Annotated in this window: 110 protein-coding genes, 1 pseudogene and 1 riboswitch (3 of these 112 running past the window's edge); of the genes and pseudogenes, 77 read left to right on the forward strand and 34 right to left on the reverse strand. The window is 40.5% G+C overall.

The genetic code is table 11. The features are described 5' to 3' along the window. The 8 genes from J2S07_RS00315 to J2S07_RS00350 all read left to right on the forward strand — a co-directional run. Nucleotides 1-555 carry the 3' portion of an ATP-binding protein gene (locus tag J2S07_RS00315; protein WP_307148395.1) on the forward strand. The gene continues 1,548 nt to the left of window position 1, outside the view, so the window shows 555 of its 2,103 coding nt (coding positions 1,549-2,103); its start codon lies off the left edge, out of view; its stop codon occupies nt 553-555. Next, entirely contained in the window at nt 534-1,865 is a 1,332-nt protein-coding gene (locus J2S07_RS00320) for a sigma-54-dependent transcriptional regulator (RefSeq protein ID WP_307148396.1), read from the forward strand. The genes J2S07_RS00315 and J2S07_RS00320 overlap by 22 nt, the downstream gene beginning before the upstream one ends. Nucleotides 1,866-2,017: 152 nt before the next feature. Beyond that, nucleotides 2,018-2,224 carry a twin-arginine translocase TatA/TatE family subunit gene (gene tatA / locus J2S07_RS00325; protein WP_307148397.1) on the forward strand — a complete coding sequence of 69 codons (207 nt, stop codon included), beginning with the start codon at nt 2,018-2,020 and terminating at the stop codon, nt 2,222-2,224. Between the two features lie 15 nt (nt 2,225-2,239). Beyond that, nucleotides 2,240-3,139, forward strand: coding sequence for a sulfate reduction electron transfer complex DsrMKJOP subunit DsrO (gene dsrO, locus J2S07_RS00330; RefSeq protein ID WP_307148398.1), 900 nt, complete (start codon nt 2,240-2,242; stop codon nt 3,137-3,139). Between the two features lie 30 nt (nt 3,140-3,169). Then, entirely contained in the window at nt 3,170-4,456 is a 1,287-nt protein-coding gene (gene nrfD, locus J2S07_RS00335) for an NrfD/PsrC family molybdoenzyme membrane anchor subunit (protein WP_307148399.1), read from the forward strand. Continuing rightward, nucleotides 4,449-7,547, forward strand: a complete 3,099-nt coding sequence (locus J2S07_RS00340; RefSeq protein WP_307148400.1) for a molybdopterin-dependent oxidoreductase — start codon at nt 4,449-4,451, stop codon at nt 7,545-7,547. Before nrfD ends, J2S07_RS00340 begins: the two co-directional genes overlap by 8 nt. Before the next feature lie 16 nt (nt 7,548-7,563). Then, on the forward strand, nt 7,564-8,148 hold the full coding sequence (locus J2S07_RS00345) for a molecular chaperone TorD family protein (RefSeq protein ID WP_307148401.1): 585 nt from the start codon (nt 7,564-7,566) through the stop codon (nt 8,146-8,148). Between the two features lie 30 nt (nt 8,149-8,178). After that, entirely contained in the window at nt 8,179-9,102 is a 924-nt protein-coding gene (locus tag J2S07_RS00350) for a c-type cytochrome (protein WP_307148402.1), read from the forward strand. A gap of 44 nt (nt 9,103-9,146) precedes the next feature. Here J2S07_RS00350 and J2S07_RS00355 read toward each other — a convergent pair whose 3' ends face one another. Next, nucleotides 9,147-11,297 (reverse strand): YhgE/Pip domain-containing protein, encoded by a 2,151-nt coding sequence (locus J2S07_RS00355; protein ID WP_307148403.1) that lies wholly within the window; start codon nt 11,295-11,297, stop codon nt 9,147-9,149. A gap of 157 nt (nt 11,298-11,454) precedes the next feature. Here J2S07_RS00355 and J2S07_RS00360 point away from each other — a divergent pair, with 157 nt between their 5' ends. The 7 genes from J2S07_RS00360 to J2S07_RS00390 all read left to right on the forward strand — a co-directional run bounded on the left by J2S07_RS00360 (nt 11,455) and on the right by J2S07_RS00390 (nt 21,531). Beyond that, the gene (locus J2S07_RS00360) at nt 11,455-13,224 is read left to right on the forward strand and encodes an ABC transporter ATP-binding protein (RefSeq protein WP_307148404.1); all 1,770 of its coding nucleotides are present in this window, start codon (nt 11,455-11,457) and stop codon (nt 13,222-13,224) included. Continuing rightward, a complete protein-coding gene (locus tag J2S07_RS00365) occupies nt 13,190-14,989 on the forward strand; it encodes an ABC transporter ATP-binding protein (protein WP_307148405.1) in 1,800 nt (599 codons plus the stop codon). Before J2S07_RS00360 ends, J2S07_RS00365 begins: the two co-directional genes overlap by 35 nt. Nucleotides 14,990-15,130: 141 nt before the next feature. After that, nucleotides 15,131-16,177, forward strand: coding sequence for a uroporphyrinogen decarboxylase (gene hemE, locus J2S07_RS00370; protein ID WP_307148406.1), 1,047 nt, complete (start codon nt 15,131-15,133; stop codon nt 16,175-16,177). A gap of 76 nt (nt 16,178-16,253) precedes the next feature. Beyond that, nucleotides 16,254-17,180 (forward strand): ferrochelatase, encoded by a 927-nt coding sequence (gene hemH / locus J2S07_RS00375; RefSeq protein ID WP_307148407.1) that lies wholly within the window; start codon nt 16,254-16,256, stop codon nt 17,178-17,180. A gap of 28 nt (nt 17,181-17,208) precedes the next feature. Beyond that, nucleotides 17,209-18,621 carry a protoporphyrinogen oxidase gene (gene hemY, locus J2S07_RS00380; protein ID WP_307148408.1) on the forward strand — a complete coding sequence of 471 codons (1,413 nt, stop codon included), beginning with the start codon at nt 17,209-17,211 and terminating at the stop codon, nt 18,619-18,621. Between the two features lie 128 nt (nt 18,622-18,749). Beyond that, nucleotides 18,750-19,322 (forward strand): TetR/AcrR family transcriptional regulator, encoded by a 573-nt coding sequence (locus tag J2S07_RS00385; protein ID WP_307148409.1) that lies wholly within the window; start codon nt 18,750-18,752, stop codon nt 19,320-19,322. A gap of 70 nt (nt 19,323-19,392) precedes the next feature. Further along, nucleotides 19,393-21,531: a YhgE/Pip domain-containing protein gene (locus J2S07_RS00390; protein WP_307148410.1), complete on the forward strand. Its 2,139-nt coding sequence runs from the start codon at nt 19,393-19,395 to the stop codon at nt 21,529-21,531. 237 nt (nt 21,532-21,768) lie between these two features. Here J2S07_RS00390 and yhfH read toward each other — a convergent pair whose 3' ends face one another. Continuing rightward, nucleotides 21,769-21,903, reverse strand: coding sequence for a protein YhfH (yhfH, locus tag J2S07_RS00395; protein ID WP_307148411.1), 135 nt, complete (start codon nt 21,901-21,903; stop codon nt 21,769-21,771). A 166-nt stretch (nt 21,904-22,069) separates the two neighbouring features. Between yhfH and J2S07_RS00400 the strand changes: the two genes are divergently transcribed. The 3 genes from J2S07_RS00400 to J2S07_RS00410 all read left to right on the forward strand — a co-directional run bounded on the left by J2S07_RS00400 (nt 22,070) and on the right by J2S07_RS00410 (nt 25,648). After that, nucleotides 22,070-22,804, forward strand: coding sequence for an MBL fold metallo-hydrolase (locus J2S07_RS00400; RefSeq protein ID WP_307148412.1), 735 nt, complete (start codon nt 22,070-22,072; stop codon nt 22,802-22,804). A gap of 12 nt (nt 22,805-22,816) precedes the next feature. After that, entirely contained in the window at nt 22,817-23,806 is a 990-nt protein-coding gene (gene lplA / locus J2S07_RS00405; protein ID WP_307148413.1) for a lipoate--protein ligase, read from the forward strand. 288 nt (nt 23,807-24,094) lie between these two features. Continuing rightward, nucleotides 24,095-25,648 carry a fatty acid--CoA ligase family protein gene (locus J2S07_RS00410; RefSeq protein WP_307148414.1) on the forward strand — a complete coding sequence of 518 codons (1,554 nt, stop codon included), beginning with the start codon at nt 24,095-24,097 and terminating at the stop codon, nt 25,646-25,648. Nucleotides 25,649-25,720: 72 nt separating this feature from the next. Here the strand turns inward: J2S07_RS00410 and J2S07_RS00415 are convergent, their stop codons facing one another. From J2S07_RS00415 to J2S07_RS00430, 4 genes are read right to left on the reverse strand one after another with little or no spacing between them, the layout of a single operon-like run. Further along, nucleotides 25,721-26,374, reverse strand: coding sequence for an ATP-binding cassette domain-containing protein (locus J2S07_RS00415; protein WP_307148415.1), 654 nt, complete (start codon nt 26,372-26,374; stop codon nt 25,721-25,723). A gap of 15 nt (nt 26,375-26,389) precedes the next feature. Further along, on the reverse strand, nt 26,390-27,079 hold the full coding sequence (modB, locus tag J2S07_RS00420; protein ID WP_307148416.1) for a molybdate ABC transporter permease subunit: 690 nt from the start codon (nt 27,077-27,079) through the stop codon (nt 26,390-26,392). A 28-nt stretch (nt 27,080-27,107) separates the two neighbouring features. Next, a complete protein-coding gene (gene modA, locus J2S07_RS00425; RefSeq protein ID WP_307148417.1) occupies nt 27,108-27,935 on the reverse strand; it encodes a molybdate ABC transporter substrate-binding protein in 828 nt (275 codons plus the stop codon). Between the two features lie 4 nt (nt 27,936-27,939). Further along, a complete protein-coding gene (locus tag J2S07_RS00430; protein WP_307148418.1) occupies nt 27,940-28,371 on the reverse strand; it encodes a C-GCAxxG-C-C family protein in 432 nt (143 codons plus the stop codon). A gap of 168 nt (nt 28,372-28,539) precedes the next feature. Here J2S07_RS00430 and J2S07_RS00435 point away from each other — a divergent pair, with 168 nt between their 5' ends. The 6 genes from J2S07_RS00435 to J2S07_RS00460 all read left to right on the forward strand — a co-directional run bounded on the left by J2S07_RS00435 (nt 28,540) and on the right by J2S07_RS00460 (nt 34,077). Then, nucleotides 28,540-29,550: an ABC transporter substrate-binding protein gene (locus J2S07_RS00435; protein ID WP_307148419.1), complete on the forward strand. Its 1,011-nt coding sequence runs from the start codon at nt 28,540-28,542 to the stop codon at nt 29,548-29,550. Between the two features lie 81 nt (nt 29,551-29,631). Next, the gene (locus J2S07_RS00440; RefSeq protein ID WP_307148420.1) at nt 29,632-30,654 is read left to right on the forward strand and encodes an ABC transporter permease; all 1,023 of its coding nucleotides are present in this window, start codon (nt 29,632-29,634) and stop codon (nt 30,652-30,654) included. Next, a complete protein-coding gene (locus J2S07_RS00445; RefSeq protein WP_307148734.1) occupies nt 30,629-31,423 on the forward strand; it encodes an ABC transporter ATP-binding protein in 795 nt (264 codons plus the stop codon). The genes J2S07_RS00440 and J2S07_RS00445 overlap by 26 nt, the downstream gene beginning before the upstream one ends. 232 nt (nt 31,424-31,655) lie before the next feature. Continuing rightward, a complete protein-coding gene (locus J2S07_RS00450) occupies nt 31,656-32,387 on the forward strand; it encodes an AzlC family ABC transporter permease (protein ID WP_307148421.1) in 732 nt (243 codons plus the stop codon). Then, complete coding sequence (locus tag J2S07_RS00455; protein WP_307148422.1) at nt 32,377-32,682, forward strand: branched-chain amino acid transport AzlD family protein; 306 nt, start codon at nt 32,377-32,379, stop codon at nt 32,680-32,682. The genes J2S07_RS00450 and J2S07_RS00455 overlap by 11 nt, the downstream gene beginning before the upstream one ends. A 117-nt stretch (nt 32,683-32,799) precedes the next feature. Next, nucleotides 32,800-34,077, forward strand: coding sequence for a M48 family metallopeptidase (locus tag J2S07_RS00460; protein WP_307148423.1), 1,278 nt, complete (start codon nt 32,800-32,802; stop codon nt 34,075-34,077). A 66-nt stretch (nt 34,078-34,143) separates the two neighbouring features. Here the strand turns inward: J2S07_RS00460 and J2S07_RS00465 are convergent, their stop codons facing one another. Then, on the reverse strand, nt 34,144-34,380 hold the full coding sequence (locus J2S07_RS00465; RefSeq protein WP_307148424.1) for an IDEAL domain-containing protein: 237 nt from the start codon (nt 34,378-34,380) through the stop codon (nt 34,144-34,146). Between the two features lie 235 nt (nt 34,381-34,615). On the opposite strand from J2S07_RS00465, the pseudogene J2S07_RS00470 reads away from it, so the two are divergent. From J2S07_RS00470 to J2S07_RS00480, 3 genes and pseudogenes are all read left to right on the forward strand, one after another. After that, nucleotides 34,616-34,809: pseudogene (locus J2S07_RS00470) on the forward strand (transposase). An 11-nt stretch (nt 34,810-34,820) separates the two neighbouring features. Then, nucleotides 34,821-35,648 carry an RNA-guided endonuclease TnpB family protein gene (locus tag J2S07_RS00475; protein WP_307148425.1) on the forward strand — a complete coding sequence of 276 codons (828 nt, stop codon included), beginning with the start codon at nt 34,821-34,823 and terminating at the stop codon, nt 35,646-35,648. 178 nt (nt 35,649-35,826) lie between these two features. Then, a complete protein-coding gene (locus J2S07_RS00480) occupies nt 35,827-36,375 on the forward strand; it encodes a competence protein ComK (RefSeq protein WP_307148426.1) in 549 nt (182 codons plus the stop codon). A 19-nt stretch (nt 36,376-36,394) separates the two neighbouring features. On the opposite strand, the gene J2S07_RS00485 is transcribed toward J2S07_RS00480, so the two are convergent. Continuing rightward, entirely contained in the window at nt 36,395-36,784 is a 390-nt protein-coding gene (locus J2S07_RS00485) for a YhjD family protein (RefSeq protein ID WP_307148427.1), read from the reverse strand. Between the two features lie 301 nt (nt 36,785-37,085). Between J2S07_RS00485 and J2S07_RS00490 the strand changes: the two genes are divergently transcribed. From J2S07_RS00490 to lepB, 4 genes are all read left to right on the forward strand, one after another. Then, complete coding sequence (locus J2S07_RS00490) at nt 37,086-39,065, forward strand: S9 family peptidase (protein WP_307148428.1); 1,980 nt, start codon at nt 37,086-37,088, stop codon at nt 39,063-39,065. Nucleotides 39,066-39,241: 176 nt separating this feature from the next. After that, nucleotides 39,242-40,174 carry an LCP family protein gene (locus J2S07_RS00495; RefSeq protein WP_307148429.1) on the forward strand — a complete coding sequence of 311 codons (933 nt, stop codon included), beginning with the start codon at nt 39,242-39,244 and terminating at the stop codon, nt 40,172-40,174. Nucleotides 40,175-40,223: 49 nt separating this feature from the next. Beyond that, nucleotides 40,224-40,841: a TVP38/TMEM64 family protein gene (locus J2S07_RS00500; RefSeq protein ID WP_307148430.1), complete on the forward strand. Its 618-nt coding sequence runs from the start codon at nt 40,224-40,226 to the stop codon at nt 40,839-40,841. A 21-nt stretch (nt 40,842-40,862) separates the two neighbouring features. Next, a complete protein-coding gene (gene lepB, locus J2S07_RS00505; RefSeq protein WP_307148431.1) occupies nt 40,863-41,417 on the forward strand; it encodes a signal peptidase I in 555 nt (184 codons plus the stop codon). 278 nt (nt 41,418-41,695) lie between these two features. On the opposite strand, the gene J2S07_RS00510 is transcribed toward lepB, so the two are convergent. From J2S07_RS00510 to J2S07_RS00520, 4 genes are all read right to left on the reverse strand, one after another. Continuing rightward, complete coding sequence (locus J2S07_RS00510; protein ID WP_307148432.1) at nt 41,696-42,796, reverse strand: tetratricopeptide repeat protein; 1,101 nt, start codon at nt 42,794-42,796, stop codon at nt 41,696-41,698. A 15-nt stretch (nt 42,797-42,811) separates the two neighbouring features. After that, on the reverse strand, nt 42,812-43,573 hold the full coding sequence (locus J2S07_RS21875; protein WP_370872755.1) for an ABC transporter permease: 762 nt from the start codon (nt 43,571-43,573) through the stop codon (nt 42,812-42,814). Between the two features lie 21 nt (nt 43,574-43,594). Then, complete coding sequence (locus J2S07_RS00515; protein ID WP_307148433.1) at nt 43,595-44,272, reverse strand: ABC transporter ATP-binding protein; 678 nt, start codon at nt 44,270-44,272, stop codon at nt 43,595-43,597. A gap of 77 nt (nt 44,273-44,349) precedes the next feature. Continuing rightward, nucleotides 44,350-44,958, reverse strand: a complete 609-nt coding sequence (locus J2S07_RS00520; RefSeq protein WP_307148434.1) for a peptidoglycan-binding domain-containing protein — start codon at nt 44,956-44,958, stop codon at nt 44,350-44,352. A gap of 275 nt (nt 44,959-45,233) precedes the next feature. On the opposite strand from J2S07_RS00520, the gene J2S07_RS00525 reads away from it, so the two are divergent. Next, nucleotides 45,234-46,025: a hypothetical protein gene (locus tag J2S07_RS00525; RefSeq protein ID WP_307148435.1), complete on the forward strand. Its 792-nt coding sequence runs from the start codon at nt 45,234-45,236 to the stop codon at nt 46,023-46,025. On the opposite strand, the gene J2S07_RS00530 is transcribed toward J2S07_RS00525, so the two are convergent. The 3 genes from J2S07_RS00530 to J2S07_RS00540 all read right to left on the reverse strand — a co-directional run bounded on the left by J2S07_RS00530 (nt 46,026) and on the right by J2S07_RS00540 (nt 49,644). Beyond that, nucleotides 46,026-46,172, reverse strand: coding sequence for a hypothetical protein (locus tag J2S07_RS00530; RefSeq protein ID WP_307148436.1), 147 nt, complete (start codon nt 46,170-46,172; stop codon nt 46,026-46,028). It abuts the gene before it with no gap. A 656-nt stretch (nt 46,173-46,828) separates the two neighbouring features. Next, the gene (locus tag J2S07_RS00535; protein WP_307148437.1) at nt 46,829-47,698 is read right to left on the reverse strand and encodes a helix-turn-helix domain-containing protein; all 870 of its coding nucleotides are present in this window, start codon (nt 47,696-47,698) and stop codon (nt 46,829-46,831) included. Between the two features lie 89 nt (nt 47,699-47,787). Beyond that, complete coding sequence (locus J2S07_RS00540; RefSeq protein ID WP_307148438.1) at nt 47,788-49,644, reverse strand: beta/alpha barrel domain-containing protein; 1,857 nt, start codon at nt 49,642-49,644, stop codon at nt 47,788-47,790. A gap of 161 nt (nt 49,645-49,805) precedes the next feature. Between J2S07_RS00540 and J2S07_RS00545 the strand changes: the two genes are divergently transcribed. From J2S07_RS00545 to J2S07_RS00635, 19 genes are all read left to right on the forward strand, one after another. Further along, nucleotides 49,806-53,054, forward strand: a complete 3,249-nt coding sequence (locus tag J2S07_RS00545; RefSeq protein WP_307148439.1) for a winged helix-turn-helix domain-containing protein — start codon at nt 49,806-49,808, stop codon at nt 53,052-53,054. 167 nt (nt 53,055-53,221) lie between these two features. Then, nucleotides 53,222-54,406: a substrate-binding domain-containing protein gene (locus tag J2S07_RS00550; protein WP_307148735.1), complete on the forward strand. Its 1,185-nt coding sequence runs from the start codon at nt 53,222-53,224 to the stop codon at nt 54,404-54,406. 74 nt (nt 54,407-54,480) lie between these two features. Beyond that, complete coding sequence (locus tag J2S07_RS00555; RefSeq protein ID WP_307148440.1) at nt 54,481-55,236, forward strand: ABC transporter ATP-binding protein; 756 nt, start codon at nt 54,481-54,483, stop codon at nt 55,234-55,236. Continuing rightward, nucleotides 55,233-55,940, forward strand: coding sequence for an ABC transporter ATP-binding protein (locus tag J2S07_RS00560; RefSeq protein WP_307148441.1), 708 nt, complete (start codon nt 55,233-55,235; stop codon nt 55,938-55,940). Before J2S07_RS00555 ends, J2S07_RS00560 begins: the two co-directional genes overlap by 4 nt. Before the next feature lie 15 nt (nt 55,941-55,955). After that, nucleotides 55,956-56,816, forward strand: a complete 861-nt coding sequence (locus J2S07_RS00565) for a branched-chain amino acid ABC transporter permease (protein WP_307148442.1) — start codon at nt 55,956-55,958, stop codon at nt 56,814-56,816. 5 nt (nt 56,817-56,821) lie between these two features. After that, the gene (locus tag J2S07_RS00570) at nt 56,822-57,823 is read left to right on the forward strand and encodes a branched-chain amino acid ABC transporter permease (protein ID WP_307148443.1); all 1,002 of its coding nucleotides are present in this window, start codon (nt 56,822-56,824) and stop codon (nt 57,821-57,823) included. 12 nt (nt 57,824-57,835) lie between these two features. Then, nucleotides 57,836-58,015 (forward strand): hypothetical protein, encoded by a 180-nt coding sequence (locus J2S07_RS00575; RefSeq protein WP_307148444.1) that lies wholly within the window; start codon nt 57,836-57,838, stop codon nt 58,013-58,015. A 17-nt stretch (nt 58,016-58,032) separates the two neighbouring features. Further along, the gene (locus J2S07_RS00580) at nt 58,033-59,040 is read left to right on the forward strand and encodes a 3-oxoacyl-ACP synthase (protein WP_307148445.1); all 1,008 of its coding nucleotides are present in this window, start codon (nt 58,033-58,035) and stop codon (nt 59,038-59,040) included. A gap of 1 nt (nt 59,041) precedes the next feature. Next, nucleotides 59,042-59,941 carry an intracellular short-chain-length polyhydroxyalkanoate depolymerase gene (phaZ, locus tag J2S07_RS00585; RefSeq protein ID WP_307148446.1) on the forward strand — a complete coding sequence of 300 codons (900 nt, stop codon included), beginning with the start codon at nt 59,042-59,044 and terminating at the stop codon, nt 59,939-59,941. Nucleotides 59,942-59,954: 13 nt separating this feature from the next. Next, a complete protein-coding gene (gene fabG, locus J2S07_RS00590; protein WP_307148447.1) occupies nt 59,955-60,695 on the forward strand; it encodes a 3-oxoacyl-ACP reductase FabG in 741 nt (246 codons plus the stop codon). Nucleotides 60,696-60,776: 81 nt separating this feature from the next. Continuing rightward, on the forward strand, nt 60,777-62,273 hold the full coding sequence (locus J2S07_RS00595) for an acyl-CoA synthetase (protein WP_307148448.1): 1,497 nt from the start codon (nt 60,777-60,779) through the stop codon (nt 62,271-62,273). Between the two features lie 178 nt (nt 62,274-62,451). Next, a complete protein-coding gene (locus tag J2S07_RS00600; protein WP_307148449.1) occupies nt 62,452-63,024 on the forward strand; it encodes a Uma2 family endonuclease in 573 nt (190 codons plus the stop codon). Nucleotides 63,025-63,055: 31 nt separating this feature from the next. After that, nucleotides 63,056-63,622: a Uma2 family endonuclease gene (locus J2S07_RS00605; protein ID WP_307148450.1), complete on the forward strand. Its 567-nt coding sequence runs from the start codon at nt 63,056-63,058 to the stop codon at nt 63,620-63,622. Nucleotides 63,623-63,639: 17 nt separating this feature from the next. Continuing rightward, entirely contained in the window at nt 63,640-64,251 is a 612-nt protein-coding gene (locus J2S07_RS00610; protein WP_307148451.1) for a LysE/ArgO family amino acid transporter, read from the forward strand. 324 nt (nt 64,252-64,575) lie between these two features. Next, nucleotides 64,576-68,076: a helicase-exonuclease AddAB subunit AddB gene (gene addB / locus J2S07_RS00615; RefSeq protein ID WP_307148452.1), complete on the forward strand. Its 3,501-nt coding sequence runs from the start codon at nt 64,576-64,578 to the stop codon at nt 68,074-68,076. Then, nucleotides 68,054-71,788, forward strand: coding sequence for a helicase-exonuclease AddAB subunit AddA (gene addA / locus J2S07_RS00620; protein WP_307148453.1), 3,735 nt, complete (start codon nt 68,054-68,056; stop codon nt 71,786-71,788). Before addB ends, addA begins: the two co-directional genes overlap by 23 nt. Nucleotides 71,789-71,889: 101 nt before the next feature. Beyond that, a complete protein-coding gene (gene proC, locus J2S07_RS00625) occupies nt 71,890-72,690 on the forward strand; it encodes a pyrroline-5-carboxylate reductase (protein ID WP_307148454.1) in 801 nt (266 codons plus the stop codon). Between the two features lie 17 nt (nt 72,691-72,707). Further along, nucleotides 72,708-73,610 carry an aldo/keto reductase gene (locus J2S07_RS00630; protein ID WP_307148455.1) on the forward strand — a complete coding sequence of 301 codons (903 nt, stop codon included), beginning with the start codon at nt 72,708-72,710 and terminating at the stop codon, nt 73,608-73,610. A 194-nt stretch (nt 73,611-73,804) separates the two neighbouring features. Continuing rightward, nucleotides 73,805-74,098 carry a hypothetical protein gene (locus J2S07_RS00635; protein WP_307148456.1) on the forward strand — a complete coding sequence of 98 codons (294 nt, stop codon included), beginning with the start codon at nt 73,805-73,807 and terminating at the stop codon, nt 74,096-74,098. 47 nt (nt 74,099-74,145) lie between these two features. Here the strand turns inward: J2S07_RS00635 and J2S07_RS00640 are convergent, their stop codons facing one another. The 6 genes from J2S07_RS00640 to J2S07_RS00665 form a co-directional block, all read right to left on the reverse strand. After that, entirely contained in the window at nt 74,146-74,364 is a 219-nt protein-coding gene (locus J2S07_RS00640) for a spore germination protein (protein WP_307148457.1), read from the reverse strand. 72 nt (nt 74,365-74,436) lie between these two features. Beyond that, on the reverse strand, nt 74,437-74,814 hold the full coding sequence (locus J2S07_RS00645; protein ID WP_307148458.1) for a spore germination protein GerPE: 378 nt from the start codon (nt 74,812-74,814) through the stop codon (nt 74,437-74,439). A gap of 4 nt (nt 74,815-74,818) precedes the next feature. Then, a complete protein-coding gene (locus tag J2S07_RS00650) occupies nt 74,819-74,998 on the reverse strand; it encodes a spore germination protein GerPD (RefSeq protein ID WP_307148459.1) in 180 nt (59 codons plus the stop codon). Next, nucleotides 74,995-75,609 carry a spore germination protein GerPC gene (gene gerPC / locus J2S07_RS00655; RefSeq protein WP_307148460.1) on the reverse strand — a complete coding sequence of 205 codons (615 nt, stop codon included), beginning with the start codon at nt 75,607-75,609 and terminating at the stop codon, nt 74,995-74,997. Before gerPC ends, J2S07_RS00650 begins: the two co-directional genes overlap by 4 nt. 39 nt (nt 75,610-75,648) lie before the next feature. Continuing rightward, nucleotides 75,649-75,891 carry a spore germination protein GerPB gene (locus J2S07_RS00660; protein WP_307148461.1) on the reverse strand — a complete coding sequence of 81 codons (243 nt, stop codon included), beginning with the start codon at nt 75,889-75,891 and terminating at the stop codon, nt 75,649-75,651. Between the two features lie 45 nt (nt 75,892-75,936). Further along, a complete protein-coding gene (locus tag J2S07_RS00665; protein ID WP_307148462.1) occupies nt 75,937-76,158 on the reverse strand; it encodes a spore germination protein in 222 nt (73 codons plus the stop codon). Nucleotides 76,159-76,376: 218 nt separating this feature from the next. On the opposite strand from J2S07_RS00665, the gene J2S07_RS00670 reads away from it, so the two are divergent. From J2S07_RS00670 to J2S07_RS00710, 9 genes are all read left to right on the forward strand, one after another. After that, nucleotides 76,377-77,969, forward strand: a complete 1,593-nt coding sequence (locus J2S07_RS00670) for a long-chain-fatty-acid--CoA ligase (RefSeq protein WP_307148463.1) — start codon at nt 76,377-76,379, stop codon at nt 77,967-77,969. Nucleotides 77,970-78,204: 235 nt separating this feature from the next. Further along, nucleotides 78,205-79,374, forward strand: coding sequence for a DUF418 domain-containing protein (locus J2S07_RS00675; RefSeq protein ID WP_307148464.1), 1,170 nt, complete (start codon nt 78,205-78,207; stop codon nt 79,372-79,374). 101 nt (nt 79,375-79,475) lie between these two features. Further along, entirely contained in the window at nt 79,476-79,841 is a 366-nt protein-coding gene (locus J2S07_RS00680) for a YisL family protein (protein ID WP_307148465.1), read from the forward strand. A gap of 181 nt (nt 79,842-80,022) precedes the next feature. Beyond that, nucleotides 80,023-82,935 carry a bifunctional diguanylate cyclase/phosphodiesterase gene (locus J2S07_RS00685; RefSeq protein ID WP_307148466.1) on the forward strand — a complete coding sequence of 971 codons (2,913 nt, stop codon included), beginning with the start codon at nt 80,023-80,025 and terminating at the stop codon, nt 82,933-82,935. Nucleotides 82,936-83,133: 198 nt separating this feature from the next. Then, nucleotides 83,134-84,243 carry a sensor histidine kinase gene (locus tag J2S07_RS00690; RefSeq protein ID WP_307148467.1) on the forward strand — a complete coding sequence of 370 codons (1,110 nt, stop codon included), beginning with the start codon at nt 83,134-83,136 and terminating at the stop codon, nt 84,241-84,243. After that, nucleotides 84,240-84,872: a response regulator transcription factor gene (locus tag J2S07_RS00695; protein WP_307148468.1), complete on the forward strand. Its 633-nt coding sequence runs from the start codon at nt 84,240-84,242 to the stop codon at nt 84,870-84,872. Before J2S07_RS00690 ends, J2S07_RS00695 begins: the two co-directional genes overlap by 4 nt. 171 nt (nt 84,873-85,043) lie before the next feature. Then, on the forward strand, nt 85,044-85,976 hold the full coding sequence (locus tag J2S07_RS00700) for an ABC transporter ATP-binding protein (RefSeq protein WP_307148469.1): 933 nt from the start codon (nt 85,044-85,046) through the stop codon (nt 85,974-85,976). Nucleotides 85,977-85,987: 11 nt separating this feature from the next. Next, nucleotides 85,988-87,247, forward strand: a complete 1,260-nt coding sequence (locus J2S07_RS00705; protein ID WP_307148470.1) for an ABC transporter permease — start codon at nt 85,988-85,990, stop codon at nt 87,245-87,247. A 29-nt stretch (nt 87,248-87,276) separates the two neighbouring features. Further along, nucleotides 87,277-88,341, forward strand: coding sequence for an ABC transporter permease (locus J2S07_RS00710; protein WP_307148471.1), 1,065 nt, complete (start codon nt 87,277-87,279; stop codon nt 88,339-88,341). A 42-nt stretch (nt 88,342-88,383) separates the two neighbouring features. On the opposite strand, the gene J2S07_RS00715 is transcribed toward J2S07_RS00710, so the two are convergent. Further along, nucleotides 88,384-88,947: a DUF2777 domain-containing protein gene (locus tag J2S07_RS00715; protein ID WP_307148472.1), complete on the reverse strand. Its 564-nt coding sequence runs from the start codon at nt 88,945-88,947 to the stop codon at nt 88,384-88,386. 613 nt (nt 88,948-89,560) lie between these two features. Further along, nucleotides 89,561-90,475, reverse strand: a complete 915-nt coding sequence (locus tag J2S07_RS00720) for a nuclease-related domain-containing protein (RefSeq protein ID WP_307148473.1) — start codon at nt 90,473-90,475, stop codon at nt 89,561-89,563. A gap of 170 nt (nt 90,476-90,645) precedes the next feature. Between J2S07_RS00720 and J2S07_RS00725 the strand changes: the two genes are divergently transcribed. After that, the gene (locus J2S07_RS00725; RefSeq protein ID WP_307148474.1) at nt 90,646-91,974 is read left to right on the forward strand and encodes an alpha-amylase family glycosyl hydrolase; all 1,329 of its coding nucleotides are present in this window, start codon (nt 90,646-90,648) and stop codon (nt 91,972-91,974) included. A gap of 21 nt (nt 91,975-91,995) precedes the next feature. Here the strand turns inward: J2S07_RS00725 and J2S07_RS00730 are convergent, their stop codons facing one another. The 4 genes from J2S07_RS00730 to J2S07_RS00745 all read right to left on the reverse strand — a co-directional run bounded on the left by J2S07_RS00730 (nt 91,996) and on the right by J2S07_RS00745 (nt 96,681). Continuing rightward, entirely contained in the window at nt 91,996-92,451 is a 456-nt protein-coding gene (locus tag J2S07_RS00730) for a flavodoxin domain-containing protein (RefSeq protein WP_307148475.1), read from the reverse strand. Next, nucleotides 92,448-93,488, reverse strand: coding sequence for a ribonucleotide-diphosphate reductase subunit beta (locus J2S07_RS00735; RefSeq protein WP_307148476.1), 1,041 nt, complete (start codon nt 93,486-93,488; stop codon nt 92,448-92,450). Before J2S07_RS00735 ends, J2S07_RS00730 begins: the two co-directional genes overlap by 4 nt. Nucleotides 93,489-93,505: 17 nt before the next feature. Further along, complete coding sequence (locus tag J2S07_RS00740; RefSeq protein WP_370872768.1) at nt 93,506-95,722, reverse strand: ribonucleoside-diphosphate reductase subunit alpha; 2,217 nt, start codon at nt 95,720-95,722, stop codon at nt 93,506-93,508. 206 nt (nt 95,723-95,928) lie between these two features. Next, nucleotides 95,929-96,105, reverse strand: a riboswitch (cobalamin riboswitch). Between the two features lie 84 nt (nt 96,106-96,189). After that, a complete protein-coding gene (locus J2S07_RS00745; RefSeq protein ID WP_307148478.1) occupies nt 96,190-96,681 on the reverse strand; it encodes a YajQ family cyclic di-GMP-binding protein in 492 nt (163 codons plus the stop codon). Between the two features lie 118 nt (nt 96,682-96,799). On the opposite strand from J2S07_RS00745, the gene J2S07_RS00750 reads away from it, so the two are divergent. Beyond that, nucleotides 96,800-97,666: a CvfB family protein gene (locus J2S07_RS00750; protein ID WP_307148479.1), complete on the forward strand. Its 867-nt coding sequence runs from the start codon at nt 96,800-96,802 to the stop codon at nt 97,664-97,666. A gap of 272 nt (nt 97,667-97,938) precedes the next feature. Here J2S07_RS00750 and J2S07_RS00755 read toward each other — a convergent pair whose 3' ends face one another. Beyond that, nucleotides 97,939-98,070, reverse strand: coding sequence for a DUF3941 domain-containing protein (locus J2S07_RS00755; protein WP_307148480.1), 132 nt, complete (start codon nt 98,068-98,070; stop codon nt 97,939-97,941). Nucleotides 98,071-98,176: 106 nt separating this feature from the next. Beyond that, nucleotides 98,177-99,040, reverse strand: coding sequence for a fatty acid kinase binding subunit FakB (gene fakB, locus J2S07_RS00760; RefSeq protein ID WP_307148481.1), 864 nt, complete (start codon nt 99,038-99,040; stop codon nt 98,177-98,179). A 113-nt stretch (nt 99,041-99,153) separates the two neighbouring features. Here fakB and J2S07_RS00765 point away from each other — a divergent pair, with 113 nt between their 5' ends. Continuing rightward, nucleotides 99,154-99,987: a YitT family protein gene (locus J2S07_RS00765; protein WP_307148482.1), complete on the forward strand. Its 834-nt coding sequence runs from the start codon at nt 99,154-99,156 to the stop codon at nt 99,985-99,987. A gap of 52 nt (nt 99,988-100,039) precedes the next feature. On the opposite strand, the gene J2S07_RS00770 is transcribed toward J2S07_RS00765, so the two are convergent. The 3 genes from J2S07_RS00770 to J2S07_RS00780 form a co-directional block, all read right to left on the reverse strand. Continuing rightward, nucleotides 100,040-100,225 carry a DUF3813 domain-containing protein gene (locus tag J2S07_RS00770; protein WP_307148483.1) on the reverse strand — a complete coding sequence of 62 codons (186 nt, stop codon included), beginning with the start codon at nt 100,223-100,225 and terminating at the stop codon, nt 100,040-100,042. Beyond that, nucleotides 100,226-100,372, reverse strand: a complete 147-nt coding sequence (locus J2S07_RS00775) for a hypothetical protein (RefSeq protein WP_307148484.1) — start codon at nt 100,370-100,372, stop codon at nt 100,226-100,228. A gap of 174 nt (nt 100,373-100,546) precedes the next feature. Next, on the reverse strand, nt 100,547-101,365 hold the full coding sequence (locus J2S07_RS00780) for a Cof-type HAD-IIB family hydrolase (protein WP_307148485.1): 819 nt from the start codon (nt 101,363-101,365) through the stop codon (nt 100,547-100,549). Between the two features lie 197 nt (nt 101,366-101,562). On the opposite strand from J2S07_RS00780, the gene J2S07_RS00785 reads away from it, so the two are divergent. From J2S07_RS00785 to J2S07_RS00800, 4 genes are all read left to right on the forward strand, one after another. Further along, entirely contained in the window at nt 101,563-102,327 is a 765-nt protein-coding gene (locus J2S07_RS00785) for an alpha/beta fold hydrolase (protein WP_307148486.1), read from the forward strand. A 115-nt stretch (nt 102,328-102,442) separates the two neighbouring features. Beyond that, complete coding sequence (locus J2S07_RS00790; protein ID WP_307148736.1) at nt 102,443-102,751, forward strand: metal-sulfur cluster assembly factor; 309 nt, start codon at nt 102,443-102,445, stop codon at nt 102,749-102,751. An 11-nt stretch (nt 102,752-102,762) separates the two neighbouring features. Continuing rightward, nucleotides 102,763-103,101, forward strand: coding sequence for a DsrE family protein (locus J2S07_RS00795; RefSeq protein ID WP_307148487.1), 339 nt, complete (start codon nt 102,763-102,765; stop codon nt 103,099-103,101). Nucleotides 103,102-103,301: 200 nt separating this feature from the next. Beyond that, nucleotides 103,302-104,486, forward strand: coding sequence for a TIGR04053 family radical SAM/SPASM domain-containing protein (locus J2S07_RS00800; RefSeq protein ID WP_307148488.1), 1,185 nt, complete (start codon nt 103,302-103,304; stop codon nt 104,484-104,486). Nucleotides 104,487-104,566: 80 nt separating this feature from the next. Here J2S07_RS00800 and J2S07_RS00805 read toward each other — a convergent pair whose 3' ends face one another. After that, nucleotides 104,567-105,265 (reverse strand): Crp/Fnr family transcriptional regulator, encoded by a 699-nt coding sequence (locus J2S07_RS00805; RefSeq protein WP_307148489.1) that lies wholly within the window; start codon nt 105,263-105,265, stop codon nt 104,567-104,569. Between the two features lie 414 nt (nt 105,266-105,679). Here J2S07_RS00805 and moaA point away from each other — a divergent pair, with 414 nt between their 5' ends. The 6 genes from moaA to J2S07_RS00835 all read left to right on the forward strand — a co-directional run bounded on the left by moaA (nt 105,680) and on the right by J2S07_RS00835 (nt 111,283). Beyond that, entirely contained in the window at nt 105,680-106,696 is a 1,017-nt protein-coding gene (gene moaA, locus J2S07_RS00810; protein WP_307148490.1) for a GTP 3',8-cyclase MoaA, read from the forward strand. Nucleotides 106,697-107,284: 588 nt separating this feature from the next. Beyond that, nucleotides 107,285-107,875 (forward strand): methyl-accepting chemotaxis protein, encoded by a 591-nt coding sequence (locus J2S07_RS21880; protein ID WP_370872769.1) that lies wholly within the window; start codon nt 107,285-107,287, stop codon nt 107,873-107,875. Nucleotides 107,876-108,085: 210 nt separating this feature from the next. Beyond that, nucleotides 108,086-109,351: a molybdopterin molybdotransferase MoeA gene (locus tag J2S07_RS00820; protein ID WP_307148492.1), complete on the forward strand. Its 1,266-nt coding sequence runs from the start codon at nt 108,086-108,088 to the stop codon at nt 109,349-109,351. After that, a complete protein-coding gene (mobB, locus tag J2S07_RS00825) occupies nt 109,339-109,860 on the forward strand; it encodes a molybdopterin-guanine dinucleotide biosynthesis protein B (RefSeq protein ID WP_307148493.1) in 522 nt (173 codons plus the stop codon). The genes J2S07_RS00820 and mobB overlap by 13 nt, the downstream gene beginning before the upstream one ends. A 164-nt stretch (nt 109,861-110,024) precedes the next feature. After that, nucleotides 110,025-110,459, forward strand: a complete 435-nt coding sequence (locus J2S07_RS00830) for a respiratory nitrate reductase subunit gamma (protein ID WP_307148494.1) — start codon at nt 110,025-110,027, stop codon at nt 110,457-110,459. A 107-nt stretch (nt 110,460-110,566) separates the two neighbouring features. Continuing rightward, complete coding sequence (locus tag J2S07_RS00835; protein ID WP_307148495.1) at nt 110,567-111,283, forward strand: YwiC-like family protein; 717 nt, start codon at nt 110,567-110,569, stop codon at nt 111,281-111,283. 37 nt (nt 111,284-111,320) lie between these two features. Here the strand turns inward: J2S07_RS00835 and J2S07_RS00840 are convergent, their stop codons facing one another. Next, on the reverse strand, nt 111,321-112,013 hold the full coding sequence (locus J2S07_RS00840; protein WP_307148496.1) for a Crp/Fnr family transcriptional regulator: 693 nt from the start codon (nt 112,011-112,013) through the stop codon (nt 111,321-111,323). Nucleotides 112,014-112,267: 254 nt separating this feature from the next. Here J2S07_RS00840 and argC point away from each other — a divergent pair, with 254 nt between their 5' ends. After that, nucleotides 112,268-113,302, forward strand: a complete 1,035-nt coding sequence (gene argC, locus J2S07_RS00845) for an N-acetyl-gamma-glutamyl-phosphate reductase (RefSeq protein ID WP_307148497.1) — start codon at nt 112,268-112,270, stop codon at nt 113,300-113,302. A gap of 26 nt (nt 113,303-113,328) precedes the next feature. Next, nucleotides 113,329-114,561, forward strand: a complete 1,233-nt coding sequence (gene argJ / locus J2S07_RS00850) for a bifunctional ornithine acetyltransferase/N-acetylglutamate synthase (protein WP_307148498.1) — start codon at nt 113,329-113,331, stop codon at nt 114,559-114,561. 11 nt (nt 114,562-114,572) lie between these two features. Beyond that, nucleotides 114,573-115,343 carry the 5' portion of an acetylglutamate kinase gene (gene argB / locus J2S07_RS00855; RefSeq protein ID WP_307148499.1) on the forward strand. The gene runs 3 nt beyond the window's last position, so the window shows 771 of its 774 coding nt (coding positions 1-771); it begins with the start codon at nt 114,573-114,575; its stop codon lies off the right edge, out of view. Then, nucleotide 115,343 carries a 1-nt sliver of an acetylornithine transaminase gene (gene argD, locus J2S07_RS00860; RefSeq protein WP_307148500.1) on the forward strand. It continues 1,157 nt past the right edge of the window, so just 1 of its 1,158 coding nucleotides falls inside the window; its start codon straddles the right edge of the window (only 1 of its three bases is visible, at nt 115,343); its stop codon lies off the right edge, out of view. The genes argB and argD overlap by 4 nt, the downstream gene beginning before the upstream one ends.

The following is a 115,343-nucleotide window of genomic DNA, read 5'->3' on the forward strand; positions in this document are numbered from 1 at the left end:
AAAATCATTGAAAATACGAAGCGCTGCAAAAGCATTACGAGCAATCTTCTAAACTTCTCGCGAAAATCCCAATGGAAAAATACATCAGTTGATATTGAGGACACGATCGAAAATAGCATCCGTTTAGTGGAGCACACATTGAAACGAAAAAATATTTCCGTTCAGCTGAGGATGGATACCTCGTTGCCAACTATTGTTGGGGATCATTTAAAGCTGATGCAGGTGTTCGTCAACTTAATCAATAATGCGGTCGATGCGATGGAAGAGGGTGGGTATCTAACCATTTCTGCTGTTCAAAATAGGAGCAAGGTTAAGGTAACGGTAGGAGATACAGGGATTGGAATTCCAAGAGAGCATATTTCTAAATTATTCGATCCTTTCTATACAACCAAGCCTGTTGGGAAAGGAACAGGTCTTGGCCTTTCTGTATGCTATGGGATCATTCAGCAATTTGGTGGAAATGTAGAAATTGAGAGTGAAGAAGGAAAAGGGACGGAGGTAACTGTTCTTATTCCGATTAAGGAGGAAAAACAATGGGTGCAGCAAAGCTCTTAATTGTTGATGATGAAAAGGACTTACTTCAATTGCTTGTCAAGAGGCTGGCAAGAAAAGGCTATGAGGTTCACTCTGCTGAAACTGCCGAGGATGCCCTTATGATTTTGAAGAATGATTTCTTTGATGTCGCCATCTTTGATATTCGATTACCTAAAATGGACGGAATTACACTTCTTAAAGAAACCAAAAAGATTCAATCAGATGTTGAAATTATTGTCCTAACTGGTCATGGTACAATTGAAACAGCGATTGAAGCCATGAAATATGGTGCCTTTGATTATTTGACCAAGCCATATCAATTAACAGATCTTGAATTGACGATTCAGAAGGCGGAAAACAATAAGAAATTAAAAGAAAAAAATGAAAGTATGAAAAAAATAATTAAGCAGCAAAATCAATTCCATATTATTGGGGAAAGTAAAGAAATTCAAGAGGTAATCGCGCTAGCTGAAAGAATTGCAGATAGTGAGGTTCCGGTATTAATAGAAGGAGAAAGTGGAACAGGAAAAGAACTGTTTGCCAAGGCTTTGCATTATTGGAGCGTCCGCAGAGATGAGCCATTTGTGCCCGTGAATTCAGGAGCCCTGCCGGAGCAGCTACTAGAAAGCGAGCTTTTTGGCCATGTAAAGGGCGCATTCACAGGGGCCAATCAGGAGAAAAAAGGGCTAGTAGAAGCTGCTGATGGGGGAACATTGTTTTTGGATGAGTTAGGGGAAATGCCATCCTCCTTACAGGTGAAGCTTCTTAGATTTCTAGAATCGGGGGAATTTAGAAGAGTTGGTGATGTAAGAGAAAGGAAGGTAAAGGTGAGAGTGGTGGCTGCAACCAATGCTGATATGGAAAACGAGGTGGCAGCCGGAAACTTCCGAGAAGATTTATTTTATCGTTTGAACGTGGTCAAGCTTGTCATCCCCCCACTGCGGGAGAGGAAAACAGATATTCCAGTTTTAATTGATTATTTCTTGAAAGAAATGAAAAATAGTCGGAAGCAATTATCAAAACAAGCACTTCAAGAGCTGCAAAATTATCATTTTCCAGGCAATGTTCGGGAGTTGCATCATATTATCGAACGCGGCGTTTTGTTAGCAAGGTCAGAAATTATTGAACAAGAGGATCTTCTTTTGGGGAATAGGGGAAAAGTAAGTCAATCCGTAGAAAGTTTACGGACGTTAGAGGAAGTTGAAAAAGCGCACATCAAGCGAATACTGTGTGAGGCGGATTGGAATAAGACAAGAGCTGCAGAGTTTTTAGGAATTAGTGTTAGAAATCTTTATCGAAAAATAGATCAGTATAAATTAATGGAACCGTGACATTTTGTCATGAAAATCTTCGACAAAACATGACAAAATGTCAATGCATTTACACCTAACTTTCTTGTTAGGTGTTTTTTTATGCTTTTTATGAGTTGGCACGCTTCTTGCATATTTGTGAAGTGATAAACAAATAGAAGGATGTGAATGAGATGTTATCAAATATCGGAATCCCTGGATTGATACTAATTCTAGTATTAGCACTCATTATTTTTGGACCGAAGAAACTGCCTGAAATTGGAAGAGCATTTGGTCAAACACTGAAAGAGTTTAAAAATTCCGCGCGTGAGCTTACAAGCGATGGAATTGAGGATCTCAAGCAAGAAATCAAAGAAACAAATGAGGAGCTGTCCAAATAGAAAGGAGCATTCAACATGGTTTTGTTTCGAAAAAATGAACTGGAACCTGAAGATTATTCAAGCTTGGCGGATGGGTTTGTCCCCAATCCGGACGAAGTGTTAAAAACAAGCCAATACGATTCAGAATTAGGAAAGAACATGGCGAGAGATGCGAGAAAGGTCATTGGTGGAAAGCTGAAAATTGAAGATTTTCACCGTGTCTATTCGGCTTCACTGTTGAGGGAGTTTGGAGATCAATACGCCAGTGCCGAAGCACCCAACCCAACAAATTCTTCTGAATCAGGACCGAGATGGGGAATGGTCATCGATTTGAAGAAGTGTGTCGGTTGCGATACTTGTACAGTTTCCTGTAAAGCAGAGAATCGAACCCCACCAGGAATGTCCTATAATGTCGTGCTAGAAACGATTAAAGGCGACTTTCCTAATATCTCAGTTACCAATTTGCCTCGCCCTTGTATGCAATGTGACAAACCGCCTTGTGTGCAAGTTTGTCCTACAAGGGCAACTTATAAGATGAAGGATGGCATTGTGGTCATCGACAATGATCGCTGTATTGGCTGCCGCTATTGTATGGTCGCTTGTCCTTATGGTGCACGTTCCTATGACTTTGGAAATAGCTATGAGGAAGAAATGATGGGATACAACGATGTCACCAGTCCTGAGTATGGGATGGCTCGGGGCAAGAGGAAGAAAGGAGCGGTACCGGAAGAAACGGTTAGAAAATGTAATTTCTGTTATCACCGACTCCAGCGTGGAGAAGAGCCGGCATGTGTGGAAACCTGTATTGGTGACGCTAGATATTTTGGCGACATGAATGATCCAAATAGTGTCGTGTCGAAATTAGCGGCAAGTCCTCGCGCATTCAGATTGAAGGAAGAACTAGGAACTGAGCCCCGGGTCGTATACCTAAGATAAATGCTCATGCTTAGATAAGGAGTGGAGAAAATGAGTACAAATGCGAATGTTAACCGAGATTTGGTTGCACAAAGGAGAGGAAGTCTCCTTGAAAAATTATATTGGGCAATTTTACTTGCTGTCCTTGTGGTCGGAGTGTACTCCATCATCACTGGTTACTTCATGGAAGGGATGTCATCTACCAACCTTTCAAATCAAGTGCCTTGGGGCGGCTGGGTTGCCTTTTATATTTATTTTATTGGTTTAAGTGCAGGTTCCTTCCTTCTATCTACTCTTATATATGGGTTTGGGATGGATAAATTTGAAAAGATTGGTAGAGCTGCCTTGTTATCCGCCATCATCTGTATGATGACAGGAATTCTATTTATCTCATTGGATATCGGGCGTCCAGACCATATTATGAATGCCGTTATTTACTGGAATGTGACCAGTACGATGGCATGGGAAATACACTTCTATATCGTTTATCTCATCTTACTATTAGTAGAATTATATTTTGCGATGAGAAGTGATCTTGTCACACTATCTCAAACTGACAGTTTTAAAGGCAAGATTGCCAAATTGTTGGTGTTTAAGAAGAAGGAATTTACTGACGAGGATCATAAGCATGATAAAAAGCTGATGAAAGTATTAGGAATTATCGGTATCCCCCTTGCCATTTTAGGGGTTCATGGTGGTACAGGTTCTATTTTTGCCGTTGCCAAGGCACAGCCCTATTTAAATTCAGCGCTGTTTCCATTAATCTTCATCGTTTCAGCTCTTGTCTCAGGTACAGCATTATCGATCGCTATCTATGTGATAAAGTGCAAGGTCAAAAAGGAAGAAATTGATCGTTCGATGGTTCGCTCGCTCGGAAGCATGCTCGCTTTATTTCTAGGAATTGAAATTATCATGGTTTGGTATGAGTTTTTAGTTGGTTTTTACGGCCTTGAGCATGAAGAAATGGGAACAATCAAATTAATTATGACAAGCTCCTATTCTTGGACGTTCTGGATATTGCAAATGGGATTTGCCTTAGTCATTCCTTTAATTCTATTAGTGATTAAGAAAACAAAGGAATCGATTAATTGGGTACTTGCCTCATCGATCATTGTTCTCATAGGGGTCATCGGTGTTCGCTTTAATATGGTCATTCCAACATTAATCATGCCAAAGCTAGAAGGGATGCCCTATGGTCATTACAGTATGAACCTTTCAGAGTGGTTAACGACGTTTGGTCTTCTCGCTCTATGCTTAATCATGTATACGCTGGGTGAGAAGCTATTGCCGATAGATGAGCTTGATACCGAGGAAAATGGAGTGAAAGAACATGAGTAAGGATAAGTTGAATCGCAGAGGTTTTTTGAAGGCGTTAGGAACGATTGGAGCGGTTGCCGTAGTAGGGCCTGCCTTCATTGGTCCAGTTAAGCAGGTGATAAATGGCGTATGGGAAGATGAGCTGCATGGGGTTGGGACAGAGTATCAGGATTACTCGGCTGAGAATGTCATCTTCACTGCCTGTCAGCAATGTAATTCTACCTGTACGATTAAGGCGGTCATGGTAGCTGGAAGTGCTGGTGGAGCTTATTCATCGATCGTCCGCAAAATTTCAGGAAATCAATATAGTCCGCTCGGGATGGTACCGTACGGACACATCAATTATGAGACACCTCTCAAAGAGGCGATTAAAGGAACGGGCGATGTCGCCAAAGGTGGAAGGGGCTTCCGGGGGGCTCGAACCTGTTTGAAGGGGCAGGCTGGAATTCAAACCTCCTATGATGCCTTCAGGATTCAGCATCCGCTCAAGCGCGTAGGGGAAAGAGGAAGCGGAGTCTGGAAGACGGTTACGTGGGAAGAGGCTTACAAGGAGATTCTCGAAGGTAGCAAGGATTTGAAAACACCTGGTTTGAAAGAAATTTGGGCATATGCACCAGAGGAAGCGGTAATGGCTGATTGGGAAAAGGTGAAGGCTGGTGAAATGGAAAAATCGGCCTTCGACAATAAATATAAGGATGTGTTGATTAATACTGACCATCCAGACTTAGGTCCGAAGGCGAACCAAATCGCAATCATGGCTGGTCATCGCAGAGACTTCATCGAACGTCTGGCGAATAATAGTATTGGAACGGCTAGCTTCTACGATCATGGAGGTTATTGTGGAATCACGAGTGTTATGGGAAATGTCCGCTCTTTTGATTCAACAAAGCAGAAAAAACGGATGATTCCAGACTATGAAAAGGCTGAGTATGTCCTAGTGTGGGGGACCAATCCATTAACAGCCAACCGTGGTCCGACGACATTTGCTCCGCAAATTACTAACGCAATTGATCGTGGAATGAAGATGGTTGTGATTGACCCTCGCTATAGCAAAACTGCTGAAAAGGCCCATATGTGGGTCCCTGTCAAGCCTGGTGGGGACGGTGCACTTGCCATGGCCCTATGCCGTTGGATTATCGAAAATGGGCGCTACGATGAGATGTATTTGCGAAATCCAAATGAGGAAGCAGCTCATGTTGATAATGAACCAACATGGAGTGATGCCACATATCTTGTCAATGTGGGTGATAAGAAGAGACCATTCCTTCGAGCAAAGGATTTAGGTCTAGGAGAGGAAGAATTTGTTGTCCTTGAAAATGGCAACCCGGTGATCCATGCAAAAGCAAGCAATGGGGACCTTGAGGTGGATACAGTTATCAATGGAATTAAGGTTAAATCGACTTTTACCATTTTTAAAGAAAAAGTAATGGAGAAAACGCTGGAGGAATATTCAACGATGTGTGAAGTTCCTATCGAGCAAATCGTTCAAATTGCTAAGGAATTCACTTCACATGGAAAAAAGGTTGGCATTCATGCTTACCGGGGTCCAGCCATGCACACAAATGGGTACTATAGCGGGCGAGCAATAAATCTTCTCAATCATTTGGTTGGCAACCACGATTGGGCAGGTGGAGATACAGCGCTTGGTGCAAAATTCAAAAATACGGAGGGTCGTTACGATCTCATGGGGGTACCTAATGCCAACAAAGCATGGGGGATCCCTGTTACACGGCACAAAACACCTTATGAAAAGACAACCCTTTTTGCTAAAGATGGCTATCCTGCCAAACGGCCTTGGTACCCGTTAGGGAATAAACTGATTAATGATGTATTACCTAGCTCGGCAGAAGGGTATCCATATAAAATTCGAGCAATCATCATGAACCGTACGTCACCAATCATGTCTGGACCACGCTCTGACATGCAGGAGAAATTTTTAAAGGATCCGAAGGTGGTAGAACTCGTTGTTTCTTCGGATATTGTGATCGGTGAATCTAGTAAATATGCAGACTTTATTCTTCCAGACCTATCTTATTTGGAGAGCTGGAATACCGAATCTATTTTCCCGATTATCAAATACAAGTTTGCAAGTATTATTCAGCCAGTAACACGAATTGTGCCGGACGCGAGACCGACTGAGCAAGTGTATATTGATTTACTCAAAGGAATGGGGCTTCCGGGTGTTGGTGATCAAGCCTTTACGGATGGTTCTTCCTGTCATTGTCCAGAAGATTATTATTTGAAGATGGTAGCCAATATTGCCTTTGATGGGAAGAAGCCGGTGAAGGATGCTGATGCGGAGGAGCTAGCCATTTTTGAAAAAGCAAGGAAGAATGCATTGGGCAAATTTTTCGATATAAGTACACTGCAAAATGCTGTAAAGCCAGAGGAATGGAAAAAGGTCGTCTATGTATTAAATCGTGGTGGTAGATATGAGCCACAAGGAGATGAGCATGTTGGTCCACATATTAAATATCAGTGGGCAAATCTGGTTCACTTCTATGATGAGAAGGCAGCAGGTTTCAAAAGTGCTTATACCGGAAAGTTCTTTGAGGGAGTTCCAATTGCTGATGAAATTAGGAAATACAATGGAGAAGTGTACAAGCCAACAAAGCCATTGCAATTTATAAATTGGAAATCGAGAAACATGGGTACGCATCGAACGGAAGGAAATGCTTGGCTTCGAGAGATAAGAGATGAAAACTATTTATGGGTGAATCCAGTTGATGCAAAGGAAAAAGGAATTGTGACTGGGGATGAAGTGTATATCAAATCAACGAGTGCTAAGGAAAAAGCAAGGGTTCTTGTGACTCCAGGAATTAAGCCAGGTGTTGTGGGGGCGAATTTTAGCTTCGGACATTTTGCCTATGGTTCAACGAAGGAAAAGATTGATGGAAAGGTAATGAAGCCTGCAGAGCGATATGGTCATTTGCCATTTGAAATTAATGTACCGATGCATGAAGAATCCGGCTATGCGCGGGGGAGAGGGCAGGGCTTTTCCGTCAATGCTTTAGCAGATAAGGATGACAGCTATTTTGAAGGGTATCTTGCAGATCTTCTAATTGGTGGTCCGGCACAACAGGATGTATTCGTCGATATTAAAAAAATCTAGCAAAAAGGTGATTTAAATGATAGAAACCAATGAACAGCTATACGGTCAGTTAGCATTAACGAATATCCTTGCAAGCGTTTGGCTAGGTGATTGGGATCGCTATGAGGAAATTTTTGCGCAGTTGACTGAAGAAATGAAGGAGCATTTTCAATTTCATAGCCACTATGAACGGGAAGATGTAACTCTATGGCATGAGAACTATTTTAATATTCCAGGAGACTATTTTGTCTCCCCTTATTACTCTTCCTACACAATTAAGAAGGATGGGGGAGAGGAGGGAAAGAGAAATCTTCTTTGTCTCATAGGAATGTACGAAAGACTTGGATTCTATTTTCCTTTGCAGCAGGATCTCTATCCGGATCATATCGGTTGCTTGACCACATTTTTGGCAGCTGTTTTGCAGGAGAAAATCAAGGCTGCAGAGCTTGAGGATCGAGAGCTGTTTGACCAACTAACAAGTTTAGAGAGGGAAATTGTAAAAAAGTACATTATTCCTGTCAGTGTGGGGATGAAGCACTTAGGATCAACAAGAATGCAGAATCCATTTTTTGAACAGTTCCTCCCCTTTTATGTAGATGTCATGAAGGAACTATCTATTTAAATAATTCTAGAAAAACGGAGTGGGTTTGATATGAATAAATTACTAGTATCATCAATCGCCGCTATTGTATTAACCATGGTAGCTGGATTTTCAATTCTGTTCTTTGTGATTGATACGGACAAAAGTACGGTGACTGCACAAAAAGAGTTAGAAACCAAAAAGGATCAAGTGGGGGAGAAAGACCCGCTACATCCATACCCTGCACCAAGTATGGATGAGGTCCCAGATGGGGAAGAAGGAGAATTAATTAAGCTGGGACAAAAATTTCATAATGAAACGGCAACAGCATTGGACGATTATGTAGGAAATACATTAAGTTGTGCTAGCTGTCATGCAGATGGTGGAACAGGGGAGGCCCTTGATTTAATCGGTATTTCCAAGACATACCCACAATATAACCCAAGAGCTGGGAAGGAAGTATCGATAGAGGATCGAATCAACGGATGCTTTAAAAGAAGTATGAATGGAAAGCCACTGCCAAAAGACGGCGAGGAAATGAAAGCAATGGTTGCCTATTATACTTTCATATCCAAGAATGTACCAGATGATATTGATGGAAGAGATTGGGCAAAGTTAAAAAAGGTAGAAGGGGATATTACTAATCTGAATATTAAAGAAGGAGAAGAGCTCTATAAAAAATCATGTATTGCTTGTCACGGGGAGGATGGCTCCGGCGGTTCTACGGGGATTGCTCTATGGGGAGATAATTCCTATAATATTGGAGCAGGTATGGCAAGAGTGAGGACGGCTGCTGGTTTTATTCAAGCCTTCATGCCGGCTGCACCAATGGGTGGATATGAAAAAGGCTCTTTTACAGACGAAGAAGCTTTGAATATCGCAGCTTACATCAATTCGATGGCCAGACCAGATTTTCCTGATAAGATCCATGACTGGCCAAATGGAGATGCTCCAGACGACGCTGCATACGAGACATTGGCAGGTAAAAAAGAATAATCTTTGAGGACTAGGGAGGATAAGCCCTAGTCCTCTTCAATTTTTTAATGAATGATCTTACTTTCCCTTGCCTTATTAACTAATGGAGCCCCAAGCCGATTCACAAGTTTCTTTAATGAAATGCCAATAACTAAGGTAATGACTGCATACACTGCAAGGATAAGGAGATCACGAATGACAATACCCATAATCATTCCGCCTGTTGCTTCTCTCATCAAGCTTATTGCGTAGGTGAAGGGCAAGATCGGATTGATCAGTTGAAAAAAAGCTGGCGTCATTTGGATCGGGAATGTTCCACCAGAACCAGAAATTTGCAGGACAAGAAGGATAATGCTGATCGCCTTGCCCACATTTCCGAACACAGATACCATCGTATAAACAATCAACATGAAAAGGGAGCTAATCAATAATCCAAAAATGACAAACCAGACTTTGTCAACAACATATGTATTGAGGATATACATATCGCCAATGGTGACGATTAGGGACTGAAATAGGGCAATCACCCAGAAGGTCAAAAATCTTCCAAAATAAATATGATAGCTGCGGTAAACGCCTTCACGATTATCAACATGGATCGTTAGCAGGGAAACTAATAATAATGCGCCTACCCATAATGATAAGGTTGTGAAAAAAGGAGACATGGCTGAACCGTAGTTTGGAATTGGAAATAGCTTGTGAGCGTTTAGACGTACTGGCTCAGCAACAAAGTCACTTTCCCGTTTCACGTCGTTAATTAATAAATCAATGATGTCTTCAAGATTTTGTTTCCTTTCAAAGTCCCTAATTTTGTTAGCGATATCCTTCAATTTTGCCTCAAGAAGTGGAAAGTCTTTCTGAATTCTTTTGATTTCTTTTGCCCCATTGGAGATGCCTTTTGAAATAGTAGGAAGCTTTTGTTTAAGTGCTGGGAGATCCTTCTTTGCCTGTTGTAGAACGGCTGATGTATCGGTTAGTACGTCCTGTATCTTTCCAATTTCTGAATGAATAGCAGGAGCAATTTCGTTATTATATTTCCCGATCATCCCATCTAAAATTTGTGCGGCTCGGTTTTTATGTTGTCTAATATTTTGAACGGAAGCAGCCGAAAGCTCGGAGCCATTGTTCAGAGCGGTTATGGTGTCTTGAAGAAGCCTTTTTTGTTGTTCAAACTGGCTTTGTAGTGCACTTAGCTGACTGGATTCATCTGCAAGAAGATGATTGTTGCTCATAGCATCAATGCTTTCAAAGGTTTTGCGGATGCTCTCAGCTAAGGCCATCCCGCTATCAAGACGGTTGATGGAATCCTTTAAGGCACCTTGAAGAATTTGTGGATCGAGATTCTCACTTTCCAATTCGCTGATAGCAGCATCGACCTGATTGGATGTCTGTTTAAGTAAAATTAGATCCTGCTTAATATTGGGTTCAACTTTTTCCAATACAGCTCCAGTTTTTTGTAAAAATGTACTCACATCGCTTGACAGTGCTGCTCCCTTTGAAGCGATCTTCTCTATCGTAGGGAGATCCTTCTCAAGCCTAGCAATTAGTTGAACGGCATCCCCAGCATAGGAAGAGGCTGTATCAATCACCTCTCTTATTTTAGGGAGATCCTGTTCGAGCCGAAAAATAAATTCCTTTGCACGACGGATCGTGGGCAAATCCTTTTGCAATTCAATTCCAATCTCGTTAAAGACGCTAAAAATCGTTTCACTCGCCGTCTTAATAAATTGGTAACTGATCTCCCCAATTAAGCCTGTTGCCCCTGTAGAGGTAATCTTCGGAGCAATCGCATTGATTTTTTCATTTACATAATAGTCAATTGTCGCCTTAACTGGTTCATCTGAAAGGACACTAGCAATATCCATTGAAAAATTCTCGGGAATGATGATGCTTGCATAATATTGTCCTCTTTTTACGCCATGTAGGGATTCCTTCTTGGTGACGAATTTCCATCCAAGCTTATGATTGCCCTTCAGAGATTGAACAATCTCATCTCCCATATTAATTTTCTCCCCATTGATCGTTGCTCCCTGATCAAGATTTGTAATCGCGATCGCTACTCCTTTTGTGTTTCCATAAGGGTCCCAGGAAGCTTCAATATTAAACCAGGCATAGAGGGAGGGGAGGATCATCAATCCAATAATAATGACTGCCGCTGACCAATTGGCCCAAATTCTTTTCATGTCTGTTTGAAAAATAGCCCAAGCCTTTCTCAATCGCTTCACCTTTTTTTCTGTTTTCCTTATTATTAGAGAATAGCTTCTTCATATGCAAAAATAGAGTTATTCTAATTTAATAATTGTTATTCAAATACTCATTAGCTTATAATAGAGCCGTTGCTTTTTAAATTTCACTAATAAATGAGGACAAGTCATGCAAGCTTTATGGAATCTATTAAAATATTTGAGACCTTATTGGATGTTTGCCATTATAGGGCCTCTCTTTATGTGTCTAGAGGTTGCGATGGATCTCATGCAGCCAATGCTCATGCAGCATATCATTGATAATGGCATTGCCACGGGGGATCATTCCTATGTCGTGAAGATGAGCATTCTTTTGCTTGCTGCAGCTCTTATCGGTCTCTTTGGAGGACTTGCCTGCTCGATTTACAGTACGAAAGCAGCAGTGAATTTTGCAACAGATATTCGCCAGGAGCTGTTTGCAAGGATTGAGCAATTCTCAGCTAGAAATACGGATGAAATCAGAACAGGGAAATTAATCACGATCACAACAAATGATGTCTCTTCTGTTCAAATGGCCTTGCTAATGACTTTGAAAGTATTTGTGAGAAGCCCACTTTTATTTATTGGAAGTGTCATTATCGTATTTGTTTCTGCAAGAGATTTCTTTCCGATTCTCATTGTATTGATTCCACTGCTCGCGATCGTCAATTGGTATTTCATGAAACATGCAGGCAGGCTTTTTCGAAAGGTTCAGGAGACAGTTGACCGAATCAATACAAAGCTTCAGGAGAATTTAGCGGGAATTCGCGTCGTGAAGGCGTTTGGCAGACAGGAGTATGAAAAAACAGGCTTTGCTGCGATTAATCACGATTTAACGAATATCAATCGGCGGGCTAATCAAATGATGATGGGACTTATGCCTGTCATGCTTTTTCTTGTGAATATCGGGATTGTTGCTGCATTATGGATGGGCGTCATCAAGGTGGAGCAAGGAACCTCAGAGGTTGGGGTGATCCTAGCCTTTATTAACTACTTGACGATTACACTTAATGCATTAATCAGCAGCAGTCATGTTCTGATGGTGATTTCAAGAGCATTCCCATCTGCTGAGCGCATTAAACAAGTACTTGATACGGTTCCTGATATTCAAGAGTCACAAGAGGCATATCGGCCTGAAAAGATTAAAGGGAATATTGAATTTCGCAATGTTGACTTCAGTTATAGTAAGAATGGTGAATATGTCCTAAAGGAAATCTCATTTAAAGCAAATGGCGGTGAGAAAATCGGGATTATCGGAACCATTGGGAGCGGTAAATCTACTTTAATGAAACTAATTCCTCGTCTATATGATGTGGACAGAGGAGAAATATGTATTGATGGACGGAACATTAAAGAGTATGGTCTTCGTCAGCTAAGGGTGGCGATTGGTTTTATTCCTCAGAAGGCAAGTGTTTTCTCCGGTACTATTATGGACAATTTACAATATGGAAAAGATGATGTCAGTAAGGAGGAGGCTGTATTTGCTTCCTCTGCAGCGAATGCAATGGAATTTATTGAAAAGCTTGATGGAGAGTTTGAACATGTTTTAACACAAGGAGGGAGCAATCTTTCAGGGGGACAGAAGCAAAGATTGTCAATCGCACGCGCACTTGTGCGAAAGCCACCAATTTTAATCTTGGATGATTCAACCTCTGCTGTGGATGCATTATCTGAAAAAGCCATTCTTCATTCTTTGCAGGAGGAGTACAAGGATTCCACAACCTTCATCATTTCCTCGAAAATCTCGTCCGTGATGAAGGCAGATCGCATCATCGTCATGGAGGATGGAAGAATCGTTGGAATGGGGACCCATCGTGAATTAGTAGCAACTAATTCTGTCTATCAAGAGATTTATCGGACCCAAGGTGGAAAGGAGGAGAGCGTTCATGAGTCAGGTCGCTATGAAACATCCTGGCAGTAAGGGGAGATTTGGCGGTCCCGTAGTCAAGGCAAAGGATAGCAAAGGTACGCTAATCCGCATATGGAACTATATGAGAAAGGAAAAAGCGCCCCTCATTCTTGCTATTTTGTTTGTACTCTTGACGACAATCCTTGGGCTAGTGGGTCCTTATTTAATCGGAATCATTATCGATGAATATGTGATTCCAAAGGATATTAGTGGAACGGTACGGATGGGAGCGATTCTAGCAGTAGTTTACCTGGCCCTCTCCTTTTTCACCTGGATTCAATCCTATATCATGATCCGTGTCTCACTTGTTACGATCAAGCAACTTCGTCAGGAATTATTCGATCAGCTGCAGAGCCTGTCATTAAGATTCTTTGATCGGCGCACAACAGGTGATCTTATGAGCCGGGTCACAAATGACATCGATCAATTAAACAATGCCTTAAGTCAAAGCGTGATTCAAATTTTCTCCTCCGTGTTAACGGTTGTGGGTGTGTTAATCGCGATGCTGTATTTGAATTGGATGATGGCACTAGTAACAATCTGTGTCATTCCTATTATGTTTTATACAACAAAGAAAATTATTAAATACAGTAGCAGCAATTTTATTAAAAGACAAAGGGATTTAGGAGAGCTAAATGGAGTGGTTGAGGAGTCTATTTCAGGCTTAGAAATTATCCAGCTATTTGGCCAAGAAGAAAGGGTGTTTGACAGGTTCTCTAAGGTGAATGAGAGATTAAGAACCTCTTCAGCTAATGCAGAAATCGTTTCAGGTTTTATTGGACCAGTCAATAATTTCATTAATAATCTTGGAATGGGTCTGATTATTGCATCAGGTGCCCTGCTGACCCTTCATGGTCTGGCTACGGTTGGAGTGATTGCCGCATTTGTTACCTATTCTAGACAGTTCTTTCGTCCCATCAATCAAATGTCAAGTCTATTAAATACGTTCCAGTCGGCGATTGCTGGGGCTGAAAGAGCCTTTGAAATTATGGATGAAGTTCCTGATTTACAGGATAAAAGGGATGCGATATCGATAGACGTATTGATAGGGGACGTGGAATTCTCCAATGTTTCCTTTGGATACAAAGAAGGGATCCCTATTTTACGGAATATCAGTCTCCAAGCTCGTGCTGGACAAACGATCGCAATCGTTGGACCAACCGGTTCAGGAAAGACGACATTGCTCAATTTGTTGACTCGATTTTATGAGGTAGATTCTGGTGAAGTGAAAATTGATGGACATAATATTAAGGATTATCGAATTAGTGATTTGCGTCGGAATATCGGAATTGTCTTGCAGGATACGTTCCTTTTTTCAGGAAGCATCATGGAGAATATTCGTTATGGGAAGCTGGAAGCCACTGATGAGGAAGTGATCCGTGCTGCAAAAGCAGCATCAGCACATCGCTTTATCAAGCATCTGCCAAACCAATACGATACCATCATCACTTCCGGCGGTAATAATCTGAGTCAAGGTCAGAAGCAGCTTCTGGCCATTGCTCGTGCGATTTTGGCTGATTCTAGACTATTGATTCTCGATGAGGCGACATCAAGCATTGACACAAAAACGGAAATTGAAATTCAATCAGGCCTTAGAAATTTAATGGAGGGCAGAACGAGCTTTGTGATTGCCCACCGTTTAAAGACCATAGAGCATGCTGATCTTATCCTCGTTATTCGTGATGGGGAGCTGACCGAAAAGGGAACCCATGAGGAGCTTATGGCACAAAAGGGCTTTTATTACGAATCCTATAGAAATCAGTTTGAGATGGGCTAAATACGACTAATTTTCGACACTTCCTACGGTAATGTATACAACAATAGGAGAAAACGCTATATTAGAATGAGTATAAATTGTCCATTCTCATTTTTTTAGACTAAAATGAGAATGACTGGGCTGAAAGGTGGAAGTTACTTAATGGTTAGAGAAATAAATGATACATTATTGAGAGCGGCAAGAGGAGAACAGACGTCCCATGTGCCTGTTTGGTACATGCGACAGGCTGGAAGATCACAGCCAGAGTATCGAGCAATCAAAGAGAAATATTCTCTGTTTGAAATCACTCATCAACCTGAGCTTTGTGCTTATGTGACAAGGCTTCCAGTTGAACAATATAATGTCGATGCAGCTATCCTTTATAAGGATATTATGACTCCACTTCCTGCATTGGGTGTAGATGTTGAAATCAAGGCAGGGGTGGGTCCTGTAATCTCTAATCCGATTCGTTCGCTTACGGATGTGGAAAAACTAGGAGAAATTCATCCTGAGGAAGATGTGCCCTATGTACTAGATACGATTAAGCTTTTAACAGAAGAACAGCTATCAGTCCCATTGATTGGCTTTGCTGGGGCACCATTTACTTTGGCAAGCTATATGATTGAAGGCGGACCGTCCAAAAATTACAATAAAACGAAAGCCTTTATGTATGCAGAACCGAAGGCTTGGTTTGCGCTCATGGATAAGCTTGCGGAAACGACGATTACATATGTCAAGTCTCAAATTAAAGCTGGAGCAAAAGCCATCCAAATATTTGATTCTTGGGTCGGTGCTTTAAATGTTGAGGACTATCGTACCTTCATAAAACCAGTGATGAACCGTATTTTTACTGCATTACGTGAGGAAAATGTTCCGCTTATTATGTTTGGGGTTGGAGCAAGTCATCTAGCTCTTGAATGGAATGATTTACCGCTCGATGTTGTTGGCCTTGATTGGCGTCTGCCAATTAGCGAGGCGAGAGCGAAAGGGATCACAAAGACCGTTCAAGGGAATCTTGATCCAGCGATCCTGCTTGCACCTTGGGAAGTGATTGAAGAAAGAGCGAAAGCCATTCTTGATCAAGGAATGGAGCGTCCTGGCTATATTTTTAACCTCGGTCATGGTGTGTTCCCACAGGTAAACCCTGAAACACTTAAGAGACTTACTACTTTTATACATGAGTATTCTGCAACGAAGCTTCGCGGCTAATACGGCAAAGCGTTGGAATAAAGCAAAACAAATTAAGAAAGATGCAACGAGACGTTAAATGAGGTGAATGAAAAAAATGACAAAAAGACAAATGGGTCTACTAGTTATGGCATATGGTACACCTTATAAAGAAGAGGATATTGAACGATATTATACCCATATTCGTCATGGACGTAGGCCATCTGAGGAAATGCTGGAGGATTTAAAGAATCGTTATCAAGCAATTGGTGGCATCTCACCACTTGCTGAGACTACCAATAAACAAGCCCACGCTCTTGTCGAGCATTTAAACAGTATTCAGGATGAGATCGAATTTAAGTTGTATATCGGTTTAAAGCATATTGAGCCATTTATTGAGGATGCTGTGAAACAAATGCATGACGATGGAATCGAAGAGGCAGTTAGTATCGTTTTAGCACCTCATTTCTCTACCTTCAGCATCAAATCCTATAATGGAAGGGCAGTAGAAGAAGCTGAAAAGCTGGGGGGCCCTGTTATTAAATCAGTTGAAAGCTGGTATAAGGAGCCTAAGTTTATTCAATATTGGGTTGAGAAAATAAAAGAAACGGTGGCGCAAATGCCAGAGGAAGAACAAAAAGAAGCTGCCTTAATCGTTTCTGCCCATAGCCTACCGGAGAAAATTCTACAGCTTGGAGACCCATATCCACAGCAATTACAAGAAACTGCTGATTTAATTGCTGCGGGTGCAGGTATTAGTCATTACTATGTAGGCTGGCAAAGTGCTGGTAATACACCAGAGCCCTGGCTTGGACCTGATGTTCAGGATCTAACGAGAGAATTATATAATGAGAAGCATTACAAGGCATTCATCTATACACCTGTTGGCTTTGTTGCAGAGCATTTAGAGGTTTTATACGATAATGATTATGAGTGTAAGGTGATTACAGATGAGTTGGGAGTAAGCTATTATCGACCTGTTATGCCAAACACAGATCCATTATTTATCGATGCCATGGCTTCAGCTATCTCAAAATTGATCTAAATCTGATATGTAAAGAAGGCGATTTACTGTGTCTGAAACAAGTAAAAGGGTTGTAATACTTGGGGGAGGTATTACAGGTCTCACAACTGCTTTCTATCTACAGAAAGAAGCACGGGAGAAGAAGCTTCCAATAGAAGTCATCTTAATTGAAGCAACCCATCGTCTTGGTGGTAAAATCCAAACAGTGGTTCGTGATGGATTTGTGATTGAAAGGGGTCCAGATTCATTTATAGCTCGGAAACAAAGTGCTTCTAGGCTCGCCAAAGAAGTAGGTATTGGGGATCAGTTAGTGAGTAATACAGCAGGAAAATCATATGTCCTTGCAAAAGGAAGGCTCCATCCAATGCCAGGTGGTTCAATTATGGGGATACCCACTCAAATTGGTCCATTCATTACAACCGGACTTTTTTCTCTCGCAGGAAAAATGAGAGCAGGAGCCGATTTTGTACTGCCAAGATCGAATGCCGCTCGGGACCAGTCATTAGGTCATTTCTTTAGGAGAAGATTAGGAGATGAAGTCGTAGAAAATTTAATTGAGCCATTATTATCGGGGATCTATGCTGGTGATATTGATCAAATGAGTTTAATGTCGACGTTCCCACAATTCTATGAGGTAGAGCAAAAGTATCGCAGTCTCGTTATCGGGATGAAAAAAGGGACGCCAGCTCCAAAGAAGAGCCCTGCTGCAAAGGGAAGCAAAAAAGGAATGTTTCTTACCCCAAAGGGTGGTTTGCAATCTTTTGTGGATGCGATTGAGGATAAGCTGGATCCGCATTCCATTCGAAAGGGTCAGCGCGTTGAATATGTAAGGAAAACAGAAAATGGCTATAACATCCGTTTAAATAGTGGTGAAACGCTACAAGCGGATACAGTCGTATCAACTGTATCACATCAGGTATTGCCGGCTATTTTTCCTGATTATGAATTTTTTGAGATATTTGAAGATGTTCCATCCACATCGGTGGCAAACGTTGCTCTCGCATTTCCAAGGGAAGCCATTGCAAAGGATATCGATGGGACGGGATTTGTCGTTTCTCGTAACAGTGACTATACGATTACCGCTTGTACGTGGGGGCATAAAAAATGGCCTCACTCCTGCCCAGAGGATAAGGTTCTGCTTCGCTGTTTCGTTGGCCGTGCTGGGGATGAAACGGTAGTGGACCTATCCGACGATGAAATTATCAAAATTGTACTTGAAGATATGAACAAGACGATGAACATTACGATGGAGCCAGAATTTGCCGTTATTTCAAGATGGAAGAATGCTATGCCACAGTATACGGTCGGACATAAGGAACGGTTAGCACAGGTTCTAGACCATGTAAATCAAGAACTACCGGGAGTGTTCATTGCGGGAAGCTCCTTTGAGGGCTTAGGAATTCCAGATTGTATTGACCAAGGTGAAGCGGCAGTCCAAAAGGTATTAAATTATTTAAAATAGTTTGACTAAGGTGAATCTGAGAATTTCAGTTTCCCTTTTGTTTTTTGGTTGACAATATTTAAGAACAGGATATAATAAACAATGTACTAAATGACCAATTTGGACAATTGGTCATAAGAGGTGACGATATGGCCGTTGATCGAAGGAAGCTCATTGTGGAAGCTGCAACCAAATCCTTTTCCTTATTTGGTTTTAAGGCAACGACAATGGAGCAGGTGGCAAAAATAGCTAACGTGGGCAAAGGGACGATCTACACCTTTTTCAAAACGAAGGAAGAGCTATTTGATGAGATTATCAATCGTTTGATTAAGGAGATGAAGCAAGCTGCAGAAGAAGTGATTAATCCATCCTTTTCCTTTTACGAAAATGTGCATCGAGCCCTGTATAGAATACTAGAGTTCCGTTTGGAGCACCAGCTCACGATTAAGCTGTTTCAGGAAGAAAAGGAAATGGGAACACCGGCTGTGATGGAAGTTATGGTGAAATTAGAGCAGGCCATCTTGAATTATATTAAGGATAAGATTGTTGTGGCCATTGATAAGGGAGAAATCCAGCCATGTGATCCAGAAATCACATCCTTTGTAATGTTGAAGCTCTACATCGCTCTAATTTTTGATTGGGAAAAAAATCATGAGCCATTGGAAAAGGAAGAAATTGCTGAGCTCTTGGAAAAGTACATTTTTGAAGGATTATCTAAGTAGGTAGTCCTTAGCTTTTGGAAAAACATGACCAATTGAACAAAACGGTCAAACATCTCGGAGGTTACGTTTTATGCATCTATTGAAAGAAGAATTACGACATATTTTCACCAATAGGAAAATCCGTGTACCGATTATCGCGCTCCTATTTATCCCGGTACTATATAGTGGAATGTTCCTATGGGCCTTCTGGGACCCTTACGCTCATATGGATGACCTTCCGGTTGTGATTGTAAATGAGGATAAGGGAGCAAGCTTTGAAGGGGAGCATCTTGCACTAGGGGATGAATTGGTCGATAAACTAAAGGATAGTGATAATTTTAAGTTTGATTTCAAATCCAAAAAGGATGCATATAAAGGGCTAAAAAATCAGGATTATTATTTGCTTGTTGAAATTCCTGACAACTTCTCTGAAAATGCAACGACCTTAATGGATGATGAACCGAAAAAATTAGACTTAGTTTATGTGCCGAATGAAAGCTATAACTTCCTAGCTTCACAAATTGGTGAAACAGCAATGGAGAAAATCAAAGCTTCTCTTTCTGAGAAGGTAACAGAAACCTACGCTGATACGATTTTCTCAAAAATCACGGATATGGCTGATGGGATTGGCCAAGCTAGTGATGGTGCTGGTAAGCTCAGCGATGGTTCGAATGAGTTAAAGGATGGAACGGCAACCTTGCATGAGAAGCTAGCAGAACTTGCAAGCAAATCCATCGAGTTTAAAGAGGGAATGTATACAGCAAATAATGGTTCAAAGGAATTGGCCTCTGGACTTAATACTCTTAATCAAGGGTTAGCTGAATTAGGAAAAGGCCATTCAACACTAACATCGTTAACAGGTGATCTTGCCGCAGGAAGTCAAGGACTGGCAGATGGGGTTTCAGCTGCTAAGGCTGGGATTGACCAAATAAATGGAAATATGCCAGCATTGAAGAATGGGGCAGCAAGTGTTGAAGCCGGGGCGAAGAGCCTCTCGGAAAATTTGGCGCAATTTCAGCAAGGGATGCAAAGTGTCAATGCTGGAATGACCCAATTTAAAAATAGTATGAATGATGTCATTGCACAAATGCCACCTGAAAAACAAAAAGAAGTTCTAACATTGTTTGCAAGTCTCGATCAATTATCTAAATCATCTGTCGAACTATCAAATGGCGCCAATAAATTACATGGTGGTGCAGAGCAGCTTAATAAAGGTCAAGAACAGCTGGCAGCTGGTATTGGACAATTAGCTACTCGTACACCAGAACTTGAGGCAGGAGCAGGAAAGCTTGCCAAAGGGGTTAAAGATTTTCAAGCTGGAATGAAGACTTACGACCAGAAGTTCGCCGAAGCACAAAATGGTGCGAATAAGCTTGTTACTGGTGCTGGAACATTATCTGGAGGACTAAATCAGCTGGCTGATGGAACGGATAAAATAACAAGTGGCGCTGGTCAGTTAGAGGAAGGTGCGAAGAAGATTGCTGACGGGACGAAAGAGGTTTCCGACGGCAGTAAGGAATTAGCCGACAAGCTGTCAGAAGGCGCGGATGAAGCAACTTCTGTACACGCTGATGATAAAACATTTAATATGATGGCGAGTCCCGTAAAAGTAAAGAATGAAAAAATCAATGAAGTACCTAACTACGGTACAGGATTTGCACCATACTTCATCTCACTTGGATTATTTGTTGGAGCACTTCTTTTATCCATTGTCTTCCCATTAAAAGAGCCTGCAGCGATCCCAAGAAATGCATGGAACTGGTTTACAAGCAAATTTACGATACTTTCTGCAATTGGAATTGTTCAAGGCTTAATTGCAGCAGCTGTACTAATACTAGGACTAGGTTTAGAGGTAAAAAATATTCCATTGTTCCTATTGTTTGTAATTGCAACAAGCATTACATTTGTTGCTTTAATTCAATTCTTTGTAACAGCATTCGGAGATCCTGGACGTTTCATTGCGATCCTAATATTGATTTTCCAATTAACAACAAGTGCGGGTACATTCCCACTAGAAGTGATTCCAGGCTTTTTACAGCATTTCAATGCCTTTTTACCAATGACCTATACGGTTCAAGGATTCAAGGCAGTGATCTCGAGTGGGGATTATTCAGTCATGTGGCATAATCTATTTATCCTAATAGGATTCATGGCTATCTTCATGATTGGTAGTCTCGGATACTTTAAATTAATGCATAAACGTCAATTTAAGACACTTGTACAAGATTAATAAATTTATTGGTTTTAGCCTTATACTTGTGCGTGAATGGGTTTTATTCGGTACGAATACCTTAATGAACGTACCTGTATAAGGCGGCATGTAGATTGGCACTAAATAGTTTGGAAAAAAAAGGACCCGTTGTCATATGACAACGGGTTTTCAAAATTGGAAGGGATTATGGAACAAAATGCAGGTGCATCATGTACCAGTAAAACATGGAAATATTAAACTACAAAAATAGGTAACCTATAGACTTGTAACACCTTGGCATTGATCACACTTATTGCTGTAGCATTCATGCTGTTCATCGATTGTGCCTCCACACTCACTGCACACTTTTGCTGGTAAATTCCTAAAAAATTCAACGATGTTCTGAATCATCTTAAGGGCCTCCTTGTGTATTAGGTGTTTCAAACAGTTCTAAGATTAATCATATTGTATTATAACAGATGAAGAATTGTCAACGCTGTTTTTTAATTTTTTTGAAAAAAGATTTATAATTAACAGAGAACCATCAAAATTGATAAGTACAGAAGGAGGAGAAAGGATGAAATTAACGATTATTGGCTATTGGGGAGGCTATCCGAAGGCAAATGAAGCAAGTGCTGGCTACCTGTTAGAGGAAAATGGGTTCAAATTATTGATTGATTGTGGGAGCGGGATACTATCAAAGATGCAAAATTTATTACCTCCCGAGGATCTTGATGCGGTGATCATCTCCCATTATCATGCCGATCATATTGCAGATATCGGTGTCCTGCAGCATGCCCGATTGATTCAAGGTTTTCTTGGGAAGAGTATGGAGTCCTTACCGATCTATGGCCATACGTTAGACGAAGCTGAATTTGCCAAACTAACCCATAAGGGTGTTACAGAAGGTGTTGCCTATGATCCGCAAAAAACTTTATCGGTTGGTCCATTTACGGTACAATTTTTAAGGACTGATCATCCTGCACCCTGCTTTGCAATGAGAATTGAAGCGGATGGCAAATCACTCGTTTATACGGGGGATACCTCTTATAAGGATGAGTTCATTCCATTTACCATGCATGCTGATTTGCTTCTCTCAGAATGTAATTTCTATCGTGACCAGGATGGCAAAAGCGCAGGTCATATGAATAGTACAGATGTTGGGAGGCTGGCACAGGCTGCAAAGGTGAAACAAGTTGTACTTACCCATCTACCGCATTTTGGAGAGCTTAAGAACTTGATTACGGAAACAGCGGAGGTTTACGATGGCTCTCTTGAACTTGCGGAATATGGGAAAATAATTGAATGGTAAGGAGTTGCTTGAATGTTATTTATCGACAATAGAGGCATTACGGATCCACGAATCAATTTGGCAATTGAGGAGTATGCCTTAAAAAATTTGAACATCAATGAAACGTATTTGTTATTTTACATAAATGCGCCTTCGATTATTATCGGAAAGAATCAAAATACGATTGAGGAAATCAATACGGAATATGTAGAGGCTCATGACATTAAGGTTGTCCGCAGGCTCTCTGGCGGCGGCGCTGTCTATCATGATTTAGGAAATTTGAATTTTAGCTTTATTACGAAGGATGACGGAGAGTCCTTCCATAATTTCAGGAAGTTCACAGAACCTGTTGTGGAGGCTTTAAGAAAGCTAGGAGTCAATGCAGAGCTAAGTGGGCGAAATGACCTCGTTGTAGAAGGACGAAAAATCTCCGGCAATGCCCAATTTTCCACAAGAGGAAGAATGTTTAGTCATGGAACGCTGATGCTTGATTCCGAAATTGACAATGTCGTCTCAGCTCTTAAGGTAAAAAAGGATAAAATCGAATCAAAAGGAATTAAATCCATTCGAAGCCGAGTTGCGAATATATCGGAATTTCTAGATGAAAAAATTTCTATGGAGGACTTTCGTTCCCTACTTTTAGAAAACATATTTGGTGGGAAGGACAAAATTGAGGAATATGTTCTAACCGATGAAGATTGGCAGAAGATTCATGAGCTCTCAAAGGAGCGTTATCAAAATTGGGATTGGAATTATGGGAAGTCGCCGAAATTTAACTTGCAGCACTCTCACAGGTTCCCAGTGGGGAGTATTGATGTACGCTTAGAGGTGAACAAAGGCATCATCGAAAATTGCAAAATCTTTGGGGACTTCTTCGGTGTTGGGGATGTGTCTGATATTGAGAAAAAGCTAGTCGGCCTCCGATATGAGAAGTCAGAGATTGACCGTGTACTAGAAGATATCGACATCCAACATTATTTTGGGAATATAACAAAAGAGGATTTTGCACAGCTACTATACTAAAGGCGCCTTCGGGCGTTTTTTCTTTTGTGAAAAAATGAAGTCTTTATGTAAACTCGATAAAAACAACTTAGATAGCGACAAAAAATTATATCGAAATTTAATTTTTTAAAAATTCATTTTTGTATGCGTTTTCCCTTGTAACTCTATCCCTTTTTCAATATAATATATCTAGAAAATTATTAAAACTTTGTGAACATTTTCGCAAGGTATAATGTTTCGACACCATAAAGAGATACTCCACCGTATTTTGCGGGAAAAGACTTCACAAATCTAAAGGGGATGGAGTCGATGAATTTATCTTCACAGTTACATGAAACTGCAAAAAGAATTCCAGAAAAACCAGCCTATTACTTTATGGATCAAGCAAGTTCGTATGCTGAGCTGGATGGAGCAATTACGAAATTTGCATCAGGACTGGAGAAGCTAGGCGTCAAAAAAGGGGATCATGTCGCCATGCTTTTAGGAAACTCACCGTTTTTCGTGATTGGGATGTATGGGGCATTGCGATTAGGGGCAACCGTTATCCCGATTAATCCCATCTATACACCAGATGAAATTGGCTACATATTACACAATGGGGATGTTAAGACGATTATTTCACTTGATTTGTTGGTGCCACTAGCTGAGAAAATGCAGCATGCCCTTCCTATGGTTGAGAACTATATCATATGTGAAACACCTCAAGGAAAAGAGGCAAATGTGGATGTCAGCCAATTATCTATTTATCCGAAGCTAAAATCGTTTACGGACGTAGTGGCTTCAGGAGATATAAGCTTTGCGGGCCCTGAATTAGATGAGGAAGATGTCGCAATTATTCTTTATACCTCAGGAACTACGGGCAAGCCAAAGGGTGCGATGTTAACCCATAAAAATCTCTATTCCAATGCGAGGGATGTAGGGACTTATCTACGAATGAATGAGGATGACCGTGTCATTACAACTTTGCCGATGTTCCACGTCTTTTGTTTGACGGTTTCGTTGAATGCGCCACTCCTAAAGGGAGCAACGATTCTAATTGATCCGAAATTTAGTCCAAAGGAAATTTTCCGATTAGCAAAAAAATATCAGCCTACGATTTTTGCAGGCGTACCTACGATGTATAATTTCCTCTATCAATATCCAGATGGCGATCCACAAGACTTGAAGTCTTTAAGACTATGTATTTCTGGTGGGGCTGCCATGCCTGTCGCTCTATTAAAGAGCTTTGAGGAAAAATTTAATGTCATGATTTCAGAGGGCTATGGATTATCGGAGGCTTCTCCTGTGACATGCTTCAACCCACTTGATCGTCCGCGGAAGCCTGGTTCCATTGGACCATCCATTATTCATGTTGAGAATAAGGTTGTCAATGAGCTTGGGGAAGAGGTGCCAGTTGGGGAATCAGGTGAATTAATTGTTCGTGGGCCGAATGTGATGAAGGGCTATTATAAAATGCCTGAAGAGACAGCTGCAACGATTCGCGATGGTTGGTTATATACAGGTGATATGGCAAAGATGGATGAGGATGGCTATTTTTATATCGTGGACCGCAAAAAGGACTTAGTCATTGTCGGTGGGTATAATGTCTATCCACGTGAAGTGGAGGAAGTGCTTTATAATCATCCTGACGTCGTGGAGGTTGCGGTCGTCGGTGTTCCAGATCCAAACCAAGGCGAGGCGGTTAGAGCCTATATTGTCAGCAAGAATCCAAGTTTGACGGAGGAAGCGGTCATTGCCTATTGCCGAGAGCATTTAGCTAAGTACAAGGTTCCTTGTTCGGTAGAGTTCTTAGAGGAACTGCCTAAAAACACAACGGGAAAAATCCTGAGAAGAGCATTGAAGGAGCAGGTTGTGAAGAATTAACTGTATAGCTTTTAAATCGGTGGTTCATTTTTATATAGAAAGCAGGCCAACAACATGGCCTGCTTTCTTCCATTATCCGGTTTGTTCCATTGAATCAATGAATTTTCCTCTTTCGATAAAGAGTATTCGGTCCCCTAGCTTTTGCGCCTCTTCAAGATTATGAGTCACAAGGATAATGGGAATATTCCATTTGCTATGCAAGGACAGAAGCTGTTCATGGCATTGCAATCTTGTTGCCTGATCCAAAGCGGAGAAGGGCTCATCAAGCAGGAGAAGCTGAGGCTTTGTAGCAAGGGCACGGGTTAGTGCCACTCGCTGCTTTTCCCCGCCGGAAATTTGCTTTGGATACTTCGAAAGCAAATGCTCAATTCCAAGTTCTTCTATTATAGAGCGTATCGTTTCAGAATGATCAGCACTATGCTTTTTACCGACGCCATAGTAAATGTTTTTCTCCACGGTCATATGAGGGAAGAGGGCATAGTCCTGAAATAAATAACCAACTCTTCTTTTTTGCACAGGCAGTGGCTTTTGCTTTTTCATGAAGAATATCCGTTTATTCAGTTCGATATGTCCATTATCAGGATGACTAAGCCCTGCAATATTGTTCAGTATGGTTGTTTTACCTGAGCCAGAGGGCCCGAATAACACAACAATCTCATCTTTTACTGAGAACTGTACATCTAGATCGAAATGCTGTAGTCTTTTATGAATTGTTACGGATAACATACCAAATCTCCTAAGCTACTTTTTTTCCTCATATTCAAACCTTCTAACATTGTGCTTCGTCCACCAATTCAACCACATAATCGTACTAAAGCCCAGTGCAACGATAATGGCAACCCAGAAGTAGGCCTTTTCCATTTCTCCATTTTCAACCGCAAAATAAATCACCAATGGAATCGTATCCGTTCTTCCTGGAATGTAGCCTGCGAGCATTAATGTGGCGCCAAACTCTCCGAGTGCTCTTGCAAAGGCTAATACAAGTCCCGAAAGTAGCCCAGGCCAAACCAATGGCAGTGTAACGGTTAGAAAGACACGCCATTTGGATGCTCCCATTGTTAGTGCAGCATTTTCCAATCGTTCGTCGATCGTTTTAAAAGCACCTGAGGCACTTTGGTACATTAGGGGAAAGGAAACAATGATAGAGGCGATCACAGCTCCCTTCCAATCAAAAATCAATTGAATGTCATATTTAAGGAGCCATTGCCCAATAAATCCGTTCTTCCCAAATATTAAGAGCAAACCAAAGCCAACGACGGTTGGTGGTAGAACAAGTGGAAGCAAAAAGAGCGCTTCAATGACATTTTTTCCAAAAAACTCACGACGAGAAAGAAAACGGGCAAGAAATACTCCTGTTATGAAAACAAAAATGATACTTAACCCGGCGATCTTTAATGATAAAAATAATGGAGACAGGTTCTCGTTAATCATTCTCCCACCTATTCATTCGGAGGCTTTCTTAATTGACTAAAAATCCCTTGGCTTCTAGAATGCTTTTACCTTCGTCACTGCCTAGGAAATCTAAATAAAGCTGTGCAGCTTCTTGTGCTTTGGAAGTATTGATGGCAGCAGCTGGATAGATAACAGGTGCATGTAAGCTCTTATCGATTTTTGTTAGGATTTTTACATTTTCTGCTCTTTGGGCATCTGTATTAAATACGATACCGATTTCCGCATTTTGTGTTTCCACATGTGTTAATACTTGGTTCACATCACTCATATAAACCATTTTGCTTTCAATCTTGTCCCAAACACCAAGCGTTTGCAAAGCCTCTTTCCCATAGCGTCCAAGTGGTGTAGCTTCTGTATCGCCCATCACAATATTTTTAACGTCAAGTGTGGCAATATCCTCAAGCTTGGCTAGTTCAAGCTCCTTAGATTTTTCTGTGATCACAACAAGCTCATTGCCAGCAAAATCAAAGCGTGAATCTTCAACAATCAATTTGTTCTCTGCTAGAAAATCCATATCCTTCTTACTTGCTGATAGAAAAATATCGGCTGGTGCACCTTGCTGGATTTGCTGGGACAGCTTTCCTGAGCTTCCAAAGTTATAAGTAACCGTGATATTAGGATTTTTTTCGTTGAATTTTGCCTTAATTTCTTCGGCAACATCTGTAAGGCTTGCTGCGGCTGATACGATGATTTCTACCTGTGGTTCATCCTCTTTTTTCTTTTCCTTTTCCTTTTCCTTTGGTTCAGATGAGGTGTCATTGTTACCACTGCAAGCAGTTAACAATAAAGCAACTAAAACGGCAATGATGGCAAACAAGTTATATTTCTTAAACATTCGTTCATTTCTCCTTTTGTTTGTTTGAATTTGTTAGTTGAAATATGTATCCTGCTGTTTTAGCAGATAATTTATCACAGAAGGATTTTTGTGATGGGGAAGGGCGTCCTCCTACCTGTGCAGTAATTGCAGGACAAGAAATGGCACCAAAGTTTTCCTTGAACCATTGATCAAATGCTTTTAGCTTTTTTTCGCGATCGTTTTGCTCTAACCCGAGTGCCAAAGTAGCTGCTGCATAGGCTGAGCATGTGCCTCCCGCAATCCCACCCTTCCAAGCTGATGTCATTTTGATTAGTTCTGGCATATTTTCAATAACCTCACTGTCCATTAATGCCTGGAGGACAGCTTGTGCGCCGTTCAAACCATTTTGGTGATAACTCAAGGCTATCTTCTCTACATCCTTCATTTGCGCTTTGATATGGTCGTTTTCTGGCATGATATCACCCCCTAAAGTAGTTATTATAATTATTTTCAAAAAATTAATAATCTTGTGCAAAAACACTTGAAATAATAAGGAAGATAATTATATAATTCTAGTTAAATATTATTTAGTGCATAAAAGCGTAAAAGTAGAGAAGCGAAAGGATAAATGAGGGGGAGCATTATGTTAAAAAAATTGAAAGTAGTGGCTACGGTTGGGTTAATGGGTGCCCTTCTACTTAGTGGCTGTGGTGGAAAAGAAAAAACAGAAGGGACGGGTTCAGGCTCTTCTCGTGGGGGAGAAGCTGAAAAGACATATAAGGTTGGGGTTACGCAAATTGTCGAACACCCTTCTCTTGATGCAGCAACCGCAGGTTTTAAGAAGGCACTAGAGGAATCAGGATTAAAAATTGAGTTTGATGAGCAAAACGCTCAGAACGATTTAAATAATGCACAAACGATCGCGAATAATTTTGTTGGTGACAAAGTCGATCTTATCTTTGCGAACGCTACTCCAAGTGCGCAAAGTGCTTTAAATGCAACGACTGATATTCCAATTATTTTCACTTCAGTAACGGATCCAGTTGGGGCCAAACTCATTGATTCCTTTGAAGCACCAGGCGGAAATGTAACGGGGACAAGCGATATGTTCCCTGATGCGATTGCTAAGACAGTGGACTTCATCGTGAAGGATTTTGGGGCAAAGAAGATCGGTACGATCTATAACACAGGAGAACAAAACTCAACTGTACAGGTGGACCAAATTAAGGAAGCGTTAAAAGGAAAGGATGTAGAGCTAGTAGAGCGTTCTGTTTCCACAACAGCAGATGTAAAGCAGGCAGCTGAGTCTCTCATTGGAGAGGTTGACGTCTTCTATATTATTACCGATAACACAGTAGTGTCCGCTCTCGATACAGTTATTGGGGTCGCAAATGAAAATGACATCCCGCTTTTTGCAGGGGAAACCGATTCAGTTGAAAAGGGAGCCTTTGCAGCTTTTGGAATATCCTATGATGCCATTGGTTATGAAGCAGGTCAAATGGCTATTCAAATCCTAAAGGGAGAGAAGAAACCATCGGAGATTCCTTCAAAATATCCAAGTGAGGTTAAGCTTGTTATCAACAAAAAAGCGGCAGCCGAGATGAACGTGGAACTGAAGGAAGAATGGAATGATATCGCTGAGTTTTTAGAGTAAGGTTTTTAAGGGCTTCTACTACCTGAAGTAGATAGCCCTTAAGCTATTTCTCCACTGAGTTTTTTAAGAAAGGAAGATTTTATGTTTACTGCTATCTTTGGTTCCGTGGAAGCCGGTGCGATGTATGCACTAATGGCTCTCGGAGTATACTTGTCATTTCGCATATTAGATTTTCCTGATTTAACGGTGGATGGGAGCTTCGTTACGGGAGCAGCCGTTGCGGCAGTTCTGATCATCGGAGGAACCAGTCCTATTATCGCAACGATTGCTGCTCTATTTGCGGGATTCCTAGCTGGCTGCATCACAGGGCTGCTTCATACAAAGGGAAAAATAAATCCTCTACTTTCGGGGATCTTAATGATGATTGCCTTGTATTCTATCAATCTTCGAATCATGGGCAAATCCAATCTTTCACTGTTAAATGAAGAAACACTTATTTCACAAATCACAGAGTTCTGGAAGGGATTAGGCATTGATGACGGGATTGCGTCTCTGTTCTCTTCCATCGGTCTTTCTAATTATATTCCAAAAACTTGGGCGATTCTTATCATCATGATCTTACTCGCATTAATCATTAAAGTCCTTATTGATCGTTTCTTAAAAACAGATATTGGTTTAGCGATCCGAGCAACCGGTGATAACGAAACGATGATTCGCAGCTTTTCAGCCAACACAGATACTTTGAAGGTATTGGGACTTGGTATTTCGAATGCGTTAGTTGCATTATCTGGTGCTTTGATTGGCCAGTATAGCGGCTTCAGTGATGTTGGTATGGGAATCGGAATGATCGTCATTGGTCTTGCTTCTGTTATTATCGGGGAAGCGGTCTTCGGTGCAAAAAATATCGTCCGAGCGACATTAGCGGTCATCGGTGGAGCGATTTTATACAGAATTATCGTTTCATTAGCCCTGCGGGTAAAGTTTTTGGAAACGGGCGATATGAAGCTGATTACGGCCTTTATTGTTGTCTGCGCATTAGTGATCCCAAAGGCGATCGATTTTCAAAAGGAAAAGCAAAAGAGGCGAAGACGGTTGCTGGCATCCAGTACAAAAGCAAAAGAGAAGAGTGGTGAGAGCCTTGCTGCAATTAAGACAGATTTATAAGGTTTTTAATGAGGGGACACCCGATGAAAAAATAGCATTAGATCATGTAAATTTAGTGCTTGAGCCAGGAGACTTCGTGACCGTTATCGGAAGTAATGGGGCGGGGAAATCCACATTGATGAACATGATTTCTGGAAAGCTCGTGCCTGATGTAGGTGAGGTTAAGATTGATGGATCTGATGTTACCAATGTAAAAGAGCATAAGCGTTCAAGGCTGATTGGTCGTGTCTTCCAGGATCCGATGGCTGGAACGGCCCCATCGATGACCATTGAGGAGAACTTAGCTCTTGCCTATGCAAGAACGAGAGCCCGCGGTCTTAGGCTCGGAGTTTCGAAAAAGAAAAGGGAATTTTTTAAGGAAAAGCTCGAGATTCTACACTTAGGTCTTGAGAATCGCTTGCAGGCAAAGGTCGGACTTCTATCTGGAGGGGAACGCCAGGCCTTGTCCCTTTTGATGGCAACCTTTACTGAGCCAAAAATTTTACTTTTGGATGAGCACACAGCAGCACTGGATCCATCAAGAGCAGAGCTCATCACCCGCTTGACGAAGCAAATTGTCGAGGAATATCAACTAACAACTTTAATGGTCACGCATAATATGCAGCAGGCTTTGGAGCTTGGTAATCGATTGATTATGATGGACAAAGGTCAAATTATTTTTGAAGCGAATGAGGAAGAGAAAAAACAGCTCACCGTTGAAAAGCTCCTCGAGGAATTCCAGCGCATTCGTGGAGAGAAAATGGCGAGCGACCGAGCGGTTTTGATATAATAAACTTGGATCTTTTCCTAAATATTGTTATTATTAAGAATAATAATTTGATAAAACGTTGAAGGGTGCTGCTAGGCTTAGGTCTGCAGCACCTTATTGATGGTTGGATGCCCGTGAGGCAAGAAAAAGTCGCCGACTGGGAACCAAATCATTAGAATCGTACCCGTGAGTCAAGCAATAGTCGCTTCATCACAAAAATATTATACATAGAAGAAATTTGGAGGGAGAATGTATGCCGGATATTGCATTACATAAATCAGGAACGGAATTTAGACGCGGCTCTCAAGCAGGTGTTAGCATTGCAATAGGTTATTTTCCTGTTGCACTGACATTTGGTTTGCTCGCGAAAACAACTGGGTTATCCATTGGGGAAACACTCCTAATGAGCTTGGTCGTGTATGCTGGTGCCGCCCAATATATTTCTTTAAGTCTATTAACCTTAGGAACAGGAGCATTTGAAATTGTCCTAACAACCTTTATCGTCAACATTCGTCATTTTCTCATGTCTGCTTCCCTAAATGAAAAAAGTGAACCGGATCATTCACTGACAAAGGCTGCTTATGCATTCGGAATTACAGACGAGACCTTTTCCGTTGCCGCAGTAAAGGAAGGAACGGTTTCAGCTGGCTATATGTTTGGCCTCAACCTAATCGCTTATTTAAGCTGGGGTGTCTTCTCTGGAATTGGTTATGTCGTGGGTGCCAGCCTGCCGCAAACCCTTCAAGAAAGCATGTCCGTTGCCTTGTATGCAATGTTTGTTGGCCTGTTAGTGCCTTCAATGAAAAAAGGGTTAAAGGTAGTATTTTTAGCTTCTTTAGCAGCCGTTTTTAACACCATATTTACGCTGACAAATGTTTTATCTACCGGCTGGGCCATCGTCATCGCAACTTTGCTTTCAGCCGTTATCGTTGAGCTTATTGAGTTGATAAAGGGTAATAGGAGGGGGAATATGCATGACAAGTGAAATGGTTTGGATGATTATTGGAATGGGGGTTGTCACCTATATCCCACGAATGCTCCCCTTTGTTCTATTCCGCGGCAAGGAGCTGCCTGAGTTTTTGCAGGGAATATTAAAAAATGTTCCCTATGCCACATTAGGAGCACTTATTTTCCCAGGTATCTTTTTTATCCAGGAGGATATTTGGTATGGAGTTCTCGGAGCCGCTGCTGCTTTTCTCATCGCTTATCTCGGTGCGAACGTGATTGTTGTCGTCTTAGGTTCCATAGCTGTATTATCCCTATATTCTTTTATTTTTTAGCTGATTTCGATTAGGAATCAGCTAATTATTTTTTGGAATGCTAATAATGGTTCTAATTATTTTTTTTATAACTAAAATGATATTAGATAGGTTGTACATAATACGAGGGGGAGTGGAATGGCTAGAAAAATTGGTTTATACGGAATGATTGCATATTTTCTCTATGCGTTATTCTTTTACTGGTACTTGTTTTATTTTTCAAATACAAGCCTACCCTTTGAGTATGAAGGAACGCAGGCTGATCCAGCTACATTCCTGAATGCCCGTGAGCTCATGCTTAGTGAAGAATATTCGAAAATCAGGAACTTATTATTTTTCTTGAGCACGCCGTTCGAGTGGCTGTTTTATTTGATCATACTGATCACTGGGTTATCTAATGCTTTCAAAAAATGGGCCGGACAATCCTCCAAATATAAAATGGTTCAAACGGCCATTTATACGATTTGGCTATCTTTTTTTGCTTTTGTGGCCACCTTTCCACTTAGCTATATTAGCTATTCGTTATCAAAATCCTACAATATTTCGACGCAATCCTTTCCTTCGTGGATGAAGGATGAATTAATTGATTTCTGGCTGAGCTTTGGGACGATGTTCATTATTGTGACAGTGGTCTATTGGTTGATGAAAAAGAGTAAAAAAAGATGGTGGCTGTATGCATGGGGCCTGTCTGTACCTTTTACATTATTTATTATGTTCTTGCAGCCCGTCGTCATCGACCCGCTTTATAATGACTTTTATCCGTTGAAGGACAAGCAGCTGGAAGCGAAAATTTTAGAACTAGCCAGCAAGGCGAATATCCCTGCCGAGCATGTATTTGAAGTCAATATGGCGGAAAAGACCAATTCCTTAAATGCCTATGTGACTGGTATTGGTTCGAACTCTCGGATTGTTCTTTGGGATACGACTTTAAATCGGCTAAGTGACGATCAGATTCTTTTTATCATGGCACATGAAATGGCTCATTACGTTGAGAAGCATCTCTATATTGGAATTGCCGGATATTTGCTGCTTTCCCTTGTTGGACTTTATATCACCGCACGTTTGATGGAATGGATTGTGAATAAATGGGGAGAGGCTTTAAAAATCCCTGCCGTCAATGATATTCGTTCCTTTCCTCTGTTCCTAATGATTCTCTCGATGTTAATGTTTGCATCGAGTCCAATCTCGAACTTTGTTTCGCGATACCAGGAATCAAGGGCAGACCATTATGCGATTGAAATGACAAAAAATACGGAGGCTGGGATTACTACTTTTCAAGAATTAAGCAGGGCTGGATTGAGCCAGGTGAACCCTCCTTTATTAGTAAAAATTTTTCGCTATGGACACCCAACAATGCTAGAGCGCATTTCTACGATTGAGGAATATGAACTAAAGACAAGAAGTCAAAAGCAATGAAATATCCCCGTCACAATGACGGGGATTCAAATTTTTTGGGGGTATAAAGTAGGATAATAGCTGAAACTAAGTTCCAAATTTTTTGTTGAGCTCCCTATAGCTCCTTGAAAGCTTTAGAAAAGATCCTTCATCTTGTTCATCAATGGCTTTATCAATTCGTTTTAAGAGCTTTTCCTTTTCAGACTTTAATAATGCCTCTGATAATATCATATCGATGTATAAATTTAACACATAGGCTTCCTTTGCTCTTTTGCGATTCATTGCACCGGATTTCATTAATTCTGTATAAGAGTTTTCTTTCATCGAAATCACCTCTGATGCCTTTTTGATATTATATTGGATTTTTAATGAACAATCAACAGAATTTTTATAAAATTTAGAAAATAGTTCTCAGGTCTTGAAATTATGACTATTTTTCGAATAAATTACAAATTATAGCAAAAATGGAATATTAATTGATATGATGATTTTAACGGCTTTCCGAAAGAAGTCTTCCATCCTCAAGGAATGTGAAGGTGCGAATAGCATTAATGAGTAGGTGGGAGATGAATTATCCAAGTTCATCAATGCCTATAAGAGTGCAAGTTCTCGATTGATCAAGAGAGACTTTCCGCATATCAGAAAAAAATTTGGAAAGAAATGTTTTGGTCAAGAAGTTTCTGCCTACTTACAACAGGCGGTGCTCCAATAGATAGCATCAAAAAATATATTGAAAATCAAGGTCAAAAATGAGGTGATTTGATATGACCAAACAAAACAAAGCTTTCAAATTTCGATTGTTACCAAACAAAGAACAATCCGTATTATTAGCTAAGACATTTGGTTGTGTTCGCTTTGTCTACAATAAGATGTTAGCGGAACGCAAGGAAATTTATGAAAAATTCAAAGACGATAAAGAAATACTTAAAAAACAAAAGTTTCCGACTCCTGCAAAATATAAAGGTGAATTTCCATTCCTAAAGGAAGTAGATTCACTAGCCTTAGCGAACGCACAAATCAACCTTCAAACTGCTTATAAGAACTTCTTTGAGGGAAATGCTGAATTTCCAAAGTTCAAAAACCGTAAAGCAAAACCTCGTTACTATCGTGTCATGTCAGAAAAATTAGCAAAAGCTGGGCGTATTCTATCGAAACGCAAGAAAGGTTCTGCACGTTGGAACAGGCAACGACTAGTAGTGGCTAAGTTACATGAGAAAGTGGCGAACCAACGTATGAATTTCCTTCACCATAAGTCAAAAGAATTAGCTTCTAATTTCGATGCAGTCGTAATTGAGGACTTGGACATGAAAGGAATGTCTCAAGCCCTTCACTTTGGTAAAAGCGTTCACGACAATGGTTGGGGCATGTTCACTACATTCTTATCGTACAAGCTAAAAGAACAAGGGAAACAGCTTGTGAAAATTGATAAATGGTTTCCTTCTACTAAGAAGTGTTCTTGTTGTGGTGCAGAAAAACCTATGAAACTATCTGATCGCACCTACGATTGTTCATGCGGCTATGTTGCAGAACGCGACTATAATTCAGCAATCAATATCAAAAATGAAGGTATACGCCTATTAGCGTTATCATAAGCAACAAAAACTCTTGGAACAAGAGGGTTAGCTCGGTCAGTTTTCGTTGGCTAGTAAAAGCAACGATAAGTCGAGAAGCCCCCACTTCAAGTAGACCGTAAGGTTAACTAAGTGGGGGGTAGTTCACCTCTGTGAATAATAATAAACGTAGTTATTTAATTGAAAAGGAGCTGAAAAAATGGACAATGGAGGAAAGTTAATTAAGGAATATAAAATTAATGCTTCTACAGTTGCTGTGTTACCAATTTTATATGGAAACAGGATTTTCTCAAAAATTTTTGATTTAGGTAAAGGAGCAATTTCCCCATTTAAGCCGATGGATATTGTGAAAGAAAGCTGCATGAACAATGGAAGTACATATGAAGGAAGGAAAATGGCGGCCAGAAGATTTATCGGGACCGTTCATAAAGTCCCTATTGCGATTTCCCCGCTTATCTATCTTTTCCCAACGACATCTCCTGAAAATCCCCACTGCATTTGGATAGCGTATGACCATGTTATCGATTATAAAAAGGGTGAACTTAATTGTATGACAATTGTAGAGTTCAGCAATAATCAACTCATCCCGATCCCCATTTCACCAAGTTCCTTCAAAAATCAGTTAGTCCGCACCATGATGCTCAAAACCAAATTATCAAAGATGACAAGTGTAGAACATTCTAATTCTATTTACACAAGTGAAGCTGGGATACAGCTGTCAGCTGAAAATCAACAGAAATATTACTAGTAATGGGTCCGCCAGAATTCTAAGACGATTCTTTGACATCGATAGGTGAAGGATTGTTCATTCGGTTTAAGTAAAATCCCATTAGTTCCTGTACTTTATTGCGTATCCTTGGATTGAAATAGCTATGGTGCTCCTCATAGCCTTTATAGAGAAATGTGTACATGGTAAATGCTTCGTCCCGCTTCAATTCAAACACCTTAAGATGATTTTTTCTCATATATTGCTTGACCTGCGATAATTCCGCTTGAATGGTTTTCATAGCTTCTTCAACAAGGTTGACATAAGGGTCCTTAAGTTTAAAGGGACTTTGATTAAAAACAGTTAAATCTCTACTAAGAATAGTGAGGACCATTGGCAAATAGATCGCCTTCTCAATGACATCTCGATCTTCCTCAGGGATTCTTGTCATAACCATTCTCCTTTAAAATTTGATTCTATTTAAGTGTGGAGCATAATACCGCCTTCTGTGTATGGGTTCATTTACGTTATTCGTACCGAATAAAACTCATTCACAGCATACACAGAAGGCTATATCAGCATTGAACAATAATATAGTTTAAAAAAGGAACAAACGTTCGTATTTATTTTATTAAAATTATATGTATTTGACAAGTAATTATGCTTCATTAATAAAAAATTTTATTAAAAAGGCAGGAGAAATTATTTCAAGTATCGAAATAATCAAAAGGCTAAAATGAAGGAGGATATATATGACGAAGAGAAACCTAAAAGCGGAGGATTTATATCAACTAAAATCAGTAGCAGACCCTCGGCTAAGCAGCAATGGAAGAGATTTAGTTTATGTGCAAACACATATATCAGAAGAAAAGGATGAGTATGTTTCCAATCTTTTTTACATAAATGTAGAAGATAAAAACACCCCTCAGCAATGGACCTATGGAGAGCATCGCAATCACTCGCCACGCTGGTCTCCAGCTCAGGACGAGCTTGCATTCGTATCGAATCGAAGCGGGAAAAATCAAATCTTTGTCATGAAAGCGAGTGGTGGGGAAGCGAAGCAGGTGACGACCTGTACAAATGGGGCATCTAATCCTGTTTGGTCACCAGATGGGAAGAAAATTGCTTTTAATGTATCGCTTGCGGAAGACGAAGCAATCGAAACAAAGGATAAGAAAGAGGAGAAAAAGCTAGTTCCTCTTGAAGTTGATAAAATGAAGTACAAATCAGATGCTTCAGGCTTCTGGGATGGAAAGTACAGTCAAATTGCCATTGTTGACCTAGAAACAGGTGAAACTAATTTAATTACAGAGGGAAAGGTTGATTACCATCTTCAAGGCTGGTCACCGGATGGCAAGCATTTAGCGGTTTCGGCAGATTTAAGCGAAAATTTGGATTTCTCCTTTGTGAGTGACGTATTTTTGCTCGAGCTAGAGACGAAGAAGCTCGAAAAAATTACAACAGGTTCTGGCTATTTCGGCAGTGTGACCTGGTCTCCAAATGGAAGATACATCGGTCTCATTGGTCATGAAAGAGAGTTTGAAAATGCGACCCTTAGCAAAGTTTGGGTTTACGATACCGTGCAAAAGGAGCTAAATTGCTTAACAGCAGAATCTGATTTATTAATTGGGGACTTTGCCATTGGTGATTTCCAGCAAGGTGCTGTTACGCCGGGGATTCTTTGGACGGAGGACAATGAGAGCTTCTATTTCTTAGCGTCTGATCATGGAAATACAGCTGTCTATTATGGCTCCCTAAAAGGAGAAATGTATCCAGCATTGTTGGAAAGCCAGCATGTATATGGTCTAACAACAGGCGGTGCTTTAAATCGGGCAGTAGTTGCTATTAGCAAGCCGACTGATCCAGGGGAGCTATATCTATTAGATGTGCCAACAGGAAAGCTTGAGGCATTAACAAGTGTAAATAAGTCATATAAAGATGAAGTCAAGCTAGCAGATGTGGAGGAAATAGAATTTAAGGCGAAGGATGGCTGGGATTTACACGGATGGATGATGAAGCCAGCTAACTTTGAGGAAGGCAAAAAATACCCACTTATTCTTGAAATTCATGGTGGGCCACATGCGATGTATGCAAACACCTATTTCCAAGAGTTCCAAATGCTCGCAGCTGAAGGCTATGCCGTTCTCTTTATCAATCCTAGAGGAAGCCACGGATACGGTCAAAAGTTTGTTGACGCAGTTCGCGGTGACTACGGAGGCAGAGACTATGCCGATCTAATGGAGGCTGTCGACTATGCATTAGAAACATTTGATTTCATTGATGAAAATCGTCTTGGAGTAACAGGTGGAAGCTACGGTGGTTTCATGACGAACTGGATTGTTGGCCATACGAATCGTTTCAAGGCCGCTGTAACTCAGCGTTCGATTTCCAACTGGATTAGTTTCTATGGGGTAAGTGACATTGGCTATTATTTCAATGCATGGCAAATCAAGAGTGAGCTCGAGGATGTTGAAACGATGTGGAAGCATTCCCCGCTTGCTTATGTAGGTAATGTCGAGACACCACTTCTCATTCTTCATAGCGAAAAAGACTATCGTTGTCCGATTGAACAGGCCGAGCAGCTATTTATCGCCTTAAAGCATCGGAAAAAAGAAACAAAATTTGTTCGCTTTCCTGAATCAAATCACGAGCTCTCAAGAAGTGGAAAGCCATCATTAAGAATTGCGAGATTAAATTACATTTTAAACTGGTTTAAAGAGTATATTAAATAGTAGGAGTAGCCGCAAAGCTTCATGTTTTGCGGCTTTTGTTTTATAAAAAATAGATAAATCCCACTATTTTTGGTACTCTTAAAATAGCGTAAATTTTATGGGTATGAAACTTCTATGGAGAAAATACGGTCTAATATAAATGGATTATTAAATTTTTCGATCGGAAGGTATTTTTAATGAGATATGAGAGACATAAGAAAAAGAAGAAAAAAAAATGGAAAGCGGTATTGTTCGTTATTCTGCTCTTTATTGTTGGCGGATTCGCCTATAGTTATTTTCAATATAAGCAAGGAGTTTCCCAGTCATTAGAAAAGGCAAAAAATACGGTAGAACAAAAGGAATATAAATTTAATGGTAAGAAGGATCGGTATGGTGGCACAAATGTCCTTCTTCTTGGCAGCGATTCGAGAGGAGAGGAGCATTCACGGGCAGATACGATTATGATTGCCAGATATCATCCTGATAAAAAATCGTATAAATTGATTTCGATTATGAGAGATAGCTACGTTGAAATTCCAGGGCACGGGAAAAATAGAATCAATACCGCATTTGCAAAGGGCGGTCCTGAGCTGCTGCGCGAAACAATCAAGGAAAATTTCGATATTGATATCCAATATTATGCCATCGTTGATTTTGAAGGGTTTGTTCAACTCATCGACGAAGCATTCCCTAAGGGTGTTGAAGTTAACGTAGAAAAGGAAATGTCACATAATATTGATGTAGTAATCAAGCCAGGGTTGCAGTATTTGGATGGAGAGCACTTGCTCGGCTATGTCCGTTTCCGCCATGATAAAGTAGGTGATTTTGGAAGGGTTCAGCGTCAGCAGGAAGTGGTTAAGCAAATCGGCAAACAGCTGACTGGCATACAAACGATTCCAAAGCTCCCTAAGCTTATAGGAGTAGTGACCCCGTTTATTAACACGAATATGGACACAGGTGATATGCTTTATATTGGCAAGGATTTCTTATCAAAGGATAACCGAAATATTGATTCTCTAAGGGTTCCAGTCGATGGGGCATGGGAAGATGCCGATGTAAACGGGGCCGAGGTATTAGCTATCGATGTGGAGAAGAATAAAGAAGCTATTCGAGAATTCTTACAAAAATAGAATAGTGACCTTTTTGTAAGAGTGCAAACTAAAAAGGAGAACGCTTCAAATGGACTTTGACTTACTAAAAGAATGGTTTACACTGGATAATATTATGAAAGTCATTGCGGAATATCGGTCGTTTGGACCGCTCCCGGGTATATTGCTCCCGATGATTGAAGCATTTTTGCCATTTCTGCCGTTGGTGATCTTTGTTATGGCGAATGCGAATGCTTTCGGATTATGGTTTGGCTTTTTATTTTCATGGATAGGGGCATCTGCAGGCGCATATCTTGTTTTTCTACTTGTGCGCAGGTTTGGTCAAAGGAAATTTTTGCGTTTTTTAAAGAGAAACTCGAAGGTACAAAAGCTCATGGCATGGGTGGAGAGACATGGGTTTGGACCGCTCTTCTTGCTGCTATGCTTCCCTTTTACCCCATCTGCCGTTGTCAACATTGTCGCCGGACTCTCTAAAATTAGCATGTTTCAATATATGCTTGCAGTCTTAACTGGAAAAATGGTGATGATTTTTACAATGAGCTTCGTTGGATATGATATTCGCTCGCTTATTACACAGCCATTAAGGACGGCTCTTGTTGGAGTGGTTATCGTTGTTCTCTGGTTGGTTGGTAAACAGATTGAAAAAAGATTTAATCATAATATCGAAATAGAGAGACAAAATGGATAATGATTGTAGAGGTGAAGGGAATTGAAGAAAGGGATCAAAGAAGAAGGAATTGAATGGATCAAAGCGATTGGAATGGGACTAGTCGTAGTTGTGTTTCTACGGACCTTTTTCATTTCAAATTATGTTGTGGTAGGAGAGTCCATGAAGCCAACACTCGAGGAAGGAAATAAGTTGATTATTAATAAAATCGGGTATCAAATTGGCGATTTCAATCGCTTTGATGTGATTGTTTTCCATGCAAATGAAAAAGAAGACTATGTTAAGAGGATTATTGGATTACCTGGGGATAGAATCGAAAATAAGGATGACCAATTGTATATTAATGGCAAGAAGGTGGATGAACCCTACTTAAATAAACAGCTGGGACAAACATTGACACGCAATTTCACAGAAGACTTTACTTTAAAGGAGAAAACAGGTGTGGAAGTGGTTCCCGAGGGGAAACTGTTTGTGATGGGGGATAACCGCTTGAAAAGCGATGATAGTCGGCGATTTGGATTTATTTCGGTTGATCAAGTCGTCGGAAAAGTGAATTTACGCTATTGGCCGCTTGATCATATGGATGTATCATTTTAATGCTGGAAGTTGTTTTAAAATCTTTCTTACTATACATCTCCTCTGCTCTCAACTGACACAATATGAATAGCAAGCCCTATACCATGAATCATATATAATACAAAAATCACTAATCACAAAAAAAGCACTATCTTTACCTTGAGGGGATCCGATATTATAAATCACAGTAGGCAAACCCGATCCATTGAGTTTGCCTACTGTGATGTAATGACTATCAAAGCACATGTTCAAAGCTAATTTTTTGTCTCGATTCTTATCATTATCAATAGAATTTGAAATTAAAGATCAAGCCTAGGGTTTTGTGATATAGCTATTAAATAATCTTCATCAAAAGTTCCTTGGTTAAATACTTCTAAATAGTTTTGATATTTTTTTTCATTTTTCATGTCTTTACTCATGCTTACTAAGTTATAAAGCACAATTTGTTTATATTGGTCAAGGGTCTTATTGTATATATCTTCTAATTGATCAAAGGCAGCGCTCTTGTTAGTCTGATAGAGCACTAAAGAATTAACAAAATTGGCAATATGTTCATTCCTTGTCCGTTTTAATAATTCTTCCATGCTAGTAAAATCACTTAGCTTAAATAGAATATCGGCTAACAAGAAATACCCATATTCTTCATCAGGATAAATATCGATTAAAGCCTCATAAGTTAACTTTGCCTCTTCTAGATTATTTTCCTGCATATCAAGTTTACCCTTCATTATATACACATCTTTATTATAAGTAGGATCAACTTGGATAATCTTATCTAGAGCTTTAATTCTGAGTTTGGGTTCTAGGTAAATTTCTTGACTTAAAAGGAAATAGCGGTCAGCTGGATTCCCATTCCGCATATTATCCAAATACTTATTCTTTATATCGTTCAAATTGGCATAAAACTGATCTTCGAAATCTTTTGATTCTTGAATATTAGAGGCTTCGATTGCCTTTTCAATATGGATTACAAATTCGTTTTCATTCTCCAACAAGAAATAAACTTGTGCAAGATTAGTTAAGGCAACCGGATTATAGTTATTGAACTTTAGAAGTTCTTCCGAGGTACTCTTAGCTTCTTCATACTTGGAAGTGGAGATGTAACTTATGACTAATTGATGCAAGGCCTCTGTATCATTTTTTCTATGATTTAGAACTTCTTTATTTAACCTTATTGCTTCCTCATAGTTTTTATTTGTTAAGTACTCCCAAGCGAGAGCTTTCTTTGCATCAATATCTTCCTCATTATTTGATATATAGTCCACTAAATCAGAAATGTTGTTTTCGCGATTTAAGGCAACGGCCTTGTTTGATTGTTTATCACTAAATTTGTTAATAGTATAGGCTACTCCAAAAAATAAAATGATGCCGACTGAAGTAAATAAGAAGAGTTTTTTCAACTTTTTAGTCTCCTTTTATTGAACAATTTGTTTTCTGAAAAGGAATAAAGAAATAAGGATAAATAATAAAATAAAACCCATAGATGAAAAAGCAATTTGAAAGATGGTAAAATATCTCTCTGGCTGTATGCTAGTTAACCCACTAATTACTGAGGAACCATTTATAAAGGTATAGTTTATAAATCCTGGAGATATAGGCGCCACTTTGAGTAAGATGATTATTGCAAAGGTCATTAAAATCGTTAATATCCTACTTTTTACGAATGTATTTATACACATGGTAATTGAGCCCAATGTTAAGAAATAAATATTTAACATTAGCTGAATGAACACTATTTTTCCGATTGTTTCAAAAAGGTTATATATGATAGTAGTATTAGGAACCATTAAAGTTGTGCTACCGTAAAAATAATAAATATAAATTAAAGACAGTACTAGGGCCGGAATAATCTGTAAGATAAAGGTAATTGTTGCAACAATATATTTAATGATAAATATCTTTTCTTTCGAGAATTTGCTTGAAAATAGTAGTTTCACTGTGTTATTTGAATATTCGTTACTTAAAAAATAGGAAAAATGCAGTATAGTAATAATGGGTAAAGTAAGATAACTATTAAAATGGAATATTTCACGTGCAGTTAATAGAGGTTGTAACTCAATGTCATGTCTTTGGTATAAAAATATAGGCAGAAGATAGCAAACAATTAACGCAAGACTATATCCAAAGTACATTTTACTTTTAAAATACTTGAAAAACTCTATTTTAAATAGTTCCATTTTAATTGCCTCTTTCCATTTTTAATTATATAACCTCAACTCCAGGTCTACTCCTTCTTCATTTGAAATAATCTCTTTTATTTCACCATTGTTAAGCATAAGTACAGTATCACAAAGTTTGGATATTTCGTCTAATGAATGGCTGGAGATAATTACGATACTTCCATTTTCCCTAATTTTCTGTATATAACTCCTTAATTCAAGTATGCTTGAAGGATCCAATGAATTGTGTGGTTCATCTAATAGAACTATCTTGTAGTTCCCAATTGTCGCTGCTAAAATTCCTAATTTTTGAATCATGCCTTGGGAATATGTTTTAATTTTCTTGTGCTTATGTTCATTCATATTTAGGGGCCATTTTTTGTCTAAAAAAGTAGTATCTTTAGGGATCTGCTTATATTTTAGAACTATTGATAAAAACTCATATCCTGTTAGATAAGGATAAAATGGAGTTGTTTCTATATGGAATCCAATTTCTTTTTTTAATTGTATTGAATTTGTGTTTAACTGTTTATCATCTATATTAATCTGACCTTCAAAATTAGAAAGGGTTGCAAGAATTTTTAACAATGTACTTTTACCAGCACCATTATTTCCAATAATACCAAGGATTTCACGGTCCTGGACATGAAATGAAATATTCTTTAAAATGTATTGGCTTTTAATTTTTTTGCTTAGATTAATGACATTAATCCCCATTTGGTAACCCTCCATTTTTAATAAGACCCATGCAGAGAAAATCTCGACATGAGCCCTATTGCCATAGGAAAAATTATCTATTCTCTAGTACCTAACTTTGTCCAAGTGTTGAAACCCACGTATCCATCCTGTGTTATTCCTGCTGCACGTTGAAAGGAAATAACAGCAGATTTTGTCTTTGGCCCCCATTTACCATCAACTGTCCCTGCGTTGAAGTCAATGCTATTTAAAGCTCTTTGTAACAATTGTACGTAATCACTAGCATTGATACAACTATCGCATACATGCGTTCTAGTATCCTTTGCGTTAAATGAATAATATAATACTTTTACGTTAACCGTATCAACGTTATCTTGATCGACCTTACCAGTACCAGTGAATATCTCCCGTATAGCTGCATCTAATCCAGTTGTAATAACAATATCAATGATTTTCCCCCATACTCGTTCCGCAGTTTTGGCCCAAAAGCCTCTAGCTGCAAGTCCTACTATTTGGTCTGCATCTCCTGATTTTAGATACTCCTCAAATTTCGATGCATCCTCTGGGGAAATTTGATATGCGTTTTCTCCATCTAGATTAATTACCTGAACTTCAATATCTTCTGGTAAAGTACTGGCGCTAACACTTGTGATGGTCGTGCTAAGGAGTAGTGCTAGTGTTAATAGTAAAATTAAGTGCTTTTTCATTGCTATCCTCTCTCCTTCTATAATTGATTGGACTGTTTTACCTTTGTTTCCCCAAAAAATAAAACAAAGGTCATTTTACTGAGAAGTAGTAATGGTTATAACCGCAATTTTTCCAAATACGTTTTGGAACATCCTACGTTAGATTTATAGATTTATCCTTATGGAACATCTATAATAGGCATAGAAATACACCTCCCTTCAATAACTAGTAATCTTGAATCGGGAATTATTTGTATATTGCAAAAGTTCAGCTTGTGAAGATAGGAGATGATAGTTTGTTAAGGATTCTTAAATATACTATCTCTAGTATTCTTGCAGTGATTTTAGTTTTTACTTATTGGTACGTTGAAGTAAACGGGACCGATGATGTTAAGTTCAATCATATAGAAATAAATGATATATCCCTCAACTATGAAGATGGGATTGTTACGTCGGATATCATTCCGATTATTGATAATTTAGAAGATGTACCGTCTGCATACTTTGGTGAGCATTTTAAAAAGCATTTACCCCTTAGAATTTACATTTTGAATTCAGAAGAAAGTTATAATAAACTAGTCCATAGAATTCCTAATGCAACTCTAGTAGAAACAGAGGGTATCTATTTTTTAAATAGAATAATACTAAATGGATCCTCTCAATATTTTTCTTTGGACCGACTGTTGCTGCATGAGTATGCTCATTACATGTTAGATGAGGTATGTTTTGAACTTGGAATCCGTGAAGGTAGTTTGCCACAATGGTTCCGGGAAGGATTCTCTGAATATGTTAGTCGTAAGGAGTTAAATGACATTCCTCAAAGTTTATCGAAAGGCATAGAGCTTATAGATTTAGGCAAATTAACCAAGAATGAAAGGTTTCATGAAATAATAAATTCTTATGAGATTTCATACATTTTTCTAAATGATATGATGGTAAGGTTTGGAACAGGTGTAGTTGAAGATATTATGATTGACTTAGCATCTACCAAAAATTTTAACGAGTCCTTTTATAACATAACTAACATTCCATTAGAGCAATATCATGAATCTATTGAATTATCACTATTAGTAACAAAACGTAAATAACTAATGCCTGTCAGGTAAATCAAAAGGCTTTATCTCTGTATGTGAATGGTTAATAGTTAATTCACCTAGTTCGTTGAATGCAATCCCAGCCCATAAAGTAGAGATACAAACAGTCCATACAGTGATTATTTTCATTACTTTTTTCATAGAATTACCCCCTTTTTTCCAATTATATCAATATAAAAAAAATATGTTTTTGCTCTAGTGAGGAATTTCGCCTACTTTTTCCATGTAATCCTATGAATTGCTAATAAATACAATTAAAAACATAATAATATGAATAATTTCGACATAAGCTTACAAATAATGACCTTAATAAATAAAAAAACAATTGGTTTCCCCAATCGCTTCATACTGTAGACAAATTCAATGAAATCAAGTTTGCCTACAGTCTTTTTTGATTTACAATATTTATTAAGAGATATTGCGGATGCGAAAGAAAAGTAAGGTATGCGATGGACAACCTTAAGACGTCTTACTTTTAGTGCCATGAATTTAAAAAAATTGGCAAATTGGACTTTGGTACCTGCTTGAATATGATTCGAACTAGTTGATTGAAGCGGAAGGTGCTTGACTCCTGGGGGATTAGCGTTATAGGCGAGACCCCACAGGAGCGTCAGCAACGAGGAGGCTCGGCGAACGCCCCCCGGAAAGCAAGCGCCTGGAGCGGAAATCAAGGGTTTTTACCGCAATTCCTTTCAAAAATGACAAAAGACATCGAGAAGGAGTGCTCTCGATGACTTTTGTCGACAGTCTGAATTAATTGGTTTCCTCAATTGTTTTATTTTATATAGCTATAATATCTATATTCCTAGTAGTTCTTTACGATATTTCTGTACTTCCGTCACTAGAAAGTGGTTATCCTGAACTAGAAAAATATTAATAGAATGATCAAAGGCTTCTAATGCCTTTTCATGTTCTTGCATTCTTGCGTAATTTGAACCTAATTGATATTGAAGCTCCCCGAACAAATATAAAACCTCAATTTTTTTGCATAGATCAATTCCTTCTTTACAAATAGTAACGGAACGTATAAAGTCTCCCTTATCTGTGAGTAGTTTAGAAAAGCCATACAATAAACGAATTTTGATGATTATATTATAACTAGGGATAAACTTTAGTAGGTGTAAGCATTCTAAAAAAATACTTTCTGCTTGCTCATATAATTTTTGGTCCTTTTTTATAATTGCAATGCTATTTAAAATTTCAATTTCTGTTTCCCTATAAAATTTTGTCACCTCATTTTCCGTTATGGAAAGAGCATCGTAAAGTAAAGTTATAGCTTGGTCGGACTCCTTCTCTATATAATGAAAACATATAGCTTCATGCCAAAGCAAAAATTGTTTGTTTTCTGTGCCTTGAAACAACGGATTCCTCTTCTCACTTTGCACGATATCCCTAAGTCGATGATAGTTTCTTTCTTTTTTACATTCCTCCATTAATTTTTTTACCTCTCGTATATAATCCAATCTAGGAGTCTCGATCAATTCAAAAAAGTAATTCATATCGACTCCTAACTTTTTAGAAAATTTATATAAAACCGTTGCGGAAGGAATTTCCCCCTTTGTCTCAATTTTTGATAATTGTGCCTGCGAACAGATACCTTTGGATAACTCTGTTTGACTCATCCTCGCTAATTTTCGTAAGGATTTAATCGTTTCCCCAATATTCATCTAATTCACCCTTCCTTTTGGAGATAGCTTAATTAAACTTAGTTAAGGTTAGGTACTGACATCTCCCGCTGCCTTAGTGATGAGATTTTCTATTGAAATAGAAAATCTTTTGAAAGAATCAGGCCAGCAATGAATAAAAAAAGTGCGAAATAAGCAGGCAATAAATGGATAAAGGTGGTGTAGCCAATAATAAAGTGAGTTAGTATGCCTGCGCAAAATGCTGGAATACCACCGATCAGAAAGGTGCGCCAAACCCATTTTTCCCCTTGATGAAAGCCCCAAAGGGAGAGCGTGAGAACGAGGAGACCAACACTCAGAAGGGCGCTTCCAAATCCAGCACGATCATGGGCAATGACTGGAACTAACTTTTCCGTTATTCCATATATTTGTTCGGGTGTCATACAAATATAAACAATATCCGTAGGAACAAATACACTTGTGGCGCCAATGCTTGAGATGACAATTCCGCCAAGCATGAAAGAGAATCCGAGTATTGTGAAGCAAAGCTGTCCCCATAAGCCTTTCCTCCATGCAGCATGATTTGTCCGGTTCTTAGATGTAGAGGTATCTCGAGCATCCTTCGACTTTTTCAAGCCAAGATAGAAAAAAGGTAATAAAATGAGCCAAAGTAGGCCATGCAGCCAGTCAAAATAGCCGTAGCCAAGGAAGAGCAGGATTCCCACAAATCCTACGATGCCAGCGATGTTGATGGCTTTTCTTGCCCAGTGAACCCTTAGCCTCACTCCATGCTTTGCCAGCTGCATATAAAGGATTCCGCCCGAAACCATGGTTCCAGCGAGGGTCATCCGGTCATGAGCCATGAACTTAATGATATTCGGATTGAGCGCAATTAGCTGCTCTCGCGTTAATTGCAGAAACGCTTCATCGTAGGGAAGAACAACGATCGTCATACTAAGAATGAGTGTGATGAATCCACTAATGAACATAATTAGCCCAAACAGCCAATACCATTTCCACCCGCTCGTTTCATTGTTTTGTGTTTCCTCTAAATCAAGCAGTCCTTCATTAATCCGTTTCGGAAGCCCAGGACCAGATAGAACGTAGCCACTTGAGAGCATGACGAGGTCAGCCCCGTGGGCAAATAAATCAAGAGCATCCTGGGGTTCCAAAATTCCTCCAGAAATAATCTTAGGTGTCTTCTCGATCCCATGATCCGCTAAGCTTTTGAGTACAGTTTGCAGTTCTGAAGCTTGTCGGCTTGGAAAATACTGATCATTTTCATTCTCGATGGATTGCTCTTCCACTACAATTCCATCAATCAATTGCTTGTTGATGAGTTCCTTGATCATCGGAATATCCTGCTCGATTTGCGTTGGCTGAACGGATAGCAGCAAGGCTTTTGATTGTACATGTCGTTTCAATTCGATCCAGTCAGCTTCAGGGAAGCTTTCCTCAATAATAAAAGCATCGCCATATGGACATAGGGTTTGGATGATCGTAAGGGTATCATCCAAATTTCCGGATTTCCCGATTCGAATAATAAGTGGTTTATGTAGAGATTTCATGGTTTTTAGCTTGGCGGCAATCTCTTTTAGTCCACGTGATTCTAAAGGCAGGGGAAACAGGATTTGTTCTTGCTCCAAGCTGAATGTAGCAGTCCGCTCAGGTTTTGACGGCTGTAATGTAACAGGACCGACTTCGATAAAGCCGAAGCCAAGATTAGCAAAGGCCCTTGTTCCTGTTAAAAGCGGGTCAATTTTCCCACTCAAACCGACGGGATTGGAGAAAGTGAGTCCGAATAATTCTACTTCAAGCCTTGGGGAAGGGCTCATATGACCTGAAAATTCGATGAAGCGCACTCCCCCTGGAAGAGAGGAGATAAGGTTCATCCCCTTGTGAATGAATTCCCTCCCTAATGAACCAGGCAAGCGTGACAGCCAAGGTTTAAAAATCGGATGATAGGACCAATCAGGCAAGGCAATCACTCCTAAATTTTTGTTCTATAAGTCTAGCATACAAGCAACTGCCTACAAAGCTCCCTTTCAACCTGTAGATATGTTGCAGCTGATAATTTTCGAGCAATTATGATAAACTATTAGAATAGAAAAAACTATTTTTTCGGAAAATACAGGATGGGAGGGATTTGATGGAACAGCCAATAGCGGTCATGAAGACAAAATTAATGCCTCCAAAATTTAAGGAGGAGTCGCTAAGACGTGCCAAGCTAACGAGGAAAATGAAAACGATTGCAGAATATCCACTTACACTTATTCATGCTGGAGCTGGCTATGGAAAAAGCACCGCATTAGCCCTATATGTGAGCGATGAAAAAACTCCGTGCTGCTGGTATTCGATTACTTCCACCGATGACGATATATTACCTTTTATGACGTACATCCTGGCAGCCGTTCAATCAGTCATCCCTTCCTTTGGAAAAGAATTAATCCAATATATGGGTCATATCGCTCCCTATACTCGTGAAGAGGAAATCAACCATCTGTGCACATTGTTTGTTAATGAAATGGTGAGCATCGATCATGAGCTAATTATCGTTCTTGATGATTTTCATCAAATCGAGCATTCATACAATGTCAATCGCTGGATTGAAAGGCTCCTGGAGCATATTCCAGACAATCTCCATCTTATTGTCTCAAGCAGAAGCAGACCTTTATGGAAACCATTGCGCAAAATGAAGGTGAGCAATCAGCTGTTAGAAATAACAAAAAGTGATTTGGTTTTAACAAAGGAAGAGGTAGAGCTATTATTATGCGATTTATACGAAATTACCTTAAGCGAAGAACAGCTTGATGAGGTATTTCAATTAACAGAAGGCTGGGTGATTGCGCTTGGAATGATTGCCCAACAGTTTTCCGAGCAGATGCTGCTAGACCAGGTCTTTAAAGACCCGATGCTGTCATTAGATGACTTGTTTCATTATCTAGCCCTTGAGGTTTTTGAAAAGCAGCCACCAATGATTCAGCAATTTTTAGAGCAAACCAGTGTGTTTGAAGTGATCGATGAAGAGATTTGTAATGAAGTATTGGGCATCACTGGTTCGGGTGCTCTGCTCCAGCAAATTCATGAACGAAACCTCTTTATTCAAAAAATCGGGGATGAGGAATATCGCTATCATGCCCTTTTCAAAGAATTTCTGGAGGGACAGCTTCGTCTTCATCAGCCCCATAGCTTCACGACCCTTCATGATCGAAGTGCAAGGTATTTTGAAAGGAGAAAACAGTGGGAAACAGCGATCGTCCATTATGAAAAAATGAATCATATGAAGGCGATGGCAGCCCTTCTCCATGATTATGGCATCAAAATGCTCGAAAGCGGCAAACTAGAGGGGCTTTATGAGAAATTATTGCGAATCCCGAGAGAAGTAAAGGACCAATTCTTTCGGCTATGGTTTTTGCAGGGAGAAGTTGAGCGCTATCGCTCCATGTATATCGAAGCGGAGGCGTCCTATGAACGGGCCATAGATGAGGCGGATAAAAGGGACAATTTGCTAGAAAAGAGCAAGGCGTTAGAGGGAAAGGCGAAAATCTACCTTGATACGATTCAGCCTTATAATGCCGAACGTTTGCTATATGAGGCGATCGAAATTTGCGAGTCTAGCAATTTGAGCTCTGAGGAGGAAACCCATAAGCTTTATCGGTTGCTTGCCGAAAATCTCATTAACTCGGGAAAAGCGATGAAGGCAGAAAAACTATTAAAAAGAGCACAACACTATCGTTCTAGTATTGTGGATGGGAACTTGGAGGCCCGGCTGTATTTGCGGACAGGCCGATTTGATGCAGCGAGGAAAGCATTGTTAACTACGGATAGCCTAGCTGAGATTCCGAAATCAAAACTTCCTCAGTCCCACAGAGAAACTGATTTGTTGTTAGCCTTAATTGAAGCATTTAAAGGAAATGCTGTGGAGTCGAAACGGCTTGCACAGGTTGGCATTCAGCATGGGATTGAGATTGGCTCCCCATTCGTTGAAGCATGTGGCTGGATGCGTATGGGGCACGCCGTTCAGCTTCTTCACAAATATGACAGTACGTTAGGAAAGAAGTGTTATGAAACCGCCCTGGAAATCATGGATCATATCCAGGTGGAAAGGGGAAAAGCCGAGCCATTAATGGGACTTTGCCTGCTATATGGGACAAAAGGAGAATATGAGCGGGCGATTGAAATGGGGGAAGCAGCATTACAGGAAACGGAAAAGGTTCAAGACCTGTGGCTCTCCTCCTTGATCACGATAGCGATGGGAATTTCTGCTGTCCATAATCAAAAATTCGCTCAGGCTTGTGTTTATTTGGAAACCGCCGAGAAGATGTTTGCGGACTGCCATGATGACTACGGTAAGATGCTTACGTATTTTTGGCAAGGGCATGTCTATTTTTTAAATCAGGATGAGGAAGCCTTTAAGGAAAAGATGATGCTGTTCTTAAAGCAGGTTCGTCTAGGAAGCTATGAATTTATTTTTCATAAACGAACAATTTTTGGACCAAGGGACTTACAAGTGTTTGTACCTCTTTTAATAGAAGCCCAAAGAAAAAATATTGCTACCAGCTACGTGAACAAGATCCTTCAGGATATGGGATTTACTGAGCTGGAATCCCACCCTGGTTACACATTGAGAGTCGAAGCATTAGGAAAGTTCAGGGTATGGCTTGGGGAAAAGGAGGTCGAGGAAAAGGACTGGCAAAGAGGAAAGGCGAAGGAGCTTCTTCAGCTCTTTATTACCCAGCTTCATCATATGTTTCCTAAGGAGGAAATCTTTCAAAAAATCTGGCCGAATCAGGATGAGAAAGGGGCGACAAGGGATTTTAAGGTTGCGTTAAATGCACTCCACAGCGCACTTGAGCCCAATCGAAAGGCGAGAGCTACCCCGTTTTTTGTCATTCGAAATGGCACTGCCTATGGAGTGAATCCAGGGGCAAGCGTGGAGCTGGATACGGCCCAATTTGAGGAGTGGGTTAATCTTGGGCTTGAGGAAAGGGATAGCGATCAGGCCATTATGTGTCTAGAAAGAGGCTTGCAAATTTACAAGGGTGATTTTTTACCCGAAAGGCAGTATGATGATTGGTGCTTGAACGAGCGGGAACGGTTATTGGTACTTTTTCTCAGAGGGGCTGAGAAGATCGCGCAAGCCTATGTTGGGAAACAGGAATTTGATAAAGCAATCTACTGGTGTGAAAGAATTCTAGAAAAGGATCGGACGTGGGAAGAAGCGTACCGTTTGCTTATGTTTTGTTATTATCGAAAAAATAATCGCCCCTTTGCGATGAAATGGTACAAGAAATGCTGTGAAATCCTTGAGGAAGAGCTCGGAGTAAGTCCGTTAGAGCCGACACGGCATATGTATGAAATGATTTTGGAAGCGGAGGAAAATATCCATCGTATGTAAGCAGCCCTTTGGGGTTGTTTTTTTATTTGTAACTCCATTGTAACCCCTATTTATTATGATGTGTTCAAAGCTTAGCAGGCTTTTTATACGAACAAATTTAAGGGGGAAGGAAGAACGTGTGGAACTTTAAGCGAGGACTATTTTTTGTACTCTTTTTAGCTTTATTTATGATGCTTGCTGCATGTAGTGAGGATGCTGGCAGTAAAGAAAAGGAAGGGACAAAGGACGAGGACGAACCGAAAGCAACAGAACCGATTAAGATTGGTGTACTCGCTTCTCAAACAGGTGGCTTAGAGGCATACGGAAAGCAAACGCTTCGTGGCTTCGAGCTTGGTTTAGAGTATGCAACTGAAGGAACGATGGAGGTAGCAGGACGCAAAATTGAATTTATCGTAGAAGATACGGAAACAAAACCTGAAGTGGCAGTCCAGAAGGCAACAAAGCTATTAGAGGAAGATGGGGTAGATTTCCTCGTTGGTTCCTCAAGCTCCGGTGACACGTTGGCTGTTCTGCCGCTTGCAGAGGAATACGAGAAAATCATGATTGTAGAACCAGCGGTTGCGGATAGTATTACAGGCTCAGAATACAATGACTATATTTTCCGAACTGCTCGTAACTCATCCCAGGATGCTGTGGCAGGGGCTGCTGCGATTGCGAAGGAAGGCGTCAAAATTGCTACCTTTGCACCGGATTATTCCTTTGGATGGGATGGAGTGGCTGCATTTAAGGAAGCTGCCGAGAAGCTAGGGGCGGAAATTATTCATGAGGAATATGCCGATCCAGCTGCAACAGACTTTACATCAAATATTCAAAAAATCATTGATGCCAAACCAGATTACTTATTTGTTGTATGGGCAGGGGCAAATTCACCTTGGAACCAAATAGCCGATATGAAGGTTCAGGAAAAGGGCATTAAAATTTCAACAGGGGCACCAGATATCGCAGCACTTGCAACGATGGAGCCACTAATTGGAATGGAAGGATTTACGGTTTATTATCATGAGCTGCCAGATAATGAAATCCATGACTGGTTATTAGAAGAGCATAAGAAAAGATTTAATGGGGAAGTTCCAGACCTCTTCACTCCTGGTGGAATGACAGCAGCCATTGCAATTGTAGAAGCTTTGAAGAAAACAGAAGGAAATGCAGATGCCGATACATTAATTGAAACAATGGAAGGGATGAGCTTTGAAACACCTAAAGGTAAGATGACGTTCCGTCCTGAAGACCATCAAGCGCTGCAAACGTTATACGCTATAAAGCTAGAGAAGAAAGAAGGAGTTCCATATCCTGTTCCAGTCTTAATTCGTGAATTAAGCCCAGAAGAAACAGCTCCTCCAATAAGAAATTAACTTTCAATCAGGACGATGAGCTTCGGAATTTTTTGCCGAAGCTCATTATTTCATAGATATGAGGTGATAAACAGATGGAAACCTTAATTGAAACAAAGGATTTAACGATTCGCTTTGGGGGGCATACTGCAGTGGATCATGTCAATCTCGCTGTCATTAAGAACCAATTCAAGTCGATCATTGGTCCAAATGGGGCAGGAAAGACTACTTTTTTCAATTTATTAAGTGGTCAGCTTTCTCCAACAGAAGGGGAGATATTTTTTAATGGAGAGAATATCACGAAGCTTTCCCCAACGATACGGACCCGGAAAGGAATTGGTCGTTCCTTTCAAATTACGAATGTCTTCCCCAATTTAACTGTGCTAGAAAATGTTCGTCTGGCCGTTCAATCTCAGGCAGGAATTCGTTATCAAATGCTTGGCCATTTTAAAAAATATAAGAATCTAGAAGAAAAAGCAGTTGAATGGCTAGAAATGGTGATGCTTGACGACAAGAAGGATACCATTGCTAGTAATCTCGCCCATGGAGAAAAACGGAAATTAGAGATTGCCATGCTGCTAGCATTAAATACGGAGGTGCTTCTGTTAGATGAGCCAACAGCAGGGATGTCGCTTGAGGAGGTACCAGCGATATTAGATGTGATTCGTCGCATCAAAGAAAAGGGCGACCGGACGATCCTTTTAATCGAACACAAGATGGATATGATCCTAGATTTATCTGATTCGGTTATGGTGCTCTTCAACGGGAGGTTACTAGCAGATGGTACACCAGAGGAAATCATGAAAAATGAAACCGTTCAGTCTGCTTATCTAGGGGGTCTGCACTCGTGAGCATACAATTAAAGCTCGAAAATGTTGAAACCTATATTGGTCAATTTCATATTTTGCAAGGGATTTCCTTTGAGGTGCGTAAAGGAGAGGTAACGGTTCTGCTTGGGAGGAATGGAGCGGGAAAAACGACGACCTTACGAACGATTATGGGCTTAAACCCAGCTTCAAAAGGGAGCATTCTCTTCAATGGCAAGGAAATAAAGGCTGATCCCACGTACACCATTGCCCAAAAAGGAATTGGGTATGTTCCAGAGGATCAAGGGATTTTCGCCCAATTGACCGTGGAAGAGAATATGAAGGTAGCCATGAAGGATGAGAAGGACAAAACAAAGGAAAGTCTTGAATATATTTTGAATCTGTTTCCTGATTTAAAGAGGTTTTGGAAGAAGCATGGTGGCCTCTTAAGTGGGGGGCAAAAGCAAATGCTTGCCATTGCAAGAGCTTATGTCAATGACAATGAACTGCTTCTGATTGACGAGCCAAGTAAGGGCTTAGCACCGATTGTTGTTGAAAAAGTGATGGAATCGATCATGGAAATGAAGGATAAAACAACGATTGTGCTCGTGGAGCAAAACTTCATGATGGCAAGTACAGTCGGAGATTGCTTCTATATTATCGATGATGGGCGGACCGTCAAAAATGGTTCGATGGAGATTTTACGAGAAGATGATGAGATGAGAAGGAAGTTTTTAGGAATTGCCTAGGGAGGAGGAATTCGCTTGGATGTATTTTTGAATCTTACGTTGAACGGGCTTGCAACCGGGATGCTGATATTCCTGCTGGCGGCAGGGTTAACCCTTATTTTCGGGTTGATGGATGTGCTTAATTTTGCCCATGGTGGATTGTTTGCCTGGGGCGCCTATAGCGGTACATGGATTTATGCAACGACGGGCAATTTTTTTATTGGAATTATTGGGGCAGTTGCAACGGGTCTTATTCTCGGTCTTCTCACCGAAAGGTTCATTATTAAACCAGTGTATGGAAATCATGTGCAACAAATTTTAATTACTTTGGGTCTCATGATTGTTTTATCTGAATTGCTGAAGGTGTTTTGGGGACCCAATCAAATATCAGCTACGGCTCCAGATTTCTTAAAGGGCAGCTGGGAAATTGGTGGCATCATTATTATTAAATATCGTGTATTCATTATTACCGTTGGACTGCTCGTTTTTCTGGCGGTGCAATATGTCCTTAAGAATACAAAGATTGGATTGGTGGTACGTGCCGGAGTTATGAATAAGGAAATGGTGCAAGCGCTAGGGATCAACATCAAAAGGGTATTCATGCTCGTGTTTATGATTGGGGCAGGGATGGCAGCCCTTGGCGGAGTGCTTCTTGGTCCATATTCTGGGGTCATTCATGCGGAAATGGGGATGGAATTTGCTATTCTCGCATTTATTGTTGTTGTCATTGGCGGGATGGGCAGTTTTCCAGGCTCAATTCTAGCTGCAATCCTGGTCGGCTTGTCGGGCTCCTTTATGGCTTACTATGTACCAGATTTGGCTTTAGCAGCAAATATGATTCTAATGGCTGTGGTCCTTATCTTTAGGCCGCAGGGATTATTCGGGTTAAAGGGGTGAAGGTCGTGAAGACATTTATTTTGCAGCGGAAAAATATCGCTTATGTTGTAGTGGCACTTTTACTCCTTCTATTTCCATTTATTAATGATTCTCGCTCGATGATCATTCTGTTTACTCAGGTTTTCATCTTTGCCATTTTAGCGATGAGCTATGATCTGTTGCTTGGATTTACAGGCATTGTTTCATTCGGACATGCGATGTTCTTTGGGATTGGAGCGTATACCGTCGGAATTGTGATGAAGCAATTTGAGCCAACGGTTCCCTATTTTTTATTGGCAGTAGCGATAACTTTTGTCATAACAGCAATTTTAAGCTATGTGGTGGGATTGTTGACGCTGCGCTTAAAGAGCCATTTTTATGCCATGCTTACCTTAGCATTTGCGAGCCTCTTTTTAGTACTAGCGGAAAAATGGAGAACACTCACCCACGGAAATGACGGCTTTACATTTAGGACGCCTGAAATCTTCCGGGACCGACTTGATTTTTATTTAATTTGCCTTGTCTCCATGATTGTCGTGTTTCTGCTCCTCACTCGCTTTACCAATTCGCCAGCAGGAAAGGTTCTGCAGGCGATTCGGGAAAATGAACAAAGGACAGAGTCGTTAGGGTATAGCGTTCTTCAATATAAAATTATCGCAAGTGTGATTTCAGGGGTGTTAGCTGGCTTTGCTGGAATCCTCTATTCCATCTCCCTTCGATTTGTCAATACGAGCGTTTTTACGATGGATATTACCCTTGATGCGCTATTGATGACGATTATTGGTGGAGTAGGCACATTGGTGGGGGCGATTATCGGTGCGGGCTTAATCGAATTTGCCCATCACTGGTTAACAGAGCTAGCGAAGGTGCATTGGATCTTTGAACGTTGGCTCATCTTCTTTGGAATTATTTATATCCTTGCCGTCATGTTCTTCCCACGCGGGATTGTTGGGACTTTACAAATGATGAAATTTAAATCGAAAAAGAAAAAGACCAAAAAGGTTGAGAAACAAAAAGCAGCAGGCTGAGGGGGAATGGAGTTGGAACAAAATCAAATTGCCTCTTTTATCGTTCGCTTCCATTTAGCTGACATCGATATGGAGTCGAACAGAAAAAGCTGGAGAATCAAGGTGACTCATGTTCAAAAGGATGAAGAGACGCTCTTCGAATCGATTGAGGAAGCAACGGTTTTTATGAAGAAGGTTATCGGGGAAATTTAGAACTCGAGGTGAAGGATTTGAATATTGGCATACGTAGCGTTGCAACCTATCTTCCGGATCATTTTTTAACGGGGGAAGAAATTGCGAATAAAGCAGGGATTCCCCCAAAAATTGTAGAAGAAAAAATGGGAATAAAAAGAAAACTGATTCCAGGACCAGAGGATCATACCTGTGAAATGGGAGTTCGAGCTGCCAAAAAGGCCATCGCAAGGGCAGGAATCGATCCATTAGATATTGACCTCGTGATTTATATCGGCGAGGAGCATAAGGAATACCCTTTGTGGACCGCAGGAATCAAGCTTCAGGAGGAAGTTGGAGCAAACAATGCTTGGGCATTTGATGTCGCTTTGCGATGTGGGACGACCATTATGGCATTGAAGGTCGCAAAGGATATGATGATAGCGGATTCAACTATTAATACCGTTCTCCTTGCAGGCGGCTATCGAAATGTCGATTTTATCGATTATGAGAATACGAGAACAAGATTCATGTTCAATTTAGGGGCAGGGGGAGGAGCCATTTTACTGCAAAAAGGGCATCAAGAAAATATTCTTCTTGAGTCCCATTTGATGACCGATGGTTCATTCTCTGAGGATGTAGTTGTTGTCGCAGGGGGAACGAGAAATCCATTAACAAAGGAAAACCTTCATCTTCAACAACTGGATGTACTTGATCCAGAAGGGATGAAGATCCGATTAGAACAGAAATCGATGGCCAACTTCCTTAAGGTTATTCGGGAGTCGCTTCGTAAAAGCGGCTATTCAGAAGCGGATATTGACTATTTGGCCATTCTTCATATGAAAAAATCAGCCCATGATTATGTTTTAAGGGAACTGGGATTATCGGCTGACCATTCTATTTATCTTGAAAACTATGGACATATCGGTCAGATTGATCAAATTCTATCCTTAGAGCTTGCCACCAGTGAGGGGAAGCTGAAGGATGGAGATGTCGTCGTGTTAGTGAGTGCTGGAATCGGTTATGCATGGGGTGCAACAACAATACGCTGGGGAAAGGGTGACTGAAATGGAACTGAGTGTAGAGGTTGTGTTGAAAAAAGTTGAATTACCGAATGGGGAAACACTTGCTTATCGTGAACGAGAAGGCGGAGAAAAGAAGCTATTACTCATCCATGGAAATATGACTTCTTCAAAGCATTGGGATTTGGTTCTGGAGTCGATGGATCCGAGCTTTAAAATTTATGCCGTTGATATGCGTGGCTTCGGTGAGTCGACCTATCATCAGCCCATTCGTACAATTAAGGATTTCTCAGATGACATCAAGCTGTTTGTGGAGGCGATTCAGTTAACGGATTTCTCCATTGTTGGCTGGTCTACAGGAGGATGTGTTGCCATGCAGTTTGTTGCAGATTATCCGGGGATTTGTGATAGGCTTGTCCTCCTAGCATCAGGCTCAACGAGGGGCTACCCTTTTTATGGACTGACAGAGGATGGGCAGGTTGATGTAAATAATCGCTTGCAAACCATCGAGGATGTGAGAAAGGACAGTAAGACACTAACGATTCAGGGTGCCTACGATTCTGGCAATCGTGAGGTATTGAAAGCAACATGGAATATGCTTATTTATACGAAAAATCAACCAAGTCCTGACCGATATGAGGAGTACGTCGATGATATGCTGACTCAAAGGAATTTAGCAGAGGTGTATCATGCTTTGAACACGTTCAATATTAGCTCCGTCCATAATGGTCTCACGGATGGGACGAATCAGGCGAAGGATATTACGATTCCAACCCTCGTTTTACGAGGAGACCGTGACTATGTTGTGTTAGAAAATATGGCAACAGAAATTATGGAAGACCTAGGTGAACATGCGAGATTTGTAGAGTTGAAGGATTGTGGGCATTCGCCACTTGTAGATGATCTGGAACAGCTACTTAAAGAAATGACCGATTTTTTAGCATAATGGAGGATGGATGATGAGATTAGCAGGTAAGGTTGCAATCATTACTGGTGGTGCAGGAGGAATTGGCTTTGCAGCGGCAGAAACCTTTGCTCGCGAAGGAGCAAAAGTGGCAATTGCTGATTACGATACTGGTGTGGGAGAGGCAAAAGTAAGTGAATTACAGAATAAAAACTTTGAGGTAGCTTTTTTACAAGTGGATGTCTCGGATCGTAATAGTGTAGATACGATGGTTCAAAGGGTACTCGACTATTTTGGAGATATCGATATTTTAGTCAATAATGCGGGCATCACAAGGGATGCGATGCTTTCTAAAATGTCTGTAGATGATTTTCAAAAAGTGTTGGATGTGAATCTTTCAGGCGTGTTCCATTGTACCCAAGCGGTTCTTCCGACGCTTGTGGCAAAGGGGAGTGGCAGGATCATTAATACTTCCTCCGTTTCCGGTGTGTATGGCAATATCGGTCAAACGAATTATGCCGCAACGAAAGCAGGTGTTGTCGGAATGACGAAAACATGGGCGAAGGAGCTCGGTCGTAAGGGAATTACCGTAAACGCAGTGGCTCCTGGATTTATTGCAACCGGGATGACGGCGAAGGTTCCAGAAAAGGTGCTCGAGCAAATGAAGAAGATGGTTCCGCTAGGGTCTCTTGGCGAACCGGCAGATATCGCAAATGCCTATCTTTTCCTCGCATCCAATGAAGCAAAATATGTCAATGGCACTACATTACATGTTGATGGCGGAATTATGATGTAATCGATCAAATCAGAAATCCTGTGTAACTCTCTTGTAACCCCGAAACCATACAATGAGCCTATCAAGAAAGAGGGAGAGATTATGGTGTGGGAGCTGGATTGGCTAGAGGGGAGAATGAGAATAGCCCCCAATAAACAAGCAATTATTGATGCGGAACAAGAGAAGGATTGGACATTTGCCAAGCTCCACGATCTATGTGTAGCTACAGCAAATTGGCTATACGAACAAGGAGTGAGAAAGGGAGACCGTGTCGCCCTTCTCTCACCTAATGATATTAGCTATTTTCAACTACTCATTGCATGCGGGAAAATCGGTGCGATTTTTGTTCCGATAAACTGGAGATTGTCCTTCCCTGAAATCGAATATATTTTACAGGATTGCACACCGAAGCTAGTTGGATATCATTCTAGTTTTTCTGAGAATATCCGTAACGAAATATTCTCAGACTATCAAATTTTTCAAGTGGACAAAGAGAACAATATTATCGATGGAAAACCATTTTTCGTTGACAATCTTGATGAAAAAGATCCATTAGCTATCATCTATACAGGCGGGACAACAGGTAAACCAAAGGGAGTGGTTCTTTCCCATCAATCGATAATTTGGAATGCGATGAACACAATTATCAGCTGGAATTTAACGAATGATGATACGACGATAACCTACATGCCCTTATTCCATACAGGGGGAATCAATGCACTCTCCCTTCCGATATTGATTGCAGGTGGAACAGTGGTGATTGCTCGAGATTTCAAACCTGAAAAAGCAATTTACTATCTGAACAAGTATCAATGCACAACCGTTCTATTGGTCCCAACGATGTATCAAATGTTGATTGAGACGGACGAATTCAAGAGGAATCCCTTTCAGTCAATGAAGGTTTTTTTATCAGGAGGTGCTCCGTGCCCGCTCGATATTTATGAGGCATTCAAAAGGAAGGGGATTCTATTCAAGGAAGGCTACGGGCTAACGGAAGCAGGGCCGAATAACTTCTTCATTGACCCAGTCGATGCCTTAAGGAAGCCGGGGTCTGTCGGAAAACCGATGATGTTCAATCTAATTAAGCTGATGAAAAAAAATGGGGAAGAAACAGCTGTTGATGAGGTCGGTGAGGTCCTCATTAAAGGCAAGCATTCCTTCGAATACTATTGGAAAAATGAAGAGGCGACCAAGGAAACGATGAAGGATGGTTGGATTCATACAGGTGACTTAGCGAAAAAGGATGAGGAAGGCTATTACTATATTGTGGGCAGGAAAAAGGATATGATTATCACCGGTGGGGAGAATGTATATCCATTAGAGGTAGAGCATTGGCTTTGTGCCCATCCACAAATTGAGGAAGTGGCAGTTATCGGGATTCCCGATAAAAAATGGGGCGAGAAGGTGGTGGCATTCATTGTCGCAAAAAATCACCAACCCCTCACAGATGAAGAATTAAAATCCTATTGTTCTCACAAGCTCGGAAAATACAAGATCCCTAAAGTTTTTCACTTTATTGAACAACTGCCAACCACTCCAGTTGGAAAAATTGACAAAAAACTTCTAAAAGAAATGAGCATGAAAATAGTCAGTGAATAAATCAATTTTTGGTGAAGGAGGAAACCAGATTGACCTCCATTAATGACCGCTTGAAGAATCGTGCTTCAAGTGGTTTTTTAGATCCCGTAGCACCATGTTCATATAGGTCATAGATGGGAAATGTTGTATAATGGAAATATAGAAATGGACTGTATACGTATGAAAGGAGTTATTATTAATGGCATTGCCACAAGGAAAGAATCCCTTAACATATGCTGAATACTTGAAATTGGATGAGGATATTCAATATGAGGTGATTGATGGGCAAATCTATAATATGTCCCCTTCACCAAATGTAAAACACCAATCGATTGCAATGGAGCTTTCAACAGAATTTAATTTATTTTTGAGAAACAGGTCATGTAGAGTGTTAGGAGAAATAGATGTTTGTCTTAGCGATGAAGATGATCATTCCAAAATAAACGAATGGGTGAAACCAGATATTGTCATCGTTTGTGATATGAATAAAATCCGCACAAATCATATTGCGGGTGCACCAGACTTAATTGTAGAAATCCTTTCAAAATCTACTGCAAAAGTGGATAAGATGATTAAATTCAACCGGTATCAAAGAGCGGGTGTAAAAGAATATTGGATCGTTGATCCAATTCATGAAGTTATTGATGTATTTGTATTGAAAAATGGACTGTACAAGCATGAAGGAACATTTGCCCAGAATGAGGTTATTGAAGTAAAGATGTTTGAGGGATTATCTATAAATTTAAGGAATGTCTTTCGGGAAGAATTTTAGTATTTGAAAAATGAGGAGGAAGGGATGAATCATGCATCAGTATTGTAAGGAGCCAATATCAATCGAAGAATTCTTTCAAATTCGTGAAAATAGCGAGGCTTTACTGGAATATATCGACGGATTTGTTTATATGTCCCCATCTCCATCAACAAAGCATCAGCGTGTGTCGAATCGTCTTGAATCAAACTTCCGAGCTTATTTACAAGGAAAGCCATGTGAGTTATTTCATGCACCGTATGACATTGAATTAAAGAGTCAGGACATACAGGGAACAAAAATAGTCATTCCTGATATTAGCATCATCTGTGACAAAAGTGGTTTTACAGATGCTAGATATGTAGGCGTTCCAGAACTAATCATTGAGATTTTAAGCCCTTCAAACCAGTCCCATGATTTGATTACAAAACTTAATCTCTATATGAATTATGGGGTTAACGAATATTGGATCGTCAACCCGATGTTAAATTCCGTCACGGTTTATACTTTAAACAAAGAAAAAATGTATGAACAATATGATATGAAAACGGAAATAGGCTTCATTAAGTCGAAACATTTTAATGGATTTTCCGTTGATGTAGCAAATTTATTTAAGGATTAGGAAAAAGAGGAACTTTTATGATGGAAGCAATCATTCACGGATTTATTTTAGCGTTTGGTTTAATACTTCCCTTAGGGGTGCAAAATGTCTTCGTCTTTAATCAAGGGGCGATGCAGCCGAAGCTTTCTCGCGCTATTCCTGTCGTTTTGACTGCTTCGCTTTGTGACACACTATTAATCTCTTTAGCGGTGCTAGGAGTTTCCGTTGTTGTCCTTAGCTCCTATTGGATAAAAACGCTATTATTTATCGCAGGAATTCTTTTTCTTATTTACATGGGTGTGGTCGTTTGGAGAAGCAAACCAGCGCAGGTCGATGATGAACAAACTTCGTTTTCACCGAAAAAACAAATTCTTTTCGCAATGAGCGTGTCGCTCCTTAATCCGCATGCGATTCTTGATACAGTTGGCGTCATTGGAACAAGCTCCATCAAATATATCGGTACAGAAAAGATAGCCTTTGCCCTCGCCTGTATTACCACCTCTTGGCTTTGGTTTGTGGGCCTCGCACTAGCTGGAAGATTGGTAGGGAATCTTAATCAATCGGGTAGCTTCCTAAACCTATTAAATAAAGTGTCAGCCATTATCATGTGGGGAACGGCTATTTATATTGGTATGTCATTATTTTCGTAAAGGATACTTCAGTCGACCTATGGTCTGAGGCATCCTTTTTCATTGAGAAAAACAATTGTCAGTTGGTATGCCTGAACGAGTCTTTGCTCCTGCCTTTTGGAGCAACAACGAAGAGAAGGTGTGCCAACTGACGATTCTTATACCATGTTGGGAGTATCGCTCATTTCTATGCTATTTTTACTAGAAAGGTCCTACATTGGTAGGAAAGGACAAACCCATACCAAACATGAAAAAAGTGTTAAATTCGTTGTATGAAAAATTGCCCTTCTCATATGGTAAACTGTTAAAGGAAGAAATATAGCTCTCCAAATGAGGAGGTTCGATATGTCTATTAGACTATTGATTGGCAGATCCGGTACGGGAAAGACAACCTTCTGCATGAAAGAAATCGTGAAAAAAATGCAGCAGGCTCCAGAGGGAGACCCAATCATTTATTTAGTTCCTGATCAAATGACATTTTTGTCTGAATATAAATTGATTCAAACTCCAAATTTAGGTGGAATGATCCGCACGCAAGTATTTAGCTTTTCGCGCCTTGCCTGGAGAGTTTTGCAGGAAACAGGCGGGATTAGCCGTTACCATGTCAACAATGTCGGGATTAGCATGCTGATCCGAAAGATTTTGGAAGATAAGAAGGATGAACTGCGTTTATTTGAGCGGGCTGCGGAGAAGAATGGCTTTGTCCAGCAAATGGAGACAATTTTGACAGAGTTCAAGCGTTACCTCGTTCGCCCCGAGGAATTAATAGAAAAGCAGAATGTCCTGGATGGCTCCACACAGGATAAAATTCTCCAGGACAAGCTTCATGATTTAGAGATCATTTATCAGGCGTTTGAGGATGCCCTTTTTGACAAATATATCGATTCTGAGGATTACTTACGATTACTTGGGGAGCAAATTGCAGGTTCGTCTTACTTAAAAGCTGCGACCATATATGTAGATGGGTTTCATAGCTTCACTCCCCAGGAATATCAAATTTTGGCGCAGCTCATGAAGCATGCGAAACAGGTAACGATTGCCCTTACGTTAGATCAGCCTTTTTATGAGGAAGGACCGGATGAACTCCATCTCTTTCGAATGACAGGGGAAACATGTCAGACTATTTACGAGATGGCAAAAGTGGAAGGCTTGGACGTGGAGGAGTTACATTTTCACGAGCAATTGCGGCTTGCCCATGACTCACTCCAGCATTTAGAGGGAAATTTGGACAAGCGTCCAGCCGTTTCTTATAAGGGAGTACCACTTATTCAAATAGCTCAGGCAGCCAATCGCCGTACGGAAGTGGAAGGTGTGGCCCGCAAAATTCGTAAGCTCGTCCAGGAAGAAGGATATCGCTATCACGATATCGCTCTCCTCGTGCGAAACGGACAGGAATACACCGACTTAATTGAAAATATTTTTAAGGACTATGAGGTGCCTGTCTTCATTGACCAAAAAAGAACGATGCTCAATCATCCATTAATAGAGCTGGTGCGTTCAAGTCTTGAGGTGATTACAGGGTTTTGGAGGTATGAACCAGTTTTTCGCGCGGTCAAAACCGAGCTCTTATTTCCAGTGAAGCAAAACCCGCAAAAGCTCCGGGCCAAGATGGACCAATTAGAGAACTATGTGCTTGAACATGGCATTCAAGGAGCAAAATGGACGAAAAAGGAACGCTGGAAATATCGTAGGTTTAGAGGGCTAGAGCTGGAGAATATGGTGCAAACCGATGCTGAGAAAGAGCGAGAAGATGAATTAAATGATTTGAAAAATATGATCACCACACCGATCATGAAGCTCGCCAGGCGGCTTAAGAAGGCCGAGATAGGAAGAGAGCTTGCTGAGGCCCTTTATTTATATCTGGAGGAGCTCGAAATTCCAACGAAGCTAGAAGTATGGAAATTGGAAGAGGAGGAGAAAGGAAATCTCATTGCCGCGAGAGAGCATGATCAAGCGTGGAATGGGATCATTGATCTACTTGATCAATTTGTTGAAATGCTCGGGAATGAGCAAATATCGACCAAGAAATTTGTGAGCATCCTCGATTCAGGGCTTGAGTCCTTACGCTTTGCTCTCGTACCACCTGCTATCGATCAAGTTTTGGTAGCTGATTTGGAGAAATCACGTCTTTCCGATGTGAGAATTGCCTTTGTCATCGGCTTGAACGAAGGGGTTCTTCCAGCCAAAATGTCCGAGGAGGGTCTTCTTGCTGATGAAGACAGAGAGCGGCTTCTCACAAGGGGGTTAACCATTGCTCCAAGCAGTCGCAGGAGATTGCTAGATGAAGAGTTTCTCGCCTACAGTGCCTTTACGACTGCCTCTGATCGGCTTTTTATTAGCTATCCGCTGGCAAATGATGAAGGAAAGGCACTTATGCCATCCTCTTATATTCATAGATTAGAAGAGATGTTCCCAGACATTCAGGTGCAACACTATGGCACAAAGGTTTCAGAGCTTCCCGAACAGGAACAATTGGATTATATCTCCCACGAACAGACGGCACTCTCCTTTTTAACAACGCAATTACAGCAGAAAAAAAGGAATTATCCGATCTATGAAATGTGGTGGGATGTGTACAACTATTATGTTACTCATCCAATCCTAAGTAAAACAGCTAAAATGGTGTTTCGGAGCTTGGACTTCAAGAATGAAACTAGGCCGTTGACCGAGGAGACAAGCAAGGAGCTATACACCGATGTGATTCAGGGAAGTGTCTCCAGAATGGAGCTGTTTTCTGCTTGTCCATTTTCGCATTTTGCAAGGCATGGCTTGAAGCTGAAGGAGCGTCAAATCTTTCGTTTAGAGGCACCAGATATCGGCGAACTGTTTCACGGAGCCTTGAAATATATTGTTGAAACGGTGATGGTTGGTGAACGTTCGTGGGATCATATGACAAAGGAAGAAATAGAACGACTTGCTAGGGAAGCAGTTGAACTATTGGCACCGAAGCTTGCGTCAGAAATCCTATTAAGTTCCAATCGCCATCATTATATAAAAAGAAAGCTTGAGCAAATTATTAAAAGGGCTTCGCTTATTTTACAGGAGCATGCAAAGGCAAGCGGCTTTGCTCCCATCGGGTTAGAGCTTGGTTTTGGTCCAAAGCAAGAGCTGCCGCCGATGAAGTTCTCTCTCCATAATGGGACAAAGATGGAGCTCGTCGGCCGCATTGATCGTGTTGATAAAGCTGAGGATGAGAATGGCGTCTATTTAAGAGTCATTGATTATAAATCTAGCACCAAGGATGTCAATATCAATGAAGTCTACTATGGTCTTGCCCTACAGATGCTGACGTACTTGGATATTATCTTGTTAAATTCAGAGAAGCTGATCGGTAGTGGCGCGAACCCAGCGGGGGTTCTCTATTTTCATGTTCATAACCCAATGGTGAACACGACGAAAATGCTTTCACTAGAAGAGCTTGAAGAGGAGCTAATGAAGAAATTCAAGATGAATGGACTCCTCCTTGGAGAGGAAAATGTCATTCGCATGATGGATCAAACATTAGATACAGGCGACTCACAAATCATTGCTGCCGGTATCAAGAAGGACGGCAATCTCACAAAGCGTTCTAAAGTGGCTAGCAGAGAGGAATTTGATGTTTTACGCCGATATGTACGGAATCATTATGTGAAGACCGGCAATGCGATAACGGACGGAAATGTGGAGATTTCCCCTTATAAAATGAAGGACCGGACTCCATGTACCTTCTGTTCCTTCAAGGCCGTTTGTCAGTTTGATGAGTCAATGGAGGCTAATGAATATCGCAGTCTGAAGTCTCATCCAAAGGAAGAAATTCTACAAATCATGAGGGAGGAGGCCGATGATGAAGATTCCAACAAAGCCTAAAAACGTCACATGGACAGATGATCAATGGAAGGCAATCTGGGCAAGCGGTCAGGATATTCTTGTCGCAGCCGCTGCTGGTTCAGGAAAGACAGCTGTGCTCGTGGAAAGAATCATTCAAAAAATTATCTCGACCGAAGATCCGATTGATGTCGATGAACTATTGGTGGTGACCTTTACGAATGCGTCAGCAGCAGAAATGAGACATCGTATTGGTGAGGCGTTAGAAAAAGCAATTAATGAAAACCCAACCTCGAAGCACTTAAGAAAGCAGCTAAGTTTGTTAAATCGAGCCTCCATTTCGACCCTTCATTCTTTTTGCTTAGAAGTGATTCGAAAATTCTATTATCAAATTGATTTGGATCCAGGCTTTCGCATAGCGGATGAGACAGAAGCGCAGCTGATTCGTGATGAGGTACTGGAGGAATTGTTTGAGGAGGAATATGGGAAGGAAGGGAATGAATCCTTTTTCGCACTTGTTGATACATTCTCAAGTGATCGCAGTGATATTGCACTCCAGGATTTAATTAGAGAAATCTATGATTTCTCCCAAGCAAATCCCTCACCGAATCAATATTTACAGTCGATGAAGGAGCTGTATCATGTCAAGGAGAGCGCGACGATTGATGAGCTTCCATTTGTTGGAGTCCTTCTGTTTGATCTTGAACTCCAGCTTCAAGGAGCAAGAGGGCTTCTTGAAAAAGGGCTTGAATTAACGAAATTGCCAGGAGGGCCGGCCCCACGAGCGGAGAACTTTATCGATGATATTCAGCTTGTGGACGCCCTGCTCGAAGCGAGGAATCAATCATGGCAGGAGCTTTACCTTCGAATGCAGGCGACCTCCTTTACCCGTGCGAAGGTCTGCCGAGGGGATGCGTTTGATAAGGACTTAGTTGAACAGGCGCAAAAGCTTCGTGACCAAGCAAAGAAAATCGTCGAGACCCTGAAGGAGGAGCTGTTTGCAAGAAAGCCAGAAAGCTTTATCCGTGATATGCGGGAAATGGCTCCACATATTGAACGGTTAGCCCAGCTTGTAGAAGAGTTTGCGAAACGGTTTGATGCAGCGAAGAAGGAAAAAGGGCTCGTTGATTTTTCTGATCTTGAGCACAATTGTCTGCAAATTTTAAAAGCTGAAGAGGGTACTCTTCTTCCATCCGAAGTCGCACTCACTTATCGAAACCACTTTAAAGAGGTATTCGTGGATGAATATCAGGATACGAACATGGTGCAGGAGGCCATTCTGAAGCTTGTCACAAAGGATAGTGAGGAATGTGGCAATTTATTCATGGTGGGGGATGTGAAGCAATCGATTTACCGCTTTCGTCTTGCTGAGCCGAATTTATTTTTGGGCAAATATCTTCGCTTTACAAAGGATGGCGAGGGTACCGGTTTGAAAATTGATCTGGCAAGGAATTTCCGCAGTCGCAAGGAAGTGCTGGACGGCACGAACTATCTCTTTAAACAGCTAATGGGGACAAGTGTCGGTGAGATTGAGTATGACGAGGCAGCCGAGCTTGTGAAAGGGGCTGACTATCCAGATAGCGCCCATCCGATTGAGCTGGTATTGATCGAGCAGGCGGGCAAGGATGAGGAGCAGAATGAGGAAGAAGTAAGCTTGCAGTTTGATGCATCCGAGCTTGAAGCATCCCAGCTAGAGGCAAGACTGATGGCGGAGAAGATTAAGAGCCTCGTTGCCGAGCGGAAGGAAGTATATCATGCGAAGTCCAAGTCTACCCGTCCGATCATGTATCGCGACATTGTCATCCTCCTCCGTTCGATGACGTGGGCACCACAAATTATGGAGGAATTTAAGGAACAGGGTATTCCCATTTATGCGAATCTCTCAACGGGTTATTTTGAAGCGACAGAGGTATCGATTATGATGTCTCTCTTGAAGATCATCGACAACCCGTATCAGGATATTCCGTTAGCGGCCGTTCTTCGTTCACCAATAGTAGGTCTTAATGAAGAAGAGTTGGCAATGGTCCGCATTCATCAGCGTCAAGGTTCCTTTTATGATGCGCTTATTGCTTTTTGTAAAAACATACAAAATGATAAAACAGGAGAGCTTCAGGAAAAACTAAAGAGGTTCCTAAGCAGCTTAGCAGGCTGGCGCAAAAGAGCAAGGCAAGGCTCCCTTGCTGAGTTAATCTGGCAGCTGTACCGGGAGACGAAGTTTTACGATTTTGTCGGTGGCTTACCAGGGGGCAAGCAGCGGCAAGCGAACCTTCGAGCACTCTATGATCGAGCGAGACAATATGAAAGCACTTCTTTTCGAGGGTTGTTCCGTTTCTTGCGCTTTATCGAGCGAATGCAGGATCGCGGGGATGATTTAGGGGCTGCACGTGCGCTTGGGGAGCAAGAGGATGTCGTTCGGATTATGACGATCCATAGCAGCAAGGGCTTGGAGTTCCCTGTTGTCTTTATTGCAGGTACAGCCCGAACCTTTAACATGATGGATATTAGAAAGCCACAGATGCTCGATAAGGAGTTTGGCTTGGCGACGAAATATGTAAATGCTGAAAAACGAATTTCCTATCCTTCCTTACCTCAGCTTGCCTTTAAGCGCAAAAAGAAGCTAGAAATGCTTGCGGAAGAAATGCGCGTTCTATATGTGGCACTAACGAGGGCAAAGGAAAAGTTATATTTACTTGCTTCGGTTAAGGAATTGGATAAAAAAATAGCGGGCTGGCTTACACAACTCTCCCATCCGTCATGGCTTTTAAAGGAATATGATCGAGCCTCCGCTAAAAGCTATTTGGATTGGATTGGCCCAGCACTTGTGAGACACAAAGATAGCGATCTACTAAGGTCGGGTGAGGAAATAGCGTCTCTTGTTCCAACAGAAATCACGAATCATCCATCTTCTTGGAGGTTTGAATTTGTACAAGCAAGTGATCTTGTGGCAAGTGTGAAGGAGCAGGTGGAAGAGGATCATTTGCTTGACTACGTGTATCAGGGAAAACCTATCAAGGTGGAATCTGAGTGGAAAGAAGTTATTCACAATCGTTTAAGCTGGAAATATCCTTTTCACGATGCCTCTCAATTCCGTTCGAAACAATCTGTTTCTGAAATGAAGCGACAGCGGGAAATCATTGATGAGGCTAGTGGGAAGGAATTAGTCTCATTTACAAGGCCGTTATTTAATCGACCTCGCTTCATGCAGGAAAAAACAATGACACCTGCAGAACGAGGAACCGCCATGCATATGGTGATGCAGCATGTTGATTTGACAAAGCCTGTGACCGCTCCTGTGATAGAGGAGCTGCTCGAGAAAATGGTGAAGAAGGAATTGATCACCGAGGAGCAGAAGCAGGTGATTTCGGTTGATGAGATTGTGAAGTTCTTTGAAACGGAACTAGGTGCAAGGATGTTAAGAGCGTCAAATCTAAAGCGGGAGGTCCCATTTAGTGCCGCCTTTCCAGTGCATTTGGCCTACCCAAATTGGCAGGGCGAGCCTGAACCTATTTTAGTACAGGGTGTCATTGACTGTGTATTTGAGGACAGTCCTGGTGGATTGGTCCTGGTCGATTATAAGACCGACGCTATTCACGATCGATATAAGGGGGGCTTTGAACAGGCAAGGCCCATCCTAGAAGAACGTTACCGCATACAAATCGATCTCTATACACAGGCCCTAGAACAAATATTGAAGAAAAAAGTGGTTGAAAGGTATCTCTTCTTTTTTGATGGGGGGCACATCCTTCAGCTGTGAAGATAGGATCAGCAATGAAATTGGGAAAACTGTCCTCATGGAAGTCGCTATGAGGACAGTTTTCGATTAAAAGTGAGATTCACTAAAGGAGGCTTTATCGAATGAAAAAGAAGATTGGCTTCATAGGGTGCGGAAAAATGGCCCAAGCGATGATAAAAGGATTAATATCATCAGGAACGATTTCCCCGAAGCAAATTATGGTTAGTGCAAAAACACATACTACCCTAGAGCTTGTTAAAGAAAAGTATTCGATCCAAACGGCAAATGATAATCGTGTTGTTGCGGGATGGTCTGATATTCTATTCCTAGCTGTGAAACCAGAAATACATAAGGAAGTCATCCAGGAAATCAAACAAGAGATTGCGGAGCATACGGTGATAATCACTGTTGCGGCAGGGATTACAATAGGATTCCTCGAAAAAGAATTTGACAAGCAAATAAAGGCAGTACGTTCTATGCCAAATACTCCATCATTTGTTGGTGAGGGAATGAGTGCTCTATGCATAAACGAAGAAGTAAGTAAAGAGGATATGGATGATGTACTGAAGATTTTCCGCTCTTTTGGTCAGGTGGAAGTCATTAAGGAGCAACTGATGGATAGTATTCCTGCAATAAGCGGCTCCTCCCCAGCTTATGTCTATTTGTTCATTGAGGCGCTTGCAGATGGGGGTGTAAGAAATGGGATCCCTCGGGAGCAGGCCTATCGCTTTGCGTCCCAAGCTGTGTTAGGTGCAGCGAAAATGGTTTTAGAGACAGGTATTCATCCAGGTGAATTAAAGGATCAGGTTTGTACTCCAGGTGGAGCAACGATCGAAGCTGTAGCCGCTCTTGAAGAAAATGGTTTTCGAGCAGCAGTCCTTCAAGCGATGGATAAATGTACGGAAAAGACGAAAAAACTATAAATGGTGGGTGATTTAAATTGCAAAAGGTGAAACTTGCAGAAGATTTATCATTTTCAAGAATAATACATGGATTATGGAGATTAAATAGCTGGAACTTCAATAAGGACGAAATCCTACGACTCATTGAAGAATGCATGGAGCTCGGAATCACCACTTTTGATCATGCAGATATTTATGGGAATTATCAAAATGAAGCATTATTTGGCAAGGCCCTAGCTCTTAAGCCGTCCCTTAGAGAAAAAATGGAACTGGTCACCAAATGCGGGATCAAGCTCGTATCTGATCAACGCCCAGAGCATGAAATCCAGTATTACGATACAAGTAAAGAGCATATCTTGAAAAGTGCAGAGAATTCATTGAAGAATCTTCAGACCGACTTTATCGATGTTCTTCTTATTCACCGCCCAGATCCAGACATGGACCCAGAAGAGGTAGCTGAGGCATTCACCATGCTTAAGGAACAAGGTAAGGTAAGACATTTTGGAGTTTCGAACTTCACCCCAGCTCAAGTAGAAATGTTAAGCAGCTATTTACCATTTCCTCTCGTTACCAATCAGGTTGAAATTTCCGTTTCTCATCTTCACGCTTTTCAAGATGGAACGATCGAACACTGTCTACAAAAAAGAATCCCACCGATGGCATGGTCACCCCTTGCTGGAGGAAGAATTTTTACTGATTCTGATGAAAAAACACTCCGACTTCAAAAAACACTGCAGGAAGTTGGAGAGGAACTCGCTTTAACAAAAATAGATAGTGTTATGTACGCATGGCTTCTGCATCACCCAGCTAAGATCATGCCGATCGTCGGATCTGGAAAGCTGGAAAGAATTAAAATGGCAACGGAAGCCTTAAATGTAAAAATGACACGTCAGCAATGGTTCAAAATTTGGATTGCCTCAACAGGAGAAGATGTGGCTTAAATACCAAACTAGTCAAAAGAATAATGCAATCGTAACAGGCTCAGAGTATAGGCACTCTGAGCCTGTTCTTATGAAAGAAACTATTCTTTTCTATTGAGAATCAGGAAGGAGAGTCTATTTATTTCTCCTTTGACTATCCAAAGCTCGAATATGCAGAAATATTTGAAGCAATTGGAACTCTTAAGCTAAAAGGGATGAAGCCATATGAACATCCAGAAATGCTCTATGTGAATCATGGCTATGGGAGAATGTTTTTTCCAGTAGGCATCCAACCAATTAACATCGGAGAGGATAAAGAAATCTATCTTTGGGAAGAAGTGACAGATGAAATCTTTGCTATCTACTTGAGCAAACTAGAGGAGCTCCTTCCCTCCTGGACTAGGGATGGTACTACTTTTACATCCCATGAAGGATCTGAGACGGTGAAAATTTCTTTAGAAGGAAAAAAGCTAATCTATGAGTTTTGGTACCAAGAACAAGAGGAATAGTCATGAGAAAAAGTAGTCCTCCCAATTCGTCGAGAGGACTACTTTTGTTAATTATTCCCCGCAACAGGCTGGTCGATTAAATTCGTGTTTAAGGCATTGCTTGAGCTGAAGAAATTATTGTTAACGATAAAACCACCTGTATTGGCGGAACCAGAGCCTGAATTGGTTTTTGAAGCACTTTTAGGAGAGATAAAGAGAGAGTCTCCGAAATGTACAACTCCCCCACCAATATTGTTAACTTGCACAGGTCCTACGATTGCAGGCATCTAAAACACCCTTTTCCGCTCTAGACACGGGATTCGGTGCATAGCCAGATTTCTTTGAGCTGGACCATATGCTTACCTTTCCCGCGGCTCGAGTTGTCTAATATGCTTAATCCTCGCCTCCATGTTCACCGATTTTGTATTACCAATATGTGCGACAGAAGAAGTGGAAATGGCGTTAATCGTAATATTATTAACTTTAATAAAAGGACTTAAGACTTCCCTTTCATAAGTTAATGGCTCCGTAACAGCTTCTAGTAAAATAGGCTTATTGAAGAGACCATAACCTAAAAAATTTCCTTCATTCCCAAAAAAAAGCTCTTTTTCACGCTGCACGGCAAGTGCTCGAGTGGTCCCGTGAATGTGGGCAGAATCACCGATCTCTAGAGTTGAGACGATGGTGATAACATTAACGGATAGGCTATTGACAATTGAGGTTCTTTTCTGGTACATAGCTTTATCCCTGTGGATTTAGTGGAACAAAGGGACCGATTATCAAGGATTCTGGTGGGGTATCGAAAATAGATGCTAATTGGATCGTTTCCGTATCCCCGACTAATAAGATGGAGGAGCTGGAGATGCTGCCAATTTTCATATTCCCTACGCATAAATCCCTATTATAAACTTGAAAAATCATGGATTCTCATCCTTTCTCATGTCAGGAAGATTTTTTATAAAAGCAAGTACAGCATTTTCGATATCCTTCTTGATCTGCTTTTCGATTTGCTCATTGATGTCCTGCAGCTCTTCAGGTGAACGCTTATTAACCGGTATTTGCTTTAGATAATATTCTATGCGAGAAGGGATCTGTTTTCTTATATCATCCTTCATAAAATTGATATATGGGGCGTCCACTTTTATATTGAGCTCTTCTTCGTACCTATGAACAAGGGGCTCTAAATCAGTTTCTAAATATAGATGGATTCCGTCCTCAAGCTCCATAGATCTTTTCATCATCATCTTTGGTGATAAGGGGGCTTCCGGTTGCTTCCCATCTACCTGTAATTCCTCGATATTTTCTAAATCGGAGGGATTTAATCCGATATTCAATGTTCCTTCCAGTGTTTCCACTTTTAATTGATCAAACTTGTATTCAATGGTGCCTACGTGAACAGGAGGACGTGCTTTGAATTCTTTCAGCTCCTGAGATAAATCCCTAAGCTGCTTCTCAAGTCCTTGTATTCTCTTTTCCTGCAATTGTATAAAATGATGCATTCTTTGGAGATAAGAGTATAGTTCTAGACTCAATGAACGTCACCCCTTCGTTCGTAGTTGATAAGAAATCCATTATGAAAGGCTTAATGGAACAGATGGCTGCGTTAGCATGCTTTCAGGTTCAATACCCAATTCTGTAGGAGGTGTTCCTGGTTTTTGTGCCGCAGGAGCCGGCCCTGTAAATCCTCCCGTGTTATATAGATTGGAGACATCCTTAATGACCCCTGCACTTCCAATTTGCAGGACGGATGAGTTGGATACTGCCCCAACCTTCAAAATATTAATGTGTATCGACTGTTGGACAAAAATATTCATCGTATCACCCTTATATATGACGAATGAATCGTATCGATCAACTCATTAAGTGGTAAAAGAAATTGGCTGATCCACACCATCCTGGTCATACGTATTCGTTGAGCTAATATGGTTGTAAACTTCTATCGCATCTCCAGTGTTAAATGACCCCGCACCTGCGAAGGTTTTAACAGTGGCCATAGGCATGATTTTGTAGACATCCCCGATATTAAATACGGAGCTTGTTCCGATGGAATTGACTTGAACGATTCCGACGATGGCAGGCATAATTTGACACCCTTTTTAAAGAGATTCCTTCATTATCGTATGTACGTTCAGGTCAAATGTGATTAAAACGCCTATGGAAAGAATTTCCCGATATCTAAAATATGGTTGTTCACAAAATTGTTATGTAACAGGTGGAAAAATGATTTCAAAAATAATACTGGAACATGATAAAATAAAATTAATTTAGAATTTTTTAAAAATAGTCAGGAGAGATGTTGATGAATGTACCATTAGTGTTGACTCAGTTTTTGGATCGTGCCGTTTCATTATATGGGGATAAAGAAGCGATCATTTGTGAGGAAAGAGTATTTACATATAAGGAACTAAATCATCGAGTCAACCGCTTATCACATGGTTTAAGAGGGTTTGGTGTACAAAAGGGGGATCGAGTCGCCTATTTAGCGCCAAATTCAGTGGAAATGCTTGAGGGTTTTTATGGCGTATTTCAGCTAGGTGGGGTCATGGTCCCATTGAATATTCGGCTCAAGCCAGATGATTACTTATTTATTCTAAATCACAGTGAATCAAAGGTATTATTTGTGGATCAGGATTTATATCATTTAATTGCCCCGATCAAAAATAAATTGGAAACCGTTGAACAGATTGTGATCCATTATAAAAATCCTGAAACGAATGAAATTGGCTATGATGAATGGCTCGGGGAACAGAGTGAGACAGCTTTTAGCAGAGCTGACGTTGATGAGAATGATGTTTGCAGCCTTCTTTACACGAGTGGGACAACCGGAAATCCGAAGGGGGTCATGTTAACCCATCGTAATAACTATTTACATGCGATGAGCTCAATGCATCATCTGCGTGTTTGCGATGAGGATGTCCTCCTGCATGTTCTGCCGATGTTTCATGTGAATGGCTGGGGCTCTCCTTTTTACTATACAGCAAACGGGGCAACACAAATCTGCTCACGGAAGACGACACCTGCGTTAATATTTGATGCCATTACGAAACACCAAGTCAGCATTATGCATATGGCTCCAACAGTACTGAACTCTCTTCTACAATATTATGAACAAAATACACCTACCTTTGACCAGTCCATTCGGGTAGTCATTGCCGGTTCGGCTCCTCCTCCGGCTTTTGTAACAAGAGTGGAACAAGAGTTAGGCTGGGAATTCATTCAAGTCTATGGCATGACAGAGTCAGCTCCTCTAAGCTTAGTATCTGTCATTCGTTCACAATTAAAGGACCTGCCCATGGACGACCAATATCGTTTGAAAGCAAAGGCAGGGATCTCGATGATTGGTTGTGAGGTCAAGGTCGTCTCTGAGCAGGGGGATGAAGTCACTCATAATGGAAAAGAAATTGGTGAGGTGATTGTACGAAGTCACGGGGTGATGCTAGGCTACTGGAAGAACGAAGAGGCGACGATGGAAGCGATAAGAAATGGCTGGCTTCACACTGGGGATATGGCAACAGTTGATGAACATGGACATATTGATATTGTTGATCGCAAGAAGGATGTCATTATTAGTGGTGGTGAGAACATTTCATCGATAGAAGTGGAAGGGGTCTTATACGACCATCCAGATGTATTAGAAGCAGCTGTCATTGCGGTGCCACATGAGAAATGGGGGGAAACCCCGCATGCGTTTATCGTGCTTAGGGAGGGGAGGACTACGACGGAGCAGGAATTGATTACCTTTTCCAGAGAACGATTGGCACATTTCAAAGCAATTACTGGTGTGACCTTTGTTAAGGAGCTGCCTAAGACAGCCTCAGGTAAAATTCAAAAGATTGTTCTTCGCAATGACTACTGGGAATCTGCAGGAAAGGGCGGAAAATTTGTGAACTAAGGGCTTAAGGATATTCCATGACCACCATCCGTGCGAAAATAGAAATAATTGAATCGGTTATATCGGCCAAATGCGAAATGCGTTTGGTCTTTCTTTTTGACTGAGTGATATGTATTCAGGACTTCAGTGCCGAAGACTCCCGCAGAAGGCTTTGTTTAATAATTGCCACGATATCAACCTTCCGTCTATAATCTGTAATACAGGCTAGTAATCTACGAAAGGAGCTCGCCTATTAATGAATTCTTTTGGAAAAAATCGAATCATCTCCTTAGATATGATGAGAGGGTTTGCGATACTTGGAATTTTTCTTGTGAACATGCTCTCCTTTCATTCTCCCATTCTGTATATAGATCCATTGTCTTGGTGGGAAAATCCGTTGGATAAAGTCATCTATTCAGTAATTGATGTGGTTGCACAGGGGAGCTTTTACCCGCTTTTTTCATTGCTGTTTGGCTACGGCTTAGTTCTGCTTCACCAAACAACAACGAAGAGAGGAGAATCCTTTTACCTCATTGCATCGAGGCGACTAGCCATGCTGCTAGCCATTGGGATGATTCATGCAGTCTTTATTTGGCATGGAGATATCTTAATCAATTATGCTTTATTAGGCTTTCTGTTTCTCCTTTTTTTGAGGCTTTCTGGTAAAACCATGCTCATTACTGGAGGGCTTCTATGGTTGATTCCGAATATTGTTCTATCACTGTTATTCTTCGCTCTCACACTCCTCGTGCCAGGTGAGGAAATGTCAATCTATGATCCAGTGATGGCCAAGCAGTCGGTGGAAATCTATCAGCAAGGAAGCTATATGGAGATTTTGAAGCAACGACTAACGGATTGGTATGCTGTCAACAATCTCGACAATTCCTTTCTGATGCTCTTTTCGATCTTTCCATTTTTCTTAATAGGTGGAGGGATGGCCAAGCTGCGCTGGTTTGAGAGAGTGAAAGAATTAAGAAAGTCGATGTTAACGGCCTTTTCGCTTTTTTTCACCCTTGGGCTTCTGATAAAAATTAGCCCATACGTGATTGGTCATCATCTCGCATTTGAATATATCCAGGATTCCTTCGGGGGACCCATGCTCGCTTTCGCTTTTGCCTTTGGGGTAGCCCTGTGGGCTGAGAAGTCCCCAGATAACAAGCTATTAGGGGCCTTAGCGCCAGTTGGCAAAACATCTATAAGTAACTATCTGCTGCAATCGGTAGTTTCCGTTTTGTTATTTTATGCCTTTGGATTTGGGCTCTACAACAAGGTGTCTGTATTAACTGGAACGGTATTCGTATTCATCATTTATGGGTTACAAATCCTATTAAGCTCATATTGGCTAAAGCACCATCCTTATGGTCCTGTTGAGTGGGTTTGGAGGAGCGTTACATACAATCACAAACAGCCTTGGAAGAGAGAATAATAGGTAATTGACTTATCTACTGTTCTAAACAAGCTAATGTTTGGGGATTAGTACTAACATATGGTAAGATAGTCAAGAGATATGATGAGGAGGAAAAAAGGATGACTGCGTCAACACATCTACATATTACAACATGGGTGATCACGCTGATCCTGTTTTTTGTAGCAGTAGGGTTACAAAAAAGCGGGAATTTGAAGGCTCAAAAAATTGTACATATGATTTTGCGTTTATTTTATTTACTAACCTTTGCAACAGGAGGAATGCTTGTTCATTTAATGTTCTCTTCCTACCCAGTTCAGTATGTCTTGAAAGTGATATTTGGAATCCTAGTGATTGGTTTTATGGAAATGGTACTAGCTCGAATGAAAAAGGAAAAGAAATCCTCAATCATATGGATTCTATTTATTGTCTCTTTAGTCATCGTTCTTTATCTAGGATTTTATCTTCCATTAGGATTTAGAATTTAGTGTTTGGGAAGAGGGTTTCATAATAAGTTGAAAAATCGACAATATATGAAAAAAGCTGCCGAAAAAGGTAGCTTTTTCTTTTTTTTAATTTATCCCTGCTCGTAAATGTGTTATTTTAGAATTAACTATTAAAAGCCGATTTTATTCAAGAATTACGAATTAAACCTCTCAGGTGGTTACGATGATAAAGACAATTTCTTATGTATACGAAAATACAGATGACCTTCTTCATTTTATAGAAGAGAACGACCTATGTGAATATCCCAATATATTAATTCAAGTTTTTTCCGGAGTTTTGGATCGAAACGTTCTTCATTCTATTCAAAGCAGTATTAAGAATTCACTTCCATTGGCTCAAGTAATCGGGTGCTCTGCTTTTGGCGGGATCCATAATGGACAGATTACTAGTGATGAAATCGGGATCACTTTTACCATTTTTGAAAAAACTGAAATCAAATCAGGCCTGTTTCAACTTGAAGACTATGCTGATGGCCATGATTTGGGAAAAAATATTGTTTCGAGCTTATGTGACTTTGATACAAAAGCCCTAATTCTGTTTACAACGAATTATGGAATTGACGTTCAGGCGCTGCTTGATAGCATCTATGAAGAGAATCCAGAGATTGTCCTTGCAGGGGGAGTCGCCGGTGGAGATGACATCTTTAGGGATGGACTTGTATTCAATCAGGAGAAAATCTCTAATCAAGGAGTTATGGCTGTTGCCCTTACAAGCTCTCAATTAAGAGTGAGAGCATTTTCTAACTATAAGCATCAGGAGGTTGGGAAGACCTTTACGATTACAAAGGCTAAGGGAACGGCAATATACTCGATCGACCACAAGAAGCCTATTCAATTGCTAGAAGCATATCTTGGTCAAGACTTTATTAGCAATCTGCAACAGATGAGAGCAGAATTTCCATTTATTTATGAATCACAAGCAAAGCGTACATCCATTCGGATCAATAAACTCTTAGATAACGGGGCAATTGAGGTCAGTCACAACGTGGATGAGGGCGATAGCATTGTATTCGCCTATGCACAACTGCGAACCATTATAGATAATAGTTTAAGGGAAATGAAAAGGCTCTCCAAACTAAATATGGAGACCATCTTTGTCTATAATTGTGTGGTAAGAAAGAATTTGCTGCATGATTTTGCTGACAAAGAGGTCGAAATGCTAGAATCGGTTGCACCAACTAATGGCTTCTTTTTAAATGGGGAGATTTCATCTGGAGCAGGCAGACGGCCAGAAATTGTCGGTAATTCTTTATCTTATTTAGCCCTATCGGAAAATCAGCAGACACAGTCAAAAGGAAAACAAAATTTCCAATATAAGATTCCAGAGAAATTACAAACGATTATTGCGTTAACTCATTTGATGAAGGCTTCACAGGAAGATATTCATATTTTGAACAACAATATCCAAATTTCGGAACAATATTATCGTTCTTTGTTTGATAATAACACAGATATTGTTTATTCAACCGATCTCCAGGGGAATTTTACAAGCGTAAATCCCGCTTTTTTAAGAATGTTTGGGTATAAGAAAGAGGAGTTAATTGGGAAGTCCGCTTTAAAATATGTCAATCAAGATGACTTAGCGAGAGTTCGAATGCATTTTTTTCGGGCCATAAAAGGAAAAGAGCAGTATTATACCATTGAACTTTTATCAAAAACTGGAGAGAAGAATATATTTCAACTAAAAAATATTCCCATTACCGTGAATGGAGAATGTGTTGGAATTTATGGAATTGGTCGGAATATTACAGAACAAAAAATGATAGAAGATCGTATGATTCAGCTTGCCTATTTTGATCAAGATACGGGTCTACCCAATCGGATTAAATTTACGGAAATACTAGGGCAGCAACTGGCGAGGGCAAAGAAGAAAAAAAGAATACTTGCGGTCATGGTGATTGATATGGACCGCTTCAAAATTATCAACGATAGCTTAGGTCATGAGGCAGGAGACGAGATCCTGAGGGAAATAAGTGAGCGAATTCAACAGGCGCTTCCAACGGGCTCCTATTTAGGTCGGTTCAGTGGAGATAAATTCAATCTAGTTCTTTCCAAGAATGTGGATGTCGAAGAAGTTGTAAAGATTGCAAAATCAATTTTGCGCCAAGTGTCCACTCCAATTATTCATTCAGGACAGGAGTTTTATGTGACGGCTAGCATTGGCGTCAGCTTTTACCCAAATGATGGGAAGGACGAAATTTCGTTATTGAAAAATGCGGATATTGCGATGAATCGTTCAAAGTATCCAGGTGGAGATCGTATCACCCTGTATTCAAATGAGATGAATGAGGAAGCAATGAAGAGACTGGAGCTTGAAAGCTATTTGAGAAAGGCTTTGCAAAAGGAAGAATTCTTTATTTGCTACCAACCTCTCATTGATTTGAATACTGGCAAGGTGTTTGGAAGTGAAGCGTTAATTCGTTGGAATCATCCAAGGCTGGGGCTTGTTTCACCTGGAGATTTTATTCCTTTAGCCGAGGAAACGGGATTGATTGAGGAAATCGGGAGCTGGGTGCTGCGAACGGCTTGTAAGCAAAACAAGAAATGGCAACAAATGGGCTTGAAGGATTTAAGTGTTTCCGTGAATGTCTCCGCCAATCAGTTTGGACAAGCCAAATTTGTGAAGGAAGTGAAAAGGGCTTTAAAGGAATCGGGAATGGCTCCTGAATTCCTGACGCTCGAATTAACGGAAAGCACCATGCTCCGAAATATTGACCATAGCATCGAGGTTATGAGAGCTCTACAAAAATTAGGAGTGCGAGTTTCTATCGATGATTTTGGTACCGGTTATTCTTCCTTAAGTTATCTTAAGGATTTACCAATTAACACGTTAAAAATTGACCGGACCTTTATCAATAATTTGCATCTTGACACGACGGATATTGCCATTGTAAAAGCAATTATCACCATGGGACATGGTCTATCCATGAAGGTCGTAGCGGAAGGGGTCGAGACAGAGGCGCAAATTGAGCTTTTGAAGGAGTTAAAATGTCACTATGCTCAGGGCTTCTACCTCCATCGTCCTCTTACAACGGATGATTTTGAGAAAGCCATGTTTACCGAAAAATATGCCTAACAACAAAAAGTCTGCCATGATTGGCAGGCTTTTTATGTGGGAATGATTAATGGACACTGGTATGCCGGAATGAGTCTTGCACTTTAACGGAGGACTCCACGGTGAAGCCTATCGTTTTATAGGAAAATCCATTATTGACCAACTGCATCTAGCTCTGATACGGTATTCTTATCAAATTATCGATAGGGTGAATGTTACTTGCTTCCATTTTATGTTCGGACTATCCTGTTTATTTCCATCTGGGTCCTTGTTTTTCTTTCACAGGTGACACAAAGTGGTGCTCTATTAATATTTTTCTGTGCCTTTTCTTTAGCCATTTATTTTTTTATTCCTATTTTTAAGAGGAAGCTAATTCCTATTGTTTTCTTGGAAGCAATCACTCTGCTTTATTGTTTCCTTTTCGAAGAGCATTTGACTGCCATGTTTCTTTTGCTCATTTTATTATATTGTTTCGATTCTACCTTTTATCTGAAACCATTCAGCTACCGAATCAAGCTTATTCCAATATCTTTTATTCTTCTCATGTATCTCTTTTTTGTTCAAAATTTGCCATACATAGATGCCTTTAATTATGCTATTCTCATCCTTCTGCTCTTGCTCGTTCTCTTGGTTTGCAATGCTTTATATTATCGTTCCTCTGAACAGAAGAATCTCTATGAAGAGCTATTGGATGAGTATCGTAAGATTAAAAGAAGTGTGTTAAGGAATGAGAAGGCTACAAGAATAGAGGAGCGAGCCCGTATCGCTAGAGAAATGCATGATTCAGTAGGACATAAATTAACAGCACTTAGTATGCAAATTGAAATGCTACTCATGAAGGAAGAAAATGAAATGCTTCGGTCTATGAAGAACACGGTCAATGAAAGCCTAGAAGAAACGAGAAAAGCAGTGCGATCCTTAACGATGGAGGATTTTGAAGGAATTTCCTCCGTCATTCAATTGATCAGGAAGCTCGAATCTGAAAGCCAGCTGCGCATTCATTTTACGACCAAGCAGGGGACGTTAAGCCTGGGACTATCCAATCAAACAAATATTGTTCTCTACCGTGTTCTCCAGGAATCCTTAACAAATGCGATGAAGTATGGAAGCTCACGTGAAGTTTATGTCACACTAGGGGTTTCTTCTATTGGACAGCTAACCTTTGAAATTAAGAATAAATTTGATAGCACAAGGCCTGTTCATGAAGGATTCGGTTTACGAAATATGAGAAAAAGAGTGGAGGAAATTGGAGGCAGTCTTTCAATCTACCAACTAGAAGGATTTTTTATATTGGAAGGGGTTATTCCCGTCGAGGAGGAAAAGAGTTGATTCATGTCTTAATTGTGGAGGATCAAGGTATTGTTAGACAAGGTCTAAAAATGATTGTCGAACAGAATTCAGAAATAAAGGTAGTGGGTGAGGCGGAAAATGGACTAGATGCTATTAAGTTCCTGGAATCACATATGGTCGATGTCGTGCTGATGGATATTCGCATGCCGATCATGAATGGAATTGAAGCGTCTCATAAAATGAAGGAACGGTGGCCCCAAATCAAAATTCTCATTCTTACTACCTTTAATGATGAGGAATACGCCCTTCAAGCATTAAGAGAAGGGGTAAATGGGTTTCTCTTAAAAACATCTGATGGGCCAAAGCTGATTAATGCGATTAAGAGCTGCCTTGACGGTGGAATGTCACTGCATGAACAAGTAGCGGCTAAGGTCATGCCGAGATTGCTGGAAAAATCAATGGAAGAAAAGGTAGAGCTAGATTTAACGCCAAGAGAGTTAGAGATTTTGAGAAGGGTTGGCCGTGGCCATACAAACAAGGAAATTGCGAGTGAGCTATATTTATCGATTGGTACGGTAAAAAATCATATCACACAAATCCTACATAAGCTTGATTTAAGGGATCGAACGCAATTGGCTATTTTTGCGGTGAAAAATGATTTAATTTAATACGAGAGAACGGTTATGTCTTTGGGCATAGCCTTTTTCAATATGGGTGGAAAAAATCCCCCTTCTGATAATTCCATGACGGAGGTCATGGGTGACATCGCTATTTTGTGACTACGGATAGGTCAAAAATATTGGCTTCACTCCTATAATGAGGGCAAGGAGGGAATAAGAATGTTAGAAGTGTTCGAGCTGACAAAGCGTTTTAAGAATAAAGAAGCGGTAAAGGGAATTAATTTTTACATGGAAAAAGGAGAGATAGTTGGTTTGCTTGGACCCAATGGTGCTGGAAAATCGACGACGATTTCCATGATTTCTTCGTTGGTTCTGCCAACAACTGGTGATGTTCGTTTAAGAAATGAAAGTGTCTTAAAGAAACCTGAAAAAATCAGAAAGGTACTCGGTGTCGTTCCACAGGATATTGCCTTGTATATGGACTTAACTGCGAGAGAAAATTTAGAGTTCTTTGGAAGGATACACAAAATTAAGAAAAACGATTTGAAAAAAAGGATTGAGGAAGTACTAGAGATTATTGGTCTTAAGGACAGGGAAAAGGATCTCGTCAAGACCTTCTCAGGTGGGATGAAGCGACGTTTGAATATTGGTGTTGCTTTATTGCATGAGCCGGAGCTAATCATCATGGATGAGCCTACGGTGGGCATTGACCCACAATCAAGAAACTATATTCTTGAAACGGTTAAAAGGCTTAATGAGGAAAAGCAAATTACCGTTTTGTACACGAGTCATTATATGGAGGAAGTAGAGTATCTTTGCGACCGTATTTACATTATGGATCATGGGGAAGTCATCGCTTCCGGTACAAAAGACGAAATAAAAAGTATTCTTTCCCAGGAGCAGACCCTTGTCATTCAAGTAGAGATTCTGAAGGGTGAGTTTCTGAAAGGGTTGGAAGCACTCCCGAATATTAAGAATATTTCGGTCAACGACCCAATTTTAAAAATCATCGTACCGAAGAAGGTAAATATTTTGAACGAAATATTTGTATTGGCTGGAGAAACGAATACAAATATTTCGTCTGTCCAAATTGAAACACCGACACTTGAGGATGTTTTCCTTCATTTGACGGGAAGACAGCTAAGGGATTAGGTGGTGGGAAAATGATTCTACACATGATAAAGAAAGAATTGTTATTGTACCTACGCCGCCCACGAGAGCTCGTCATCCTTTTGCTCATGCCATTTGTTCTCATTACCATTCTGGGTTTTGCATTGGAATCAATAAACGGTCAAGAAACTCCGAACCTTGATATTAAGCTAGCATTCATTCAAAAGGATGATATCGAGGCTGCTGAAACAAATGTGATTGCCAGAATCGAAGGACTCCCAATGTCGGAGGAAGAAAAGCAAGCAGCCATTGCAGGAATAAAAAGTGCAAATCCAGTTCGTATTTTGAAGGAGGATGTACTTGATAGCCCTGAATTAAGGAAGATGATCGATGTTAATTATGTTGATAGCTTAAGTGAAAAAGAAATGGATCGATATAGTGGAATCGTAGAAATTCCAGCTCAATTTACCGAACAATATTTCCAGCATGTTTTTTTCGGAGGAAATGAGCCACCAGAAATGAAGCTGAAAATCAATGAAACCAATTCGATACAGGGCTCGATTACAAAGGATATCTTTACTAGCTTTCAAGAGGAGGTTACCTTTTGGACAACTGCTCAGTCTTTAGGTATCAATGCGGATCAGCTGCGTAATAAAATGACATCCAATATCGGTTTAACACAGCCTGTTTCTGAGAAAAAGACCATTAGCGCAGTAGGCTATTATGCAATCGGAATGAGCGTTATGTTCATGTTTTTTGTGGCGGGGAATGTTGCGACACTAGCCTTTGAAGAAAAAAGCAATCATATTTTTGACAGGATCTTATTAGCCAACATGCCGATCCCAGTCTTTTTCTCTGGAATATTTGTTTCTAGCTTTGTTGTTTCTTTTTGTCAGATTAATATTCTTTATGGATTATCAGCACTTATTCATGACGTGACTTGGCCAAACCTGATTCACTATTTGACTTTGTCGGTTATGCTCAGTGCAATGGTTGGGGCTTTTGCTATTCTTGTTTCGGCAATTAGCTACCGCCTCAATTCAAATGCAGCTGTACAGGTATTCTCCAGTGTTGTGATTCCGATGATTGCTTTTATCGGGGGGAGCTTTGTCCCGGTAGCCCAGCTCGGAGGTGTTTTTGAGGAAATTTCTAAATATACCCCAGCTGGAGCAGGAGTATCGGCATACTACAAGATTATGCAGGGCTATTCATTAGCAGATGTATCTACCCAATTAATCGTGATATTGGTTATTACCGTTATTCTAATTATGATTACATTCGTTATACAACCGAAGAGAGGTGAGAACTTTTGATAGGAATCCTATGGGGGAAAATTCGGTTATTGTTTAGAAAACCAGGTTCGTTTATTGTAACGACTATTATTTGTATGGTGTTTGCCTTTTTCTTGGGTAAGTCTACATATTCTGAGGTGAAGGTTCCGGTCTATAGTTCACTTCCAGATGCTGAGGTGGAGGATTTTGTGAACGAGCTCAACAAAAGCGAATCCTTCAAGTATGTGATAGAGACGGAAGAGACCGTGAAAAACAAGGTGGCTGATGGCACTGTTGAGGCTGGAATTGAGCTCAAAGCGGAATCCTATACCTTATATCAAGTAGGCAAAACAGGAAATTATCATCTCATTAACGAGCAATTGAATAGCTTTTATTCGGAAAAAATTAGAGATAATGCAGTTCGGGAACAGGTCGGGGACAGTAGTGACGTGATGGAGACCTTGAAGAAGGCGAAGGCTAATCCCCTTTTTGAATTATCAGTATCGTCCTTTTCCGATCAAAATAAGTGGGTGCATGATCCAAGTTTGCAATCCCTATTTGGATTCGCCTTATTCTTCTCAATTTATACGGTTGCTTTCAGTGTGGTTGAGATTCTAAGGGAAAAGCAGGAGGGCATTTGGGATCGATTGATTCTGTCACCTATCTCCAAATTTGGAATGTATGCGGGGAATTTGCTCTATTCCCTAATCTTGGGTTATGTCCAAATTGCGTTAATTTTCCTCGTATTTAAATATGGAGCGGGTGTTGATTTCCATGGTGGCTTTGGAAAGACCTTGATTCTAATTATCCCGTATCTGTTTACGATTATCGCGATGTCTATTTTTATTGCGGGGCTTGTCAAAACCATTGGTCAATTTAATGCCCTTATCCCATTAATCAGTGTGAGTTTTGCGATGCTTGGGGGAGCTTATTGGCCGATTGAGATTGTCACATCGGATATATTATTGACTATTTCAAAAGGTATTCCAATTACCTATGGGATGGAAATTTTAAAGGGAGTGACGGTTTCGGGCCTATCTTATAGCGATGTATTGTTGCCGATCTCGATTTTGCTTTTAATGGGAGTTGCCTTGATGGGGGTTGGTATACGCCTGATGGAGAGCAGACATGTATAGAACAAAGGGTTGAGAAAAGCGCCTCTTCTTAGGGCGCTTTCTTCATGTGGTTAATTTCTCAATAATCGTTCTTTTGCCGTTATTGATTGTAAATTCAAAACGATCCGTTTTCTTCTCATAGTACCAGAAGTGATGCTGAATATTGCAGATATCCTCCTGATTGTCAAAGATGAAGAAATTGACCCCTTCCTTTCTTTCTTCCGTGTTTAAAAAGGTGAGATGGTTATAGCAATAGATGCAGTCAAAAATGGAAAATTTCAAGGAATTTAGATGGGTGATGAACTGATAGAATGCATCATCCGAAATTTCCTCTAAAAGTCGCTCCAAAGAATAGATAAGGGTTTTGCGAATTCGAATGGTATCGTTATTTTTCAGATGAATGCGTTCGTGATCAGTACTCACCTGCCCATCTTCACATAAGACTCCCTTCCGCCACCGACCATGTCGGTACACCTCGAGCTCCTGGTGAAGATACTCTTCTAGCAAGGAGGCTTCTTCTGTTTCCGCCTCGAAAAAGACCCATTGCTCATTAATATATTCAACCGATCCCTCAAAAAAGGCTCTGTTTTGGTATTCAATTAGTTTTGCACGCTGCTGTCTTCTCATCATTACCCTCCATAACTGAACACAAGTTGTAGAAATACTTCTTCTATGGATTTTAACAATATCGATGCCTTCACAATTCTTTGTAGACATTTCTATATGAATTTAAACTCAAAAGGATAAATTAGGACAATTAACCATTTTTTATTGCCGAGCATAATGTAGCAATATGAATATTCGGGGATTCCCTGTTTTAAGGGGAATGTTGCTAATAAAAGAATATTCGCTTTGTCGTTATTCGGACACTATTGAGTCAAATGTGTGCGAGGTTATTGATGTATATTCTTTTTTCTTTTGAAAATGTGAGCAAAGGGTGAATGGCGACAAGTTCGAGAGAGAAGTAGGCCGAGTTGTCGTCATAGCGGCTGAATGACGACAGTTTCGTGTAAGAGGAGGGTAAAGTTGTCGTCATAGGGGGTGAATGCCGACAGAATCGAGAGAGAAGTGATCCAAGTTGTCGTCATAGCAGCTAAATGACGACAGTTTCATGAGAGAAAAAATCAAAACTGTCGCCATAGCAAGTGAATGCCCACAGATTCGTATCAGAAGAGAGAAATCTGTGCTCATAACAGTTAAACAAAGACAGCTTCATGTATAAGTACATAGAGCCTGTTGATTAATCTGTATAGTAGGCGGATCTACCATGTCCTTTAAGTTCAAAATTTTTCGCTAATATTCTTTGGATGGTTCTTATACCGATGATTCCGTTACACCAGTCATTAATCACCGTAGAAGTGATTTTTTTATCTGGAAAAAGCAATTTTAACTCACGGAACGACCTAAGAATCACAGCCTGATTGCTCTCTTTGTAATGACAATGGGGGCAGACGAATTTGCTTTGCTCTGCCGTACGCACTTCTATTAAACTTTGACATTTTATACAGACGCTTCCTTTAGCAAGTTCATTGTATTCATAAGAAGGAAGCAAACTGTTTGGATAGGAAGGATGGTGCGCTGAAATTAATATCTCCGCTAATTTTTTCTGTTTATGACCGTTATTTACAATGACGGATTGTAGTTTCTTGAAAAAAGTTTCGATTTGGGTTGGCAAAACAATACAAGGATCTAGAGGGGCGTTATACAGGGTGAAGTGAGGATGAATAAAGATTAAAAATGGTTTAATTTTCATAGTGAACCCATGTTCTTGGAGGAAACGTCTTAGTAAGGTTTCACAGCGCTGCAATTGATGGAGCGGATTCTTAATCTCAAGTCCAGTAGTGGTTTGCCAGACATCATCTTTTATCACATAATCCCCCTCATAATTCTTAACGTCAAACAGGTAAAGTTCATTCTGTGTAACTCCTATACTATCCAATTGAAAAAAAGAATTTCTATGTTCTAGCAAAAGGTCATTTATAAACGTCCATTCCTCTAAAAAAGTATTCGACCAATCATCGAATTTCTTTTCACCTATAAATCCTTTTTCTAGACTTAAGTAGTGCTGATAGGCTTTTTCCGAGAGGTCTGTTCGGGAGGATAAGATTCTGAAGATTAGGAGTTCAGGGGATTCAATACGAGGCTTAATAATCAATATACTCAACCTTTCTATTCGAAATTAAAGTGGGACTAACTCTAATAAACAAACTATGAACTAAGTATATCATGTTATACCCAAGTTAATAGTTTTCATCATAAAGATTGACGACGTCATGTCGAAAAGGATAATCTTATAGGCGAATACTATTGTTTGGGGGAACATGGATGAAAAAAGGTTTGTGCTTATTGAGCCTATTGCTTCTTTTTTTTAGCTCTTCGAATGTGGTGGGGGCAGAAGAAGAAAGAAGCTGGCAGGATGAAACGATTTACTACATTACGATTGACCGATTTAATAACAGCGATTTTACGAATGATTTTGAGGTCGATGCCAAGGATCCGAATAAATTTCATGGCGGTGATTTTCAAGGCATCATCGATCGCCTCGATTACATAAAAGAAATGGGATTTTCCGTGATTGCCCTCTCACCGATTTTTGAGGTTGATGGCTATAAAAATTCCAAAATTAAGGATTATTTCAAGACAGCAGCAAATTTCGGTTCGATGAAGAAGCTGCAGGAATTAGTCGATCTAGCCCATCAAAAAAAGATGAAGGTGATCCTTGATTTTCCGATTATGGAAGGGATGGATCAAAATACACTCATCGATGTGGCGAAATGGTGGATCGATGAAGCAAAAGTCGATGGATACATATTAGACTTAGGTCAGGGAGTTTCTCCAAAGCTTCTGCAGAGTCTTTCAAGGGAAGCGAAGGGGGTCAAAGAGGACTTCATCGTGCTGGCGGATTTCCAGACAGGAGAGCAGGTAGAAGGAATTGACGGTTTTTTTGACTATTCCTTTAATGAAAATTTACGGGCGGCATTTTCTAAGTCTAACCAATCACTCCAGGCGGTGGCTACAAATGTAGAAAATATTGAGCCTGTACACTTTCTTGATAATCAGCATACACAGCGATTTACGAGAGATATCATCAATCTCAATGAACATCCAGGCCCACGTTGGAAGTTAGCCTTGACCTATCTATATACGACACCAGGAATCCCATTTGTCTTTTATGGCAGTGAGATCGCCTTAGATGGTGGGGAAGAGCCTGATAATCAGCGGCAGATGGATTTCAGAACGGATAAGGATTTAATTGACTATCTCACAAATATTGCCGCAGTACGTGAGAAGCTACCAGCGCTTAGAAGGGGGAGCTTCGAACTTCTTTATGAAAATCAAGGTATGGTCGTGTACAAGCGAGAATACAAAGGAGAAACGGCTGTTGTAGCGATCAATAACACAACGAAATCTCAAGCAGTTACCCTAACCTCAGAGCTTGAAGATGGCAAAGAACTACGTGGACTTTTAAATGGAGACCTGGTCAAGAGTGAGGATGGTGCATACAAACTGATCGTCGATCGTGATGAGGCAGAGATCTATGTTCTTGCCGAAAAATCAGGCCTTAATATCCCACTGATTTCGACATCCGCTGCTGTGGTGATTCTATTTTTAGGCTTCTTGTTTTTAGTGAAGAAAAGATCGAGAAATGCGTAGAAAAAGAGACAGGTCTGAATTTCAGACCTGTCTTATGATGTTTTTGGAGCAATTTTGTAATACTTGGTCGATAAATTTCTTGCAGCGTGGAAAATCCTCTATTTGCGGGGAGAGTTCAATTTTTAACGTGCCAGCAAGGGATGTTGTTGGCATGAGTCTTTCGCTTAACTCATCAACGGCTCCACAAAACTTTGGATAGAAGCTGTCTCCTGTTCCAAAGATTCCCGTTACGAGCTTCTTCCGCTCTACCCGAACTAATTCCCGTAAGAGAGGTAGCATTTCTATGGGAATTTCTCCGTTACCCCACGTATATGTTCCGATTACCAAGTGATCCAGTTGAGAGAGCTGCTCCATTTGAAAATCCTCTACTCGAAAAACATCAGCTTGATGCCCTTCCAAGGCAAACTGTTGGGTTAAAAGCTGTGCTGCTTCTTCTGTGTTTCCACTAATGGAGCAATAAACGATCGCCGTCTTCATAGCTCATCAAACCCATTGGATTTGGATACCTTTGTATATGTTCGTGATTTCTGTTCAAAGAAGTCTGATTTTGTCTCATTCATCATTTCATCGCTGAATACGTGAATCCACGGCATTGGATTCTCACGCCCTTTATAACGATTTGGCAGTCCTAATTGGCGGAAGCGCTTGTTCGCTAAGTATTCGACATAGCCTTCGAATTCCTCCAGATCAATCCCCTCGATATCCTTTAAGATATAGCGAGCCCATTCCTTTTCAAGCTGAACTGCTTTGTCGATAGATGAGTAGACATATTCGCTATTTTCATCCGTGTTGAGCTCAGGGTTTTCCGTTAGCAATATACGGATAAATTGGGCGATGAAATAGGCATGCTGCATCTCATCGCGTTGAATATAGCTAATCATTGTGCTTGTCTTCATCATTTTCTGCTGTCTGGCCAAATGATAGAAAAAGGCAAAGCCCGCATAAAAGTATATTCCCTCCAAATTGATAGAATGGACTCCAAGCTCGAACAAATGCTGTGGTGTTGGTGTTTGGCGGAACTTCTCATACGCCTCGAGAATGATCTCATTTCTTTTTCTTACGATCGGGTCATCCTTTGCTTGATTAAATCTTTCTATTTGCTCACTCAATGGGATAAGAGAGCTCAAAATATAGGAATAGGACTCGTTATGAACAGCCTCCTGCTGAGAAATGACAGCAAAGATCGCTTTGAAGCTAGGGTCTGTAACATAATCCATCACGCTTGTCATTGTAGGGGTTTGGAGGCTATCAAGTGATGCGAGCTGCGTGTTCACCCTTAAGAAAATATCCTTTTCCACTTCGGTTAAGGAATCCCATTGTTTAATGTCATCCTGCATATTGATCTCCTGCGCCTTCCAGAAGTTTCCGAGCAGGGTATGATAGATTCGATACATTTGCGGATAGGCGATATCATTCCAATTAAGAATTCCTGACGCCTGTCCGTTAATGATGCCTGTTGACTTATTGGGATATTCGGGGTTTAACAGTTTGATTTTTTTTAAGAGTGTATTCACTATTTTGTTCTCCTTCCTTAGCTCTGACAAGCCTCACATTCTTCAATTTCTGTTTGGGAAGTGCTGCGCACATAATAGGTCGATTTCAGCTTATTTCGCCAAGCCTCGAGATGAAGCTCTAACAGTTCCTTCGCTTTAATATCATGTTTGACATAGAGGTTAAAGCTGACCCCTTGGTCAATATGGCGCTGTCTAGCGGCATTCTGTTTAATGCTCCAGCTTTGGTTCAACTGGTGTCGCACCTTCTGATAAAAAAAGTACGTATGATGATTGAGATCAGGTGCTGTGACCTTAAATTTGAAATTCTTCTTTTCCTCTGCGTATTCGAGTGCATAAATAGGATCGATTCCATCGGTAGAGCCGCCTATTTTTGCGGTCGAAGAATTAGGAGCGACGGCTAACATCCAGCCATTGCGGACGCCAGCTTGGCGAATCTCTGCTTGAAGGCTTGTCCATTTTTCAGAGGTATAGCCTTTTCTTTGAAAATATTCTCCGGTATGCCATTCCGAGCCTTCGAACTTCGGGTATGCCCCTTTTTCTTTTGCTAACAGCATTGAAGCTCTAATCGTGTAATAAGCAATCTCTTCATAAAGCTCATCAGCGTACCGAACAGCCTCATCTGATTCCCAAAGAATATTTTTGAGGGCTAGGAGATGATGCCACCCGAAAGTGCCTAGACCAACAGCACGGTAATTCTCATTTGTTTTCCGAGCTTGTCCGACCGTGAGCTGATTGATATCGATGACGTTATCGAGCATTCTCATTTGAATCCTTATGAGGCGCTCAAGAACATTCGCACGTACAGCATTTGGAAGATGGATGGAAGAAAGATTGCAGACAACAAAATCTCCAGGCTTTCGCACGATGACGATATTTCCGTTCTCATCGATATACTCCTGTTGGATCGTGGTCGGCGACATATTCTGCATAATTTCCGTACATAGATTGCTAGAATAGATTGACGTTCTTCCGAGGCCCCTTACATGCTTATTCGGGTTTTGACGGTTCACCTCATCCCGATAGAACATATAGGGTGTTCCTGTTTCGAGTTGAGCGACCATGATGCGGATCATGATATCCATTGCCCGATATGTCTTTCTTGGGAGAAGCGGATTTCGAACGGCTTCTTCGTATTTTTCGGTGAAAAATTTCTTATCCTTCTCATCATAGAAGTCCTCTAATCCGAGCGGATTTCCCTGCTCATCCTTCCAGCCCATTATTTGCTTTACTTGATGAGGGCAGAAGGTATGCCATTCTCCAATACTTCTTCCAGTTTCGTCAACCTCCTCAATTTTTTTCATAAATAAATCGGGGATGCTGACACCGGTAAAAATATCATGGGCTTTTCTCCGTTCGTCTCCATTATTTGTCTTTAAATCAAGAAAGCCATTCATGATGTCCTTGTGGAATACATCCAAATAAACGGCTACTGCTCCTTGTCGCTGGCCTAGCTGATCCACACTCACCGCCGTATCATTAATCAGGCGTATCCACGGAACAATTCCTGAGGAATTCCCTTTGAAACTTTTAATATCAGAGCCTAGTGCTCTCACTTTTCCAAAATAAAGACCGATGCCACCGCCATCCTTGCTTAATCTAGCCGTATCCCAATTGGATAAATAGATTCCATCCAGCGAGTCATCAACCGTATCAATGAAACAGGAGGAAAGCTGCCCATAGCTTTTTCCCGCATTGGCAAGGGTTGGAGTAGCGACGGTCATATAGTGATGGCTGAGCGCCCAGTACGCTTCTTTCACATAGGACAAACGGTTTTCCTTTGCTTCATTTTTCATTAAAGTCATGGCAATGATCATGAATCGTTCCTGTGGGAGCTCGTACACATGATGATTATAGTCATGTGCTAAATATCGGTCCGCAAGCAAGAACAAACCCATATAGGTAAAAAGCTGATCCTTATCAGGATCGATGATTTTCGCTAATTCATGAATTTCGTTCTTGCTGTAGGATTGCAGAAGTTCCTTTGTATAAATGCCTATGTCTGTTAGTTTTTGAATCAGATCGTAGAAATCACCGTATTTTTGAACTGGGTCAAACCCGCGAACTTGTCCAGCCTTTTCATAGAGTTCAAGAAGAAGCATATGAGCAGCTAAGTACGTCCAGTTAGGCTCATTCATTTCAATTCGATTTAAGGCATAATGGAGAATATCTTCTCTCTTTTTGGTCAAAATCTCGCTCACATCCAGCTTGTATTTTTGAGCGGTGAGCTTGACCATATCCATTAGATTTTCATTTTTTACTGCGAATTCTGTCCCCATCAAACTTTCTCCTTTTCCCCACTTATACAGTTCTTCATAGGGAAGGCAAATTAAAAACCCATCTCAAGTTTCGAGATGGGTAAAAAACGTTGATATTCAGACAGAAAGGAATTCCCTTTTAGCTAAAATACCTGCGCTCTTTACCTTCCCAGCTCCCGAAGAAGATATGACGTATAAAAAAGGCAGGTCTCCTGACTTGTGTTTCATCCTACTCTAAGCCCTTCCCATCAGAAAGATAGTGGTTATGCTTATTTCGTCACACTTACAGTTGCGGGTACAGTTCTGGATTCGCACCAGATTCCCTATTAAGTCGTAATGACACCTAATTTATCGGTATAACACTGTATATAGTATTGTTATTTGTAATTACATACTAGATATGTACTTTGATTATTATAAGCGAACCTATTGGAAAAGACAACCACTTAACGATAATTCACAAACTGCACATCGATGGAAAGGTCAGCACCCTTCACAGCAGCAATGACGCTCTGTAAGTCATCACGGCTTTTTGCCGTCACACGAATTTGATCATCCTGAACCTGACTCTTCACCTTTAAGCCGCTATTTTTAATCAGTGTATTGATTTTCTTCGCATTGTCCTTGTCGATCCCTTGAACAAGCTTGGCTCGCTGACGAACAGTACCGCCAGAAGCACCTTCAATTTTTCCATAATCAAGATTTTTAATCGGAACGCCTCGTTTAATCAGCTTGCCAAGGAGGACATCCTTCAGCTGTCCGAGCTTATATTCATCATCGGAAACGAGCACAAGCTCCTCTTTATCGAGTGTAACATTGCTCTTGCTTCCTTTAAAATCATAGCGAGTGGAGATTTCCTTCATCGTAATATTAATCGCATTCGTCACTTCTGAAAAATCTACCTTTGACACAATATCAAAAGAACTTTCTTTCGCCATCATGAACCCTCCTTTAAAAATTTCCCATTCTGGCTACAATTATAGTAAAATTAAGCAGTTCAAACAACTTTAGGGATAAAAAAGCGAAGGCTTTATAAAAGAATAGGAGTGTTTTTTTATGGCTTTACAAGAACATATTGGACAAGTCATCACATTGACAGTGGCTCGGATTGCAGAATTTGGCTATTTTCTCACGGATGGGGAGGAGGATGTACTCCTTCATGAAAATGATACCGATCTTACGTTAGGGGAAGAGGAAGAGGTTGACGTATTTCTTTATACGGACTCCCACGGACGGATCGCAGCAACGACGACGATTCCTGACATACGGATCGGGGAATACGGCTGGGCAAAGGTGAGTGATACAAAGCCAGGGCTCGGAGTTTTCCTCGATATTGGCATCAACAAAGATATGCTCCTTGGCGAGGAGGATCTTCCAACGAAACGGTCTGTTTGGCCCGTAGTGGGAGACCTTTTATACATTACGTTAAGGGTCAATCGAAATAACCGCATTTATGTGAAGCTCGCTACGGATCCGATCATTGATGAAAAAAGAATCCAGGCGACAAGACAGGATTTTAATAAGAATATTCAAGGCTATATTTACCGCACGGCGAAAGTAGGGAGCTGGATTTATACGGCAGAGGGCTTCAAAGGCTTCATTCATGAATCACAACGCCGTGAGGAGCCTCGTCTCGGTGAGAAGGTAGAAGGACGCATCATTGATGTGAAGGAGGATGGGACGATCAATGTTTCTCTCGCTCCACGAAAACAGGAGGCGTTAGGTGAGGATGCGGAGAAAGTATATGCATATCTGATGTCACGAAACGGTGCCATGCCTTACTGGGATAAGAGCATGCCAGAAGATATTGAAGAGCGCTTTGGTATGAGCAAGGGTGCATTCAAACGAGCGCTTGGAAAGCTAATGAAGGATGGCCTTGTTTATCAGGAAGCGGGCTGGACGTACGTGAAGAATGAGGGCTGATAATTTCGGTTTCGCTGATATTTTCAAATGAACGCAGATATAGTCAAAAAAGAGCTGCTCTCACGATTGAGAACAGCTCTTTTCCTACTGGATAAGTAAGTATAAATTTCGACTTTGAGAATTGTCTAGCTCCAGCGCCTATTGCCTATCAAACTTCAGGTCTCCTCCCTACGATAAGTCATCATCGAATCGCTATCGCTCTTCGTGATTCCTTTATCTCAGTCGAAGCCCCTCCAGTTTGTACGGCGATGAGCAAGGCGCTTGCGCTTTTCTTATAAATGATCGGTCTTTTTTGAGTATTGATGCTTACCGGCCTTACGATTTTTTTCTTTTAACAGGTTTTTCTCATGGTTCAACGCATTATGGTCCTGTGCTTTCTTGTCATTATCTGAAGTATGTGGCATAACAAATACTCCTTTCTAAAAGGGTTTCGCTTTATTGTCTGTCATTTTAAAAAGGAGTATGTAAAGGATTCAATATAAATAAGATTATTCCACTTTTAAAAAATGCCTACTTCGTTGGAAGCTCATTTAGGAAAAAGAATGAAATCGTTCCAGGACCTGTATGGGAGCCGATCGCTGCGCCAATATCAGAAATGATGATGTTCTCCACATTCAGTTCATTCTTAATCGTTTCTTTCATTTCTTGTGCTAGTTCAAAGCAGTCCGCATGGCTAATCCCCACAGTTTGCTGCGGTAAGTCCTGTCCACGCTCTTTCATCATTTCGATAATCCGGCGCAAAAGCTTCTTCTGTCCTCGGTGCTTTTCAATTGGGACAAGCTTTCCGTCATCCATATTCAAGAGGGGTTTAATGTTCAGGAGCCCTCCCATGAAAGCAGATGCCTTTGACAGCCGCCCACCCTTCGCCAAATGGTTCAGATCATCCACCGTGAACAAATGCTCCATATGCTCACAGCGGAACTGGATATCCTTAAGTATCTCTTCCTTGGATGCTCCGCCCTTCGCTAATTTCGCCGCTTCCATGACGACTAGGCCACAGCCTAAAGAAGCGCATTTACTATCAATAACGGTTAAGTCAAAATCGGGGTATTCTTCCTTTACCTGCTCCCGGATCATGACAGCTGTTTGATACGTACCAGAGAGCTCTGAAGAAAAGGCAACATAAATTCCTGTTTCATTGCTCCTTGCCATTTCTCGAAAAACCTCTTCAAATCTTGATGGAGATGCCTGGGATGTTTTTGGCATCTGACCAGAGCGGATTGCTTCATAAACTGTTGATGGTTCAATCGTTAATAGGTCATCATACTCCTTCTCCCCAAGGTGAACCTTCAATGGAAAAAGCGTGACGCCATTCTCCCCAAAAAAACTTAATGGCAAATCACTTGCGCTATCGGCTAGGATTTTTACAGACATAGACCATTCACCTGCTTTCTATTTATTTCCTTTAAGTTTATAGAATTTAAGCGTAAAACTCAATTAATAGTATCTAGGAGTTCTAATCAAGTCATAATAAGGCAAAGGAGGTGATGAACATTCTACTGCAAGTAAAAAAAATGGTTGTCGTCATCATCGGGGCTCTCTTAAATGCGCTGGCGATGAATCTATTTTTAATCCCAGCAAATGTCTACTCTAGCGGATTCACGGGTACGGCACAGCTATTATCCAGTATATTTGGCGGGAATGTTTCTACCGGCATCCTTCTTTTTCTCTTAAATGTTCCAGTGACGCTCCTTGGCTGGTTTAAAGTAGGAAGGACCTTTACCGTTTATAGCTTCATTAGTGTAGCGTTAATGTCGTTATTTTTAAGCATTATTCCAATTTATGCACTATCAGAGGATATTCTCTTAAATGCTGTTTTTGGCGGTGTTATTTCCGCGATCGGTGTGGGAATTACATTAAAATGGGGAGCCTCAACAGGTGGAATGGATATCATCGCCATGGTATTGTCACGGATAAATGGTCGCCCTATTGGCACTTATTACTTTATTTTGAATGGAGTCATTATTATCACGGCTGGTTTCTTATTCGGTTGGGAGAAGGCCCTTTACACCCTTGTGACCCTATATGCATCGACTAGAGTTATTGACACGATACATACGAGTCATGTGAAACTGACAGCTATGATTGTGACCAAAAAAGGAGAAGAATTAAAAAAAGCGATCCATTCCAAGCTCCTAAGAGGAATTACAACGATACCTGCCAAAGGGGCGTTTACAAACGAGGCAAAGGAAATGATGATGATCGTCATTACACGCTATGAATTATTCGATTTGGAACGGATCATTAAAGAGGTGGATCCCCAGGCCTTCACAAATATTGTGAAAACGGAATGGATCTTTGGATTGTTTCGCAAGGAATAGAAAAATGAAGAGAAGCCGACACAACCAGTGTCGGCCTCTCTTGCGTTAAGGCTTACGTTAATTCATCAAGCTCATTTTGCAGTTGACTTAATTGTCTTCGCTCGGCCATTGTTGAATTAGCGAATGCGGACGAAAGAGCATTTTTAGCTTTTTCGATGGCATCATATTGCCCGCTTCCAGTGGCATTCTTAGCTAACTCGACAAAATTTTTGGCTTCAATAAAGAGTCGATTTCCCATTTAGATTCCTCCAAGCGAGGAGTCTTTGACATTTCTCATCTTCTCTGCTTCTGCTTCTGCATAGGTGGTATGATATGGAATGCGTTCAGCATGCTTTGTTACAGAGTCAACACCACGTTGGACAAAGCGTCTTGATCCTTTACCCATTGCCATCCCTCCAGCCTTGAGCTTGTGAAGCAAATCTTGCTTCAATCATTAGTATGTTCTAACTAGATTTCATTACTATGGGTACATAATGGATAAGGATGAATTAAATGTACTTATGTGATCCAATAGCCAGCTTTAGGACCACAGTTTATAAAAAAGCAATCCACACTTTAATTAAAGTGCCTTTAAATTGAGGAGCTCATTTAAGTAAATGGCAACCCCATCCTCTTCATTCGTTTGAGTTATGTCATTTGCCAGAGTTTTTAGTTCATCGATGGCATTTCCCATAGCAATGCCATGACCGGCGTACTCAATCATTTCCAGATCATTGTCCTCATCTCCAAAAGCAATAATTCTTTCCTTTGGGATATTAACGTAATCGGCTACTTTTTGAATGCCAACCGCTTTATTAAGCCCATGTCTGATGATTTCAATCACATGCCAAGGAGCTGCCCAGCTCCGATGATCAATGAGTTCGGCATGCACTTCAGACAAATGGGAGCGTATCGTTTTCAAATGCTGTTCCTCTGTATGGATGAGCATGCTCGTTGGAGAATCAGTAAGGAATTTTCGCAAATCCCCAGTTGTAATATGTGGATTCCCCATAGAGAAAACATCGAGCAGCTTTTGATCGTGGTAGTGGAAATAAACATCGTCCATTACCTCGGCGATAATATTATGAAATTGATAGCTCTGGCAAGCCTCTACCACATCTTTAGCCACACTAATATCCAGCGGTGCATGATGGAGTCCCCAGCTTTTTTGACGAGGGTGGTGGACAAAGGCACCATTGAAATTCACAATCGGTGTATTTAATCCTAGCTCGTTGTAATATACCTCACTTGAACGAAAGGGTCTTCCAGTCGCAATCATCACGACATGCCCATTCTCTTGAGCTTTCTTTAGCACTTTTTTTGTGGTTGGCGAGATTTTTTTATCATCAGTTAACAAAGTACCATCTAAATCAAGAGCAATTAAATGTTTTTCTCCCATAATTTCTCCTTTCGACCTCTGAAAATAGGTACAATCATAAGCAGTTTTAGCGTAAAGCTTTAGGAATTTGTCTGTCTACATGATAAACTAAATATCATAAAAAGTTTACAAAACAATCATATTTGGATTAATTATTATCATAGTACCAATTATGTTGATTGTAAAAGATTCTGTTTTTGGGCTTTGGAGGGAATACGATGATTAATATTGAAAAATCGCATGTTGGGGAAATTCCATTTTTACATATAGTAAGAAATGACTTAAATGAAGAGCAACTCCCCTTTGTTATTTTTGTCCATGGTTTTGAAAGTGCGATGGAAAATAATCTTCACTATGCCTATCTCTTGGCGGGTAAAGGCTTCAGAGTTGTACTGCCTGAGGCCATTAACCATGGGGAAAGGAATCCTGGTCTTAGTACACAAGAGATGAATATTCGTTTTTGGGAGACAGTGACAACAACGATTGACGAGCTTTCAATCATCAAGGAGCATTTCAAAAATAGGATTGACCCTAATCGAATCGGTCTTGCTGGGACATCCATGGGCGGAATTGTTACGCTCGGAGCCTTAACTCAATATCCTTGGATTAAAGCGGCTGTAAGTTTGATGGGCATGCCCTATTATGAACAGTTTTCCCAAGTTCAATTGGAACAATTAGAAAAAAACGGTGTCATGATTCCACTTTCAGATAAGGAAAAAGAAAAGGTTTTCGAGCATTTGCGCCATTATGATTTAAGCTTGCAGCCAGAAAAATTAGCTGGGCGACCGCTTCTTTTTTGGCATGGAATGAAGGATCCTGTCGTTCCCTTTGCCTTTTCCCACAAGTTTTATGAAAGCATTCAGCCTTTATATGAAAAGGAACCTGAAAAAATCAAATTTATCGCAGATGAGAAAGCCGATCACAAAGTGAGCAGGGAGGGCGTATTGCAGCTAGTCGATTGGTTTGAGAAGTATCTAGGATAGGTATGATGCAAGTCACTATCCTTAAAATGAATTAGTCATACAATGATGGTATTATTTGAAATCAATACAATGATTATCTAATATAGATGATATAGATGGATAAGGAGTGAATAGAATGGATCAAGAATTAAAAGACAGCATTATGGGCGCACTGGAGCTTGTAGTCGATCCAGAGCTAGGAATAGATATCGTGAACCTGGGTTTAGTATATGATCTAGAAATGGATGAAGAAGGAAAGGTCACTGTAGAGATGACGCTAACTTCAATGGGATGTCCTTTGGCTGGCACTATCGTTGAACAGGTCAAAGCTGCATTAGCTGAGATTCCAGAGGTAAAGAGCACAGATGTGAACATTGTTTGGAATCCGCCATGGAGTAAGGATAGAATGTCACGTTATGCAAAAATTGCACTCGGGATCCGCTAAGGAGGAAAGTTATGAACAATAAAGTGATCCTCGTTAGCTCAAACCAACTCGGAAAGGGCCCTGAAGAGCTAGGAGAAGGGATTTTAGAAACCTTTTTCACCCTTCTTAAGCAAAGGGAAGACCTTCCGGCAGCAATATTTTTTATGAATAGCGGAGTACTTACGCTTACAAAGGATTCGTTAGCTTCCGTTCATTTAATGGAGCTTGAGGAGAAGGGCGTTGAGGTGTTAGCCTGCAAAACCTGTGTCGATTTCTTCGATGTGGAAAACAAATTGACCGCAGGAAAAATCAGCAGCATGGCCCAATTTATCGATTTAGCAGCAAAATATGAAGTCATCACATTATGTTAAGCTTTAAAAGCGGGGGAAACCCTGCTTTTTTTGTGGGTTTTTCACGATTCCGTGAAAATTCTTTCCGATTTTGTGAGATATTTCACTTTGTCCTGGCAAAAGAACCTCTATAATACGGATATTGAAACTTATACATTCATGAGAATACGGACCTACAAATAAAAGTATCCTTTGTGAAATATCCTTGGGAGGCGAAGTTAATGGTATTTAGCAGAGATTTTAATAAAGACCCTTTTATCGTAATTTGGGAGCTTACAAGGGCCTGCCAACTAAAATGCTTACACTGTCGTGCTGAGGCACAATATAAACGTGACCCCAGAGAATTGACCTTTGAAGAGGGTAAAAAGCTAATTGATCAAATTTATGAAATGAATAATCCAATGCTGGTGTTTACAGGTGGAGACCCACTTATGCGACCTGATGTGTTTGATATTGCCGAATATGCAGTGAAGAAGGGTGTCAGAGTATCAATGACCCCAAGTGCAACTCCAAATGTGACAAAGGAAGCAATTGAGAAGGCAAAGGAAGTCGGACTATCCCGCTGGGCATTCAGCTTAGATGGACATAATGCGGAAATTCACGATCATTTTCGTGGAACAGCTGGTTCCTTTGATTTGACGATGGAAAGAATTAAATATTTGCATGAGCTTGAGATTCCAATCCAAATTAATACGGTTATTTCTCGCTATAATGTGGATTATTTAGAGGAAATGGCCAAGCTTGTGGAAGATTTGGAATGCGTGTTATGGAGTGTCTTTTTCCTTGTTCCGACGGGCCGTGGACAGGAAAGCGATATGATCTCACCGGTTGAGCATGAAAAAGTATTCCGCTGGCTTCATGATTTAAGCAAGCGCGTGAAATTTGATATTAAGACAACTGCTGCCCAGCATTATCGCCGTGTATTTATCCAACAGAAGATGAGAGAAGCGAAGGGGCAGGTTGATGAGATTCGCTATTTAGATGCGCTTACAGAGCAAGGATTAACAGGCTCCATTGATGGTCTGGGGAGAGCTCCTAAAGGAGTCAACGATGGCAATGGCTTTGTCTTTATCTCACATATCGGCGACGTCTATCCAAGTGGATTACTTCCAATAAAGGCGGGCAATGTTCGTGAACAGCCTTTGGCAGAAATTTACCGGGAATCACCCATCTTCAAGGATTTACGTAATCCAGACAAGTACAAGGGAAAATGCGGTGTTTGTGAGTTTAGATATGTTTGTGGAGGTTCACGCTCTCGTGCCTATGCAATGACCGGAGATTATTTAGAAAGTGAACCATTCTGTGTTTACATCCCAAAAGCATTAAGACAAAAAGAACAAAAAAAAAAAAAAGGCCTAAATAAATGGAGTGCTTCTATTGGAGCACTCCATTATATGTTCTATTAAGCGCCTTAACGATTTGCGCTCGCAAATCTTTCGAAACAAACAAGACCCGTTCACGAACGAGAAGTCAACACGGTACGTCACTATTCAATATTGCAATAGACGGCTGGACAGTTTTCACAACCGATTTCATCCTTTAAGTATTGTAAATCATGGATAATGATTCTGCCCCTTTGAGTGGAGATGATGCCTTCTCTTTTAAGCTCATTCAAAAGTCGGTTTGTGCTTTCACGAGACGTACCGCAAAAGTTAGCTAGCTCCTGATTCGTTAACGGCAAATCAATTAGAATGCCATCTTTCTTTTGAACCCCATAGCTATTTGACATCCGGATAAGGGTTGAAAGCAGGGCACCTTTCTTTCCGTTCAGTACAAGATCGCGGAATTTTGTTTGGGTTTTGCGAAAATGATCGCTCATCCATTTCATAAATTCAAAGGCTAAAGCGCTATTATGAAAAATTTCGTTTTCAATGGCATCCTTTTTTACTGCTGCAATTTCTGCATCTTCGAGAACGATCGCACTTAGCAAGTATTTAGGTGAGCTTGTAAAAAGGGTTAATTCTCCACAAATATCATTTTCCCCACAGATACGCAGAGATAACTCTCTTCCGTCCGCAGTTATCTTACTGATTTGAACCTTTCCAGAAAGGATGATATAAAGCTCATTTGCCTCCATCCCCTCCTGAAACAAAAAGGTATTTTTTTTAACTTTAAAATGTCTATCCGAAAGGGAAAGTAATTCCTTTATTTCAACTGATTGGGTTTCTTTTAATTGTCTAGGCATCTGAATCGCCCCTTTGTCATCAAAATGAATATAACTATGCCTAAGAATGCATGATTGAAGTAATGCTGTCAATAACTTTGGGTATCATTTAACAATATGTTCATGTTTTAAATAAGGAAAACGGACAAAAAATAATGGATTGAATATTCTGAATAATATATACTAAATCAATAGAACGTGTTAAAATAGTAATTAATAACAAGAACGTGACAAGTTCATGACAATTACTTCATTTTGTAACTGTTGTCATGGGATTTATGATGTAATAGCAATAGACTCTTTTTTCAAATATCCCTCCAAACCAACGGATAAGAGGGAAGGATAAATTTTCATTAAGTGAGATAGTTAACAGTAATCGATTTCTTGTGTTGCTAATATACTAATAAGAATACTCTATAATTGGAGTTGAAATAGATGGGAAAAATATTTGTTAAAGATAAATTAAATCGCCCACTTCGCGATTTGCGAATTTCTGTCATTGATCGATGTAATTTTCGCTGTCAATACTGTATGCCAGCTGAAATATATGGCCCTGATTTCGCTTTTTTACCCAAAAGTGAATTGTTATCCTATGAGGAAATTGAAAGGGTTGCGAAAATTTTTGTCGAGCTCGGTGTCGAAAAAATTCGGCTAACAGGAGGAGAGCCATTATTAAGGAAGGATCTCCCATACCTTGTGGAATTGCTTTCACAAATTGATCAATTAAAGGATATCGGTTTGACGACGAATGGTGTTTTGCTTCCGAAATATGCAAGAGACTTAAAGAAGGCAGGCCTTAAACGGGTCAATGTTAGTCTTGACAGCTTGAAGGATGAATTATTCGGCCAAATTAATGGGCGAAATGTAGGTGTTGGTCCTGTCCTTAAAGGGATTAAAGCTGCACAGGAGGCAGGTCTAGGAGTAAAAATCAATATGGTTGTTAAGAAGGGCTTAAACGATACAGAGATTATCCCGATGGCTGAATATTGTAAGGAAAATGGCTTACAGCTACGTTATATTGAATATATGGATGTTGGAAGCTCAAACGGCTGGAAAATGGATGATGTCGTCACGAAAAAAGAAATTTATACTCGATTAAGTGAACACTATGATTTAGAGCCTGTTGATCCCGATTATTTTGGTGAGGTTGCCAAGCGATATCGCTATAAAGGTACGAATATTGATGTCGGCTTTATCACTTCAGTGTCAGAATCCTTCTGTTCTAGTTGTACGCGTTCAAGGTTGTCAGCAGATGGAAAAATTTACACATGCCTGTTTAATGGAAATGGGCATGACATCCGAGATTTCATGCGAACAGGCGTGAGCGATCAACAAATTGCTGATCGGATTTGTGAAATTTGGGGCGGCAGAAAAGATCGCTATTCAGATGAAAGAACGGCTGAAACGGTTGCCAATCGTAAGAAAATTGAAATGTCCTATATTGGCGGGTAAGGCCTTTCTCCATCAATTAGAAGTGGAAAGAAATCTCTCTCATGGCTTTGAAAAAAGCGAGTGAGAGAGTTTTTTTTTGTCCATCAAATTCTCTATGAAAAGCCCATTCTTTGTTAAAAAGTTTCACAATTTAATAGAAAAAAGGAAAAGAAACTGTGACTTCACTCACGTATAATAGAAAATAGGCTTGATATATTCGAGGAAAAGAATGGGAGATGGCATATGTTTAAGAACAAAATGGTAGAAAAGCTATTAGAGGAAAATAGAGCTCTCACAGGGGAGCTAGATAAGATAAAGAAAGAAATGAACCATCGAGAGCAGGACTTGACTCGATTTATGAATGATTTCCAGGAGGAACTGCTTACAACGATTAAACAGCATGAAGCTGTAAATGAGCAGCATGGATTGCTTGGGGGATTGGTTGAAAAAATCAAAGGACATTTTGAAATCGCCAGCGACTTAATCCATCAATCTAATCAATGCGCCAACCTATTAAATGAAACTGGCGAAGCGCTGCATGAATCTGCGAATATTTTGAAGGAAAAGGGAGTAGAAGGACAAGAGACAGTCAAGAATTTAGAAGCTCTTATGCGGGACTTAGGCACAGAAATTAAGACCAATATGGACTCGATTATGACGGTCGGTGACCGATCAAGGGAAATCGATGATATCGTCTTCCTAATTAAAGGGATTGCCGAGCAAACGAACCTTTTAGCCTTAAATGCCTCGATAGAAGCGGCGAGAGCTGGAGAATATGGAAAAGGATTTTCCGTAGTAGCTGAGGAAGTCCGAAAATTAGCGGAAGAGACGGCAACAAGCTCCCATAATATTATGGAATTAACGAAGAGCTTTCAAGGTGATATTGAAAAAGCGGTTGCCAATACAAAGGAATGTTTTGATTTAGTTAATACTGGTGTGAATTTGAGTGAAAAGACAACGATCAAGATCAGCGAGGTAAGCAGCATTATTGAGAATGTTTCGAACAAGGTTAAGGACGCTCAAAACATCATTCAAAATCAAAATAATTATTGTGAGAGTTCACTGGAGGAAATGAATTTAACGAAGGATATTTTTGCCCAGGTGAATGATTTGATTATGCAGCATATAGAGGATGCACAGGTCGTGGACGAGAAGCTAGATAGAGGTGTCAACCACCTAAAGAGCAATGCTTATGTGTAATGCTCTTTTCTCCAACAGGGTTGCTTTTGTATAAAAAGGATAAAGATACTCGTAAGAGAAAAGGAAAGATTGTTAATGAATTGTTCAAGAAGTTGAATAGAATTGTGATATTTGTCATGTAGGACAATATTAGATAGGCTTATACTTAGTAAATACGGTGAATATAGATAATAAACCCTAGCCTACTATTGTATAGATGGAGTGATCGTAATGTTTGAATTTAGGAAACCAATTCCAATCGGTGAAGCAGTTTCTCGAATCATGGCAAATGAAGTAAATGGAAAAACGGAGTACATTTCGATAAATGAAAGCAATGGACGGTTCTTGTCTGAGGATTTACTTGCAACAGAGGATGTCCCTCACTTCGATCGGGCTCCCTATGATGGCTTTGCAGTCCGATCCATTGATACGGCACTTGCTAATCGTGACAATCCAATCGAATTTGAAGTCATTGATCATATTGGTGCAGGAGCGGTTTCCAACAAAACAGTTGGTCCATTTCAGGCCGTTCGAATTATGACGGGTGCACAAATGCCAGAGAATTGTGATGCCGTTGTTATGCTTGAGCTTGCCCAAGATTTTGAACGGGATGGTAAGACTTTTATGTCTACCAAAAGAATGCATAAACCAGGGGATAATGTTTCACGTCGCGGGGAGGATGCCAAAAAAGGTGAAGTCCTTGTAAATAAGGGTACGAAAATTAACCCAGGGATCCAAGCGATGCTTGCTACATTTGGCTATGCAAAGGTTCCTGTTGCAAAAAAGCCAAGGGTAGGATTATTTGCAACGGGTACGGAGCTACTAGGTGTTGATGAACCGTTAGAGCCAGGAAAAATCAGAAACAGCAATTCTTATATGATTAGTGCACAAACCGAGAGGGTTGGAGCTGAGGTCGAGTATTTTGGCACCTTACCTGATGATTTTGATACTTGCTTTGAAGCGGTGAAGGCGGCCATTGAAAAAGTTGATATGCTCATTACAACTGGTGGAGTCTCCGTTGGTGACTTTGATTATTTACCAGAGATTTATGCAAAGCTTGGGGCAGAAGTGTTATTCAATAAAGTCAGCATGCGTCCGGGAAGTGTCACAACGGTTGCCCATTACAATGGCAAAATCTTGTTCGGACTATCTGGTAATCCGTCCGCTTGCTATGTAGGGTTTGAGCTTTTTGCACGACCTGTCATTCGAAAAATGCTATTTTCACCAAAGCCTCATTTAAGGAAGGAACAAGCCGTTCTTACTGTGGACTTTCCGAAGGCAAATCCATTTACTCGTTTTGTTCGCAGCAGCCTATCCTTTTCCAATGGCAAAATTGTCGTTGCTCCAAGTGGACTAGATAAGTCTAACATTGTGATGAGTTTGGCCGGAGCCAATTCCCTAGCGATTCTACCAGGAGGAACTCGCGGATTTAAAGCAGGAGATGAAGTTGAGGTACTTCTCTTAGAGGATCATGAGGGCAGTGAATGGCCTTGGTGAGCCCTGTCATTTTTCAAATTGTAGGGTATCAAGATAGCGGCAAAACAAGCTTTATCAAAAAGTTGGTTAGTGAATTAGAGAATCAGCATATAACAACAGCTACGATTAAGCATCATGGACATGGTGGGAAGCCTTTTTTTTACGAGGAAAAGGATTCCTACCAGCATTTGAAGGCAGGGGCTGTTGCTTCTATTGTTGAAGGGGAAGGCCATCTAATCCTTCAATCTGAAAAAATAGTTTGGACACTAGAAGAAAAAATGAAGCTTCTTTCTTTTTTCAATCCTGATGTGATCCTGATTGAAGGCCATAAAAAAGAGCCCTATCCAAAGGCTGTTATCATTCGGAGACAAGAAGACCTTGAATTGCTTGAGAAGCTGGAGAACATTAAAGTGGTCTTCTATTGGCAAGAGATAGAAGTGAATTCAAAGCTTCCATACCCAGCATTTTCAATCAATGATGAAAAAGGTGTACAGTGGTTAATAGAATTTTTGCAGGAATTAACAGAATGATAAGGGATTTTCAATCCTTTTTGTGAGTTGTTCAAAAAAAAGTCGAAAAATGTTAAAAAATTTGTCAAAAGTGTAACTTTTATCACTGTGTCCACCCATCCTCCCCATTAATATGTTTGTAAGGGGATTCATGTTTATACATAGAGATGGGGGGAGAGAGAAAGATGGGGTTGCTTCAAATGATGCTTTGGCTCGTTTATCCTTATGCCGTCATTGCGGTACTAGGGATGGGACTAATCTGGCAGGTTCACCCACGATTAGAGCAAGAGGAGGTTCGTTCCATTCAAAGATTTGATAAATTCTTGAATAGAACGACAATCGCCCTAATGCTCTTAAGCTTTTTAACCGGGATTGGTGTAGTGTTGTTTAACCGAATATCAGACGACCCGGAAAAGTTATATCATTGGGTAAAAAGCTTGATGCACTTGGAACCAGATACAGCATTGATTGAAGATATATCCCTTCTTTCTCGTACACATTTCATCCTGTTGTTAACGTTTTTATTTATCTTGCCTTTTTCAAAATATATCCGCTATTTATGGATACCAGGTTTTTTTTCTAAGGAAAAATGGTCCAATGATTCCACAAATATGAACTAATAATATGGAAATACTGTGACAAATATAACAAGTGTGATGCCTTTCACTCCTTTTGATTTTCCTATTCCGCTATAGTAGAGGGAGGAAGAAAGAGGAGTGATTTTTTTATGAAATTATTCTTGCCGAAGCAGCACGGGGCATGGGCCATGTTAATTATCCCATTTTGGTTAGGAGTTGCTGCCTCACATTTTATGTGGCAGCATATTCCCTTTTTTATCGGTTGGCTGCTATTATACTTATCGACCTATCCTATGCTGTTTCTTTTTAAAGGGAAAAAAATCCCTTTCTATCGCAAATGGACATTAATCTATTTCATACCAGCTCTTGTTCTACTGATGATTCCGTTATGGACAAGACCGAGCATCATCATCTTTGGTTTAGCAATGATTCCTTTTTTTGCAATTAATGCTTATTTTTCTAGTCAAAAAAATGATCGAGCTGTATTGAATGATTTTAGCGCGATTTTCGCTTTTTGTATTGCTGGAGCGGCTAGTGGCTATTTACCGAACGGAACCATCAATTCGGAAATGATTCTCGGCTTTTTTGCTTCTGCATTGTTTTTCATCGGTGCCACCTTTTATGTGAAGACAATGATTAGAGAAAAGAAGAATAAGGTCTACAAGTGGATTTCTTGGATTTACCATCTGCTTGTTCCGATTTTGTTTTTGGTCATGGGAAATTGGGTGGTGGCCATTGCTTTTGTCCCTAGTTTAATAAGAGCTATCTATTATTATGGTAAGCCTTTGCCAATAATGAAAATTGGGATTATGGAAATCGTGAATTCAGCCATCTTCTTTATTATCATGATATTTGCGATTGTTTAAAAAGAAAAAACTCGGGAAATGAAATCCCGAGTTTTTACTATTCTATATTACAAATCTCAATTGGACAGTTTTCACAATCGATTTCTACCTTCAAATAATCTAAATCATGTATGGTAATAATTCCTTTATCGATGCTAATGATTTCATTTCTTCTCAATTCACTTAACAAACGGTTCACTACCTCCCGTGATGTCCCACAGAAGTTAGCCAACTCTTGATTAGTTAAGGGAGTATCAATAACAATCCCATTATCAGCGGCTACACCATAGCTGTTGGAGAGTCGAATTAAAGTCGAGTACAAAGCTCCCTTCTTCCCGTGCAGGACAAGGTCACGAAACTTTGTTTGTGTCTTGCGATGCTCATTGCTCATCCATTTCATGAACTCTATAGCCATCCCATGATCATCGCCTAGTCTTTTTTCCAATTCATTTTTAAAAATAACTGCGACTTCCCCGCTCTCAATGACTTTGGCATTCTGCATATGGTTTTGAGCGGAGCAGTAGAGAGAAAGCTCACCAATCAAATCTCCTTCAGAAGCCATCCTTAGGGTAAGCTCACGACCGTCAGGAATCATTTTGCTCATTTGAATTTTTCCACTGATTATAATATATAACTCATTCGCTTTCGTTCCTTCCTGAAAAAGAAAAGAACCTTTTTGGATCTTGCGAATGTGATGTACTGTTTCTAATAGTGATTGGAGTTCAGTTGAAATGTCTGTGAAAGCTTGCATGCTATAACCACCTTTTATGAGACAATACCTGCCCTAATATCAGTTTAGGAATAATTGAATAGATAGTCAACAAAATAAGACAAAATTCGAAAGCGATAGGCTGGAAATCATTTTTTCAGGTTTCATTTTTTTGACTTTTTTGAAAACAACTATTGATTTTTACGATGTAAATTCATATAATGAAAACCATATAAATTTATAAAAATAACTTCTGTTGGTTATTTATACATCAATATAAAAGGATGGAGAGGGAGATGAAGGTATCCATAATTGGGACGACAGGATATGGGGGAGTTGAGTTGCTTCGCATCCTGAATCAGCATCCTGTATTTCAAATACATTCTATTCATTCTACAAGGGGTGAAATCCCGATATGGGAGGAATATCCACATTTATACGGGATTCTAAATGAAAGGATTCAGGTGATCGATTTTGACCAAATAGGTGAGGAAAGTGACCTTGTATTCCTTGCTACTCCTTCAGGTGTTTCTCGTAAGCTAGTGAAGGAACTGGCGAATAAAGATGTAAAGATCATTGATCTTTCAGGTGATCATCGCCTGCAAAATTCATTGGATTATTCACAATGGTACAAATTAGAGCCAGCTGAAGACGTCGTTGTCGATCAGGCTGTCTATGGTCTCAGTGAATGGAACGAACATGATATAGAGTCTGCATCACTCATTGCAAATCCTGGATGCTATGCAACAGCTGCATTATTAGGTCTGGGACCCGTTGCAAAGGAAGAGTTGATTGAGCCTGATACGATTATTATTGATGGCAAATCGGGAACCTCTGGAGCAGGAAAATCATTGACAAAAGGGTCCTTGTACGCCGAGGTGAATGAAAATTTTAAAATCTATAAGGTTAATGAGCATCAGCATACCCCTGAGATTGAACAGCAGCTGCGGAGCTGGAATAAGCATACAAAGCCAATCACTTTTAGCACCCATCTTCTACCGATAACTCGAGGAATCATGACAACAATATATGCGAGACTAAAGACCAACTGGTCAACAGAGCAACTTCTAGAGCTCTATCGGGAGACATATAACAAGCATCCATTCATTCGAATTCGTCCTCTAGGAAATTTTCCAGCGGTTAAAGAGGTTGCTGGTTCAAACTATTGTGACATCGGCCTTCATGTGGATGAAAGAACGGGAAGAGTCACAATCGTATCCGTGATCGACAATTTAATGAAAGGGGCCGCGGGTCAAGCGGTTCAGAATGCCAATATTTTATACGGGTTAGACCAAACTTCAGGTCTGGATTTTATGCCGCTTTATCCGTGAAAAGTCATGTACAAGGAGGAAAATGAGTGGGAACACTAACGAAAGCTTCAAAAATACAAGAATTAGAGAATGGTAGCATCCTTTCTCCTAAGGGATTTAAGGCAGGTGGAATTCATGCGGGTCTTCGCTATTCCAAAAAGGATGTAGGGATGATTGTGAGCGAAGTTCCAGCTAATAGTGCCGCCGTCTATACTTTGAATCATTTCCAGGCTGCGCCGATACTCGTTACAAAAGAAAGCTTGAGTACGACCGGACAATTAAGGGCAGTGGTAGTGAATAGCGCTTGCGCAAATGCATGTACGGGCGAAAGAGGGCTATTAGATGCTTATGAAATGAGAGAAATAGCGGCTCGAAAAATAGATGTTCAACCAGAGCTAGTTGCAGTGGCTTCCACAGGTGTGATTGGGGATTTTATGAAAATGGATAAGATCCGCCAAGGAATTACCCAATTGGAGCTTGGTGTACTTGATGAGGATGCGAAGGATTTCCAAACAGCGATCCTAACGACGGATACCTGTATGAAGAAATGTGGTTTTCAAGCTCGTATTGATGGGGAAATCGTGAAAATGGGCGGAGCAGCCAAAGGCTCTGGTATGATTCATCCCAATATGGCGACGATGCTAGGCTTTATCACGACGGATGCGAATATTGCCCCGGAATTTCTGCAGCAAGCATTAAGAGAAGTAACGAATCATACCTTTAACCAAATTACGGTTGATGGAGATACATCGACAAATGACATGGTGCTTGTGATGGCAAATGGTTTAGCGGAGCATTCATCGTTAACACCAGACCATCCCGAATGGGAAACCTTTCTTCAGCTACTTTCTCATACATGTGAAAGCTTAGCAAAGCAAATCGCCAAGGATGGGGAAGGAGCAACAAAGCTTGTCGAGGTCGAGGTCGTGGGTGCAGTGAGCGAGGAGGATGCTCGAGGGGTGGCAAAGCAAATTGTTGGCTCCAATTTAGTCAAAACAGCCATCTACGGAGCGGATGCCAATTGGGGAAGAATCATTAGTGCAATTGGAAAGGCCGAAGCAAAAGTAGACCCGGCTAAGGTGAGTATCTCGATTGGTCCAATCAAGATGCTAGAAAACAGCAATCCGTCTGTCTTTTCTGAAGAGGAAGCAACTGCCTATTTACAGCAAGACTTCATCAAGATCCATGTCGATCTTCATCTTGGAGAAGGTATGGGGAAGGCATGGGGCTGCGATTTATCATATGATTATGTCAAAATTAACGCAAGCTATCGAACATAGGAGAGAATGCGATGAAAACGGTCCTTATAAAATGTGGTGGAAGTACGATTGAGGAATTGTCTAAGGATTTTTTTTCGAGCCTTCATGAATTAAGGCATCAGGGGTATAAAATCATCATCGTTCATGGCGGAGGACCAGATATTAATCAAATGCTGAAACTGCTCAACGTAGAGCCTGAATTTGTTAATGGCTTAAGAAAGACAAGTAAAGCAACATTAAAGGTTGTGGAAACAGTTCTTTCTGGACAGACAAATCGTAAGCTGGTGGAAAAGCTGACTGAACACGGGCTCAAAGCCATCGGACTAAACGGCAGCGATGCGGACCTCTTAAAGGGAAGCTATATTGATAAAGACCAGCTAGGTTATGTCGGGGATGTTACTTCGGTCAACAGTGAATTTTTGGAGCTGATCTTGAAAAGGGATTTGATTCCGGTCATTACTCCAATTGCTTTGGCAGAGGATGGAGCGAAGCTGAATGTTAATGCGGATTATGCAGCAGCAGCCATCGCACGGGCCTTAAAGGTGGATCAGTGTTTATTTGTTACTGATGTTGAAGGGATCATGATTAATGGTTCTGTAAAAAAGTCTATTTCGGTGACAGAAATAGAAAGTTATATTAACCATGGTCAAATTTACGGGGGCATGGTTCCAAAGGTTGTTTCAGCAATCACAGCTCTCGAAAAAGGAATTGAAGGAGTAAGAATTGTCGCGGGAAAAAAAGGCTTTTACGAAAATCAATTATGGCTTGGAACGAAAATTATCGGAAGGGAGAGAATCGTCGAA

Origin of the sequence: Anoxybacillus andreesenii (assembly GCF_030813005.1) — a bacterium.
GTDB lineage: Bacteria > Bacillota > Bacilli > Bacillales > Cytobacillaceae > Robertmurraya > Robertmurraya andreesenii.

Coding starts and splice junctions, on each gene's coding strand:
- J2S07_RS00550 (WP_307148735.1), top strand. CDS start 53,222: ATGATGCTTGCTGCATGTAGTGAGGATGCTGGCAGTAAAGAAAAGGAA.
- J2S07_RS00400 (WP_307148412.1), top strand. CDS start 22,070: ATGAAATTAACGATTATTGGCTATTGGGGAGGCTATCCGAAGGCAAAT.
- dsrO (WP_307148398.1), top strand. CDS start 2,240: ATGGTTTTGTTTCGAAAAAATGAACTGGAACCTGAAGATTATTCAAGC.
- moaA (WP_307148490.1), top strand. CDS start 105,680: ATGGGAAAAATATTTGTTAAAGATAAATTAAATCGCCCACTTCGCGAT.
- J2S07_RS21880 (WP_370872769.1), top strand. CDS start 107,285: ATGCGGGACTTAGGCACAGAAATTAAGACCAATATGGACTCGATTATG.
- J2S07_RS00790 (WP_307148736.1), top strand. CDS start 102,443: ATGGATCAAGAATTAAAAGACAGCATTATGGGCGCACTGGAGCTTGTA.
- J2S07_RS00465 (WP_307148424.1), bottom strand. CDS start 34,380: ATGAAAGAAAACTCTTATACAGAATTAATGAAATCCGGTGCAATGAAT.
- J2S07_RS00765 (WP_307148482.1), top strand. CDS start 99,154: ATGAACATTCTACTGCAAGTAAAAAAAATGGTTGTCGTCATCATCGGG.
- J2S07_RS00545 (WP_307148439.1), top strand. CDS start 49,806: ATGGAACAGCCAATAGCGGTCATGAAGACAAAATTAATGCCTCCAAAA.
- J2S07_RS00490 (WP_307148428.1), top strand. CDS start 37,086: ATGACGAAGAGAAACCTAAAAGCGGAGGATTTATATCAACTAAAATCA.
- J2S07_RS00830 (WP_307148494.1), top strand. CDS start 110,025: ATGGGGTTGCTTCAAATGATGCTTTGGCTCGTTTATCCTTATGCCGTC.
- proC (WP_307148454.1), top strand. CDS start 71,890: ATGAAAAAGAAGATTGGCTTCATAGGGTGCGGAAAAATGGCCCAAGCG.
- addA (WP_307148453.1), top strand. CDS start 68,054: ATGAAGATTCCAACAAAGCCTAAAAACGTCACATGGACAGATGATCAA.
- J2S07_RS00600 (WP_307148449.1), top strand. CDS start 62,452: ATGGCATTGCCACAAGGAAAGAATCCCTTAACATATGCTGAATACTTG.
- J2S07_RS00350 (WP_307148402.1), top strand. CDS start 8,179: ATGAATAAATTACTAGTATCATCAATCGCCGCTATTGTATTAACCATG.
- J2S07_RS00805 (WP_307148489.1), bottom strand. CDS start 105,265: ATGCCTAGACAATTAAAAGAAACCCAATCAGTTGAAATAAAGGAATTA.
- J2S07_RS00410 (WP_307148414.1), top strand. CDS start 24,095: ATGAATTTATCTTCACAGTTACATGAAACTGCAAAAAGAATTCCAGAA.
- lplA (WP_307148413.1), top strand. CDS start 22,817: ATGTTATTTATCGACAATAGAGGCATTACGGATCCACGAATCAATTTG.
- J2S07_RS00455 (WP_307148422.1), top strand. CDS start 32,377: ATGACAAGTGAAATGGTTTGGATGATTATTGGAATGGGGGTTGTCACC.
- J2S07_RS00835 (WP_307148495.1), top strand. CDS start 110,567: ATGAAATTATTCTTGCCGAAGCAGCACGGGGCATGGGCCATGTTAATT.
- J2S07_RS00345 (WP_307148401.1), top strand. CDS start 7,564: ATGATAGAAACCAATGAACAGCTATACGGTCAGTTAGCATTAACGAAT.
- J2S07_RS00660 (WP_307148461.1), bottom strand. CDS start 75,891: ATGAATATTTTTGTCCAACAGTCGATACACATTAATATTTTGAAGGTT.
- J2S07_RS00610 (WP_307148451.1), top strand. CDS start 63,640: ATGATGGAAGCAATCATTCACGGATTTATTTTAGCGTTTGGTTTAATA.
- J2S07_RS00475 (WP_307148425.1), top strand. CDS start 34,821: ATGACCAAACAAAACAAAGCTTTCAAATTTCGATTGTTACCAAACAAA.
- J2S07_RS00800 (WP_307148488.1), top strand. CDS start 103,302: ATGGTATTTAGCAGAGATTTTAATAAAGACCCTTTTATCGTAATTTGG.
- J2S07_RS00460 (WP_307148423.1), top strand. CDS start 32,800: ATGGCTAGAAAAATTGGTTTATACGGAATGATTGCATATTTTCTCTAT.
- J2S07_RS00665 (WP_307148462.1), bottom strand. CDS start 76,158: ATGCCTGCCATCGTCGGAATCGTTCAAGTCAATTCCATCGGAACAAGC.
- J2S07_RS00640 (WP_307148457.1), bottom strand. CDS start 74,364: ATGCCTGCAATCGTAGGACCTGTGCAAGTTAACAATATTGGTGGGGGA.
- J2S07_RS00450 (WP_307148421.1), top strand. CDS start 31,656: ATGCCGGATATTGCATTACATAAATCAGGAACGGAATTTAGACGCGGC.
- J2S07_RS00385 (WP_307148409.1), top strand. CDS start 18,750: ATGGCCGTTGATCGAAGGAAGCTCATTGTGGAAGCTGCAACCAAATCC.
- J2S07_RS00785 (WP_307148486.1), top strand. CDS start 101,563: ATGATTAATATTGAAAAATCGCATGTTGGGGAAATTCCATTTTTACAT.
- J2S07_RS00645 (WP_307148458.1), bottom strand. CDS start 74,814: ATGTACCAGAAAAGAACCTCAATTGTCAATAGCCTATCCGTTAATGTT.
- yhfH (WP_307148411.1), bottom strand. CDS start 21,903: ATGATTCAGAACATCGTTGAATTTTTTAGGAATTTACCAGCAAAAGTG.
- J2S07_RS00430 (WP_307148418.1), bottom strand. CDS start 28,371: ATGCCAGAAAACGACCATATCAAAGCGCAAATGAAGGATGTAGAGAAG.
- hemH (WP_307148407.1), top strand. CDS start 16,254: ATGACAAAAAGACAAATGGGTCTACTAGTTATGGCATATGGTACACCT.
- J2S07_RS00750 (WP_307148479.1), top strand. CDS start 96,800: ATGGCTTTACAAGAACATATTGGACAAGTCATCACATTGACAGTGGCT.
- J2S07_RS00685 (WP_307148466.1), top strand. CDS start 80,023: ATGATAAAGACAATTTCTTATGTATACGAAAATACAGATGACCTTCTT.
- J2S07_RS21875 (WP_370872755.1), bottom strand. CDS start 43,573: ATGGAACTATTTAAAATAGAGTTTTTCAAGTATTTTAAAAGTAAAATG.
- J2S07_RS00595 (WP_307148448.1), top strand. CDS start 60,777: ATGGTGTGGGAGCTGGATTGGCTAGAGGGGAGAATGAGAATAGCCCCC.
- J2S07_RS00715 (WP_307148472.1), bottom strand. CDS start 88,947: ATGAGAAGACAGCAGCGTGCAAAACTAATTGAATACCAAAACAGAGCC.
- hemE (WP_307148406.1), top strand. CDS start 15,131: ATGGTTAGAGAAATAAATGATACATTATTGAGAGCGGCAAGAGGAGAA.
- J2S07_RS00495 (WP_307148429.1), top strand. CDS start 39,242: ATGAGATATGAGAGACATAAGAAAAAGAAGAAAAAAAAATGGAAAGCG.
- J2S07_RS00440 (WP_307148420.1), top strand. CDS start 29,632: ATGTTTACTGCTATCTTTGGTTCCGTGGAAGCCGGTGCGATGTATGCA.
- J2S07_RS00740 (WP_370872768.1), bottom strand. CDS start 95,722: ATGGTCAAGCTCACCGCTCAAAAATACAAGCTGGATGTGAGCGAGATT.
- J2S07_RS00700 (WP_307148469.1), top strand. CDS start 85,044: ATGTTAGAAGTGTTCGAGCTGACAAAGCGTTTTAAGAATAAAGAAGCG.
- J2S07_RS00705 (WP_307148470.1), top strand. CDS start 85,988: ATGATTCTACACATGATAAAGAAAGAATTGTTATTGTACCTACGCCGC.
- J2S07_RS00605 (WP_307148450.1), top strand. CDS start 63,056: ATGCATCAGTATTGTAAGGAGCCAATATCAATCGAAGAATTCTTTCAA.
- J2S07_RS00770 (WP_307148483.1), bottom strand. CDS start 100,225: ATGGGAAATCGACTCTTTATTGAAGCCAAAAATTTTGTCGAGTTAGCT.
- J2S07_RS00340 (WP_307148400.1), top strand. CDS start 4,449: ATGAGTAAGGATAAGTTGAATCGCAGAGGTTTTTTGAAGGCGTTAGGA.
- J2S07_RS00520 (WP_307148434.1), bottom strand. CDS start 44,958: ATGAAAAAGCACTTAATTTTACTATTAACACTAGCACTACTCCTTAGC.
- addB (WP_307148452.1), top strand. CDS start 64,576: ATGTCTATTAGACTATTGATTGGCAGATCCGGTACGGGAAAGACAACC.
- tatA (WP_307148397.1), top strand. CDS start 2,018: ATGTTATCAAATATCGGAATCCCTGGATTGATACTAATTCTAGTATTA.
- J2S07_RS00320 (WP_307148396.1), top strand. CDS start 534: ATGGGTGCAGCAAAGCTCTTAATTGTTGATGATGAAAAGGACTTACTT.
- J2S07_RS00485 (WP_307148427.1), bottom strand. CDS start 36,784: ATGACAAGAATCCCTGAGGAAGATCGAGATGTCATTGAGAAGGCGATC.
- J2S07_RS00480 (WP_307148426.1), top strand. CDS start 35,827: ATGGACAATGGAGGAAAGTTAATTAAGGAATATAAAATTAATGCTTCT.
- phaZ (WP_307148446.1), top strand. CDS start 59,042: ATGGAACTGAGTGTAGAGGTTGTGTTGAAAAAAGTTGAATTACCGAAT.
- J2S07_RS00775 (WP_307148484.1), bottom strand. CDS start 100,372: ATGGGTAAAGGATCAAGACGCTTTGTCCAACGTGGTGTTGACTCTGTA.
- J2S07_RS00680 (WP_307148465.1), top strand. CDS start 79,476: ATGACTGCGTCAACACATCTACATATTACAACATGGGTGATCACGCTG.
- J2S07_RS00650 (WP_307148459.1), bottom strand. CDS start 74,998: ATGATTTTTCAAGTTTATAATAGGGATTTATGCGTAGGGAATATGAAA.
- J2S07_RS00730 (WP_307148475.1), bottom strand. CDS start 92,451: ATGAAGACGGCGATCGTTTATTGCTCCATTAGTGGAAACACAGAAGAA.
- J2S07_RS00780 (WP_307148485.1), bottom strand. CDS start 101,365: ATGGGAGAAAAACATTTAATTGCTCTTGATTTAGATGGTACTTTGTTA.
- J2S07_RS00670 (WP_307148463.1), top strand. CDS start 76,377: ATGAATGTACCATTAGTGTTGACTCAGTTTTTGGATCGTGCCGTTTCA.
- mobB (WP_307148493.1), top strand. CDS start 109,339: ATGGCCTTGGTGAGCCCTGTCATTTTTCAAATTGTAGGGTATCAAGAT.
- J2S07_RS00675 (WP_307148464.1), top strand. CDS start 78,205: ATGAATTCTTTTGGAAAAAATCGAATCATCTCCTTAGATATGATGAGA.
- J2S07_RS00435 (WP_307148419.1), top strand. CDS start 28,540: ATGTTAAAAAAATTGAAAGTAGTGGCTACGGTTGGGTTAATGGGTGCC.
- fabG (WP_307148447.1), top strand. CDS start 59,955: ATGAGATTAGCAGGTAAGGTTGCAATCATTACTGGTGGTGCAGGAGGA.
- J2S07_RS00755 (WP_307148480.1), bottom strand. CDS start 98,070: ATGCCACATACTTCAGATAATGACAAGAAAGCACAGGACCATAATGCG.
- J2S07_RS00555 (WP_307148440.1), top strand. CDS start 54,481: ATGGAAACCTTAATTGAAACAAAGGATTTAACGATTCGCTTTGGGGGG.
- J2S07_RS00820 (WP_307148492.1), top strand. CDS start 108,086: ATGTTTGAATTTAGGAAACCAATTCCAATCGGTGAAGCAGTTTCTCGA.
- J2S07_RS00795 (WP_307148487.1), top strand. CDS start 102,763: ATGAACAATAAAGTGATCCTCGTTAGCTCAAACCAACTCGGAAAGGGC.
- J2S07_RS00635 (WP_307148456.1), top strand. CDS start 73,805: ATGAAGCCATATGAACATCCAGAAATGCTCTATGTGAATCATGGCTAT.
- J2S07_RS00360 (WP_307148404.1), top strand. CDS start 11,455: ATGCAAGCTTTATGGAATCTATTAAAATATTTGAGACCTTATTGGATG.
- modA (WP_307148417.1), bottom strand. CDS start 27,935: ATGTTTAAGAAATATAACTTGTTTGCCATCATTGCCGTTTTAGTTGCT.
- J2S07_RS00515 (WP_307148433.1), bottom strand. CDS start 44,272: ATGGGGATTAATGTCATTAATCTAAGCAAAAAAATTAAAAGCCAATAC.
- nrfD (WP_307148399.1), top strand. CDS start 3,170: ATGAGTACAAATGCGAATGTTAACCGAGATTTGGTTGCACAAAGGAGA.
- modB (WP_307148416.1), bottom strand. CDS start 27,079: ATGATTAACGAGAACCTGTCTCCATTATTTTTATCATTAAAGATCGCC.
- J2S07_RS00530 (WP_307148436.1), bottom strand. CDS start 46,172: ATGAAAAAAGTAATGAAAATAATCACTGTATGGACTGTTTGTATCTCT.
- argC (WP_307148497.1), top strand. CDS start 112,268: ATGAAGGTATCCATAATTGGGACGACAGGATATGGGGGAGTTGAGTTG.
- J2S07_RS00390 (WP_307148410.1), top strand. CDS start 19,393: ATGCATCTATTGAAAGAAGAATTACGACATATTTTCACCAATAGGAAA.
- fakB (WP_307148481.1), bottom strand. CDS start 99,040: ATGTCTGTAAAAATCCTAGCCGATAGCGCAAGTGATTTGCCATTAAGT.
- J2S07_RS00535 (WP_307148437.1), bottom strand. CDS start 47,698: ATGAATATTGGGGAAACGATTAAATCCTTACGAAAATTAGCGAGGATG.
- J2S07_RS00365 (WP_307148405.1), top strand. CDS start 13,190: ATGAGTCAGGTCGCTATGAAACATCCTGGCAGTAAGGGGAGATTTGGC.
- J2S07_RS00725 (WP_307148474.1), top strand. CDS start 90,646: ATGAAAAAAGGTTTGTGCTTATTGAGCCTATTGCTTCTTTTTTTTAGC.
- J2S07_RS00840 (WP_307148496.1), bottom strand. CDS start 112,013: ATGCAAGCTTTCACAGACATTTCAACTGAACTCCAATCACTATTAGAA.
- J2S07_RS00415 (WP_307148415.1), bottom strand. CDS start 26,374: ATGTTATCCGTAACAATTCATAAAAGACTACAGCATTTCGATCTAGAT.
- J2S07_RS00500 (WP_307148430.1), top strand. CDS start 40,224: ATGGACTTTGACTTACTAAAAGAATGGTTTACACTGGATAATATTATG.
- J2S07_RS00745 (WP_307148478.1), bottom strand. CDS start 96,681: ATGGCGAAAGAAAGTTCTTTTGATATTGTGTCAAAGGTAGATTTTTCA.